This window comes from Metapseudomonas boanensis (genome assembly GCF_018704125.1).
In the GTDB taxonomy this organism is placed as follows: Bacteria; Pseudomonadota; Gammaproteobacteria; order Pseudomonadales; family Pseudomonadaceae; genus Metapseudomonas; species Metapseudomonas boanensis.
On record NZ_JAGTIS010000005.1, the window covers coordinates 1 to 115,343 of the forward strand.

A 115,343-nucleotide genomic window follows, 5' to 3' on the forward strand; every position below is an offset into this window, starting at 1 on the left:
CGTCCAGAACCATGCTGGCAGCCTTGAGTTTGAATTCATTCGAGTAGGACTTACGCATTCCGACATACCTCAGATTTGGGCCATCATAGCGCCCGAGTGAGGTGTCCAAAATCATTAAGCCAGTTCAGCTTGCTGGCGAATCGTGCGCACGGCCCTTCGCGAGCAAGCTCGCTCCTACAACGGAACCTGTGTCCCTCGACGGCCCCCTGTAGGAGCCAGCTTGCTGGCGAATCGTGCGCACGGTCCTTCGCGAGCAAGCTCGCTTCTACAACGGAACCTGTGTCCCTCGGCGGCCCCAGCCGATGATCCTGCTTGACAGTCCAGGCCGCACACCGCAGATTACGCAAAGTGTAAATTGATTACGAAAATAACAATGCAAGCGACTGGCCCTCACCGCCAGACCGCCTGCCGCCTCCGCGAGTGATTGCCATGGATCTCTACACCTATTACCGCTCCACCTCGTCGTACCGGGTGCGTATCGCCCTGGCGCTGAAGGGGTTGGAGGCCCGGCACATTCCGGTGAACCTGATCCAGGACGGCGGCCAGCAGCTAAAGCCCGAATACAAGGCGATCAACCCGCAGGGCCGCGTGCCCAGCCTGCGCACCGACGAAGGCCAGGTGCTGACCCAATCGCCTGCCATCATCGAATACCTCGAAGAACGTTATCCCCAGCCCGCTCTGCTGCCCACAGGCTTCGAAGACCGGGCCCGCCAGCGCGCGGTGGCAGCTATCATCGGCTGCGACATCCACCCGCTGCACAACGTCGCCGTGCTCAACCGCCTGCGCGGCCTGAAGGTCGACGAGACCGACGTCATGGCGTGGATTCGCCACTGGATCGGCGAAGGTTTCAACGCCGTCGAAGCGCTGATCGGGAATGACGGTTTCTGCTTCGGCGAACCGGGCCTCGCCGACGTCTACCTGCTGCCGCAAGTCTATGCCGCTCGTCGCTTCGAGCTGGATCTCGCGCACTACCCCAAGATTACTCGTGTCGAACGACTGGCACTGGAGCACCCGGCGTTCAGCCAGGCGCACCCCGATCAGCAAGCCGACAAGCCGGCCTGAGCCCAATATGCAAACGCTCGCCTTCAAGGTCACCATCGGCGATCACCTCGCACGCAGCGTGCGCGGTATTTCCTGCGCGCCGCCACAGCCCACCTCGCATTGACCTATAACTTTCAATACATGCTGAGGTGCCGAAAATGGCTGATATCTTTGAAAACCCAATGGGCCTGATGGGCTTCGAATTCATCGAGTTCGCATCATCCACCCCGAATACCCTGGAGCCCATCTTCGCCATGATGGGTTTCACCAAGGTCGCCACCCACCGCTCGAAAGACGTGCACCTGTATCGCCAGGGTGAGATCAACCTGATTCTCAACAACGAGCCCAAGAGCTTGGCCTCCTATTTTGCTGCCGAGCACGGCCCGTCGGTCTGCGGCATGGCCTTCCGCGTGAAGAACGCCCACCAGGCCTACGCTCGCGCGCTGGAGCTGGGCGCCCAACCGATCGAAATTCCCACCGGCCCGATGGAACTGCGCCTGCCGGCGATCAAGGGCATCGGCGGTGCGCCGCTGTACCTGATCGACCGCTTCGGTGAAGGCTCCTCGATCTACGACATCGACTTCGAGTTCATCGAAGGCGTCGACCGTCACCCCAAAGGGGCCGGCCTGAAACTCATCGACCACCTGACCCACAACGTGTACCGCGGCCGCATGGCCTACTGGGCGGACTTCTACGAGAAGCTGTTCAACTTCCGCGAGATCCGCTACTTCGACATCAAGGGCGAGTACACCGGCCTGACCTCCAAGGCCATGACCGCGCCAGATGGCATGATCCGCATCCCGCTGAACGAGGAATCGTCCAAGGGCGCCGGACAGATCGAAGAATTCCTGATGCAGTTCAACGGCGAAGGCATCCAGCACGTGGCCTTCTTCACCGACGACCTGATCAAGACCTGGGATGACCTGAAGGCTCGCGGCATGCGCTTCATGACTCCGCCGCCGGACACCTACTACGAAATGCTCGAAGGTCGCCTGCCGGACCACGGCGAGCCGGAAGGAGAGCTGCGGGCACGCGGCATCCTGCTGGACGGTACCTCAGAAGGTGGCAACAAGCGCCTGCTGCTGCAGATCTTCTCGGAAACCCTGATGGGCCCGGTGTTCTTCGAGTTCATCCAGCGCAAGGGCGATGACGGCTTCGGCGAAGGCAACTTCAAGGCGCTCTTCGAGTCGATCGAGCGCGACCAGATCCGCCGTGGTGTGCTGAGCACCGATTGAGGTTTGGAGTTCTAAAAAGAACCCGGCTGATGCCGGGTTTCTTTTTGGGGCTGGGGACCTCGTCAATCCGGCATCTTGCCGCCCATGCGCTCGCTGATGGCCAGGGCGGTCTGGTGCAGTCGCTCGGCCGCAGAACCCTGGGTGTCGGCGCGGAAGGCGCTGGCCGCACCCACGACGGTAATCACCCCTGCCAGCTTGTGGCCGGTCGCGAACAACGGAGCCGACACGGCATTCACCCCCGGCATCAACAAACCCTGTACGGGGTGCAGCCCGGTCGCACGAATCTTAGCCATCTGCTCCTGCAACTCGGCAGCGCTCGGTGCCAGGCCTGCAGCCAGCTCTTCATCACGCAGGGGCGCGGTTTCCGCTTCAGGCAGGAAGGTGTTGAACACCAGGCCGGTGGATGAGCCCAGCAGCGGCAATACCGAACCCACCTGGGTCACCAGCGTGACTGCGCGCAGCGCCTGTTCCACATGCACTACGGTCGGCCCCTTGTTACCCCAGACGGCGAGGAAGCAGGTCTCGTTCAGTGCATCGCGCAATTCCACCAGGTGCGGCATGGAAACCTTCACTACATCCAGCCGACCGATGGCGGCCAGGCCCACCAGCAGTGCCTCGCGGCCGAGGCCATAGTGATTGGTAGTGGCGTCCTGTTCTGCGAAACCGCTGGCGATCAGCGCTTGCAAGTAGCGGTGCACCTTGCTCGCCGGCATGCCGACGTGCTCGGCCAGCTTCGACAGGGAAGTGGCTGGCGCCAGTTCGGCGAGCCCCTTGAGGATGTCGGTGCCGACTTCCGCAGCCTGCACCTTCTGCCGCCGTGGGGCGCTCGTGCTGTCGTTTTCGCTCGTCATGACCTGGCCTTGGTTGGAGATGAAGGGCGCTGTTATAGCTTGACCCTTTGGGGCTTTCAAATTACGTTATGCGTAATCAAATTACAAAAACAGAGAGGTCACCATGGTCTCCCCCCAAACGCCCTCACCGCTCATCTATCTTTCCGGCTTCAATAACGAGTTCAGCAGCGAAGCGCTGCCCGGCGCCCTGCCCGTCGGTCAGAACTCGCCGCAACAGGTCCCCTATGGCCTGTACAGCGAGCTGCTCTCCGGTACCGCCTTCACCGTGCCCCGCAGCGAGGCGCGCCGCACCTGGCTGTATCGCATCAAGCCCTCGGCCAACCACCCGAAATATGAGCGCCTGGAGCGCCAGATCGCTGGCAACCGCCTGGGCCCGATCACGCCCAACCGCCTGCGCTGGAACCCGCAGGACATTCCCGTCGAGCGCACTGACTTCATCGACGGCCTGCTGACCATCGCCGCCACCAGCGATGCCGAGCAGGCCTCGGGCGTCAGCGTGCACCTGTATCGCGCCAACGCCTCGATGCAGCGGGTGTTCTTCAACGCCGATGGCGAATGGCTGATCGTCCCCGAGCAGGGGCGCCTGCGCCTGGTCACCGAGCTCGGCATCCTCGATGTCGAACCTCTGGAGATAGCAGTGATCCCGCGTGGCATGAAGTTCCGCGTCGAGCTGCTGGATGACAGCGCTCGCGGCTACATCTGCGAGAACCACGGCTGCGCTCTGCGCCTGCCCGATCTCGGCCCGATCGGCAGCAACGGCCTGGCCAACCCGCGCGACTTTCTCGCTCCGGTGGCCCACTACGAAGACGTCGATGCGCCGGTTCAACTCGTGCAGAAGTTCCTCGGCGAGCTCTGGGCCACCACGCTTGATCACTCTCCACTGGACGTGGTCGCCTGGCACGGCAATAACGTGCCGTACAAATACGACCTGCGCCGCTTCAACACCATCGGCACTGTCAGTTACGACCATCCGGACCCGTCGATCTTCACGGTGCTGACCTCGCCCAGCGCTACGCCGGGCCAGGCCAACGTGGACTTCGTGATCTTCCCGCCGCGCTGGATGGTGGCCGAGAACACCTTCCGTCCGCCGTGGTTCCACCGCAACCTGATGAACGAGTTCATGGGCCTGATCCAGGGCGCCTATGATGCCAAGGCCGAGGGCTTCGCCCCGGGCGGCGCTTCGCTTCACAACTGCATGAGCGCCCACGGGCCGGACAACGCCACCACCACGCAGGCCATCGCGGTGGAACTCAAGCCGCACAAGATCGACAACACCATGGCCTTCATGTTCGAGACCTGCAGCGTCCTGCGGCCGAGCCTATACGCGCTCGAATGCCCGCAACTGCAAGCCGACTACGATGCCTGCTGGGCAGGCATGGCCAAAACCTTCGACAAAGGTAGGAACTGAACCCATGACTCAAGCAGATAATCGCCGCAGCTGGATCGCCTCCGCCAACGGCCACCCCGACTTTCCCCTGCAGAACCTGCCGCTGGGCATCTTCAGCCCGCATGGCGCCTCGCCCCGTGGCGGCGTGGCCATAGGTGATGCGATCTTCGACCTGAAGGTCGCCTGCGATGCCGGCCTGTTCAGCGGTGAAGCCGCCGACGCGGCGCAATCGGCCTGTGGCGACAGCCTCAACGCCCTATTCGCCCTCGGCACCTCCGCCCGCCGCGCCCTGCGTGCACAACTGCAGGAGCTGCTGGCCGAAGGCAGCCCGGCGCAGGAGCGTCTCGAGGCCATGGGCCAGGCACTCCTGCCGTCCATGACGACCTGCCAGCTGCACCTCCCGGCGCATGTCGGCGACTACACCGACTTCTACGTGGGCATCCACCACGCCAACAACGTCGGCCGGCTGTTCCGCCCGGACAACCCGCTGCTGCCGAACTACAAGTATGTGCCCATCGGTTACCACGGCCGTGCCTCCACCGTCTGCGTTTCCGGCACGCCGGTACGCCGACCGATCGGCCAGACAATGCCGCCGGGGCAGACCGAACCAAACTTCGGCCCGAGCAAGCGCCTGGACTACGAACTGGAGCTAGGCATCTGGATCGGCCAGGGCAACGCGATGGGCGACTCCATCGCCATCGGCGAGGCCCAGGATCACATCGCCGGATACTGCCTGCTCAACGACTGGTCCGCGCGCGACGTGCAGGCTTGGGAATACCAGCCGCTCGGCCCGTTCCTGGCGAAGAACTTCGGCACCAGCGTATCGCCCTGGGTGGTGACCGCCGAAGCCCTGGAACCCTTCCGCAAGGCCCAGCCGGTCCGTCCGGAAGGCGACCCGCAGCCACTGCCCTACCTGCTGGACGATGCCGATCAGGCTACCGGCGCCTTCGACATCGAACTGGAAGTGCTGCTGCTCACCGCCGCCATGCGCGAACAGGGCCTGGCGCCCCATCGCCTGGCCCTGAGCAACACGCTGAACATGTACTGGACCGTGGCCCAGATGGTCGCCCACCACAGCGTTGGCGGTTGCAAGCTGCAAGCGGGTGACCTGTTCGGTTCCGGCACCCTCTCCGGCCCGCAGCCGGAAGCCTTCGGCAGCCTGCTGGAGAGCACCTTCGGTGGCAAAGAAGCGCTGACCCTGCCGAACGGCGAGAAGCGCACCTTCCTGGAGGACGGCGACGAAGTGATCCTGCGCGCCCGCTGCCAGCGCGATGGCTATGCGTCGATCGGCTTCGGCGAGTGCCGTGGGGTGGTATTGGCGGCGCGTTGATAGTGCTCAGCTTGTAGGAGCCCGCTTGCTGGCGAATGGCGTCCGCCTCTTCGCGAGCACGCTCGCTCCTACATTCAGGCCCCCGTGGCCAGGGATCGGCCATCCACAAAAAAGGTTCTTTGCGGGATCGGGGGGAAGTGCGAGTTGACAGTCGGGGAAGTGGGTAAATTGGCAATCGCCAAACATCCCACCCCTGCTGTCGCCGTGCATCCTATTGATCTTGCCCCTTTCTGGCCAGGCTACGAGGTCGTCGCCTGTCGCCAATCCACTCACGACACCCTGCTGATCAGTCTTCAGCCCCAAGCCGAGCGCTTACCGATTTGCGGCCGCTGTGCCAAACCCAACCTGTTGATCCACGAGCAGCAGCACATCCGCCAGGTGCGGGATCGTGACCTGCAGGATCAGCGCGTCCTGCTGCAACTGCCGGTGCGTCGCGTCGACTGCCGGTACTGCGGACGCGTATCCGAGCGGATCGACTGTCTGGCGCCGGCTTCCCGCCTTCCCCGGAAAGCAGCCTGTAACACCTCCTTGGCGGACTTGTCGGGCGGAGTGAATCGAAGGCGCGCGAAACCTTGTAGGAGCCAGCTTGCTGGCGAATGGCGCATGTTCGCCAGCAAGCTGGCTCCTACAGAGAGAGCTGTCAACTCGCCTCTCCCCCAGATTCCGCGATGAACCAAAAAAGGCCCACCGCAAGCGGCAGGCCAAGGGACAACCCTGAGAGGTGGTCCTTGCGAATCAGAAGTGGTGCACGTACCGCACCTGCACCCGCGAGCCTTCCGGTCGGTTCTCCACGTCCTGCTCGAAATACGCATTCACGAACAGGTGGTCTTCCTGGGAGAAGCTGTACATCGCTCCTGGTCCGATGGCCCAGACTTTTTCCCGCCGCCCGGACACTTCGTGGCCGTCGATCTTCGTGTCGGTGAACTGATTCAACCAGTAGCCGTTCAGGCCCAGGCGCAGTTGCGGCGTCACCGCGTACTCGGTGGCCAGGTTGGCGTGCACCGCCTGCCCGGCCTGGATGTCATCGGCGCCGCCGTAGCTGTAGTTCGGGTCGTCGTTCTTGCCGTTGTACAGGTAGTGCGCGCGGATCGATGCGGTCCACTTCGGCGTGAACCAGTAGGTCGCCGCCCAATACGGGTTGAACGACCAGGCATTGGCGCCGGGGTTGATGGCGTGGTCATCATCGTACTTGCCGGTCGGCAGGTTCACCTGCAGTTCGATGCGGTGAACGAAGCGTGGCCCGTCCTCACCCATGATCGGGTCGAACTGGATGAAGGGGCCGATCAGCAGGTCCCCTACCCCGCTCTGAGCCTTGAGCACCGCGTTGTCCAGGCCGTCATCGACATCCATGCTGGTGACCACCGGCAACACGGCATTCAGGCCGAGGCTGGCATTGCCCAGACGCAGGTTGGAGAGGTAGCTGAGCTGGGTCACGGCCACCTGGTAATCCAGCTCCTGGTTGGGTAACGGCAGGTCCTTGCCGTGCTGGTCGCGCAGGTGGTCGGCGCGATAGTCCTGGAAGTACTGCTGGATGTACCAGCCAGGCCCCGCCGGCAAGCCGCCGTCGAGGAAGGTGGTAAGCCCCAGGTTGACCACTGGCAGGTCATAGGCCTGGGCGGCCTGCCCTCCAAGCAGGCCCGTTCCGATCAAACACAGCTGCAACGTTCTTATCGTTCTTGTCATGGTGAGTTCCCTTACGCAAGGCGGGAGGCAGCGTTACTGGCCGAGGGCCGGGTGCGCGGCGGCAACCCGGTATTGGCCGGCATGAAAGACCAGCGGTTCTCCGCCGCTGTGTCGGTATTGCTCGATCTGGCCGAGGAAGATCAGGTGGTCGCCACCTTCGTACTGCGTGAGGTTGCGGCACACCAGGGTGGCGATCACGCCGTCCAGGATCGGCACGCCGCCGGCCCCGGTCTGGTAGGCGATGCCGGCGAACTTGTCCGCCGAACCCCGGGCGAAATGCCCGGAGAGGCCGTGCTGGTCGGCGCCCAGCACGTTGATGGCGAAATGGCTGGCCGAGAGGAAGTCCGCAAGGCTCGGCGCACTGCGCGAGATGCTCCAGAGCACCAGCGGCGGGTCCAGGGAGACCGAGGAAAAAGAGTTGGCGGTCATGCCCACGTTGCGGCCGTCGGCCCCCTGGGTGGTAATAACGGTGACGCCGGTGGCGAACTGGCCGAGCAGGTTGCGCAGCGCGCGCGGATCGCTTTCCTGGGCACTGACCAGTTCATCGAAGCGCGGGGCGGGAGTACTGGCATTCATAGGGATTCTCCGGTGCGTCAGGCGGCCTGGCGGCTCAGCTTCTGGATCAGGGCCTGGCATTGGTCGGCGTCGAACCACCAGGGGGCGAAGTTGCGCGGGTCATCGAAGCCATTGGTGATGAGCGAGGCCAGGGCACGCGACTGGCTGGCAGCGGCCAGCAGTTCCAGCAGGTGCGGTGGTGGCGGCAGGAGCATGGTGTTGGTCCAGCCCACCACGTGCTGGGCGTAGTCCCAATAGCGCTCGAAGGTCTGGCGCATCCAGCCGTCGCTGAAGGCCTGGTCGCCGTGGGCTAGGATCGCGTCGAGGTAGACCTTGCTGCACTTGGCGGCATTGTTGGAGCCTTGCCCGGTAATCGGGTCGTTCACCACCAGGGCGTCCGCCATGCCGAACACGTGGCGGCCAGACGGCAGCTCCAACACCGGTTTGCGCACCATCGGGGTGAAGCGGCCGGCAAGGAAGCCCTTGTCGTCGGTCAGTTCCAGCGACTGGCAACGCTCGGCTTCCCAAGGCAGGTAGCGGCGGACAATCTCCAGGCTCTTGTCCAGATGCTGCTCGGCGGTTTGCACGCCTTGCCAGCAGTCCATCGGGCCGCCGGGGACGCCTTCGAAAACCATGATCTCGCAGGGGCCCGTCGTGGTCAGGGCGGGGAACACGAAGTACTCGCCGACGCCCGGAATCAGGTTGAAGGCGACCCGCGAGAACGGCGACACAGGCTTCATGCCCTTCACGTAGGTCAGCGCCAGGGCGCGCTGCGGCTGCTGGAAGCGGGTACGCTCGGTATCGCGGGGGAACAGGTTGACGATCTCGCCCTTGCCGGCGGCCAGTAGCACCAGGTCATGGCTGGCGGCGAGCTGCTCCAGCTCCGGCAGCCCGACATCCTGGATCACCAATTCGCCGCCGCGGCGGCTGAATTCCTCCATCCACACCGGCATCTTCACCCGCTGGTCGACGGACTGGGCGTAGCGCTCCAGCCGCGCCGACCAGCTGAACAGCTGCTCGCCAGGCTTCTCCGGGTGCGGCACGGTCAGGCCGATGCCTTCGACCGCCGGGCATTCGTCTTCCCAGAAGTTCAGGCCCAGGTCGCGCTCGGTCTGCAGGGCGGTATTGAACATGCACTGGCTGGACATGACCTTGCCGTTGCGGATTTCCTCACCCGTGCGGTTGGTGGTGAGGGTCACGTGGTAGCCCTTGGCGAGCAGGCCAAGGGCCAGTTGCAGGCCGGCTTGGCCGGCTCCGACGATGGCGATTCGACGCATTCTTGTTCTCCTGACAGGCGACGGTTGGGACTGTGGCGCAAGGCGGGCGCCGAACAGGCTTTGCAAAAGTCTTTTCATGGGTGGCCGCTCACTCGGCCAGACGCGGGATGGCCGGCAGGTTCTGCTCCGGGCCCATCACCGAGTAGCCGCCATCAACGGCGTAATCCGCGCCGGTGACGAAGCTGGCGGCCGGCGAGCAGAGGAAGGCCACCACGTTGGCCACCTCGGCCGGGTCGCCGAGGCGCCCCAACAAGTGGTAGGACGCTGCCACGGCATCAGCCTTGGCACGGTCGCCCCCGGCGACTTCGCTGATCACCCGCGACCAGGTCCAGCCCGGCGACACCGAGTTGACCCGGATACCATCGGCGGCCAGGTCCATGGCCATGCTGCGGGTCAGCTGCAGCATCGCCGCCTTGGACACCGGGTAGAGCCAGCGGCCGGTCTGCGCGCACTTGGCCGAGATGGAGGTGAAGTTGACGATGCAGCCACCGCGCGCCTTGAGGTCGGCATGCACGGCCTGGGTCAGCACCACGGACGACACCAGGTTCACATCCAGCGCCTGCAGCCAGTCCTGGCGGCCGGAAGCAAAGCCTTCGTCGCCATAGGTGCAGGCCAGGTTGATCAGCGTGTCGATGCCACCGAAGCAGGCACGCACCTCCTCCACGGCATCGGCTACGCAGGCGTCATCGGTGATGTCGACGGGGAAGAACACCGCTCTTTCGCCCAGTTCGGCGGCAGCTTGCTGGCCACCCTCGCGGTCGATGTCGAACAGGGCGACGCGGTAGCCGGCATCGATCAGGGCACGGGCGACGGCGCAGCCGATCAAGGTAGCGCCACCGCTGACGATGGCTGCCTTATCAGGATTGCGGGACATGGGCGGCTCCTCAGCGGGACTTGTCGGCGCTGGAGGCCCAGCTCGGCATCAGGGTGTTGGACGGCTGGCTTTCGTCGAGCAGCTTCTGTGCGGTCTCGCGCCCGGCCACGGGTAATCCGGTGGGATCGAGCAGGCCGATCTGCACCAGCACGCTGGCCTGATCCCAGTAGATGTGTTCGTGGTAGAGCTTGGGTCCGCGGAACTTCACTACCCCGAGCATGGGGATCTCGACGCGCTTGCCGGTGGGCGCGACGCCCGGCAGCATCCAGTCGATCTCGCTGTCGTGGGTGAAGGTCATGATGAATTCGTCGACGATCTGCGAGGCGCCAACCGTGCGCGAGATGGGCGTCAACGCCATGTCCTTCGGGTTGTTGTGGACGAAATGATGCTGGTAGAAGCGGCTCAGCTCGCGGTAGCCCACCCCGCCGGTCATCGTCGGGATGTGGTTGACGTAGGGCTCGGCGACCATGGTGGCCATCGTGGCGGGCACGTCGCGGGTGTCGAACTCGTGGCGGATATGCTCTTCCCAGAGGTCGGAGAGGTTGTAGTCCGGGCCGAGGGTGCGGCGCAGTGCGGCGATGCTGCGTTCGTGGGCCAGCAAAGCGGCGGGCTTGTTGTAGTGGTCGCCTTGCGGACGGGCGAAGGCATGGTCGACGCCCGGATAGACGTACAGCTCGACGCCCGGCAGACGCCCCAGTCCTTCAACGATCGCAGCACGGGCCTCGACCGGGCAGTAGGCGTCCAGTTCAGCCAGGTGCAGCACCAGGCGACGGCCCTGCAGCCCTTCGGCTTCCTGCAGCGCGTGTTCGATGCCGACGCCGTAGTAACCCACTGCGCAGGCCACTTCTGGCAGGCGGCAGCCGGCCAGGTAGGCCAGCTTGCCGCCCAGGCAGTAGCCGACCACACCCAGTTCGCCGGCGTTGCATTCGTCCAGGGCCTTCAGGGCCTGGAGACTGCTGCGGATATCCTCGACGCCGAGCGCTTCATTGAAGCCTTGATAGAGGGCGAAGGCGCGGCCGAAGTCGGCCTCGGTGTAAGCCAGGTCGACGCCACGCTCCTGGCGCCAGTAGAGGTCCGGCACCAGCACGGTGTAGCCCTCTTCGGCCAGCAGGTCCGCGACATCTCGCATCGCCTGGTTGACGCCGAAGATTTCCTGGCACAGGACGATGCCCGGCCCACGGCCGTCCACCGAGGTCGCCAGGTAGGCCTGGAATTGTTCACCGGACGCTGCCGGAACGCTGACATAACGGCCTTTCATGAGATGCCTCCAACGGTTGGGGGAACGTTGGAGGCGATCTTCCGCGCACGGCGCCGGGCTCACTATCCGCTTGCTGCAAACAGCGTCCGCTACATGCAGGAAATTTCGGCAGGTGTTTTTTTAAGGCCGGTGCCGTCCTGTAGGAGCCAGCTTGCTGGCGAATCGTGCGCACGGCCCTTCGCGAGCAAGCTCGCTCCTACAGGGGCCATCATCCTCAATGGATTGGTTGGGAAGAGGGGCTTCTGGCAGACCTGCGGCCTGCTTTGCAAATGAATTGACTCTGTCTGCGCTAGCGGTTGCCAAGAATAGACCGTCAAGCGAAGAGCCTTGTAGGAGCGAGCTTGCTCGCGAAAAGGTCCGATTCGCGAGCAAGCTCGCTCCTACAGCCCCCCTCCGATGGAGCGCGGGCAGACGGAGTTGAGGTAGCCTGGCGCGGCTCTTGCTGCTTCATTCACCAGACCCCGGCGAGGGTACAAAAAGAAACAGACAGGCATGCGGTGTTATCCGGTGACTGCAAGGACTATCCAGATCCTGCAGTTACCCCGCTCCACAACCGCGCGCCCTGCCTTGATAACGTGCATTGCGAGTGAGGTGAACCGATGAGCCAGGAACCGACCCCGGGGGACGGCGGCAACCGTTTTCTCAGAACACCCTTGTTCACGCCGCAGAACCAACTGTTCCTGCTCAACGACCTGAACGCGATCCGCGAGGGCGTTGGCGGCGTCTTCAAGCCGCACGACCTGTCCCCGCTGCGCCCTGGCGAGCGGGTCAGCGCCAGCATGCACCACGTTTCCCGCGGACGCCTGTCGCTGAACCGTCTGGAATACGGCGCCACTGTGGATATCGACCCCGGCCGGCTCGAGTCCTTCTACCTGGTGCAGGTGCCCATTCAAGGGCGCGCCCGCATCAAGTGCGGCGGCCACAGCTTCATCTCGACCCCGGAACTGGCCTCGCTGATTTCCCCCGACCTGCCGCTGTGGATGCGCTGGGAGGCCGACGCACCGCAGCTGGCGCTGCGCATCGACCAGAGCGAGATGCGCCACCACTGCGCTCAGCATCTGGGGTATGTCCCGGACAAGGCCCTGGAGTTCAGCCCCGAGCTGGACCTGCGCAACCCCGGCGGGCGCTACTTCCTGCAGTTGCTGGAAATGCTGGTGGATGCCATCGCTCAAACGCAGCACCCGATCCACCAGCCGCTGGTGCTCAAGCAGTTCGAGTCGGTGCTGCTCAACGCGCTCATCTACGGCCAGCCGCACAACTTCCGTGAGCGCATGGAAGGTGATGGCCGCCCACGGGGCATCTCGCCGCACTTCGTCCGGCGCACCGAGGAATACATGCGCGCCCACGCCCACGAGCCGTTGACGATCGAACAACTGGCCGAATACGCCGGCGTCAGCGTGCGCACCCTGTTCGCCGGGTTTCGCGAGTTCTGCGACACCAGCCCGATGGCCTATCTGCGCAACCTGCGCCTGGAGCAGGTGCATCTGGAGCTCTCGCGCCAGCCCCAGGCGTCGGTCACCGACGTGGCCTTCAAATGGGGTTTTGCCCACCTCGGCCGCTTCGCCCAGGAATACAAACGCCGCTACGGCTGCCTGCCGTCGGAAACGCTGCGCTTTCGCGCCGAGTGACGAGGTATCGGGCGGAAATCAGGTCCGCCCACTTTAAATGCATTTTTTTTGCACTTAACCAGCAATTCTATTCATTAGCCTTCAGCAAGCAGTCTCCGTAGCATCTCCCCATCAACGCCTGATGAGCAGCGCGCAGACGCTGCCAGGGCGAATAACCCTGCTGCAGACATTTCCATAGTCCAGGGACGGACACCCCACCCTGAGTGGGATTTAGACAGGGCCGCAAGGCCCTTTATTTTTGTTCACTGCCAATGCTTCTTCTCCATGCCTGAAACTCCATTGCGACTTTGGTTAAAACGACTTCGCCCTGCCGCCAGCAGCGCGTCCCCACGGGAATGGTTGCGTACGGCCCTCGGCGCCTGCGTGGCCGTCACCCTCGCCATCTATGCCAACAGCCTCGGCTTCGGCGGTGACCTGGCGTCACGCCTGGCCGCTCCCTTCGCCGCGTCGTCGGTGCTGCTGTTCGCGCTTCCCTCCAGCCCCTTGGCCCAGCCCTGGCCGGTAATGGTCGGCAACCTGCTGGCTGCCTGTATCGGCTTGCTGGTGGCACAGTGGGTACAGCCGCCCTTGCTGGCCGCCAGTGTGGCGATCGTCCTCGCCATCGTCAGCCTGCACGCGTTGCGCTGCCTGCATCCGCCGAGTTGCGCGGTGGCGCTTGCCGTCACCCTGGGGGGGGCGCTGCCAATAGAGCAAAGTCTGCTCGTACTCGGCACGGTGCTGCTGGGCTCCTTGGTGCTGGTGGGCGTCGCCATGCTCTACAACAACCTCAGCGGCATGCCCTACCCGCGTGCCTTGGCCCAGCCGACTGAAAATCCGCATCACACGGCGGATCCGCTGCCGGGCGAGCGCAACGGCATCGAACCGGTCGACCTCGACCAGGCACTGGAGGAGTTCGGCGGTTTCGTCGATGTCACCCGCGATGACTTGCAGCACCTGCTGCAACTGATCGAAAAGCACGCCTTGCGCCGCCGCATGGGCGATCTGAAGGCGGAGCGCTTCATGTCCCGCGACCTGCGCACTGTCCAGCCAGAAACGCCAGTGAGCGAGGCCTGGGGCGTACTCGACCAGCACCACATCAAGGCACTTCCGGTGCTGGATGCCCAGCAGAAACTGGTGGGCATCCTCACGCTCGCCGACCTGCTCGGCCACGCCATGGGCGCTGCGCCGCGGACCTGGATGGAGCGCTTGCGCAGCCGCCGGGATATCCCCGTCTCGCGCCTGATGACGCAATCGGTGCGTTGCGCCAGGACGGATACGCCACTGGAAGACCTGGTTTCGCTGCTGTCCGATCAGGGCCTGCATTGCCTGCCCGTGCTGGACGAAGGCAGCCAACTGGTCGGCATCGTCACCCAGAGCGACCTGATCGCCACGCTGTACCGGCTGTGGCTGAACGACTCCGAAAACGAGGCAGCGCCGATGAGGCTCGCCAGTTAGATCAGCTCGCCACCCAGCGACCAGTCGATGTCATCGGCCACCACCTCGCGGAGGATGCCGATGGCCTCGCGCAACGCGGGCGAATCCTTGTCGCGCGAATAGACCAGGTAGGTCGGATAGGTGAACTCGGGGGCCATCTCGACCCGCTCCAGCGCACCACTGTCCAGATGCCGTTGGGCCACGCGGGTGCGGAAGTAGCCGCTGCCGCCGCATTGCAGGATGTATTGCAGTGCCATCGGCGGCAGGTTGGTGCTTACTGCCGCGCGCGCCTTGTCAGGCAACGCGACATCGTGGCGCTGGCGAAACTCCGGGCCCCAGTCGTTGTACAGGTAAGGCTCCGGATTGATCGTCGAGCGCACATGGATGAGCTTTTCTTCCAGCAGCAATTCGACCTGCATGCCAGGCCAGTAGTCAGGCCGGTAGACCAGCGCGGCATCCAGCAAGCCGAGGCGCAGTTGCTGTTGCACGTGCCCCGCCTCCCCTACCTCGGCGCGCACCGCGTGGGACGGCATCCGTTGGCGCAGGCGGATCACCCAATTGAGGATCAGCGGGTTGCACAGGCTCACCTCTCCGCCGACGTTGAGCATGTCGCGATAGCCTTGGGGCAAGGGCAGATCGCGCCGTGCCGCCTCCCAGGTCTGCAGCAACTGATTGGCGTAGGCGACGAACACCTCGCCATCGGCGGTCAACTTCGCACCTGCGCGGTTTCGTACGAAGAGCCGGCAGTCCAACTGCTGCTCCAGGTTATGCACCCGTGCAGTGATGGTGGTCTGAGTGACATGCAGGCGCTCGGCGGCGGCAATGAAACTGCCGCTGCGGACGATTTCCAGAAAGGTGCGCGCCAGGTCGATATCCATGGGCTTGCTCGCGGGATGGGCGGGAAACGCAGGATTCTAGCGGCTGGAGGGCTAGGCCGTCAGGGATGTCTTGGGCCCACCATCCCTCACCCCAGCCCTCTTCGGGAGGGAGCGGGGTCTTCGCTTAAGGCTTTGCATCGAACAATGCCTTGCCACTTTCCATATCGAAGGGCGCGGAGAAATGCTCGTGGACGATCATCCACTGCCCGCCACGCTTGGTCAGGCATTGGGTGCCACGCATCCAACTGGATTTTTCCACGCCATCCTCAATTCCGCCGCAACGGCAGAGGAAGTGCAGGAAGGCCACGCGGGCATCGGCCAGGATGGTCGGTTCGCTGGGCTCGAAGACACCGTCACCGCTACACATTTCCATGCAGTTGCGCCAATGCTGGGCATAGGCCTGGATGCCTTTGAACTGCAATTGCAGAATGGCGTCATAGGCGACCACGTCCGGCGCGTAGCAGGCCACCACGCCCTCCACGTCCTTGGCGCGGGCCGCTTTCAGCCACTTATTGAACAGTTCATGCACGTCGAGTTCGGCAGTTGCCTTCTGGGTTTCGCTGTTCATTGTCGTTCTCCGTTTCCATGTGTCGGGCCCTGCCGGCATCAGCCAGCAGCTTCACCCCTTGTCGTTCACCGGACATGTGGATCGACAACGGTCAGAGCCAACCCGACGGGTGGTGACGTCAGTCGTCCAGCTCGCGCAGGCGCCGCTCGATGAAGCGCCGCTCCGGCGCCTGGCGGATCAACGCCAGGGCACTCTGGTAAGCCACACGGGCTTCGGCCTTGCGTCCCAGACGCCGGCACAAGTCGGCACGGGCCGCGTGGGCCAGGTGGTAGTCCTGCAATACGCCAGCCTCGAGCAAGGCATCCACTTCCGCCAGGCCGGCCTCGGCACCATCGCGCATGGCAACAGCCACAGCGCGGTTGAGCGCGACCACTGGCGAGGGCGTCAACCTTTGCAGCACGTCATAAAGGCCGACGATCTGCTCCCAGTCGGTCCGCACGGCATCAGGGGCCTGCGCGTGCACGGCAGCGATGGCCGCCTGCAACTGGTAGACACCGACACGCCGAGCAGCGAAGGCCTGGGCCACCAGGACCAGGCCTTCGGCGATCTGCGCACGGTCCCATACGGTCCGGTCCTGTTCGTCCAGCAGCACCAGCTCGCCGTCAGCAGTGGTCCGGGCCGCGCGACGTGAATCATGCAATAGCATCAACGCCAGCAGCCCCATCACTTCAGGATCCGGCAGCAGTTCCAGGAGCAAACGTGCCAGGCGAATGGCCTCGGCTGATAGATCAGTGCGCACCAGTGTCTCCCCGGACGAGGCCGAGTAGCCTTCGTTGAACACCAGGTAGATGACCCGCAGCACGTTATCCAGGCGTTCCGGAAGCTCGGCCAGCGAGGGCACCTGGTAAGGAATACGCGCGTCGCGGATCTTCACCTTTGCGCGCACGATGCGCTGGGCGATGGTGGCCGGGCTGCTGAGGAAGGCGTGAGCGATTTCCTCGGTCTTCAGGTCGCACACTTCACGCAAGGTCAGGGGCACCTGGGCGTCGGCGGGCAATGCCGGGTGGCAACAGGTGAAGATCAGCCGCAGGCGGTCGTCCTCCACATCCTCGCCCTCCTCGAAGGCGGTGGCCGCTTCCTCCAACTGCTCCGCCAGCAGGCGCTGAGAGGCATCGAAGCGGGCACGCCGGCGCAGGTTATCGATGGCCTTGAAGCGTCCGGCCGATACCAGCCAGGCCCGGGGGTTGGCCGGCATGCCATCGCGCGGCCACTGCTGCACCGCAGCGATGAAGGCGTCGTGCAAGGCCTCTTCGGCCAGGTCGAAGTCGCCCAGCAGGCGGATCAGGGTGGCGAGCACGCGGCGCGAGTCGCTGCGATAGACCGCCTCGACCCGCTCGCGCCAATGGCTTTGGTTTTCGTCCTGCATCAGCTGCCTTCCTGGCCTGCGGTGCCTGGAGTCAGGACGCGGCCTCGAGGGTGGCGAAGGCCGGCCGGGCGTCCGGTTCGCGGATCGGCCGCACCTCGATACTGCCCAGTCGCCCCGGCGGGATCTTCGCGGCGATCTGCAGGGCCTCATTGAGGTCACGGGCCTCGATCATATAGAAACCACCAAGCTGCTCCTTGGTTTCCGCAAACGGACCATCGGTCATGGTCACCCGTCCGCCCTGATGACGCAGGGTCGTGGCGCTTTGCACCGACTCCAGCGCATTGCCGCCGATATAGTGCCCGCTGGCCTTGAGCTGTTCGCTGTAGTCCAGGCACTCGTTGACGATGGCGTCGAACTCGCTGCTGGGCAGCGCGGCCAGTTTGCGTTCGTCGATGTAGATCATGCACAGGTATTTCATGGTTCGATCCTCGGGGTGGCGTTCGGGGTACTGACACCCATTGGTCGATTGGCGGAGGCGGAAATCGACAGCGTCGATTGATTCGATTGTGGGTGCGAATTCATTCGCAAAGGGTCGCGCAGCCGCCCCATATGGTGAGCTTTGGCAGGCCGTTGGCCTGCTTTGCGAATGAATTCGCCCCCACGAAAAGCGGCATTCGCCGCCTGGACGGATAAAGGATAGCCCCCCATCGCCCCACAGCCCTGCGAACAGCCAAACGGTCGAGCTCACTGTTCAGCGGCGGCCTTGAGGTTGGTCAGGCCCTGATCGAATTTGCCACCCACCATATCGTCCATGTCGAAGAACACCTGCATCAGGCGATGCATGTAGGGTGAGGGTCCGTGCATGGCCCAGGTCACATGGGTGCCACCGTTCGCTGGCGTCAAGGAAAACTCGGCGATGTTGTGCGCTTCGAACGGCTTCTCGAAGTCCAGTTTGATTTCGATGCGCGAGTGCGGAGTGCTCTGGATGATCTGCATGCGTCCGGTCCCCACCTCGTTGACGCCTTGCCAGGAGTAGGCAGCCCCAACCCCTTCATTCGGCCCGGTATAGCTGCGTTTGAGGGCCGGGTCGATTTTTTCCCAGGGTGACCAGGCCTTCCAACGCTTGAAGTCGTTGATCAGCGGGAAGACCTTTTCCGGCGGGGCCTCGATGGTCGCACTGCGCTCGATGCGAAAGCTGTCCGGGCGGATCGCGGCGTAGCCCAGCACGCCGACGATGGCGACTACGATGATGGCGATGATGGCTTTGGTCATGGCGCCCTCCAGGGGGCTGCTGGCTGGTTGAACGGCACTTCGACATCACGTGCAGATTTCAGGTTAGCCGTTTCCACCCAGGGCGCTCGGCAACCGGATGTGCCGTCCCAACTCTTCGAACAGGGTGATCACCGAGCGTAGTGCCCGGCAGTCCGGACGGGTCAGCAGCCAAAGTGCGCTGGCGCATCCAGGCAGGTCGGCCTCCAGCACGCGCAAGCCATCGCCCTGGCTCACGAGGAACTCTGGCAGCGCCGCTACGCCGAGCCCCGCCCGCGCCAGTTGCGCGACGGAAAACATGCTGTTGCAGCGGAAGGAGGGTTGCACCTCGGGGTAGTGCTGACGACGCCAGACCACGCTGGGCTGGTTGGGCAGGAAATCGTCCGGCGCAACCCAGGTCATCTGCGCCGGGTCATCGCTGGCCTGCTGCGCCAGGTAACGCTCCGCCGCGCAGAGCACATAGGGCACCGCGCCCAAGCAACGGCCCACCAGATGGCCCGGCGGCGTGGTGGTCAGCCGCAGGGCGATGTCGGCATCGCGACGGCTCAGGTTGGCGAAATCGTTGGAGGTGGTCAGTTCCAGTTCCAGCGCCGGGTAGTCGGGCATGAAGCGCGCCAGGGCCGGCAGGAGCAGACCGTGCAGCACAGAGTCGGTACAAGTCAGGCGCAGGGTGCCGCTGACGGCCTCACGGCCCTGCTCCAGTCCCAGGCGCGCCGCGTCCAGGGCCTTTTCGGCCTGTTCCGCCTGCTGGGCCAGTAACTGCGCTGCGGCATTGGGCAGGTAGCCCGCACGGCTCTTGTCGAACAGGACGGTGCCCAGTGCCTGCTCCAGCCGGCGCAACGAACGGAACACTGTCGACACGTCCACCTTCAGTATTTCAGCGGCTCGCGCCAGGGTACCGCCGCGAACCAGGGCGAGTACCAGGGACAGGTCCGCGTAGTCGATCCTGTATTGCATTTGCGCAATTGCTCCTTGCTGAATCGCCAATTTTTATTGCCTTTGCGCAACTATATAGTCCGTCCTCAATGGCGCAACCTGCGCCCTCCAACCGAGGACTTTCGATGAAGGATTCGTACCAGTCGCGCCGCTCCTTGCGAATTGGCCTGGTTGGCGACCATGACGCCAGCATTACCGCTCACCGCGCCATTCCCCGCGCCCTTGAGCAGGCCGCCCTGGCCTCCGACGTGACGTTGGATGTGGTCTGGATGCCAACCGAGACGCTGGCTGAAGAATCGCTCGATGGATTCAACGGCCTCTGGTGCGTACCCGGCAGTCCATACCGCGACACTGAAGGCGCCTTGCGCGCCATCACCCACGCACGCGAACAGCGCCTGCCCTTTCTCGGTACCTGCGGCGGCTTCCAGCATGCCGTGCTGGAACATGCGCGCAACGTACTCGGCTGGCAGGATGCCGATCACGCCGAAAGCTTCCCCGAGGCGACTCGCCCGGTGATTTCGCCTCTGGTCTGCGCCTTGCGGGAAACCCTGGAACTGGTGGTGCTGAAGGCCGGCACACGAGTGGCTAACGCCTACAACGCGCCCTATGCGTTCGAGGGGTATTTCTGCGGCTATGGCCTCAATCCTGAATACCGCGCCCAGCTCACCGACGGACCGTTGCGCGTCGCCGCTACCGATTCCAGCGGCACGGTGCGCGCCGTGGAACTGGACGATCACCCTTTTTTCGTCGCCACCTTGTTCCAGCCGGAACGCGCTGCGCTGATCGGCCGCACGCCGCCCCTGGTGTCGGCCTTCATCGATGCCTGCGCCTCCCGGGTGGCAGCATGATCGCCTGCACGCCAGAGCCGCCTTACTACGCCGTGATATTCACCTCACTGCGCAGTGACGTTGAGCAGGATTACGCCACCACCGCGGAACGCATGCTGGAACTGGCGCGCGAGCAACCGGGCTTTCTCGGTGTGGAATCGGCGCGCGGGGCCGATTGGTTGGGTATCACGGTGTCCTACTGGGCGAGCGAAGAAGCCATCCGTGCCTGGCGCGAGCAGGCGGAACACCGGGTGGCGCAACTGCGCGGGCGGGAGGAGTGGTATCGGGCGTTCAGGACACGTGTGGCGCTGGTCGAGCGGGAGCATGGGATGGAGGACCGGTCCCTCTCCCCCTTCCCCGCTCCCTGACGTGGAGAGGGGCTGGGAGAGAGAGCGAAAGGAGCCTCACCCCAGCAACGTCGCCACCGCCCGCTCCGCCAGCGCCGGCCCCACGCTCATCCCCACGCCGGTATGCATCAGCACCGCAGTCACACCCGGCGCAACCCTGAGCACGGAAAACGGCCCTGGCCCGCGTGAGCCGTAGACGCCCTGCCAACGCTCCAACACCTGCAGGCGGGTGCCCAGGGTGTGCTCGGCCAGGTCGAGCATGATGTCGTCCACTGCCTCGGCGTTGAATGGCGAAGCGTCGCTGCCGTAGTGGTGGGAATCGCCGATGATCAGCTCGCCATGGGGCGTAGGGCTGACCAGCAGGTGGATGCCGTGCTCCTCCAACTCGGGCTGCTGGTTCTGGATCTGCTCGCGGATCGCCTCCGCTTCCGGAAGGTCGGCGAAAGCACCGTAATGCACACAGCTGAGGCCAGTGAGCACGGCATGGGCCAGGCCGAAATCCTGTTCGGGGCGCACACGCAGCATTTGCAGGCGACAAACCTGCGGCTGCAATGGCGCGATCTGCTCGGCCAGCAGGGTCTGGTAGTCATGGCCGGAGCACACCAGGATCTGCTCGGCACGGCAACTGCCGAAGGTGGTATGGAGACGTCCCGGCTCGACGTCGCGCACCAGGGTCGAGAAGTGAAACTCAACGCTGTGTTCGCTTTGCAAGTACTCCACCAGTGCCGGGATGGCCTCACGGGAATAAAGCTGCTGGTCGTCCACCCCATGCAGCACAGCGCGGTGGTGACTGAACTGGCCGCGGTAGAGATCAAGCAGACGTGAACCGCGCAGCAACTCCACGCGATAGCCGTACTCCGGGGCGCGAACCTCGCAGAAGGCTTCCAGCAATTCTTCTTCCGCCCGGGTGCGGGCGAACAGCAGCGAGCCATTACGGCGCAGGTGGAAACCGGCTCCTTGCGCCCAGCGCGCCCAGATTTCGCGGCTGTCGCGCGCCATAGCGAGCATCGGCCCCGGCGGCTGGCCGGTGACCAGGGCCTGGCCGAAGTTGCGTACCGAGGCGCCCAAAGGTGTGGCGCTACGCTCGAACACGCTGACGCGCAGACCTCGGCGGGCGGCGGCGTAGGCATGGGACAGACCGAGGATGCCGGCGCCGACGATGGCGAAATCGGTGTCTTGCAGGGGCATGGCTACTCCTTGGAATCGAGTGAGGCCCAGCCCCTCTCACCCCAACCCATCTCCCGAAAGGAGAGGGGCCAGACGAGCAAGGGGCCAGGTCGGTTCATTACTGCGGCAGCTTCTCGGACTTGCCGTCGTAGCGCTTGCGCCATTCGGCGAGGATCTGGTCGCGGTTCTGCGAGGCCCAGGCGAAGTCGTTCTTGATCAGGCGCTGTTCGTAGTCGGCCGGCAGTTCGGTCTGCGGCCTGGCGATGCCGGGGGCAGCGAGGACAGCGAAGTTTTCCTTGTACAACTCCATGGCGGCAGGGCTGGAGGAGAAGTCAGCGAGCTTCTTCGCCGCCTCCAACTGGTCAGTACCCTTGACGATGCCGGTGGCTTCGATTTCCCAGCCCAGACCTTCCTTCGGCAGCACGATATCCAACGGGGCACCCTGGCGCTTCAGCTGTACAGCCGGGTATTCGAAGGAGATGCCGATGGGGAACTCCCCCGCTGCGGCCAGCTTGCAGGGCTTGGATCCGGAATGGACGTACTGGCCGATGTTCTGGTGCAGGCCATCCATATAGGTCCAGCCCTGCTTCTCGCCGAAGGTCTGCAGCCAGGCGCTGACGTCGAGGAAGCCGGTGCCAGAGGAGGCGGGGTTGGGCATGACGATCTTGCCCTTGTATTCGGGCTTGGTCAGGTCCTGCCAGCTGATGGGCTTTTCCAGGCCCAGCTTCTCGGCTTCGACGGTGTTGAAACAGATGGTGGCGGCCCACACGTCCATACCGACCCAGGCCGGTGGGCTGGCGGCGTCGCGGTAGTTGGCGCCGATGCTGTCCAGGTGTTTGGGTGCGTATTTCTCCAGCATGCCCTGCGCATCGAGGATGGCCAGGCTGGAAGCGGCCAGGCCCCACACCGCGTCAGCCTGCGGACGACCCTTCTCGGCCAGCAGCTTGGCGGTGATGATGCCGGTGGAATCACGCACCCATTTGATCTCGATATCCGGGTTCTGCGCTTCGAAGGCCTTCTTGTAGGCGGACAGCTGCTCGGCTTCCAGGGCGGTGTAGACGGTCAGCTCGGTAGCGGCCTGGACCTGGAAGTTGAAGCCGGCTGCAACGGCAGCGGCGAGGGCGAGGCGTTTGAACATGGTGAAGCTCCTTGTCGGGATAGTCAGTGCTCGAGTGATTATTCAGGTGGTCGCCGAGGCGCCTCGCCGCCAGGCCTGGGAACGACGCACGAGGCCGCGCGAGGTCCAGGCCAGCAGCAGCGAAACCACGGCGGATGTGAGCAGGATCAGGGTGGACATGGCAGCCGCGCCGCCGACGTTGCCGGCGTCGTCCATGTTCAGCACGGCGACCGCGGCGAGGATGCTGTCCGGGCTGTAGAGGAAGATCGCGGCGGATACCGTGGTCATGGCCGAGACGAATAGGTAGCGGACGATATCCAGCAGCGCTGGCAGACAAATCGGCACCGTCACCCGCAGGTAGTGGCGCCACAGCGGCGCCTTGAGCGACAGCGCAGCGGCCTCGAACTCGCCATCCAGCTGGCGCAATGCTGTGGTGGCGGTCATCTGCGCAGTGGTGAGGAAGTGCGCGATGGAGCACACCACCAGCAGGGTCATGCTGCCGTAGAGCGCATGCAGAGGATTGCCCGGAAGGTTGAAGAAAAAGACATAGCCAAGGCCGAGCACCAGGCCAGGCACCGCCATGGGCACGAAGCTGAGCAGGCGCAGCGCCTGGTTCAGCCAGGCCTGGCCGCGAGTCTTCTCCATCAGGTAGGCACCGGTGAAGATCAGCACGCTGCCGAACAGGGCGGTACAGGTGGCCAGGGTCAGGCTGTTGCGGTAGGCCAGCCAGCCGCCGCCGGCGGTTTCCTCGAAGGCGTAGTGACGCAACGACAGCGACAGGTTGTAGGGCCAGAACTTCACCAGCGAGGAGTACACGGCCATGCCCAGCACCAGCAGCAGTACCGCGCACACCAGGACCACCAAGGCCAGGAAGCACGCATCACGTTGCTTGCACGGGGCCGGATGGAACACCTGGGCGCGACCGCTCATGGCCTCGCCCTGGCGGCGGCGCAGCCAGGCATCCACGCCAAAGCTGAGCAGCGCCGGCAGCAGCAGGACCATGCCGATCAGCGCGCCACGGCCGAACTGCTGCTGCCCCACCACGGCCTTGTAGGCCTCCAGCGCCAGCACCTGGTAGTCGCCACCGACGACAACGGGCACGCCGAAGTCGGTGATGGTCAGGGTGAACACCAGGCAGAAGGCGGCGAACACCGCCTGACGGGTCGCCGGCCAGGTGATGCTGCAAAAGGCCTTCCAGGACCCCGCGCCCATGCTGGCAGCCGCGTCGAACAAGCGCGCGTCGGCCATCGACAGTGCCGAGAGCAACACCATCAGCGCATGGGGAAAGGTGTAAATGGCCTCGCCCAGGACGATGCCCCAGTAACCGTAGATGTTGTCCGGCAACCAGTCGCGCAGAAGGCCCTGGTTGCCGAAGAGATAAATCAGCGCAATGCCTGGCAGCATCGACGGCGCCAGCAGTGGAAGCAGGGAGATCCCCCGCCACAGGCCCTTGGCCGGGATGAGCGTGCGTTGCAGCGCATAGGCAAAGAGATAGGCCAGCGGCACCACGATGGCGGCAACGCTCAGCGACACCTTGAGACTGTTGCCCAGCAACCAGTGGAAGTTGGCGCTGGCCAGCAGCTCCCTCGCCGCCACCAGACCACCGCCCTGCCCGGCCTCGCCGCTGAAGCCACGCCAGAAGATCGCCAGCAGCGGCATCAGCACGGCCAGGGTCAGAACAGCCAGAAGCAGCAACTTGCCGCCCTGGACGAACAGGCGGTCACCCAGGTCGATTCGCACGGCGCGTCTGGCCTGGTTTTTTTCGAGCTTGATGACGCTGCCCATCTCAGGCGAACACCTGCAGGCTGCGCGGCGGCAATGCCACCCAGATATCCGGCGAGCCCAGGCGCGGCATGCTCTCGGGATCCAGCTCAGCGAGCAGCGCATGACCCGGCAGTTGCTCCAGCTCGAAGCTCATGCGGCAACGGTTGCCGAGGAAAGTGATCTCACGCACCTGGGCGCGGAAGCGGTTGTCCTGCGCATCGGCCGGGTTGATGGCAACGGCCTCCGGGCGGCAGAACAGGCGACCGCGCTGGGCAGGGCCTGCCTGCTCCGACAAGCGCAGGCTGAGGGCGCCGACCTGAGCCAGGCCACGCTCGCGGGACTCGAACGGCAACCAGTTGCCCTGGCCGACGAACTCGGCAACGAAGGGCGTGGCCGGCTGACGATAAATCTCCTGCGGGGTGCCGTACTGCTCCACGCGGCCCTGGTTCATCACCGCGATGCGGTCGGCCATCAGCATGGCCTCGTCCTGGTTGTGGGTCACCATCAGGGTCGTAATGCCCAGTCGTTTCTGTAGCTGGCGCAGTTCGGTGCAGAGGTGCTCGCGCACGCGGGCATCGAGCGCCGACATGGGTTCGTCGAGCAGCAACAGCGAAGGCGCCGGTGCCAAGGCGCGAGCCAGGGCCACGCGTTGTTGCTGACCACCGGAGAGCTGGCTGGGGAATTTCTTTTCGCTGCCAGCCAGGCCGACCAGTTCGAGCATCTCTGCCACTCGATTACGCACCTGCTCGCGACCGCTGCCGGCCAGGCCATAGGCAATGTTCTGCTCCACGGTCAGGTTGGGAAACAGCGCATAGGACTGGAACAGGATGCCGTAACCACGGGCCTGCGGCGGCAACAGCGAAATGTCGCGCTGGCCAATGTGCAGGCTGCCGCTGTCCTGCTGCTCGAGGCCGGCGATGCAGCGCAGCAACGTGGTCTTGCCACACCCGGAGGGCCCGAGCAGGCACACCAGTTCGCCTTTATCGGTATCCAGCGAAACACCGCCCAAGGCAGTGAAATGGCCGAAGCGTTTATGGATGTCGCGCACCCGCAAATGCGGGGCGGCGTGCTGGGCGGGGTTCATGGCGGTACCTCGTAAGCGGTTGGCGTGCGGCAGGGCACGACAGGACGAGGTAGATGCTAGGGACGGAATGCGAAGACTAGATGGCGGTTAACCCAAGTACGCCGATAGTGGCATTGGTGGATTTGGGATGTGGCGGCCCTCCCCCGCCGCCTCTCCCTGAACAGGAGAGGGGTGACTCGCGCCTGATGACTTTGCGTGCAGCCGACCAGCTCGGCGCTTGTCCGAGCGGCATAGCCATGAACGTAGGATGGGTGGAGCAACGCGGTACCCATCAGGACCGCAACGATGGATATCGCTGCGCTCTGCCTGCGCGGCCCGCCCCATCCTACAGTCGTCTTAGCGCTCGGTGCCTTCCCGCGCCAACGCCAGGAACGCCGCGGGCAGCCGCGCCTGGCGCCGCTCCTTCAGGCAATAGAGATATTCATCGATGCAGGGCGCACCCTTGAGCTCCAGCACGCACAAGTCCGGGTTATCCGGCACCTCATGGCGAGCGATGATGCTGATGCCGAGGTTGCGGATCACCGCCTCGCGTATGGACTCGCGGCTGCCGATCTCCAGCAACGGTCCAATGCCGATGCTGGCCTCCTTGAGCATCGCCTCGGTGAGCTGGCGGGTCGTCGATCCCGGCTCACGCATCAGCAGGCAATGGCCTTTCAGGGCGTCGAACCCCACGGATTTGCACTTGGCCAGCGGATGCTCACGATGCACAGCCAGCACCAGTGGGTCGCTGCCGAGGACCACACGGGTCAGGCGGGCGTCGTCCAGACGTTGGGAGGAAGCCGCGAGATCGACGCGATACTCTTCAAGGGCCTCGATCACCTGTTGGGAATTGCCAATTTCTACCGACACGTCCGTCTGCGGGAAGCGCTCACGGAAGCTGCGCACCAGGTCGAGGATGTAATACGGTGCCGTCGCGCCGATGCGCAGCGTGCCCTGGACCTGGCCGCAATTACGCAGGAAAAACTCAATGTCGGCTTCCTGTTGCAGCAGGTTCTTAACCATTGGTACCAGGCGAGCGCCTTCCTCGCTCACCACCAGCCGCCGGCCACCACGATGGAACAGCTCCACGCCGTACTGGCTTTCCAGATGGCGGATCTGCGTGGTCACCGTGGGCTGGCTGAGACCGAGCTTCTTCCCTGCCTGGGTAATGCTGCCCAGGCGGGCGACCATGTAGAAGGCCTTGAGCTCAGCGCTGAGCATGGGATTGTCCTTTAGGGTGGCTCGCCACTGTTCGTTCCATCCGCCGTCTGCTGCACGAAAATCACGGCATTGTGCATCCTCCCGACGTCGATGCAATCGTCGAACGGTCGGTGATGGAAAGAGCGTTTCACAGCACATACAAAAAAGCCCGACTCTCGAGCCGGGCTTTTCACCGATAAGTCGCTGCGTTATGCGGCGGTATCGAATGCCTTCCCTTGCGACTTATCCCGCACCTGTTGGCGACATGCTTCGCCAAAGGCCTGGAACAGTTTCACCGAGTCGGGGTTCTGTGCAGCCTGCCATTCCGGGTGCCATTGCACCGCGAACAGGAACGGCGAAATGCTTGGCGCGTGGATCGCCTCGACCAGACCATCCTCGGCGAACGCAATGGCTTCAATGCCCTTGCCGAGGTTTTTCAGGCCCTGGCCGTGCAGTGAGTTGACGCGGATTTCATCGGCTTGCAGAAGCTTGTGCAGCCAGCTGTTCGGCAGCGGGCGGACGCCATGGACAGCACTGTATTGCACGTCCACGGGGTCTTCAGTGTTTTCGCGGTGGTCATTGAAGCCAGGCTCGGCATACAGCTTCTGATACATGTCACCGCCCAACGCCACGTTGATTTCCTGCATACCGCGGCAGATGCCAAAGATCGGCAGGCCACGAGCGATTGCAGCGCGGATGAGGGGAAGGTCGAACAGGTCGCGATCCCTGTCCTGGCCTTTTTCGGGAGTCTCGTTTTCCTGGCCGTAGAGCGCAGGGTCGATGTTGCTGCCGGCGCCAGTCAGATAGACACCGTCGGCCATATCCAGATATTGCTCGAGGTCGTCGGTACCGCAGCAGGTCGGTACCAGTACTGGCACGCAATCTGCCAGCTCAACCAATGGGACGATGTATTTGTGGGTCATCACCTGATAGTCATGGCCCTTGCGTTCCTGGGCACCCATGGACATCAGGACGACTGGTTTACGGAGTTTCTGATTCTTATTGCCAATGTTGCTGTTGGACATATATCACCTTGAGACAAGCGCAGCCTGTCGTTGTTGTGCAGGCGCGCCGCTCCAGGCTGGCGCTACCTGAGGTTCCGAGCACTGCCGCAAACGCAGCCTGAATGCCGATTCACGGTCGAAACCTGCCCAATAGACTGCCAGAGCCGTTAAATATGTCAAACAATATGACCGCCACCCGTCCAAAATAATGGCCATACACTCACGGAAATCACCTTTAACTAACTGTTTTATAACGTTTTTTATCAATCGGCCGACTCGGAAAGGTTCAATATCTTAAACGGCCGTTGTTGATTTATGCACAAACAGCCTACGACCGTGTTTGGACGATGACCCCGTCTCAGGCTGGCAACTCCACCACTATGGATACGCTAAAAAGGGACAGCTGCGATTCTCTGGCAGGGAAGGACTGGGCGCCGTAGGTGAATAGAACAATAAGGGGCTATCGGCTCGAACTGACAGACGGGCTTGCGTGGGAAGCACGAAAAGCAAGGGGTAGGCGAAGACCTCGTGAGTCTCTGCGACTGCCCCTTACCGACAGAATGTGGCCCGTCATGCCACGTTGTATCTAGCGACAGCGAGCAGGCTATCGACAACGTTCTGGCAGAAAGCTCGAATCGACTCGCACGCTTTTTTCAGCGAAGCGTCATCTCGCTTTCTTGGCGGCCTCTGGTCATGCAAGCAGTGGTCAGTGGGAACGAACATGGATGGCCACGCGAGACGCAATTTCGCAACCTATTCCCAGTCGTCCGGCCGCTTGTCCTTGCTGGGTGCGTTGTTGCTCATACGCTTAACGTCCGGAGCCGGAACTGTCTCCGGCGGCTTGCTGGGGCCTTGGGGCTTCGGATCGGGCGTGCGGACATTCGGGTCTGTACTCATGGTGTGATCCTCCACCTGATCAGCTGTCCATTTAAGCGCAGCACATGATGCAGGATGGCGTTGGGCACCTGGACGAGAGGATGGCCGATCGGCTCGATCAAGCCGGGTAGGTCATTGCGCAGGTTTCCCACATCCTTGCTGACCGGGAAACATTCGAAGATTTCGGACGGCTCGCCCTGGTGCAAGATCATCGCCTCGGCGCGCTCTTTGGGCGTGGTTGGGTCCAGCCATTCCTGGGCAAGGTCGGGAGGAAACACCATCACTTGCGGTCGTGGATGTCGACCATGCCGCTTTGGCTATCGGCGGTGATGATCACGAAACCGTCGTGCTCGCTGAGTTCGTGATTCATCAGCGGGAACTGACCGATGCTGCCGCAGAGCGTGGGCTTCCGGTCGCGTCGGCGAATGAAGTAGGAGTTTTTACACAGCCTGGGCCCATAGCGGCCATTGACGAGTGGCTGAACTATCCCGGGTCTTTGAGAGACCTGGGATTGAGCGGGATTTCCAAACCAGAGAACGGCTCCCTGATCCGCTATCTGTTCAGTTCGTACGCGCACATATTGACTGTCGCGGCCAGGTTCAGCGATTCGATGGCGCCACAACCGGAAATCGTAAAAGGTTGGGCGTTGAGTGCGATCAGTTGCTCGCGGGGCACGCCGCGTGCTTCGTTGCCGAACAGATAACAATCGAACGTCTTGAAACTGGCGGATTGGACGCGGTCGCCATTCATATCCAGACAGGCAATGCGCTCAAAGCGCGTGCGTAAGGAATCCAATTCCACATCCAGTTCCATGGGCGCATGAAAAATGGCGCCCATGCTGGAGCGCACGACTTTGGGGTTATACGGATCAACGCTGCCGGGACTGAGCAGGCAGCGGAAATTACCGAACCACGCCAACGTGCGCAGGATGGTGCCGAGATTGCCCGGGTCCTGAATCTCATGCAGGTAAATGGCGCGCTCGTTACCAGCGGGTGCAGAAACCGGCGCGGCTGTCGCCGGCATTGGCACCAGCGCAATGATTCCCTGTGGTGTCTTGGTGTCGGCGATCTGCGCCATTTGGCGGTCATTGATCACATGGGTTTCAAATGGGCTTTGCCAGTGCTCGTAGGCGCCGGTTACATACAGCTGACTGCGCTGTAGCAGCGGATTCTGCAAGGCCGCTTTTTGTAATTCCAGCAACAGATGTTCGCCCTCCACCAGAAAATGACCGAACTCGGCCCGGTACTTTTTCTGGTGAAGTTTTTTAATGTCATCGAGCTTCATCAATGCGGCGCTCAGTTGCTCTGCACTTGTATATCGGACAGAAGCGACTTGGCCACCGCTTCGGCGACTTTGATGCCATCCACGCCCGCCGACAAGATGCCCCCCGCATAACCGGCGCCTTCACCGGCCGGATACAGGCCTCGCAGGTTGAGGCTTTGCAATGTCTCGTGGTCGCGGGTGATGCGGACTGGGGAAGAGGTGCGGGTTTCGATACCGGTGAGCACCGCGTCATCGCGATCAAAACCGCGTATCTGCTTGCCAAATGCCGGCAGCGCCTCGCGGATGGCCTCGATCGCATACTCCGGCAGCGAGGGCGCAAGATCGCCCAGGCGCACGCCGGGTTTGTAGGAGGGTTCCACCTCGCCAAATTCGGTCGACGGCACTCCGCGAATGAAGTCGCCCACCAATTGCGCGGGCGCGCAGTAATCGCTACCGCCCAATTCATAGGCGCGGGACTCCAGACGCTCCTGGAACTCCACTCCGGCCAGCGGGCCGCCTGGGAAATCCTGCTCCGGATTGATGCCGACGACGATGCCAGCATTCGCATTGCGTTCGTTGCGCGAGTACTGGCTCATGCCGTTGGTAACGACGCGCTCCGGCTCGGACGTGGCCGCCACCACTGTGCCGCCGGGGCACATGCAGAAGCTGTAGACGGCGCGGCCATTCCTGGCGTGATGCACCAGTTTGTAGTCGGCAGCGCCGAGCTCCGGATGGCCGGCGTATTTGCCCAGTCTGGCCTGGTCGATCATGCCTTGCGGGTGTTCGATGCGAAAACCCACGGCAAAGGGTTTGGCCTCGATAAACACGCCCTGCCGGTGCAGCATACGAAAGGTATCGCGGGAGCTGTGGCCCAGCGCCAGCACCACATGGCGACTGCGGATTGTTTCACCACTGGCCAGCACCACGCCCTCAAGCTGGCCATCGTCGATCAGCAGATCGGTAACCTTGCTTTCAAATCGCACCTCGCCGCCGAGGGCGATAATCTCCTCGCGCATGGCGGATACCACGCCGGTGAGACGGAAGGTGCCGATATGCGGCTTGCTCACGTACATGATCTCTTCCGGAGCGCCGGCGCGTACAAACTCCTGCATCACCTTACGGGCGTAGAACTTGGGGTCTTTGATCTGGCTGTAGAGTTTGCCGTCCGAGAACAGGCCGGCACCGCCCTCGCCGAATTGCACGTTGGACTCCGGGGTCAGGACCTTCTTGCGCCACAGTGCCCAGGTATCCTTGGTGCGGCGGCGCACATCCTTGCCGCGCTCCAGCACAATGGGTTTGAACCCCATCTGCGCGAGCAGCAGCGCTGCGAACAATCCACAGGGGCCAAAGCCTACGACCAGCGGCCGCTCGCTCAAGTTGCCTGGCGCTTGTCCTATTGGATAGTACTGGGTGTCCGGGGCTGGACGTACGTTCTGGTCATCGGCAAGGCGCGTCAGGATTGCCGCCTCTTCGCGGACCTCCAGATCGATGATGTAGATGAATAGGATGACGCTGTTCTTCTTGCGGGCATCGTAGCTGCGCTTGAACACGGTGAAGTTCAGCAGATCGGCGTCGCTGATACTCAGGCGTTTGACGATGGCCTTGCGCAGCTCATCGGCGGAGTGATCGAGGGGCAGGGACAGTTCGGTGATGCGAATCATGGCGGTAATCCTGGCCGGTGACTCCGGCAAAGGAAAGAACAGAAGAAGGAAGTAAGGCGCGAATTGTACCCGCCACCGCCCGCCCCTGTCAGGCCTGGCATGATGGTTCTCCGTAAAGCGCCGTGTGGGTCGGCGCTGTGCGATCCCTGCCCCGCGGATTTAACCTGAGCATTATTATCGGCTTATAATCGCCGCCACTTTGCGTCCAACAGCTTTCCCTCTGTCCCGTGCGTTGGTCCGCTCCTCACATTGATTTCCGTGGTTGGCTCAATCATGAAACGATCCAAAAGCAGCCGTCGCTGGCTGGATGAACACGTCAACGACCCCTACGTCAAACAGGCTCAGAAGGATGGCTTACGTTCCCGTGCCAGCTACAAGCTGATCGAGCTGAACGAGAAGGACAAGCTGATACGCCCCGGCATGCTGGTCATGGATCTTGGCTCCGCTCCCGGCGGCTGGTCGCAGGTGGCCGGACGTCTCGTGGGCGAAAAGGGACGGGTTCTGGCCAGCGACATTCTGCCGATGGACCCGCTGGATAACGTCGACTTCATTCAGGGCGACTTTACCGACGACGCCGTGTTCCAACAGCTTCTCGACAAGCTCAACGGCAGCCAGCCCGATCTGATCATCTCCGACATCGCCCCCAATATCAGCGGCGTCGCTGCCGCTGACCAGGCCTCCTCGATGTATCTGGTCGAACTCGTCCTCGATATGGTCCGGCAGGTGCTCAAGCCCAATGGCAACTTTGTGGCCAAGGTCTTTCAGGGCGAAGGCTCGGACGAGTTTCTGAAGGACGTTCGCACCTCATTCGAGAAGGTGGTGATACGCAAACCAGAGTCGTCGCGGCCACGGTCGAGGGAGGTTTATCTGGTGGCGAAGGGGTTCAAAGGGTAAGGCGCCCGCGCGCTGAAATGCGATCGAGCTCACTTCGATGGTGACGCAGGCTCGACCCGGGCGATTCACCCATTAATCAGTAGGGAACAGACCACGGTTTTGGCTTGAATGATCAAGCAGAAGCGAAATTAATCGTCGTCCCCTATTGCTATGCAGGTCTGTGACCGCACCCGGACACTTCGGCGGCACCAACATTTTCTGGGGTGGATTACCGCCAGGGCGGTAAGCAGTAGGGCCAGCCTTGCCGCTTGATCCATATGGGTGACAGGCGCGACTCGGTCGTAGCCAGGAATGAGGAAACGGACTCGACCGGATCAACCAATCAGGTTTGGAAACGAACATGCCCTGCCGACAAGCAACGGCAGGGCATGCATGGTTTCGGTCTTGACGAAGGGCCGGCTATTGGGTTCCCCCCTTATTGCGATCGTTGACGAAGCCGTCCGACAGGGTCTTGAGGAAAGCAACGATGGCGTCCTCATCCTCTTTGTCGAGCTGAAGGTTGCCCAAGGGGACGCCGCCGAAATTTCCTCGCGTGACATTCTGGGGCACCTCGGGTGGCGGCCAGTTCTCGGACGGAATGTCCCGAGTGTTGTAGAAGTGGACTACCTCTTCGAGTGTCCGGAGAGCACCGTTGTGCATGTAGGCCTTCGGAAACCCGACGCCGGGGCGTTGATCAACGTTTCTCACAGTCGGAAACTTGAACTTCCCGTCGTTTGCCTCAGCCAGGGCAGCCCACTCCGGCCGGGTGCGCAGGAAGGCGCCCAAGCCCAAGTCGACGAAGTCCTCGCCCAGTGGATTGATGGGCGTCCCATCGTCCAGAAACTCCGTGTCCATGTCGTAGAACGGGTTTTCCGGGTTCCTCGGCGTGCCGATGTTCGCGAAGCCGAAGCTGGTGAAAAGCGGTGGCTCTCCGTTGGGCCCCGGGATATGGCTCACGTGACAGGCCGAGCAGTGTTGTCCGAACTTGGTGAGCCCGTGGAACTCCTTGTCGGTGAGGATTCCCCTCGGGTCCAGAACGCTCCTGTCGCCCTCCGCTGGACGCCCACAAGCGGCGAAAGCGTTGCCAGCTTCGAGGCACGCCGTGAAGTATGCATCGAACTTCGAGCTGAAGGGGCTGACCTCCCGTGAGCCTTCGTATGCGGCGATGGATAGGCCGATCCGGGCGTAGGTCCCTTCGATCCCGCCAGTACTGCAGTCGAGCGAACCCGCCCCCCAGACCTGCTCGAACAGCGCGACGTATTGCGACCTGGCGACTTGCTCGCAGACGGCCTCGCGGGTCGGGTTATTCTGCTCAACAGGGTTGAGGAAAGGGGCTAGCGCCTGGTCAGCGGCCGGGTTTCCGAGCAACTCGCCCGTCGCGCGGCCGTCCCAGAAGGTACCACCGACGAACCTCCCGGTGGCCGGATTCGCCAGCTGGAACAGCGGGCTGAACGTCGCGTAAGCCGAACTCGGTGGTTTGCGGTTCCCGAAGGTATGCCGGTCGGCGCCGCGAAAGACGGCCCCATGCAAGTTGACGCCGGCAACGCCTCCGGTCCACCCGGCATCGGGCAAGTGGCAGGTGGAGCAAGACTGCGATTTCGCCGGCTGCGAGATGTTGTCGAAGAACAGCTTCTTGCCAAGTTGCTCCAACGGGGTCAGGACGACCTCCGAGTTGGATCGAACCACCTGAGCGGCCAGCAGAATTCCCGCGGAGGTCAAAGCGAATCCGGTCCAGACCTTGAAGTCAAGCCGCGCCGGCCCTTTCTTGATTACCTCGATCCCCTTTTGAATGAGGCGGGTCAACCTCGCAGAGCTTTGCATGTGCTACCTCCAGAGACAGGCGCTTCCATGCGGTTCCACGTAGACGGTAGATCGACTCGCCACGGTTTCAAGCGAGGAGTGGGGCGGGGGGGGACAAACGGTGGGAGAGCGGGGCTGGAAGGTCCGCCATCGTTATGCGGACCCGCGAAAAAAGGTTCATCACGGGATCTGGGGGAGATGCGAGTTGACAGCCGGATAGCCGGTACTCTCTCTGTAGGAGCCAGCTTGCTGGCGAACATGCGCCATTCGCCACTCGCCCCCAACGCAGCGGGCGGTCAGGACGCCGCATCAACAAGGTGTGCCAGCCTCGCCGTCATCGAAGAATCGCACTGAGCCGTTGTACTTGAGGAAGAAGTCGTCGGCGCAGCTCGCGATCTCGGCATAGCGGCCCGCCAATGCCAGTCGCATCATTTCAAGCTGCACTTCCTCCTGCTCCACCATGTACTCCAGGAACCGCTTGGCATTCGCCGGCCCTTGTCGCCGCAGCTTTTTCAGCCATTCGAGGTACTTCAGGGTTTCGCGGTAGATGAGCCTCAGCAACGGTCCATGCAGCCTTGCGGGCAACGAGGAAACGGCCAGGGCCTTCAGTCTGGTTAATATCCCGGGCGCGGTGCCCTGCCCCCATCGTCTGGCGGCAAGTGCGTAGCGAGGACGATTGAACGCCTCCAGGTCCAGGTAGGACTTCCAGAACAATCCGTGCTCATGGCCCGCAAACCGCTCGGCCATCCGGTCGATGGCCAGGAAAGCGAAGGCACGGTTGGCCAGCTCATGACGGAACCCCTTGATAAAGGCTTTGGACGCCATTTCGATCAATACCTCATTGAGAAAGACAACGCACGGCGCGTTGGCCGGCGGATTGAACCGATGGGCCGATCACAGGGCATTCCTTGGCCTGAGCGTGTCATCGAAATCCTCCAGCGACGGGAACTCCAGCGCGGGAAGCTGGTGAAGGGTCAGCAGGTGCTGGCGGAACTGTTCGAGGTAGTCCCGTCGATCGGAATCACTGATGTAGGGAACGTGATAGGCCACGAAGGGTGGAAGCACCTCGAGACCGACATAGGCCAGCATTCCGCGCTGGATGGGTTGCAACAGGGTGGCCAGTTCGCCATGCACCGCACCCGGACCGAACATGTGGCGCTGCCCTCCCAGCGAGATGGAGAGCATCGCCTTCTTGCCCTTGAGGCCGCCCCGGTCGTAGATGCGCTTGCCGCCATAGCAGTAGCCGGAGACGAACACGCGGTCGATCCAGCCCTTCATGATCGCCGGCATGCCGAACCAGTAGATCGGGAAGTTGAAGATGATCAGGTCCGCCCACTTGATCCGATCCAGTTCCACCCAGATGTCGGCGGCCAGGGTTCCGTTGCCGTGGTTGTGACGTTGCTCGAGTGCGTAGACGAGGTACTCCGCATCGGCCCGGGTACCGAAGTCGTTTGCCGTGGCAACCGGGTTGAAACCCTGGGCATGGAGATCGGAAACCATTACCTCATGGCCCTGCTCGCGCAGCAGGTCGGCCGCCAGGTTCTTCATGGCGGCATTGAAGGATCGGGGTTCGGGATGGGCGTGTACGATCAGGACGTTCATGGTCTTTCCAGGTAGCGAGTAGTGATGGGGGCGGTAGGGTCATTGCCCGGCAGCGGGAGCAGGCGCCGCCAGCGTGCCGATGTAGTCGACGATGGCCTTGCGCTCGGCCGCGCCCCCCACCTGGAGGGAAATGCCTCGCATCCAGATAGCGTGCTGGTCGGCATGGGCATCGGCACCTCGCAAGCCCTCGGCGTAATGGCTGAGCTGGCGCTCCAGGTAGGCGGCATCGAGGATGCGCAGGTTGGGGGTCTTCAGCAGTGGGTAGCCGCCACCATCGGGGCCATGGCAGGCAGCGCAGGTGCCCTGGTAGACGGCCTTGCCGCTGGCATCGGCTACTGTCGCGACGCTGCCGGGACCCAGGTCCTGCCCGGCATAGTGCAGGGCCAGGGGCTCGATCTCGGCCTCGTCGAGGCTCGCCACCACCGCACGCATCTGGGCGCCATGGCTGTCGCGCGTGTCGTAGCCCCGACGACCCGCCTTGAAGCCCTGCAATTGCTGGAGGAGGTAGTTGGCCTGCTGACCGGCCAACCTGGGGGCACCGAGTGCCGGGTTGCCCTGGCCCTTATCGCCATGGCAGGCAGCACAGGTTTGCAGCTGGACGCCGGCCGGAGCCGGCTCCGCCTGGACGTGCAGGGTCGCGGCGAGCAGCAGCGCGCCGATGCAGATTCGGTACTTCATGTGGTCAGTGTCCCTTGCGCTGTTGTTCTTCTTGCCGGGCGATGCGCTCCAGCAGTTCTCGGCGGACGCGCTCGACATCCGCCGGGGGCGACTGGCGCCAGGCGTGCAGTTCGGCACCGGTATAGGGTGTGAAACCGGCTGGCAACTCGGCCGCGCTGAAGGTTTCCAGCATCCAGTTGAGAACGTCTGCCAGCGCCTGGTCGGAAAGCCCCGACAGCGACGAGCCCGGCACCTGCACCAGGTACTCACGGCCACCGGGTACGCCGAGGAACTTGCCCAGCTGCCCTGGGAAAGCCGGCACCTGCCGCGCCGGGTTGCCACTGCCATCCGGCAGGTGGCAGCCCTGGCAGTTGAGCATGTAGTCGAACTGGCGCGATTCGGTGGCCGCCGCGACGGGCGCAGCCATCACCAGCGCCACGACGAACACCGGGGCGGCGAGCACAGGGAGAGCCATGGCCTACTCCTTCACCCCGATCACCACCGACAGGGAGCAGTGATAGGGCATGTCAGCGTGGCTGCCGGAACACCAGTTGATGTCGTTGGAGCTCTGCGGCCGATACAACGGCGTGTCGCCCTCGTCGCGCTGGCACACGCAGCGCCCGCAATTGCCCTTGCCGCAACAGTCGTTGTAGGAGATCACGTAGTCCTTGCCGTCCGCCGGATTACGACAGGTACCGATCCAGGTGATGTCCGAGCGCACAGTGCCGGGCGGGCAACTGTTCGGCGAGCCGCCGCAGCAGCCGCAGAGGAAGCCGTCGATGGCGCAGTAGCGCCAGTAGTCGCAGCTGTTGGGGTCGCCCTCCTCCACCAGGCCGCTGCCGGATTGGGCGAAGGCGTTGCTGCGATATACCGGCAGCAGCGTGGCCGCGCCGGCGCCGATCAGCAGCGTGCCTAAACCACCGAGGAACCCCCGGCGGGAGGTTTCCCGCGCCGTCCGCCGGGTGAAGAGTTCGGTGGCTTCGTCAAACCATCGGATCACCATGTTCAGTGCACCTGCTGGTAAAGGGAATGTTCGGCCGTCTGCCGCGAGGCCTGCCAGGCCTGGATCGAGGACACGCCCAGGGCCTGGGCCTCGAACAGGCTTTCCAGGTGTTCACGGGTGTTGATCAGGCCATGGGTGACTACGGTGCCGGCCGCGTCGATCAGCACGGCGTAGGGCAACTTGCTGATCTGGTAGGCCAGGCCCACCTCACGGGACAGCAGGTAGGGGAAATCCTCCAGGCGCTGGGCGGCGATGAAGGCTTCATGGGCAGCGGTCTCACCGTCGCTGGCCAGCACGATGCGCAGCCGGGAGCCTTCCTGGCCGCGTACCGAGCGGAGTACCGGCAGCAGGGTCTTGCACACCGGACAGGTTTCGGAGAGGAAGAACAGCAGGGTCGACTGGCCCCGCTCGCTGGCTCCGCCGAGGTTGACCGAGCCGCCGGTGAGGCTGGGCAAGGTGAAGCGCGGCGCCGTCTCGCCAGCCTTGATGGACTTGCCCAGGGACAAGGCGCCTACCGGGCGGATACGCTCGTGCAGCAGGCCGATCTGGCGTGCCAGGGCCCAGACAGCGATGGCCAGGCCCAGGGTGGTCAGCCAGGAGAAGATGCTGGAGATCATCAGTGCGTATGTCATGGCTCGTTCAACTCGTGCAGGGAAGTACGATTGGCGACCAGCAGGTTCGCCAGCAGGTAGAGGGCCAGGCCGCCGAACAGGGCACCGGCCAGACTGATGGCGTCGAACCAAACCAGGGGGCGGCTCTGGGTCGGCAGCAGCAGGTTCAGGGTGGGCAGCAGCAGCACCAGGTTGCGCACCGCCAGGGCCGCACTGGGTGCCTGGGGTCGGCCACCCCAGTGGCAGCCGCAGTCCTCAATGGCAGCTCCACGCCGAGCCGCCAGGGCGAGCACCCCGGCATAGAGTGCCAGCAGCGACACAGCGGGCAGTGCTGCCAGGGGCCACCAGACACTCGCCACAACGCCGGCCGCTGCCAGCAGTTCGAGGGCTGGCACCAACACTTTGAGCAGTCCCGTGAGCCCCGTCAGTTGGCCGCCGAATGCCGCACCGTAGCCCATCAACACTTGGGCGAAGCCCTGGCCGTCGCGAACCTTGTGCAAACCAGCAGAGCCCAGCAGCAACGCCAGGCCGCCTGCGCTGGCGAAGTGAACCAGGGGGTCCTGGAGAAAGGCCGCGATCACCATGGCGCCACCATGTTCATGAAGCCCAGGGGAATATCGCCGATGCTGCGCAGGTGCTCGCCGCTATCGGCGTCGTAGAGGTTGATGCCCTGGCGCAGCAGCGGTCCCAGGCCGGCCTCGCCCTCGGTCAGATAGATCCAGGTGGTGAACAAGGTGGGCATGGGCACCAGCCAGTCGAGGCTGTACAGACGCGGATGCTCGCCCTGGCTGACGCCGATGGCGGTGCTCTGCTCCTTCAGCTCGACGCGCGCCAAACGCCGTTGCGTGGCGATGTCGTACACCCAGACCTCAGTGCCCGGCTTCTGGTAGTTCTCCGGCTTGTCCTGGTGCATCAGCACGAACAGGCGCCCGCTGCGTTCGTGCAGCGCGGTGCCATGGTTGCCGGCCACCCCCCAGCCATCGGCGCGCTCCTCGTCGCTGACCAGCGACCACTGCCGCGTGGTCTCGATGCCTTCGGGCGTCATGCGGATGCCGTAGGCATGGTTCTGCTGGGAGACGAAGTACCAGGTATCGCCATGGCGTACGCCGGTGGTGAGGATCAGGTCTTTCAGCGGGTCGAAGGCCGGCGCGGTACGGGATTGCACGCGAACCTGCCCGGCATCGTCGAGGCCAAGGTGGAAGAAGCCGCCATTGCCGCAGATGGCGTAGAAGTCGCGCGGGCCGGCCGGATAGATGGATGCGCAGCCCGGCGTCGGCACTTCGCCGACGAAGCGCCGGGAGTCCAGATCGACGATGGAAATGGACTGGGCCGGGGTGAAGTTGAGCACCAGCAGGAAACGCTCGTCATCCGAGAGGACACTGAGCCCGGTGGAGATCAGCGCCGTCATCCGCTTCGCGGGAATGCTGATTTCATGTTTGGGACTCAGGGTGCGGGCGTCGTAGACCGTCACCACGTCCGAGCGGGTGCCACGCACGCCGCGGCTGAAATAGATCTCGGTGGCGTAGAGCTCGTCGCGGGTACGGGAGAAGACCAGACCGTTGGACCAGATGCCGGTGTTCAACTGGCCGAGGTTGCGGCCGTCGTCGGCGAACAGGTAGGCGCGACCGTCCACCATGTTGGGCGCGTTGCTGCCCCAGATCCAGAACCAGTCCTGGCCCTTGTGGTCCCCCAGCACTTCCACATGGGCCTGCTCCGGTTGGAAGGTGGCCACGGCGGGAAGCGCGAGGGTGGCGAGCGACAGGCCGCACAGCAGGTTCCGCAATGAAGGCTTCAGCATAGGGTCGTTCCGATGGCGTCAATCGAGGGCCCGGCGCGTAGCGCAGAGCCCGCAGTCTAGGGGCGGGGGCGTGGCGCAGGCTTGGCGGGCCGCGTCACCCCATTTGTCATCTGGCGTCAGGGCTGCGTCAGCACGCCCGAGGGCCCGAACAGCAAGAGGTCACCATCGGCCTGGGGCGCCAGCGCCGCCAGGTTCACGCGGTCATCCCGGATCGTTGTGGTGAAGCGACCTACTCCCCTATCCGAAACGCCCACCAACCCACCATTGCCTACCAGTGCCACTCGCCCATCGGGCAACTCGGCCAGGTCCGTGATGGCTTCGTGGGTGCCGCTGTCCAGTTCGCGCCAGCTGTCACCCTGGTCGTCGCTCAGCAGCACCCGGCCGCTCATGCCGGCCAGCAGCACACGGCCGTTGCGCAACCCGAGCCCTGTCCATAGCGAGCCGCTGGAGCCCGTATCCAGGGCTTCCCAGGTCGAGCCGCCATCCCGCGAGCGGTAGGCATTGCCCATCTCGGCGACGATGAAGAGACTGCCCCCGGGGCCGGGGAAGACCTGGTTGAGGTGGTAGTCGTCGCCCTCGGCACCCAGGCCCAGGCGCTGCCAGCTGTTCCCGCCATCGCGGGTCTGCGCGGCATAGCCGTAGGCGCCGGTGACGATGCCGTGGCGGGCAGTGTCGAACCAGACCGACAGCAGCACCGGTTGGCCCTCCAGGTCCGCTTGGCGCTCCCAGGTCTCGCCGCCGTCCTCGCTGCGCAGCAGCAGGCCGCCATGGCCAACGGCCCAGCCGTGCTGGGCATCGGCGAAGCTGATGGCGGTGAGCAGGCCGTCCACCGGTACGTCGCGGGCCTGGCGCCAGCGGTTGCCATCGTCGGAGAGCACCACCACGCCGTGGTCGCCCACGGCGGCCAGGCGCTCGCCGGCATGGGCCACGGCCACCAGCGGCGCATGTTGCGGCGCAGCCAGGGGCATGGCCTGCAGGCTACCCGCTTCGGCCTGCACGCTGCCTGCGCCGGCCAGGATCAGCGCCGCGAACAGCAGGCGCAGGGAGCGAATCGTGGACATCGACGGTCCTCCTTCTCAGTGCGCGAGCAGGGGCGCGCGTACCGGCCCCCGTCGCGGAATCAGGGTGTCCAGCATCACGGCGATGGCCGGCAGCAGGGTGATGGCCATGATCATGTTGACCATGAACATGAAGGTGAGCAGCAGGCCCATGTCGGCCTGGAACTTGAGTGCCGAGAACGACCAGGTGGCGACGCCGACCGACAGAGTGAGCGCGGTGAACACCGTGGCCACACCGACTTCCCGCAGGCCTTGCTTGAAGGCACTGACGATGTCCTGTCCCTCGGCCAGGTGCATCTGCAGGCGGTTGTAGATGTAGAAGGCGTAGTCGACGCCGATTCCCACCGCGAGCACCATCACCGGCAGGGTGGCGACGGTCAGGCCGATATCCAGCGCCTTCATGAACCAGTAGCCGAGGAAGGTGGCCAGGGTCAGCGGCAGGCAGCAGGCGACCATGGCCCGCCAATCGCGATAGACCAGGAACACCAGCAGCACGATGGTCAGGTAGACGTAGAGCATCATCGGCAGCTCGGAGGTCTCCACCACTTCGTTGGTGGCCGCCTGCACGCCGGCGTTGCCGCTGGCCAGGCGCACCGTCACGCCGTCCAGGGGATGTTCGGCGCGATAGCGTTGCACCGCCTGCACCACCTCCTTGAGGGTGCTGGCCTTGTGGTCGGCCAGGTACAGGTTGATCGGCAGCAGGGTGCAGTCCTCGTTGTACAGGCGCAGGGCCTCGGGGACCTGGCGCACCGCTTCGCCCAGGGAGAGCTCGTCCATCGGCAGCGCCGCCCATTTCGGGTTGCCCTCGTTGACGCCGGAGGCGGACAGCTTGGTCAGGGCCGGCAGCGACTGGGCCGAGAGCACACCGGGCACGTTTCCCAGGTACCAGGTGAGGCGGTCCACGTAGGTCATCACGTCGTGGCGGTAGCAACCGCCTTCGGGGGTTTCCACCGCCACGGTGAAGAGGTCCAGGCCCAGGGCGAAATGGCTGACGACGCTTTCCACATCCTGGTTGTAGCGCGAGTCCGCACGCAGCTCCGGCGCGCCGGGCAGTACGTGCCCGACATGGCGCCCCTGGCTCTGCCACACCGCCAGCACCATCAGCCCCAAGCACAGCAGGCTGCCGATGGCCGCAAAGCGCGGCTCGGCGATACGCCCGAGGCCGACCATGGCGCCGTCACGCCAGCTGCGCAGGCGCTCCACCCGGGCCACGTAGGCGGCGTCGAAGCGGAAGTAGCTGGCCAGCAGCGGCAGCATGATGAGATTGGTGACGATCTTGTAGGCCACGCCCACCGAGGCGGTGATGGCCAGCTCGCGAATCATCGGGATGGGCACCAGGGCCAGGGTGGCGAAGCCGACGAAGGCGGTGATCAGCGCCAGGGTGCCGGGAATCAGCAGGCCACCGAAGCTGCGCCGGGCGGCGGTCAGGCCATCCGCGCCGGCGCAGACCTCCCGGGAGATGAAGTTGACCTGCTGCACCCCGTGGGACACGCCGATGGCGAACACCAGGAAAGGCACCAGGATCGCCAGCGGGTCCAGCCCGTAGCCAAGCAGGGTCAGGGTGCCGAACTGCCAGACCACCGACACCAGCGAGCAGAACAGCGGCAGGAAGGTCAGCACCCAGGAGCGGGTGTACCAGTAGACCGCCAGCGCGGTGAGCACGAAGGCCAGGAAGAAGAAGCCGACGACGCTCCTGGCCCCCGCGCCGATATCCCCCATCTGCTTGGCGAAGCCGATGATCTGCACGTCGTAGTCGCCATCGGCGAAGCGAGCGCGTACTTCATCTTCCAGTTGCTGGCTGAAAGCGAGGTAGTTCAGGCGCTTGCCGGTCTGCGGGTCCGGGTCGGCCAGTTCGGCCATGACCATGGCGCCTGAATGGTCGTTGGCCACCAGACTGCCGACGAAACCGCCGATGAGGGTGCGCTCGCGGATACCGGCGATGGCCTTGTCATCGAGGGTGCCGACGGTGACATCGCCGCCCACCACGTCTTCGGCCTTCATGCCCTCCTCGGTGATCTGCACCGCACGGGTGTTGGGCGTCCACAGTGAGGTGACGCTGCGCCGGTCGATCCCCGGCATGAAGAACAGTGCCTGGGTGAGGTCATGCAGACGCGTCAGCGCCTCCTTGTTCCAGATGTCGCCGTGCCTGGCGTGCAACACCACGATGATGCGGTTGGCGCCGAACAGGACGTCGCGGTACTGGTTGAAAGTCTTGATGAAGGCGTGCTGCTGCGGCAGCTGCTTGTCGAAGCCGGCCGACATTTCCAGGCGCAGGGCGAACAACCCCATGACCAGGGTGACGACGGCCAACACGGCCAGGGTTGCCAGACGCTGGCGGAAGAAGAAGCGCTCGAGCGCCCACACGAGTGAAGCCAACATGGAATGCCTCGATTCAACGCAGGCCCCGGCGGCGCGCCGGGCCGGATTGGCTCCGGCCGACGCGCCCCGTGGCCACCGCTGGGTCAGAACGAGTAGGAAAGGCTGCCGGCGAGGAAGTCGCGGTCGGCCATCAGGTTGTTGTCACCGCCACCCCAGTACTGCACCCACTGCAGGTTCCCCTTCCAGCGGTCGCGGTAGTTGAACAGCAAGGATGTGGTCAGCGACTTGCGCCCCTCGACGAAGGGCATGGCATTGGGCGTGGTGCCATTGACGTCGTGGCTGAAGTCCAGCTGCGGCGTCACGGTGATGCCGGTGCCGAACAGGTCCGGGTAGTTGATGCCGATCTCGGCCACGTAGCCCCAGCTGGTCTTGTCCGGCAGCGAGTAGTCCGGCAGGAAGTACGGCGTCTTGCCGGAGGTATCCAGCCCCGGGTAGTGGGTGACCACCGCCTCGGCGAGGATGAAGCCATCGGAGGCGCCCAGGCTGCTGGGAATGAAGCCCAGCGGGTCGTTGGCGGAGAAGCTGTAGATGGCGTTGATATCGGCCTGCCACTTCTTCTCCTCGACAAACCCCTTGTGCACCCCGGTATCGAAGACGCTGTATTTGTTGAAAGTGCCGGTAAAGGCCTGGCCGAACGGCACCGTCGGGTCGATGCCGACGCTGTCGTTGGGTCGATAGGACAGCTCGCCGGCCACCGCCACCGGCCCCACCATGGTGTTCATCGACAGGCCGAACAGGTCCTTGTCCTCGCCGTAGTTGATGAAGAAATTGTCCACCACCAGGTTGTCCGGGTCGGTCAGTGCCGTGTAGCCGACGAAGGGCAGCTTGTCGTGGTAGCGCTGGTAGTAGAAGCCGAACTCGGTCTCTATGCTTTCCGCGGTCCAGCGCAGTGCCACGCCGTACTGGCCGCCGTTCCTCGCCTCACGCTCGCCACCGTAGGGAATGGCCAGCCCGGCGGCCACCAGGGTCGCGTCGTCCAGGCCGCTCACCAGCGGGTCGCCGCAACGGCCGGTGGGCGTAACGGCGGCACAGGTCCCCGCGCCGAGGATGCCGTCCACATAGCCCGTCGGGTAGTAGATCGGGCGTCGCCCCTCCCCCACGATGTCGGCGGTGGAGAAGTAGGTGCCCACCGGGTCCAGGCCATGGGCGTTCCATTTGAACTGGTAGTAGCCCTCCAGGCTCAGGGTGTCGGTGAGGCCGACGCTGAAGGACGCCATGGGGGCGGGGATGAACACCTCCTTCAGCTGGGTGCCCGGGGTGTGGTACTTGGGCAGGCTGAGGGCGTTGATCTGATTGATGCCGCCGGTGACGAAGATCTCTTCGCCCCAACTGATCACCTGGTTGCCGACCTTGACCTTGGCCGGCATGTCGCCCAGGTCAAAGCTTTTCGCCACCCACAGGTCCAGCAGGTCGAAGCGCTCGGTCGCGTCGCGCTCGGCCTGGTCATCCAGCTCGGTGCGGCGCGTGTTGTCCATCTTGAAGTCCCTGGCCCAGGCGACCCGGCCCAGGGCGCTCCAGCCGTCGCCGAACTTCAGGCTCAGCTCGTGGGTGCCCTTGACCACATGGGAGAACACGTCGTGCTTGTGGTAGTTCAGGTTGCCGTCGTCGGCGTTGCTGTAGTTGATGTCGGCGTTGGCGTAGCCGTTGCCCCGGCCGAGGTTGTAATAGCGGCCAAGCGCGTTGCTGGTGCCGGTGTTGCAACCGCCGTTGTCGCCGCCCAGCAGGTGGCAATCCGGGGATTCCAGGCGGGTGGCGAAACCATAGGAGAGCGTCGAGTCGAAACTGCCCGAGAGCCCGTCCTCGGAACCGAAGGTGAACGCCTGGCCCGGCTGCGACCAGAGCACGCCGGAGGCCGCCAGCACGGCCAAGGTAAGCAGGTTGCGGGAGCACGGGGCTCCCTGCGCGGCCGGAGCCGCGCATTGCTTGTGGTACTTCATCGAGAGGTTCTCCGGTCCGATCAACGCTCGCCGCGACGGCGCAGTTCGCTGGGGTTGAACAGGCTGTCGTCGACTCGCCCTTCCAGACCTGCGGTCAGGTCGAGGACCTCGCCTTCCTGGGTGAAGCCGTCGGCCAGGTAGCGGCGCGCCACCAGGTCGTAGCTGACGTACTCGAAGCTGGTGCAGGCCTGGATGCCGGGATCGGCCCACTGGCTGCCTTCCTGGACCCGCCAGAGGTTGCCCTTGGCGTCGAACATGTCCACGTGCAGCAAGTTCCAGCTGTCTTCATCGAAGTACATCACCCGCTTGGCGAACGAGTGGCGCTTATCGGCCTTGACGGTCGCCTCGACCACCCAGACGCGGTGCTTCTCGTATCGCTGCACGTCGCGGTGCAGGTAGTCCGCGCCCATCAGGTCCTTGTACTTGTTGGCCTTGTCCACCAGCTTGTAGGAGTTGTAGGGCACCACCATTTCCTTCTTGCCGATCAGCTTGAAGTCGTAGCGGTCCGGGGCGCCGGTGAACATGTTGATCTGGTCGACGAAGTACAGGCTGTCGCTGCCGGCAACCGGGTTGTCGTAGGCGAAGGACGGCGCGCGGCGCACCCGGCGCTGCCCCGGGAAGTAGATCCAGGCGTCCTGGGGGCGGTCCAGCAGGCTGTGCAACAGGTACATTTCGCCCGCGCGGGAGGACGGCGAGAGCACGTCGTAGAGCAGCTTGGCCTCGATGCCGTCGGTGTCCGCCGGCGACTTCACCGCCGGGTCGTTGTAGGGGTAGTACTCGGTGGCCCACTGCTTGACCTCGAACAGGTCACCGCCCTTTTCCCGCATCAGCAGTGCGAGCTGCGCCCGACGTGCCTTGGCCATGTAACGCAGCTTGAAGTTCCACAGCACCTCCACGCCGTTCTGCGGCATGGGGAACGGCACCGCCGCGCCCACGGCCTGCTCCAGGCGCCAGCCATCGGCGCCGATACGGCTCTGCCCGGCGTTGGCGCGGGTGCGCTCGGCCACCTCGGCGGGCACCGCACAGCTGCGATGGGTCGGGTAGACATCCAGGCGATAGCCCGGGTAGGCCTTGATCAGCGCAGCCTGCCCTTCCGGCACCTGCGCCTGGTACCGGGCGAGGTTGCCGGCATCGATGGAGTACAGCGGTTTATCGGCGGCGAACGGGTCGCCGTGCCCCGGGGTCCATCCGGCGGGCGCCTGGGTCAGGCCGCCGTCCCAGGCGGGAATGCTGCCATCGGCGTTACCGGCCTTCTCGGCACCAATGGGGGTGAGGTCACGGCCGAGACGGCTGACGTCGATCGAGGTGGCGGCCTGCAGGCCGGTGGCACCGAACAGCGCGCACAGTGCGCCGCCCAGCAAGGAACGCGGGAAGAATCTCATCGGTTTCTCCTGAGGTTTTTCTTGTGGTCTTTCAGGAACGCGGCACTCCGCGGACATGAAGGGTCAGCGAGAGGGCGAGGCCCGAGGCATGGAAAGGACGTGGTGCGTGGATACCGGCATCGAGTCGGTACTGGGTGTCGTTGCGGTCATGGAACCGGCCCCGCTAATCTTGTTCTTGTTCGGGTAGGCGACCTGCTTGCGCTGGGAAAACGAGGCCAGTCATCACGACCTGGTCAGAATCTTCAGGTCCACCTTGGGAACAAAACTATTGGAAGGCCGGCGCCAAGGATTGCCCGCTCGTGCCAGCTCGTTTGGCATCTGGCGCCATGGGCGTCACGGCGGACCAGAATCAGGCATCAGGACGGCAAACGCACATTGCCCTTTGGCAACGAGCAGCGGATGATCCGCGCCGGCTGGCTGAGCCGACGAGCGCCCGCAAGTGGCAGGAACGAGAGATCGGCGGCGACACGAACAGGTAGGCTGTGGAACGAATGAAATTAGCGCGCACGGTTCTCTCCGAGAACTTTTTCCGTCGATTCAGAGAAGTCTTCGCGCCCCATCTCGACGCAGTCGGTCTGGACACCCGGATACTGGAACGAGCGGACGTGGAGATACCCGGCGAACAGTACGTCGCGCTCTGGGAGGCCGCCGGCAAGACCCACCCCAATATCGGGCTCGTGCTCGGCAACCAGACCGAAGCGGATGATTTCGGCGCGCTCGGACATGCCATGCACTGCGCAACCAGCGTCGAAAAGGTCCTGAAGACGCTTCACCAGTTCATCGTGGTCTTTGCCCAGGAGTCGACATTTACCTACGAGACGGACTCCCGATTCGTCTACCTCGAGTACCAAGTGACCGACCCGACCGTCATTCATCGCAGGCAGGATTCCGAGTTCGCCGTCGCATCCGTCTTTCGCCAGCTCAACCTGATCACCGACAGCCTGATAAGGCCGTCCCGCGTCGACTTCGAGCATGACCGGCCAGCCGACCTGTCGGAGCACAAGCACATCTTCCAGTGCCCGCTCTATTTCAATCAGCCCAAGAATCGACTCTACCTGCCCATCGAGACGCTGAATCTGCCGGTGCCTCATGGCAACGAGCGCCTGTACAAGGCCCTGGAGCCCTACCTCGAACGGGAACGCCACGAACGCTACATCCCGGACGAACTCCTGCTGCAGATCACCCGCATGATCGCCGCGGACATGAGCAGCGGCGTGCCCTCCCTGGTCGACATCTGCGAGCAGCTTGGCGTCAGCCGCCGGACACTGCAGCGTCGCCTCAAGGACCACGGAATCGAGTTTTCGTCGTTGGTGGAAGATGTGCGCCGGGAACTGGCGCTCGCCTACATGAAGGATTCGGAGTACTCCATGACGGAGATTTCCTTGCTGGTGGGCTATTCCGAGTCGGGCTCCTTTACCCGGGCCTTCCGCCGCTGGACCGGGCAATCGCCGCAACAGTATCGCGCCGCCAACCACCCCCTCCGCTGACGTTCCTTGCTCCTTTCCCCGGCAAGCGCTGGCCCTCCAGCGGCTCCTGCCTGGCGCGAACTGCTGAAAGGACTGGCACCCCCTGCCAATTCACCGCTTGAGCCGCCCGTTACCCTGAGCAGCGCCAACGCGAGTCGGAATCCGCCGCCGCGTAGCGGCACCTTCCTGATTCAGCTCAGCCCGGGAGTTCCCAGCGATGAATGTAGCGGCCCAAGCCAACCCCGCCGTCAGTAGCGAAACAGAGGCGATGCGACTGCTCGCGCTGCAAAAGCTGGCGCACCGCGAGAATCCGATACCCGCCCTGGAAAGCCGACGACGCAACCTCAAGCTCCTGGAGCAACTGTTGCTGGAGAACCAGGAGGCGATCTGCGAGGCGATCAGCCGGGACTTCGGCAACCGCGCTCACCAGGAAACCAAGCTGTTGGAGTTGTTCCTCGCGGTGGATGGCATTCGCGACAGCCACAAGCGGCTGGCGAAATGGATGAAACCCCAGAAGCGGAAAGGCTCCATCTGGTTCCTGGGCGCAAGCAACTCGGTCATTCCGCAACCCAAGGGGGTGGTGGGGGTCGTGGCGCCATGGAACTACCCGCTGTTCCTGGTAATGGGCCCAGTAACCGCCGCCCTGGCAGCGGGCAATCGCTGCCTGGTCAAGATGGCGGCGAACTCACGCAACCTTTGCGCCCTGCTCAGCCGCCTGGTGGCGGAGCACTTCGATGAGCGCACCTTGGCGATCGTGCCGGATGTCAGTGGTTCCTTCTTCTCCAGCCTGCCCTTCGACCACCTGATCTTCACAGGCTCGGCCGACACGGGACGCCGGGTCATGAAGGCGGCAGCGGACAACCTGACCCCCGTCACCCTGGAGCTGGGCGGAAAGTCCCCGGTCATCGTCGCCCCGGACTTCGACCTCAGGACCGCGGCGTCCCGCATCCTGCAGATGAAAACCGTGAATGCCGGCCAGACCTGCGTTGCCCCTGACTACCTGTTCGTCCATGAAGCCCAGCTGGATGACTTCGTCGCCCATTGCCGGTCGGTCGCGCCGGCACGCTACCCATCGCTCGCGGTAAACGACTACACCGCGATTATCGACCCGCCCTCCTACGCCCGCTTGCTGGGCTACCTCGATGACGCACGCCGCAAGGGCGCACAGGTCATTCCGCTGTTGCCGGGCAGCCTCCATGACGAGGGCCTGCGCAAGATCGCGCCGGTACTGGTGGTCAATGTCGATGACGAGATGCAGCTGATGCAGGAGGAGATCTTCGGCCCGATTCTTCCGATCAGGACCTACAAGTCCCTGGACGAAGTGCTCGACTACATCAACGACCGGGATCACCCCCTCGCACTTTACCTGTTCAGCAACCAGCGCCAGGTACAGGACCGGATAGTGTCCATGACCCTGTCCGGAGGCGTCGCGATCAACGACTGCGGACTGCATGTCGCCCAGCACGACCTACCGTTCGGCGGCGTGGGTGCAAGTGGCATGGGGCACTATCACGGCTATGAGGGTTTCGTGGAGATTTCCAAGCTGAGGCCGGTGTTCAAGCAGTTCTCGCACCCCGCCTTTCCTCTGCTGCATCCGCCGTACGGCAAAGGCTTCGAACGGCTCATCAGGCTGATGCTCGGGCGCTGATCGCCCGTTGCCAATCATGACGCCATCGGTTCCCCAAACACACGACCGCCAAGCAGAGATCGAAGACATGACCCATCGAGACCCGCGCCTGGACAGCACGTCCTTCTGGCAGCACGACTACGGGCACTACTCGCCCAACGGTTCCCTGAAGGAAGAACTGAAGGTGGACGTAGCCATAATCGGCGGCGGCTTCACCGGCCTGAACACAGCCTGGCAATTCAAGCAGGACAACCCCAACGCACGCGTCGTGGTGCTCGAAGCAGCCGTCATCGGCTTCGGCGCCAGCGGCCGCAACGCCGGGTTCAGTACCCGGCTCTTCGGGCTCGAGCCAGAACTGGTGCTGCTGCGCTGGGGCAAGCAGAGAATGATCGATGCCCACCACTACCTGGACAGGGCGGTCGCCCACACGAAGAACCTGATCGAGGCCCAGGGTCTCCAATCGGATTACCGCCACAACGGCATGGTTCGCATCAGCTACTCCAGGAAGCAGCTGGGTCGCCTGGAGAAAACCCAGCATCTGCTCCAGAAACTGGGCATCGATGGCGACCTCGAGTGGCAGGACAGGGCCCGGATTCAGCAGGACTTCCATTCCGAGCGTTTCATCGGCGGGATCTATGAGTCCAACACGGGCCAGCTCAACCCGTGCAAGCAGGTTCGAGAGCTCAAGCGCCTGGCCGAATCGACGGGTGTTTCAATCTTCGAAACCAGCCCGGTCACCGACATCGAAAGGACCGCCTCGGCCATTACGCTCAAGACCCCGGGTGGCAAGGTCACGGCCGACAAGCTTGTGATCGCCACCAATGCCTACTCCCGCCAGGTGCCGGACACCCGCAGGCTGCAGAACCGACAGTTCCCCCTCTGGACCTATCAGGTCGTCACCGAGCGCCTCACGGCGGAGCAATGGGCGAGCATCGGCTGGAAGGACCGGCAGGCGTTCGGCGACAACCGGCAACTGCTGCACTACTACCGCCCTACCGCGGATGGCCGCATCGTCATGGGTGGCGGCGACGCGATCGTCTACCGGACGCCCGCCATGGACGAAGTGCCCTCGCCCATGAGCTGGCAGCACTGCGAAGCCCATCTGAAGTGGATATACCCGCAACTCAAGGACGTGCGCATCGACTATCGATGGGGCGGCCCGGTTTCGGTGAACACCGACATGGTTCCTGAAATCAGCTTCGTCGATGACGAACGCATCATCTATTCCGGTGGCTGCTTCGGTCACGGCGTAGCGCTGACGCACCTCAACGGCCGGACCATCGCGGACCTGCTCAACGGCCGGAAAACCGAATTGACCGACTTCTGGATCGTGAACAGAAAATCGATCCCCATGCCGAACGACATGCTTTCCTTCGTCGGTGGCCGAGTGGCCCGTGGAGCGCTTCGGGCCTTCGACTGGTGGGAGGAACGAGATTTGAAAGGCGAGTAAAAGAACCGCGCCGACGGCGCTAATAGCCCATTCCGACTGCATTCAGTAGCGGTAAGTGAATTTACGTTCTACCCGAGGTGATATCAGGTAAGCCAGCAAGTCGACCTTGGGGCACTGGCAGAGTTATTGCCCCCTACGCTGAGAAGCCGGGGGCTCTGGCACACTGATTCGGATCCGCGCTTGGCCTGCTTCTGCCGATCGTTACCGGCAGTAGGTGACCCAAAGCAGCCGGTCGCGACGGGCAAACACCGGCCAAAAGCTGCCTGCTGGGACGGGCTGAAATCGGCCGAAATTGCCTTTCGCCACAACTTTTCTTGTGCACGTATTGTCGCCGGGGTTGGGCGGCCGTTGGCGCGGCCTGAACAAAGCTGGCGCAGTAGCGAGCAGATGCGGACGGCGAAGGGCGGAACGGATTGATTGTGGGCTGCGCCAGCCGGGCGGAAAGCCGCGAACAGTGCAACGATCGGGAACCGGTTCTGTTCATGACAAGCATTGGCTGGAATGGGCGTGTCAGCCGTTTTCTTCTTCCCCCGCAGCCGCATCATCAACCCCTCGCGCCTTCGCAAGCGCGAACTGGTTGCCTTCCTGTTCCCCAGACCGGACTTTTCCTCTGGCCTGGCGAGCGCTCCGGCGCAGCTCTTGGGGCGTCCGCCCGATGACGCGCACGAAGCAGCGCAACATGTGATCGGCATCGCCGAATCCGAAGGCCCTGGCAATCTCCTCGAACGTTTGATGTCCGTCCTCGACCAGTGGCCTCGAAGCCTCGATACGAAGTCGCTCGACCGCTTTCGCCGGCGTCATTCCGACGGCGGCCGCGAATACGCGGCCGAACTGACGTACGCTCATATGCGCCACGTCTGCCAGGCGCTCAACGGACAGATCATCGCGTAGATGATCGCGCGCATAGCTCAGCACCGCGCGGATGCGATCTGAGCCAGGGTCGAAGTCTAGCAATGAAGAGAACTGGTACTGCCCCCCGGGTCGCCGATAGTAGACGACCAGCATGCGTGCGACGTAGCGTGCCACCTCTTTGTCCAGGTCCTGTTCGATCATGGCCAAGGCCATGTCGATGCCAGCCGACATGCCTGCGGACGTCCAGACATTCCCATCCTCGGTCCAGATTCGATCTCCGTCCACGCGCAGCGAGGGATAGCGTGTTTGCAATTGCGGCGCGTAGTTCCAATGCGTAGTCGCGACGCGGCCGTCGAGCAGGCCGCTCTCGGCCAGCACGAAGGCGCCGGTACAGACGCTGGCAGTGCGGCGAGAGCGCAAGGACATCTGCCGGATCGCAGCCGCCAACGGCATCATCCAGTCTCCAACCGGAGCGGCTGGCGCACCGACGATGATCAGCGTGTCGAGGCTGTCGACATCCTGCAATGCATCGGTCGCCACCTGCAGTCCGTCCGAGGTACTGATCAATCCGCCGTCAAGCGAGGCGACCGTGAATCGATAGCCCGAAGGGTGCGCACGATTGGCGTTGGAGAAGGCTTCCAGTGGGCCACTCAAGTCCAGCAATACGAAGCCCGAGTAGACCAGGAAGCAGACGTGACGCGGCATGATCTGGGTGCCGAAAGCCTGACTGGAGCGTCATTAGACGCCCCTCCATTCAGGATGGTCAACGGGGGCAACGACGAGGCTCGAACGCTGACTGATGGCGCGAGCTTGTCGGCCGAAACTCAAGGATAAACGTCCTTTTCGTTCCTCCTCCTCGCCGTACCTTAGCTACGCCCCCCCACCCACTTCGAGGACAGGCAGATGACCCTCAACAGCAACCATCCTAGGAAGACGATCTACGCCGCCCTGCTGGGCGCCATCCTGCTGGCACCCGGCGTCGGGTACTCCGCCGAGAACCCCTACGCCGATCCGGTCAAGCCCGCGCTCCCGGCTTCTTCCTTCCAATGGGACACGAGCCGAACCGCGCTGGTCGTGATCGACCCGCAGATCGACTTCATGAGCCCGAAGGGGGCTGGCTGGCCGGTGTTCGGTGAGAGCGTGACCGAACAGAAGCTGGTGCCGAACCTGGGCCGGCTTTTCGCAGCCTTCCAGAAAGCCGGGGCGACCGTGGCCATCTCGCCTCACTACTACTACCCCCACGACCACAAGTGGGAGTTCGAGGCGCCGGCCGAGACGGTTCAGCACAAGCTTGGCCTCTTCGATCGCAAGGGCGCCCTGACGCTGGATGGATTCCGTAACTCGGGCGCCGATTTCATGCAGGAGTTCAAACCCTTCATCGAAGACGGCAAGACCATCGTCGCATCGCCGCACAAGTTGTACGGCCCGCAAAGCAACGACCTGATGCTGCAGCTTCACAAGCAGCGGATCGACAAGATCGTCCTTGCCGGCATGGCCTCCAACCTGTGCGTCGAATCGCACCTTCGCGAGTTTCTGGAGCGAGGCTTCGAGGTGGTCGTCGTACGTGACGCCGTCGCTGGTCCGAAGCTTCCCGACGGCGACGGATACGGCAGCGCACTGGTCAACTTCCGCTACATCGCCAACGATGTGGTGACCACCGACGAGGTCGTGGAAAAGCTCGAAAATCGCTGACCATGGGGCCGATCTATCGACCGACTGGACACGGGAGTCTTTAGGGCTCCCGTTCCAGCGGCCCGTTCTGCGGCTTCAACCGTCTAGGTGCTGTTGTTTCAACAGGTATGGCTATCCGCTCTGCAAATTCACGTCAGCGGGTTCGGAGACCTGAGGAACGTAAGTCTTTGTTTGGCTTAGTCGTTTTTTCGACAAATGCGATATTGCCCAGAGAGAAACACGACAATGGTGACGGCACGTCTTACTGCCTTCTAGCTCCAAAGGAAGCTTTGGCGACGCTGGGTCACTAAGTTCACAGTCCGCTTGTGGCCGCTTAGAGCCTGTCGCATCAGGCTGGAGACGGCCAGAAGCGGAAGTTTAGAGTAGAGAAAATTAATGTGTCCCCTTTCCCGTCCTCGGCATCAAGAAGGCCAGGGATGAAGGGAAGTACAAGGGGCCGCGATCGACACTGAGGCGCCAACGTGTAGGAGCCCAGATTGCTCATTCCTTCACAGGCAATCACCTCCGGAACGGGCGCACGATTGAGCGGAATGCTGGAGCGCCCCCAAGACGGAGCTCCGGGAATCAGCGGAGAAGTGGTGATCTCAGGCAGGCATCAAAACCTTTTGCACCCACCATGCACCCACGGAGAAGGGTTTGATCGGCAGTGAATGGCTGAAAGCTGCGGGATATATGGCGTCCCAGAGTGGGTTCGAACCACCAACCTTCCCCTTAGGAGGGCCATTCCAACCCCTAACAGTACTAGGCAATCCCACTGAAAGCCCAATGAATATAGGTCTTGGTACATAACAGGACTCACCTGTATAGTTCTTTCTGCTGGTACGCTGCTGGTACGGAAGGATGAAGACCAGGATCACGCAGAAGCTGCTGAACAGCCTCACCCCCGAGGACAGGCCCTATCGCATCCACGATACCGAGCAGCCCGGCCTGTTCCTGCGCGTCCAGCCCACCGGGCACGCGTCCTACATGGTCACCTGGGGCCGCAACCGTGAGAAGTCACTGGGCCGCGTGGGCACACTGACGTTAGCACAAGCCCGCACCGAGGCCGCCCGCTACCTGGCCGACGCCTACGAACACGGCGAGCCGCTGGCAGTCATCGAGGGCCGCACAGCCACCACCTCCCCTACCCTGCGCGCCTTCATCGACGACACCTATTTGCCGTGGTTCAAGGCCCACCACCGCGGCCTCGAGAAGACCGAGCACACCCTATCCACCTGCTTCGAGCCGATCATGGGCCGGCGCCTGGTGGAGATCGCCGGCCGCGACCTCGAGCAGATTCGTACTGGCTGGCTCAACGGGGGCAACAAGCCATCCACTGCCAACCGCAAGATGGGAACCATCAGCGGTGTCTTCAGCCGAGCCGTGGACTGGGGTTATCTGGAATCCTCGCCACTGGACAAGGTGAAGGCCCTGAAAGTCGACGCAAAGGGACGCATACGTTACCTGTCCAAGGAAGAAACCAACGCACTCAGGGAGGCCCTGGACCGGCGTGAAGAGCGGATGCGGGCCGAGCGCACGAGTGGCAACCAATGGCGCTTGGAACGCAAGCTGGAGCTACGGCCAGACCTGCACGCAGTCGCCTTCACCGACCACCTAAAGCCCATGGTGGTTCTCACCCTGAACACAGGACTGCGTCGTGGCGAACTGTTCAATCTGCGCTGGCAAGACGTGAACCTACAGGCGAAGAGCATCACTGTCGTCGCCGAAGGCTCCAAGACGACCGAGACGCGCCATATCCCGCTGAACACTGAGGCCCTGTCCACGCTGAAGGCGTGGAAGAAACAGGGCGACGGCACCGGATACACCTTCCCCGGCCAGGACGGTGAGCGGATGACCGATGTGAAAACGGCCTGGTTGGAGTTGCTCAAGAATGCCGGGATCGAGGATTTCCGGTGGCACGATCTGCGTCACGACTTCGCGTCACGCTTGGTGATGGCCGGCGTTCCGCTGAACACCGTTCGCGAATTGCTGGGCCACAGTGACATCAAGATGACGCTCCGCTATGCGCATCTGGCGCCAGAAAGCAAAGCAGCGGCAGTGGAATTGATTTAGCGATGGATCGGCAAAGAGCGCCGAGCTCGCCAACGGGGTGCAGGGCAGCCGTCGACGGCTAATCCAAAATCGACCTCGAGGCCGCCATAGCCGGATGGGTACCAAAGATCTCGTCGATTGCGTCGGCCACATCGAAACCGCTGCGGACCAATTCGGTGAATCTGAGCATCACATTGGCGCCCACATCGTGGGACAAGGCCTCCCTCATAAAACGGCGTACCGGCTGAGCGAGCTTGGCCTCAACCTCGCTGGCAGTCGCCCGGAGCGCATCCCGCTGGGAAAACACAGCCATCACATCTGAGCCGAGCGAGTCCTCATCCAAGCCAAAGAGTTCGTAAAAGAGCTGCCCCAACGTACCGGCAGGCTGACGTTCCGGCCGATCCCACTGTTTAACCGGTTTCAAGTCTTTCCAGATCGACTCCAAATGCCGCCGAAGCTTGCCCGGAAGCGTCGTTGCTGCTCTATGTTTGTTGTAATACTCACGACTGGCCAGACTGGATGCATCCTTGATCACTTTCCACGCCAGTGACCAGACCTGCGAAATGCTGTAAGTCCGCAACGCTACCCTGATGATGCTTTTTATTTCGCCTTCATCTTCCGCTGAGATGCTCAGACCATACAGGTCACACTGACCAAAGAAGTAACCCATGCAATCAGCCACCGCATAATCCAACCAAAGCGGCAGCAGGCTGGAATGATCGCCATACGTTCTTCCCAGCAATTTCTCAAGGGCATCGTCCCCTGCCCCCACTCCCCCATCAGGGACTAGAAAGAGAGTGGCAAGGCTGTTTTTCAACCTCAGCTCTTCATTCCTCAGAAAATAAGCGTCCGGCGGCGACCTGCCAGGGTCATCAAAAATCACGCCCGCCTGCCAAAGCTGATCGATAAAATCATCCACGTAGTACGGCGAAAGGCCGCGGCAGTCACCACGTGTGAACGTGCCGTTGCTCAGGCGCGGTTCGATCGCGCGGTCCAAGGCCCGCAACAGGAATGCCATGTCATCGGGAATGGCCCCATAGTCGACGGTCCAGGATGCCACCGCCGCGATACGCTTTTGCAATTGGCTTCGAAGCTCGGCTTCCATTTTGGCCTGCGCCGCGTGCTTAACTTCGTCGAGCGCAAACTGGCAAGCCGCACACGGCTTGGTCGCTATCCAGGGAAACTTTTTCGCCTCTGAACGGCTGTTGATGAAGAAGCCGCCACCACACTGCGGGCAGCGTTGATTTTCATCTACGGCCTGACAGTGTTGCCTGATAAATCCGGCTAACACGACGCTTTTGGTTATATTTCGAAACGGTAAGAGCGCATTGACCTTTTCGACGAATCCACCAGTTTCATCCTGCGCCCAGTACCGCTCAATCAGCCGGACCTCTTCGGGATCGGTGGAAGAAATGCTCAGTTTGATTGCCACGTCTTACCCAACTCTGCAGTCCAGACGATCAATGTTCAATCTCATTACAGGACTCGTCAGCCATACCAAGTCAGCGCCAAGGAACATCGCTGAACCACGTGAGTACCTGTGGCGAACCACTCGCGGGGGCACAGGCTGCGAGAGGGGCAACAATTCGCCAAAGCCATTGGACGTCAGCCGGCATGAACCTTCGCAGCCGTTCATTGCGCAGTACGCTTCTTCTTCATCGCCGCCGATGCGGACTGGCTCCAAGTAATAAGCGCTTCCCGAGCCTTAGCTCGCGGCACGGTCTGCTCGATTGCACCAATCGAACAAAGCATCTCGACAAGATCAAGGTCAGAAGGAGTCGACTTGGTCCACGTCACCCCTGCACGCTTCAGCCGGTCTTTGGCCAGCCGGCGGGCGACTGCGTCTGCACGGGGCGACAGCCCCTTGCCCTTCTTCGACGATGTTACGCCCGTCTTGGGTCCTGCCGCCGAATCAGCAGCCCAGTGACTTTGGGATAGTTCCAGCTTGTGGATAATCCTCAAGCCGAATCTCCCCTGCGCCGGTGTCAGTGTGAAGTCCTTGTCGGCCTCAACCGCCGCCAGCATGTCATACACGAAGTGCATTTCCCGGGGGTTCAGCATCTGCGCCCAGGGAAATGCCCCATCGTTACTCTTCACGAGCAGCTGAAACTGCGCAATTACCGGGCTATGGGTGACCGAGGTGAAAACTCGGTCACCTGACTTCTTGGTTGTCATTCCTGCTCACATCGAATAGCCATTCTGGCGGCAAATTTTGGTGGGATTCAGGGGTGAGCCGTTACGGCGCATCCTTCATGGTTAACTTGGGAAACGGTCCCGCCTTCAGCGCCCCACTAGTAAGGACTTCGATCTGGTATTGGCGTGCCCACGGAACCTCCTCGCCCCACTGGGTGACGGCGCTCGGCTGAATGTGCAGCGCCTCAGCCAGCTTTTTCTTACTGCCGAAATAGTCGGCGGCATCTTGAGTGCGCATGGAGAGTTTCTCTTGGATACAGCAGAATTTCAGCACACTTAAATTATCATCGCAAGCAAAGACATGAACATTCAGCACGCTTAAATTAAGCTCGCTTAATCTATGGGCATGGACCAGAACGAACGAATCAGCCGCGCTATCCAGCTCTCAGGCAAGCGAAAGCGGGAGGTCGCCGATGAGTGCGGAGTAGCCCCATCCGCGATCACTCAGTGGATAAATGGCGAGACCAAAGCCCTGAAAGCGGAAAGCGTGTTTGCGCTAGCCAAGGCAACCGGCTTCCGCGCTGAGTGGCTAGCGAATGGAACTGGTCCAGAGCGAGAAGGCGACATTGCAGCGGCATCGCCCCGGCTAGAGAATAACTTCTCCGGCAATCCGATACCGGTGAAGACAGGGAGTATTCCAGTAGTGGGCAAGGCCATGCTCAGCCCGGAAGGCTACTTCGAGGATGTCGAGTACCCCGTCGGATTCAGCATGGGTTTCCTCAACATCTACAGCTCGGATCCAGACGCCTTCGGGCTGAGGGTCGTAGGCAACAGCATGAATCCCAGGATCAAGAACAACGAGTTCGTCCTGGTCGAGCCCAGCAAGGATTACGTCGCGGGCGACGAAGTCCTGGTGAGGACTACCAAGGGCCTAGCCATGATCAAGGAGTTCATCTACCACCGCGATGGGCAGTACCGACTCGACAGCGTCAACGCCGACTCCGACCCGATCTTTATCCACGAGGATGAGGTGGTCGACGTGCAGTACGTTGGCGCCATCGTGAAGAGCTCTCGATTCACCCCAGCAGCATAGGCGCAGCGGCTAGGGAAGTGAGGACGTGACACTAGCTTTCCTTCGGGTGGCCGCCTGAGGGATAGGTTTTGCGGAGAATTGGCAGTCATCTTGCTAGGCTGTCAAAAATGACTTACCACCGCATCACTGACTCCTAACTGCAACACAAACGCGCGAAGTCACTCCAGCAAAGCATTCAAACCAGAAACTATGCCACCCAGATAAAAGCCGACGCTTCCTGTTGTCACTCGCCGCCTGCCATCCACCAATTGCGGTCTGACAAACTCGTATTCGCGAGCCAGCTTGCGCAGAGGCTCCTGCCATTGGGCGTTTTTCGACTGTACCCGCCCGAAAAGCTCGACTATCTCGGCATCGAGTTCAAGAGCGCTGTTTTCACTGAAATTCACGTGCAAGGCCATTAGCTGAGCGGCCTTGGTCTGATACAGCAACAGCATCTGGCTGTTGAGCAGACTCAACCTCTGAATCTGCATGACAGTTTCAGAGCGCGGCTCGGTTTGCGCCTGCAGACGGATTGCAAGCCTGTCCATTTCCGCATGCTGTTCAAGAACAGGGTTGATCCACTGTGGATACGACCCTTGAATCTCATGCAATGATTGTTTCTCCAGGCCATCCACCAGCTCTTTGATGCGCCTTACGGATAACCTTAACTCGGAATCAGCTGTCAGCTCATCAAGCCGCTCCAGGGCCTGCCGGTAGGCAACTCGGTATTTCGGGTCAGAATATTTTTCGTAAGGATCGAAGTAAGCGAGCAGACTACTGGCAAGAATGTAGCCCTGGCTCCTGATCGCATACCCGTCGCCGGCTTCGTCGGCCTGAACGGGCAATGACAAAAGCGCCAGAGCAAACAGAACAAGTTTTGTCCACACTCTCATCAGAGTCCCTCACTCTCTTGTTGTTCTCATGGTATGGGCGACCTGAACACAGATCTTTCAGTGACATTCAGGTATCGATCCGGAAATGCTGAATCATCGCCTGAAGTTCCCCTCCGAGACGTACCAGCTCACGGGTCGAGGCGTCGATCTCTTGCGTGGCGGAAACATTCAACTGAGTGACATTGCGGACACGCGCCACACTGGCGTTGACGTGTCCCGCCACGACACTCTGCTGCTCGGCCGCAGCAGCGATCTGCTGGTTCCGCTGCTCGATCACGGACACGATGCGGGTGATCTGTTCCAAGGACGCCCCGGCCTCCCCGGCTAGCATGGCGCTATCGTTCATCAGCCCCAGCCCCGTTTGCATTTCCTCGACGACCTGAGTGGTCACCTTCAATAGCTGCCCAATCGTGTCCCCAATCTCCACCGCCGACTGGCGCGTCCTGCCTGCAAGCGTGCGCACGCCGTCGGCGACCACTGCGAATCCCCTTCCGTGCTCGCCCGCGCGTGCAGCCTCGATAGCCGCGTTCAGGGCAAGCATGTTTGTCTGTTCAGCCAATCCCTTGATCACATCCAGAACCCGCACAATGCCCTGGCTCTCCTGATCCAGCAGGTTGATGGATGTGGCTGTCTGCTGCATCCCCCCGGACAAACGATTGATCTGCTCGACCGTCTGCTGAACACGCTGCTCGCCGTCAGAAGCCCTGGCATCCGCCTCCAGCGCCGCCACAGAGGCGCGCTCAGCGTCTTCGGCCACCGACTGCGCACTGGCCGCCATCTGCTGCATTGCGCTGGAGGTCTGCTCCGTCTCGAGGCTTTGCCGGTCCATGCCATCTAGGGTGCTCCGGCTGAGCCGCGCCAACTCGTCCGTGGCCCTGGATAGCTGACCGATCCCCACGACGATATGCCCGACAAGTCCTCTCAAGCTCGCCGTCATGTCACGCATAGCGCTCTGCAGCAGGCCGAACTCATCCCGCCGTTCCGGCAGTTGGTCCGCTCCCAGGTCCCCCCCCGCAACACGTCTGGCCATCGACAAGGTGTCACGCAGCGGAGCCAAGGTGAGCTGCCGAATGAGCCAGGCGGCGGAAAGGCCAAGTACGATCGCAAGTCCCGTAATCAGACCAACGCCCAGCAGGAACCCATGGGTTTTCCTGACTAGCGCCTGCGCTTCCTGTTCATAGGCCCCGTCGACCAGCTTTAGCATCCGCTCGGAGAATTCAACGAGGCGGGTTTCGCTGGCCCGACTGTTCTGCAGCCCGGTGCGATAGCCGACAAACGCGTCCGTATAGCGCTGCAAGGCGGTTTTTGCCTCCTGCAGCGCTTCTTCATGGGCGCCATCAACCTGGCGCATCAGGCTGTCAAGCGTCGCCGTAACGCCTGCGTCGAAGGTGTTCCACGCATCGAAGTTGTCGACGCTCGGGACCAGGTCATGAGCGAATTCCAGCGTTCGCAGTGTCAGCAGCATGCGCATGAGTTCGGCGACATCGTTGGCACGGTTCACCGCCTCGTCCGCGTTCAGACCGGATGATTCGTCCAGCCCTTTTGCCGCGTCGAAGAAGTCCTGTTCGACCACTTCGAAGCTTCGCCGTACCTCATCCGCCTGCTGCTGCATGCTGGTTCGCGCCAGCAGCGCACGCCGTTGCAACTGGTCGAAGGACTCGAACTCCGATCGGTACTCACGCAGCGCTGCCTGGACCCGGGGTGCGGCAGGAAAGGCACCATGGCCCTGGAGAAAGCGCCCGAGGCCATCCAGTTGCTGCTTGACTCGTTCGGCCGAGGCAACCGAACGCTCGTGGGCGAAGGTTCTCTCGGCAACCCGAACCTGCAGCACCAGTGCCTGGACACGTGAAAGATCGCCGGCGCGCCGGTTGCTGTCACTTAGCAGGCTGATGGCCTTGAAGCCGCTTACGCCGACGACGAGGGTCAGCAGGCAGGTTAGGCCAAACCCCAGGAACAGGCGATTGCCGACGGAAAGATTGGAAAGGCCCTGCAGGATCGCACGCATATTCTTGTCCTTGTTGTGCTATGCAGACAGCAGATCGGGGGACTCCTCTAGTCGCCCTTCTCGGAGTAGATGGCCAGGAGTCGAGGGTTGCTTACCTCCAGCTTGCGGAGGGTTATGGCGAGAAGTTCACGCCTGGTCGAAGCGTCATCGCGCAGGCCTCGACGAATCCCTGAAGACAGCTCTCGCTCGCGTGCCAGGTCGACAGCAGTAGTGGCATGGCACTCGCGGGCGGCGATGGCCATTGCATTGGCTATCATTCGGGCCTCGTAGTGCAGCGCCTCCGGCAGGGAGGGCAGCAGGCGCCGCAGCAGCGCCTCGCGGGCAGTGACCAGCAGGTCGGTGGCATCCGGTAGTCGACTCATGACGATCCCTCCTTGGTGAGGTGGAGAATTTCGATTTCCAGTTCAGGCAGCAGACGGCCGGTCAAGGCGAGCTCCAGCGAGACTTCCTGACCGCTAAGGTGTCGCTGGGCCTGTTGAAGGGCGATGACGGCCCAGCGCAAGTGGGCCATGACCTGCCAATAACTCAATTCGTGGACCTCGACAGGATGGCCGCCAGCCCGCCGATAGGCTTCGAGAAAGTCCGTCAGCGCGCCGATACCACCGGCTTCCCGCTCCGGCGCAGCGAAGCGCCAACAACGCGCAGTGAACCAGCCGAGGTCTTCGCGAGGGTCGCCGAAGCTGGCGAACTCCCAGTCGAGGATGCCGCTCAGACGGCCTTGCTCGACCAGGTAATTGCCAGTGCGGAAATCGCGATGGATCATCCGCGCCGGAAGCGCCTCGGGCAGGTTCAGCTCGCACCAGCGCAGGCCCCACTCCAGTACCGGCTGCGGCTCGGCCAGGCTGTCGAGGTAGGCGCGGTACTCTTCGATGGCGGCAACTGCAGCTGGCTTGTCCGGTTCGACGAGGAAGTCCAGGGCGGCAGCCTGTGGGGTCAGGCGGTGCAGGTTGGCCAGGCTCTGCGCCAGGTCCTCCAGCAGCAGCTTCGGCTGAGGCACGCACGCCGGATCGCGGGTCAGTCGATGCCCCGCCGCACTCCCAGGCAGGTGCTGCATGAGGAAGTACGGACGTTGCAATGTTGGGCTGTGCTCGACTAGCAGCAAAGGCTTGGGCGCACGCACACCGGCATGGACCACGCGGCTGAGCACGGCGAACTCCTGGCGGCGACCGAGGCTGACGCTCACAGAGGTCGGCGAGTCGGTCCGCAGGACCCAGCGTTGCCGGCCGGCCTGCTCACCACCTTCAACCTCGACGTCCAATGCCCAGTTTTCCTGGATGGCGCCACCGGACAGGCGCTGCGCCGAATGAATCTGGATCGCCCGCGCGCCGAATTGCCGCGCCAGTTCGACCGCCAGTGCTTCGCGCACCTCAGGCGTGTCGAGGACGACTGGGGTTCCTGGATTGGTGGTCATCGTTTTCCCTTGCATTTAGATGCGGCTCATCAGGTCCGCTGGCAGGTGATAGGTGCTATTGAAACTGCGCAGCGATATCCGTCCGGGCTGGAACACCAGTTCGCTCAAGGCGGCGTTGTCGAGCACCAGTAATAGCTCCGCCAGGCGCGTGCGGGGCAAGCCCAGCACTTCGGCAATCAGTACAGCGATGGTGCCCGCCGAGGTCACTGCGAGCAGGCGGCGACCACTGGTGGGTTCGCCAACCAGCTCATGCAGCCATCCGGTCACGCTCTGGTGGAAGGACTCGACGGGTGTGCATTCGGCTATGGCGTCATCGCCCGCAGCCCAGCGGCGTATCTCCTCGCCGTAAAGGCGCGTGCTTTCGGCTCGGTCCTGCGGCCAGCCGACCTCGCCAAGTCGACGCCGCGCCGAGCGCATCAACGCGTCGCCCTCGGCGAACTCGTCAAGGGACGAGGTCCGACGAGGTTCCCCCGCGCCGGGCATTGCAGCCAGCAGCGCCTCCGCGGTCTCCAAATGGCGCCGACGCGGGCCGACAAAGACTTCGTCGAAGCGCAGGTCACGCGCAGCGAGGCTGGCACCGGTGCTCAGCGCCTGGCGCAGACCCAGTGGCGATAGCCAGTCGTAGTCGTCGGCACCAAAGGAGGCCTGGCCGTGGCGCAGCAAATAGAGGGTGGACATGGCTTTCCCCCTCAGAGCGAGCTGACCAGGTGGCCGCCATCGACCGCCAGGGTCGCCCCGGTAATAGCCCGCCCCGCCTCCGAGGCCAGTAGCAACAGGGGGCCGTCCAAGTCGCGTGGCTCGGCAAAACGTCGCTGCGGAATACGCGCCATCAGGCGCTGGCCGGCCACACTGGCGAGGAACTCGGCGTTCAGCTCTGTGCTCACATAGCCGGGCGCCAGGGCGTTGACCCGAATGCCGTGGCGGGCGAACTCCAGGGCCAGGGCACGGGTCAGCTGCAGCACCCCGGCCTTGGAAACCGCGTAAGGCGCCACGGCACCGGCGACCCGCTCGCCCAGGATGGAGGCGATATTGACGATGCTCCCGCCGCGTCCGTGGCGCTGCATCTGCCGCGCGCCTTCAGTGGCGACCAGCCAGCAGCCCTTGAGGTTGGTATCGATGACACTGTCCCAGTCGGCTTCGATCTGCTCCAGCGCAGGTTTGGCCACCGATACCCCGGCGTTGTTAATGATGATGTCCAGACCACCTTCGGCCTCGGCCACACCCAGCGCCTCGGTCACCGAGGCGGCAGAACACACGTCCAGCGCCACGGCCCGGGCGACGCCACCGCAGGCACCGATGCTTGCCACCAGCGTTTCCAGGCGCTCGACGCGGCGCGCCGCCACCAGTACCCGGGCTCCGGCAGCCGCCAGGGTGCGGGCGAAGTGTTCGCCCAGACCGCTAGAGGCGCCGGTGACCAGCGCGAGTTTGCCGCCGAGGTCGAACGACCCGCTCATGCGCCCTCCCCGGCTTTGGCGGCCTGCCGGTCGATGTGCTTGGCGATGCTCCAGCGGTGGGTTTCGGAGGGGCCGTCGTAAATGCGGAAGGCGCGCATGTCGCGGAAGATGCGCGAGACGATGCGCTCGCCGGTTACGCCGCTGCCGCCCAGCACCTGGACGCTGCGATCGACCACCCGCCATTGCGCCTCGGAGCACATCACTTTGGCAACGCTGGATTCGTGGCGGCCCTTGTGGCCCTGGTCAAGCACCCAGGCACAATGCCAGACGGCCAGGCGCGCACTGTGCAGGTCCAGTTCGTTATCGGCGAGCTGGAAACCCACTCCTTCATGGTCGATCAGCCGCTTGCCGAATGCCTGGCGCTGGGTGGCATAGGCCACCGCTTCGTCGTGGGCGCGGCGCGCCTGGCCGAGCCAGCGCATGCAGTGGGTCAGGCGCGCAGGTGCCAGGCGCACCTGGGCGTAGCGCAGGCCCTGGCCCGGTTCGCCCAGCACGTCGGCGGCCGGTACCCGCAAGCCCTCGAAGCGCACCACGCCGTGGCCGCCGGTGAAGCAAGAGTCCAGCGAATCCATCAAGCGCTCGACACGCACACCCGGTTGGTCCATGTCGGCGAGGAACATGGTGGCGTTGCCGTCCTCCAGGCGCGCCATGATGATGGCGAAGCCGGCCCCGCGGGCGCCGGTGATGAACCACTTGAGACCGTCGATGACGTACTCGTCACCCTCGCGCCGCGCCGTGGTCTGCAGCATCGAGGGGTCGGAGCCGGCACCCGGTGCCGGCTCGGTCATGCAGAAGCAAGAGCGCACGCGGCCCTCGACCAGCGGCTTGAGCCAGCGTTCCTTCTGCGCCGGGCTGGCAACCTGCTCCAGCAGGTGGATGTTGCCCTCGTCCGGTGCGTGGATGTTCAGCGCCACGGGCCCCAGGGGCGAGTAGCCCGCTTCCTCGAAGACAATGGCCTTGGCCACGTGGGAGAGTCCAAGGCCGCCGAACTCGCGGCCGGCGTGGGGGCTGAGCAGCCCCCACTCGCGGGCGTGGCCGACCAATTCGTCACGCAGTGCCTCGTGCGGGCCGTGACCGTCCTGGCGCGGGTCGTTCTCGTAGCCCCGAACCACTTCAGCGACGAAGCGCCGGGTACGCGCCTGCAGTTCCTGCAGGGAAGGATCTATCGCGAAATCCATGGTTGCTCCTGGCTCAGCGCGGGGTCATGCGGATGGCGCCGTCCAAGCGCCAGGAAGCGCCGTTGACGTAGCCGTTTTCGATCATCGAGATCGCCAGCGCGGCGAACTCTTCCACCTGCCCCAGGCGTTTCGGGAAGGGAACCGAGGCACCCAAGGCGTCCAGCACCGGCTGCGGCGAGCCCTTGAGCAGCGGGGTGTCGAAGATGCCCGGCAGGATGGTGTTGACGCGGATGCCCTCGCCGGCCAGGTCGCGCGCCACCGGCAGGGTCATGGCAACCACGCCGCCCTTGGACGCCGAGTAGGCCGCCTGGCCGATCTGGCCATCCTCGGCGGCCACCGAGGCGGTGTTGACGATCACCCCGCGCTCGCCGCCCTCCAGGGGCTCCAGGCTCAGTTGGCCGGCCGCGGACTTGGCCAGCGTGCGGAAGGTGCCCATCAGGTTGATCTGCACGATGCGTTCGAAGGCGTCGAGGGGGAAGTGGCGAATCTCGCCGCTGGTCCTGTCCCGCGAGGCGGTCTTGATGGCGTTGCCGGTACCGGCGCAATTGACCAGCACACGCTCCTGGCCGAGGGTCGCACGGGAGGCGGCGAAGCCTTCATCGACGCTGGCGTCGGAGGTCACGTCCACCTTGAAGAAGGCGCCACCGATTTCCCAGGCCAGCGCCCTGCCCTGCTCCTCATTGAGGTCGAACAGGGCCACCTTCACGCCGCGAACGGCGAGAGCCCGCGCAGTCGCGGCGCCCAATCCGGAAGCGCCGCCGGTAACCACCGCGACAATGCTGCTATCCAGTTTCATCCGTGTTCTCTCCTGTGCGCTCAGAGACGCTCGATAATGGTGACGTTGGCTAGGCCGCCGCCTTCGCAGACGGTCTGCAGGCCGTAGCGCTTGCCTTCGCGGCGTAGCGAATGCAGCAGCGTGGTGATCAGCTTGGTGCCGGTGCCGCCCAGCGGGTGCCCAAGGGCGATGGCGCCACCGTTGACGTTGAGCCGCGCCGGATCGGCGCCGGTGGCCTGCAGCCAGGCCATGGGGACCGGGGCGAAGGCTTCGTTGACTTCATAGAGGTCGATGTCAGCGAGGCTCATGCCGCTGCGTTGCAGAGCGCGCTGGGTCGCGGGGATCGGCGCTTCGAGCATGACCACGGGGTCATGGCCGAGCACGCTGATGTGCTGGATGCGGGCCAGCGGTTCCACGCCCAGGGCCTTCAGGCCGCGCTCGTTCACCACCATCACGCCCGAGGCACCGTCGCAGATCTGGCTGGCACTGGCGGCGCTGATGCGCCCGCCTTCGGTAAGCAGCTTCACCCCGGCGATGCCTTCAAGGGTGGCGTCGAAACGGATGCCTTCGTCCTGCTTGTGCCAAACCTGGGAGCCGTCTTCCAGGGTCACATGGATGGGCACTATCTCAGCCTCGAAGCGCCCTTCCAGGGTTGCTGCGGCAGCCTTGCGGTGACTCTCCAGGGCGAAGGAGTCGAGCTGTTCCTTGTCCAGGCCGTACTTGCGGGCGATGGCCTCGGCACCGTCGAACTGGCTGAACACCACGCCCGGGTAGCGGCGCTGGATGGCCGGGCTGATGTACTGGCCGTAGCCGGTCTTCTCCGGCAGCCACTGGGCCATGCCCATGGGTACCCGGCTCATGCTTTCCACCCCGCCGGCGATGACCACGTCCTGGGTTCCGGAGAGCACCGCCTGCACGGCGAAGTGCAGGGCCTGCTGGGACGAGCCGCACTGGCGGTCGACCGTGGTGGCCGGCACGCTTTCCGGGAAGCCGGCGGCCAGCACGGCGTTGCGCGCAACGTTGGTCGATTGCTCGCCGAGTTGGCCGACGCAACCGAGGATCACATCGTCCACCAGCGCCGGATCGGCGTCGCAGCGGGCCACCAGGGCCTTGAGCACTTCCCCGGCGAGGTCCGCCGGGTGCCAGCCGGAAAGCCGGCCGGCGCGGCGCCCGCCGGCCGTACGGGCAGCGGCGACTATGTAGGCTTCAGCCATTTTTGTTGTCCTCTTCTAAGCGAATGGAATCAGGCGTCGTAGAAACGCGCACCGCAAGCCGCCAGCTCGCGCAGCAGGGCCGGCGCCTCGTAGGCGGGGCCCAGTGCCGCGTGGTGCGCACAGCGTTGCAGCAGGTGATCGGCGCCCAGCCAGTCGGCGTAGGCCAGGGCCCCACCGAGGTAGGCCGGGAAGCCCAGGCCGAGCAGCAAGGCGGTATCCAGCTCGGCGGCGGATGCCACCACGCCTTCCTGCAGGGCATGAATCGACTCGATGATCAGCGGCAGCATCAGGCGCTCGATGATCTCGCCGTCGTCGAAGCGCCGCGCCGGGCCGGGTCGTACCGCGGCCATCAGCTCGGCGGCGCGCGGGTCGGCGAACTTGCGCGGGCGCCCGCCGGGCCCCGCTTCGTAGCGGTAGAAACCGGCGCCGCTTTTCTGCCCCAAGCGGCCCTCGGCCAGCAGCGCCTTGAAGGCGTTGCCAGGCACCGCAGGCATGCGCTCGGGAAAACCGGCGAAGATCAGGTCGCAAACGTGGGAGCCGGTGTCCAGCCCCACCACGTCTTCCAGATAGGCCGGTCCCATTGGCCAGCCGAAGGCCTCGGCGACGCGGTCGACTTCCTCGAAGTCGGCGCCATCGCTGAGCAACTGGAGGAAGGCGCGGATGTAGGCGGAGAGAATGCGGTTGACCAGGAACCCCGGACCGTCCTTGACCACGATGGGCGTCTTGCCCATGCCCAGGGCCAGGCCCACGGCCGTGGCGATGGCCGCGTCGCCGGTACGTTCGCCACGGATGATCTCCACCAGCGGCATTACCGGTACCGGGTTGAAGAAGTGCATGCCGGCGAAGTTCTCCGGACGCGCCAGCGGCGCAGCCAGATCATCGATGCGCAACGACGAGGTGTTGGACAGCAGGATGGTCTCTACCCCCACCTCACCTTCGACCTCACGCAACACCGCGTGCTTGACGGCAAGGTTCTCCACCACCGCCTCGACCACCACATCAGCGCGATCGAAACCCTGGTAGTCCAGCTGCGGCACGATCGCTGCGCGGACCTTGGCAGCGCGCGTCTCATCCAGACGGCCGGCGGCGACCTGGCGGGCCAGCAGCTTGTCCGCCTCGGCCATGCCGAGGTCGAGAGCCTGCTGGCGAATGTCCTTCATGCGCACCGACGTGCCGTGCAGGGCGCTGGTGTAGGCGATGCCGCCACCCATGATGCCGGCGCCGAGCACCACTGCCTGATCGATGGCGGCGCCGATACCGCGCTGGGCCTTGCCAGCCTTCTTCACCAACTGGTCGTTGAGGAAGATGCGCACCAGCGAGGAAGCCGCCTGGGTCTTGGCCACCTTGGCGAAGGTTTCCCCCTCCAGACGCAGGGCCAGCAGGTGGTCCTTGTTCCACGCGCGTTCCAGCAGGTCGATCAGCAGACCACGCGCCGGTTGATGGGGCGCCACACGCAGGCTTTCTCGGGCGTTCTGGAAGGCATCGGCAGCCGGTGTTTCAGCCACAGCCCCCAGGCGCAGGCGACGCCGATTGCGCCAGTCCAACTGTCCATCAGCGGCCTGGGCCAGCAATACCAAGGCAGCATCGCGCAGTTCGCTGGCGGGCACTCGCTGCTCCACCACGCCAGCGACCAGCGCGGCGGCAGCCGATTGCGGCTTACCGCTCACAATCCAGTCCAGTGCCACTTCCACGCTGCTGACCCGCGGCAAACGCACTGTGCCACCGTATCCGGGGATCAGGCCCAAGTTGACTTCCGGCAAGCCGATGCGCGCCGCATCGGACATCACCCGGAAATCGAAAGCCAGGGCCAGCTCCAGACCGCCACCGAGCGCAAAGCCGTTGATCGCTACCACGCTGGGCAGCGGCAACGCCGCCAGACGCTCGAACAGCTGGTTCGCCTCCCAGGTGTGGCTGACGATCTCTTCACGACCACGGTCGAAGAGCTCACCGAACTCGGTAATGTCGGCACCGACCACGAACACATCCAGGCCACTGCTCACCAGCAGCCCGCGAAGGTCTTCTGTGCGTTCCAGCAGCTCGGCGGCCAGGGATAGTTCATCCAGGGTGCGACGGTCCAGTTTGTTGATGGCGTCGTCGCGCGTTAGGCTCAGCTCGGCGAAACCGCCGGCGATGCGCGCCAGGCACAGGGACTGGCCGCGAAAGAGAATCTCGCTCACTGATTGCTCCGGTGTTCTTGTTCTTTGGTTAGTTCTGGAAGCGCGCCAGGGACGCCTGCAGGTGCTCGCGCGCTTCAGCGACCATGCGCTCGAGCAGCTCGGCGCAGCCAGGGATGTCATCGATCAGGCCGATACACTGACCAGCAGTGATGATCCCGTCGTCGACCGCTCCGGACTCCAGTGCTGCTCGCCCGCGCACCCCGGCCACGAGCGGCCGCAGCTCCTCGAAGGCGACCCCTCCCTCGCGACGCTCCAGGCCCACCACCTCCTCCGAGATGGCATTGCGCAGCACCCGTGCGGTATTGCGCAGACTGCGGAAGATCAGCCGGGTGTCGCGCTCATCGGCATTCACCAGGGCCTGCTTGATCGCCTCGTGGATCGGCGCCTCACGGGTGGCGCAGAAGCGCGTGCCCATGTTCACGCCCTCGGCTCCGAGCGCCAGCGCCGCTGCCAGGCCTCGGCCATCGGCTATGCCGCCGGACGCGATCACCGGAATCGACAGGCGCCGCACGGCAGCAGGAATCAGCACCAGGCCGGGAATGTCTTCCTCCCCCGGGTGACCGGCGCATTCGAAGCCGTCAATGGACACTGCGTCGACACCGTTGCGCTCGGCCGAGAGCGCGTGGCGCACAGCGACGCATTTGTGGATTACCGTCAGGCCAGCGGCCTTGGCCTTGGCGATGTACTCACGCGGGTTGTTGCCCGCGGTTTCCAGCACGGGCACGCCGGCGTCGATGATGGCGTCCAGGTACTGCTCGTAGGGTGGCGGATTGATCGACGGCAGCAGGGTCAAGTTGACCCCGAAAGGCTTGTCAGTGAGCGCGCGGCAGCGCGCGATCTCGGCGCTAAGCGCCTCGGGAGTCGGCTGGGTCAGCGCAGTGACGATACCCAGACCGCCGGAGTTGGAGACGGCGGCGGCCAGCTCGGCGCGCCCCACCCACATCATGCCGCCCTGGATGATCGGATAGCGGATTCCCAGCATTTGCGTAATACGTGTCTTCATGCCTTCAGCCATCTGCTTGGTCCAATGGTCGGAAGGCATGGTCCCGTATCGCCAGGAGCTCGGCATCGTCGCTTACGACGAATCTGTGGAGAGGGCTACACCGCCGCGCCCAGGCGCGGCGTGCTGGGGTCAGAAGGCGTAGAGGAAGACCTTCAAGGTCTCGATGAAGGCCTGTTCGTCGGTCATAGGGTTGGCCTTGACCGCTTCGGCCAGGTGGGGGAATTCCTGCTCGTCGAACTCGGGCATTGGTGAGGCACCGTTAGCCCGACTCATGGCGCCGATCAGAGCGGAACCATAGGTGAGTTTCTCCACCCCCTCGATGACCACCATGCGGCGCTCGGCGGGGATGTCGTAACGGTTTACCCAGAAGTCGTAGTACTTGAGCATCAGGTGCCGCGGGAAGAACTGCAGGAGCAGCGGCGCCGCCTTGGGGTGACGCAGGATCGAAGCGCGTACGGCGACTGCCAGCTCGATGAGTTGCTCACGCCAGTCACCCTTGTCGCGCATGTGCGGGATGATCGCCTCGATCTGGATCATCCGGGCGATCTCCTCGAGCATTTCCGACTTGCCCTTGAAGTGGTAGTAGAGCGATGGCGCCTTGACCCCAAGTTTGCGCGCCACCAATTGCACGGTGAGGCCCTCGATGCCCTCGTCGTCCACCACTTCCAGGGCGGCGCGCACGGCCAGTTCCTTCGAGATGATCGGTTTGGAAGGTCTTCCCAAGTGACATGCTTCCTTTGAATGTTTCGCCCGGCGCACCCAGGCACCGGGACGGAGTCGATTGACAGCCCGATTCGACAGCCAGAGGCCGCCAGCGACCCGGCATTCTATCAGGACGCGCTGCGACGCAGGACGTCGTATCTGGCAAGGTGAAAGTCACGCCCGCCAAATTCACGCTCCAGCAACGTCACCCGGCGGAAGTACCGGCTGATGGCGACTTCGTCGCACATGCCCATGCCGCCGTGCAACTGCACTGCCGCCTGACCGATGAAGCGGCAGGCTGTGGCCACCACCACCTGCGCCGACGACGATGCCCAACCGCGTCGCTCTGACTGCGCTAGGCTGAGAGTGGCCAGGCGCGACGCCGAACTGGCCTTCACCAAGTGAAGGTACATGTCCACCAAGCGATGCTGTAGGACCTGGAAGGACGCCAGGCGCTGGCCGAACTGGCGGCGCTCACCGAGGTAAGCGCGGGTCTGCTCCAACATCTGCGCCAGTGCCCCGCGGGCCTCAGCGCAGAGTCCTGCCACGGCAATGTCGCGCGCAGTTTCCAACTCGTCCAAACCTCCCCCCTCTACACCTAGCAGGGCATCCTCAGACAGACGCACGTCACACAGTTCGAGGTCCGCTGCACAGCCGCCATCCACGGTCGGGCAGGCAGTGACCCGCAACCCCGGTGTGTCGCGGGACAGCAGGAACAACGAGAGGCCCACGGCGTCGCCGGGCTCGCCCGAGGTGCGTGCTGCCACCAGGAAGTGGCTGGCTAGAGGACCGGCCTTGACCATGCACTTACGGCCATCGAGTCGCCACTGGCCTTCGCTTTTGCGTGCAGCCAGACCGATGAAACTGAAGTCGTAGCGCATCTGGGGCTCGGCCCAGGCCAGCACCGGAATAGCCCGACCGCACCCAAGGTCTTCTCGCACGACCTGCGCCAAAGCACTCCGTCCGCTTGCGAGCAGGTGTCCTGCGACCATCAGTGCTTCCAGAAACGGCTCGCGCGACAACTCGCGGCCCAACGCCTCCATCACCAGGGCGTGCTCGACATGTAGCGTTGCCCGCCCCGGTGCCGGCAGCAACTCGCCCAAGCCCATCTCGTTGATCAGACGGCGCCAGAAGGCGCCCCCCGCCTCGTTGTCTTTGGGTGCTTCGCGCAGGAAGCGCCCGAGGTTGTTCTGCAGCAATTGCTGCTCGGTGCTCAGTGAGAAGTCCATAGCGGCCTCGTCGCTGGGGACGGCATCAGCCGTCCGGGTTGCCAAGGATCAAGTCGGCGGCGCGCCAGGCCATCGCCATGGTCGGTCCGTTGGTGTTGCCCGCAGGGATCTGCGGGAAGATCGACGCGTCCACCACACGCAGGCCTCTCACACCCCGTACGCGCAGCGCCGGGTCGACCACCGTCTCGGCATCATTGCCCATGCGGCAGCTGCCCACCGCGTGGTAGCCACAACTGCCGTGCTTGTCATAGGCGTCGAGGATCTGCTCCTCACTGACGCAATGTGCACCCGGAAAGGTCTCCTCGATCACGTAGTCCGCCAGCGGCGATTGCGCGACGAACTCCCGGGCCAATTCGAGGGTTCGGACCATAAGCCGGCGGTCGTGCTCGCTGGCACGATAGTTGGGCGTCAGCTGCGGCAGCTGGTGTGGATCGCGGCTACGGATATCCACCGAGCCACGGGAGTCTGGTCGTAGCGGGTAGGCCACCATGCCCAACCCAGGGTACTTTTCCAGGGTCTGCCGATGATTGGAGTAGTCGAAGGTGAAGGGCGCCACCAGGAATTGGATGTCGGGGCGCGGCACGCTGGCGTCCGACTTCAGCCAGGCGCCGATCTCGTAGGCCGCAGAGGACATCGGACCACTGCCGCGCAACACGTATTGCAGGGTGTTCTTCAGCAGGCGCAGGCCGGCGTACTCGCGGTTATCCGAGAGCTCCTTGCTCAAGCGCCACTGGGGCAGTATCCCGCGGTGCTCGATGAGGTTCTGCCCGACTTGCGGATTGTCGTGGACGACCTCGATACCCAGACGCTCCAGCAGCGCACGCGGCCCGACCCCGGAACGTTGGAGAATGCCCGGTGAAGCCAGGGCACCGCTGGCCAGGATGACTTCGCGGCGGGCGCGAATACTGCCCTCGCGCGAGCCACCCGGCGCCAGACTCACACCCACCGCGCGGCCGTCTTCGAACTCAACGCGATCGACGGTGGCGTTGCTGATCACTTCCAGGTTGGCGCGGTCACGGACCGGATCGACGAAGGCCTTGGATGCGCTCTGCCGGCGTCCGTTCCAGATCGTACGCGAGGCGTAGCCGACGCCAGGGGCGTCGTCGGGGTCGTTAACGTCGTCCTTGCGCGGCAGGCCCAAACGCTCTCCGGCGCGGATAACCGCTTCGGTGAGCGCGCTGCGTCGATCCGGCAGGCTCAAGCGCAGTGGCCCGGCGTCGCCCCGCGTGGGTGCAGCACCCAGCTCGTGGTTCTCCAGAGCGCGGTAGGCAGCGGCGATGTGCTTCCACGACCAGTCCGGGCTGCTCTGGGCAGCGATTTCATCGAAATCGGCGGGCTGGCCACGCACGTACATCATGCCGTTGATGCTGCTGGAGCCACCCATAAGCCGACCACGTGCCCAGACTTCCTCGCTGAAGGCATTGCCGGCCTCCGGCTCCGCCGGGTACAGCCAGGTGCACTGCGGATCCTGCATTACCTTGGCCAGGCCCTTGGGCATCTTCACGAAATAGCTGTCGTCCTTGCCCCCCGCCTCCAGCAGGGCGACACGGACGCCGGGGTCGGCGGACAGCCGGTGGGCCAGCACGCAACCCGCAGCCCCCGCGCCGACGATGATGTAGTCGAATTCAGCCATGGCGCTCTTCCACTCTTCTTGTTGTGTAAGTCCCTTTCGAGGCGGTCGGTCGTACACGACGGCGACCACGGACAGTTGACACTTGCCCGAAGGATTTATCTAATCTATTTAGATATTACCAAGTGGTCAACACAGACAACAACAATGAGGAACCGGCACCATGATCACACTCACCTTCGTACAGCCTGACGACAGCAGGACCCAAATCCAGGCATCGTCTGGCGCCAACCTGATGGAAGTCGCCGTTGCTCACGGCATAGACGGCATCCTCGCCGACTGCGGTGGCAACCTTGTCTGCGGCACCTGCCACGTCGTCGTCCCCGAGCGTTTCCAGGCCCTGCTGCCAGAGCAAAGCGACATGGAGCGGGACATGCTCGACTGCGTGCCCTTCCCGCAGCCGTACACCCGCCTGTGCTGCCAGATCACCCTGGAAGCGGCCCACGACGGCCTCGAACTACAGATTCCGCTCGTCCAGCGCTGAGCCCAACTCCACTTTTCCAACCTTGCGCAACACTCGTCCAATGGTCCGAAGGAGTAAGCATAAATCTAATAACGTTAGTTTTATTTGCAATTAAACCATGCCGCCCAGGAACCATGACGCCGTTCCAACGCCTGGCCCCGGCACCACTGACAACTAGAACCAGTGCCCTGGTAAGGAATCGACCATGCAAAGCTCCCCGCGTCCCGAACACGTCGAAGAAGACTGCCTATTTGACTTCGACATGTTCAACGTCACCGGCTCCGACGAGCCGGTGGAAGATCTTCACGAATCCTACGCGCGCCGCTTGCACGCGGAGGCCCCGGACGTTTTCTACACCCTGCGCAACGGTGGCCACTGGGTCGTCACCCGCTACGACCAGATTTCCGAGGTGGTGCGCGATCCCGAGCACTTCTCCGCATCGGAACAGCAGATTCCGCGCATCGAGAACCCGCCGGTGTTCATCCCGCTTAGCCTGGACCCGCCGGCCAACCTGCCCTACCGACAAGCCCTGATGCCTCACTTCTCGCCGAAGAACGTCAAGGCCCTGGAGGAAAAGATCCGCTACTGGGCCAATCGACTGATCGACGAAGTGCAACAGGAAGGCGCTTGCGAATTCACCCAGTCGGTCTCTTCGGCCTTCCCGGTATCGATCTTCATGGAGCTGATGGGCATGCCGCTGGAGCGCCTACGCGAGTTCCGTGAGCTGTCCGACCGTTTCTTCTCCACCAACGTGCAGGAAGAACTGCACGCCCTCGGCGGGCAGATCATCGGCATCATGACCGAGCTGATCGAAGCCAAGCGCGTCAACCCGGGCGAAGACCTGATCAGCTACCTGGTGGGGGTGGAAATCGAGGGCCGGCCGATCCGCCTCGACGAGATCCAGAATATGTGCTTCCTGCTGTTCCTCGGCGGCATGGACACCGTCGCCAACGCCACCGCCTTCACCTTCCGCCAGCTGGCCCGCGACCCGCAAATGCAGGCGCGCCTGGCGGCCGATCCGACGCTGATCCCGGCGTTCGTCGACGAGGGCCTGCGCTGCTTTGGCATCATCAGCACGCCGCGCATGGTGGCTAAGGACTGCGAGCGCTTCGGCATGCGCTTCAAGCAGGGTGACATGGTCCTCTGCCTGCTGCCGATCTCCGGTCGTGACGAACGCAAGAATACGCGCCCCCACGAGTTCGATCTGGACCGGGCCAAGCGCGAGTCACTGACCTTCTCCACCGGCGCCCACCTGTGCCTGGGGCACTTCCTCGCCCGCGCCGAGATGCGCATCCTCACCGAGGAGTGGCTCAAGCGCATTCCAAACTTCCGCCTGGCTGCCGGCACGACTCCGCGCTATCGCATGGGCTACGCCCTGGCCCTGCTGGATCTGCCCTTGCAGTGGGGCTAGCACCCAGTCCTGGCGGCCTCGGCCGCCAGGACTGGTTTCAGGCTCCGACGGCGCGCGCTCGGACCAACGCCGGACGCGCCTTCAGACGCTCCAGATAAGCGGCAAGGCGCGGCGGATAGTGTTCGGCCAGGCCGAACAGCTCACCCAGCAACAGGCCGTAACCAACCGAGATATCCGCCACCGTCAGAGTCTCGCCGCACAGATACGGCGAGTGTTCCAGCGCCTGTTCCAACACTGGAAGGCGTTGCAGCATCTGCTCGCGATAGTCCTGCGCCACCGCCGGCACCCGCTGCTCACGCGGCAGGAACATCGAATAGCGCAGCGCCGTCGCCAGGGGCACGGCCAGGGACGTCTCGCCGTAGAAGGTCCAGTCGAGCATCGCGCCGTAGAGCGGCGAGTCGGCTTCCACCTGGCAACGACCGTCGCCGTAACGGCTGGCCAGGTACAACAGGATTGCGCAGGACTCGCGCATCTGCACGGCGCCGTCGACCAGGAAAGGCACGGTGCCATTGGCATTCACGTCCAGGAATTGCGGTTGCTTCAGCCGCGCCGGATAGGCGACCAGCTCCAGTTCATGAGCCAACTCCAGCTCCTCGAGCAGCCACAGGCAACGTAGCGAGCGGGTGTCCTTGCTGTGATACAGGGTGATCATCGTGGGTTTCCTCCAGGCAAAAAAAACCAGCCAGCCACCGTGGGCATGGCTGGTATCAGGCGTCGAACTCAGCGAATGCGCGGAAGGCGCAGGTGCGCGTCGGCGTACTGCTCACGCAGTTGCGGTTTGGCGATCTTGCCGGTGGCCAGGCGTGGCAGTGGCTCGGCAGTGCAGACCATGTAGCGCGGCACCTTGTAGCTGCTTAGGTGCGTGCTGCAGTGTTGCAGCAGCTCCGGGATGTCGCCGGCCTGCGGGCCGTGGATGATGGCCAGCGGGGTCTCACCGAAGTTGTCGTCGTGGGCTGCGATCACCGCCACTTCGTGGACCCCGGGGTACTCGGAGATCACCCGCTCCACCTCGGCGGCGGAGATATTCAGGCCACCGGAGATGATGATGTCCTTGATACGGTCGAGCATGGTCAGCAAGCCCTGCTCATCGAGCACGCCCAGGTCGCCGGTGCGCACCCAGCCGTCGACCACGGTGGCGGCGGTGGCCTCGGGGTCGTCCCAGTAGCGCACCATGGTGCCCGGTCCCTTGATGACGATTTGTCCCGGGGTGTTAGGCGGGCAGAATTCGCCTCGCTCGTCGATTACCGCCACGCGGGTATAGATGGAGCCACGCCCGCATTTCTCCGGATGGGTGATGGAGGCCTGGTCAGTGTTGAAGGTGGCCTGCCCACCCACTTCGGTCTGGCCGTACAACTGGCGCAGCAACACGCCCTTCTCCAGCCAGGTTTCCAGCAATTGCCGCGAAACCCTCGCGCCACCTACCAGGCAGTAGTAGAGGCTGCTGAGGTCAGCGTCGCGGAAGCCCTCGCAAGCAGCCATACGCTCGAAGAAGATCGGCGTGCCCATCATGGTGGAAATGCGCTGGGTGACGATGGTGTCCAGCGCCCGCTCGGCATCGAACGCCTGCTCCAAGAACACGGTGCCGCCATAGGCCAGGTACTGCATCAGCACCACGTAGCCGGCCGACGTGCACAGCGGCGCGAACAGCAGGATGCGTGCAGCGCTGAAGGCACCGGGGCGGGCTAGGCAGGAATCGGCTACGTAGCCGGACATGGTGCGATGCGACAGCACCACGCCCTTGGGCCGGCCAGTGGAGCCGCTGGTGGGAATGATCACCAGTTCGGTATCCAGGGGAATGTCGTCAGTTGCGAGGCGGCCTCTGGGCGGAGTGTGGCGCAGGCGTGCCAGCTCGGCCAAATCGAACACGCGGGCACCAGGAATCTGATCGCCGATCTTGCCCACCAGTTCGGCGCGTTCGTCATCGTGGAAGATCGCCTTGGCGCGATAGCGGTCCACCAGCAGGTAGGATGCCTCGCTGAAGGTGAAGCGAGGGTTGACCGGAGCCAGGATAGCGCCGGCGAGCATCGCCGCCTGGCTCAGCACCACCCACAGCAGCGAGTTACCGGCCATCACCCCGACGCGATCGCCACGCTCCACGCCCTGGTCCACCAGCCATTCGGCAGCGGCTTCGCTCCAGGCGCGCAGCTGGGCGTAACTGACCTGTTCGTCGCCCACCACCAGCGCGGGCACGTCCGCGCGTTCCACCGCCCACCAGTTGAAGGTCTCGATAAGCGTACCGGACATCGTTTCGTTCCTCGCAGGCACCCTCCACGGGCACCCGTTCTTGCAAGACTGGATTAATCCGCGGGGCATGGCCCCGCGTACTTCGGAGAGAGTTCGGTGCGGCAGCCAGCGGTCTGCCGCACCTATTTGCGCCCCGTCCCGGAGCGCCGTCAAGCTAGCGCGTGGCGGTGCTGGCAATGCCGCGCGGGGTAAACATTTCGGGGCGCCGCACTTCCTTGTAGAACTTGACCTCCGCCGGCTTACCGGACGACTTGCCCATCCAGGTGAATGCGTAGCTGCCGCGGTTGAAGTCATAGAAGCCGTAACTTCCGTTGGAGACGCCGCCGAGTCCGGTGTACTCGAATATGGGATAGGTGAACCCGACACGGTGCAGAGCACCGCTGTGATCATAACCCTCGGTGGCCAGCACCACCCAGGAGTCCTCGTCGAGGAAGTAGCGGCGCGTCTTGTATGCGTGCCGCGTGTCTGGTTTGAGCTCGGCTTCCACCACCCAGACCCGGTGTTTTTCCCAGCGAACGAAATCCGGATTCAGGAACTTCTGCCCAAGCACATCCTTGTAGTTGGATTGCAGGATCTTGTAGCTGTTGTAAGGCAGGATAATTTCCTGGCGGCCGACGAGCTTGTAATTGAAGCGATCCATGCGCCCGGAGAAGAGGAAAACCTCGTCATAGAAGGTCGCGCCACCAAAAGTCGTGGACGGGATATCGTAGGTGTAGTTGGGCGCAACCCGGACGCGGCGCTGGCCCGGATCGTAGAACCAGGCCAGAGTTCCGCCAGAACCGTAGTCCAGGCGCTCCTTGCGTAGTTGCGCATAGCCCGCGACGTTGGCAGGCGCACTGGTCACGATGTTGGCCATATCGGTCAGACCGACATTATCTGCATTCTGCAGTTTCGGCTCATAGATGACATTGGCCTTGTGCATAGTGCCTTGAGGCAACAGGGAAACAGCTCCACGCGAGTCGACCATATAGGAACCGGCACTCAACTCGAGGTAAGGGATGTAGGTGAAATACCGGTTCCACAGCGCCTCATAACCGGTCTTAGGCGCGGGGAAGGGAATGCCGGCGAACGCATTCTCGAGTCGGTCGCCCTCCACTGTGCCACCCAGCTTTGCCTGGCCAACATGCTCGGCCGTGTTCTTCAGCACAAAGTCCGGCCAGTGCATGCTGCGATGGGTAGGGTAGACATCGACTCGATAGTCGGGAAAACGCTCGAAAAGGCTCCGCGTCCCCTGAGTGAGCTGATCCTTGTAATCCGCCAGGTTCTGATTGGTGATGCTGTAGAGCGGTTTCTCACTGCCATAAGGGTCGATGTAGTTGCCATCCCCTGCGTATCCGGCCGGTGGCGTGGTGATACCGCCGGTATAGGCGGGAATGCTGCCATCGGCATTGGCGCCCTTGATCGCGCCAAAGGGGGTCAACTCTTCAGCGACGGCGTGCACCGTCCCCACCGTGACAGCGGCTGCCAGGCCCAGCGTGGTCACTTTCAGTTTCCAATCTCGCACTTTCATTATTGTTCTCCAGTTGGCGCTTTTATTGTTGAACCGTCGGCTTCACTGAACTTCCGGGACCGTACCAATCCGTTCCGAGCCTGTACGCAATCGTTCTTGCCCTTTTCCATCGGGCATCAGGGTCTTCTCCACGACATCGTTTTCCACCGAGCGGGAATCCGAATTCTCGAATTTCCGGTTGAGCAGGAGATAGGAAAGGGCCGGAATCAGCGCCAGGGCTCCAACCATGTTCCAGACGAACATGAAGGTCAGCAACCAGCCCATGTCCGCCTGGAACTTGATCGGCGACCAGATCCAGGTCACCACAGCCACCGAGAGCGTGATGCCTATTAGCGCGACGACCTTGCCGGTGAAATTCAATGCATTGCGATAGGCATCTGCCAGCGACAACCCCGCACGCAGGTGAGCCAATTGCACGCTCAATAGGTAGAGCGCGTAGTCCACACCGATCCCCACGCCAAGGGCCATTACGGGCAAGGTAGCCACCTTCAGACCGATGCCCAGCCAGACCATTAGCGCTTCGCAAAGAATTGTGGTGATGATCAGAGGAATTACCGCCACCAGCACAGCACGCCAGGACCGGAAGGTAATGAAGCACAGCAGGATTACCGCCAGATAGACCCAGAGGATCAGACGGTAGTGAGCATGCTGTACCATGTCGTTGGTCGCCGCTTCGATCCCCGCGCTGCCTGCAGCCAGAAGGAACTGGCGGTCCTCCGTGTCGTGCTCGCGGGAAAACGCCTGGACCAGCGCCACCACCCGCTCCAGCGTTTCCGCCTTGTGGTCAGCCAGGTAGGCGATGACCGGAGCGACCGAGTAGTCCTCATTGACCAGATCGGGATAGGTCACCGCGATCTGCGACGTGGCGTTGGTAGTCATCAGCTCATCGCGCGGAATGCTCATCCACTTCGGGTTGTTTTCCGAGTTTCCGGCAGTGAATACGCGGGTCAGGCTGCCCAGCGACACGGTCGTCTGGACGCCGGGCAGACGTCGCAGCAACTCCTCCAGACGGTCCATCTCCAGCAGGGTTTCGAAGCTGTTGATCTTGCCCGGGGCGGTCTTGACGATGATCGCGAACTGGTCGCTGGAGAGGCCGAAATTACGCGTAATGAAGGCGTTGTCTAGGTTATAGCGCGAGTCGGCGCGCAGCTCAGGGGCACCAGGGTCAAGATCCCCTATGCGCATGTCACGGCTCGCCAGGTAACCGATGACGACGAGGACCAGCGAGACCCCGAGTAATACCTTCGCTGGGCCAGGGCGGGTGAACAGCACCAGGAACTCCAGACGGCTCTGCGCACGCCCCTCGCGCAGGCTGCGCGCAGCCGCCCGAGGCGATACGCCGGAGTAGGACAGCAGCACCGGCAGCAGGATGAGGTTGGTGAAAATCAGTACTGCAACACCGATGCTGGCGGCGATGGCCAGGCCCTGGATCATCGGAATATCGATCATCACCAACACCGCGAAACCGACCACATCCGCCAGCAGTGCGGTGAGACCTGCCAGGAACAGGCGCCGGAAGGTGTAGCGGGCCGCGACGTAGCGATGGGTGCCGCGGCCCACATCCTGCATTACCCCGTTCATCTTCTGTGCGCCATGGGAGATGCCGATGGCGAACACCAGGAAGGGCACCAAGATCGAGTAGGGATCGATCACATAGCCCATCAGGTGAAAGATGCCCAACTGCCAGATCACGGCCATGATCGAGCAGACGGTTACCAGCAGCGTGCTCTTCAGGCAGCGGGTGTAGGCGAAGATGATGACCATGGCGATCAGCGCCGCAAAGACGAAGAACACCATCACCTTGTTCAGCCCGGCGATCAGGTCACCCACCAATTGCGGGAAGCCCACCACGTGGATACCAATCTTGTCGCTCTCGAAGGCGCGAATGCTGTCCAGTTGGCGAGCGAACTCAGCGGAGTCCACCGCTTTCCCCGTCTCGGCGACTCGTTCCAGCAGGGGTACGAACAGCAGGCTGGAGCGCGCATTGTTGGCCACAAGCGTGCCGCTGAGGTTGCCGCGCGCGACGTTACGCTCGAGCTGCTCCAGCGACGGCGCGGTCCCGTCGTAGTTCTCCGGCATCACCGGCCCGCCGACGAAGCCTTGGTCGGTGACTTCGGTCCAGCGGACCACCGGCATCCACAGCGACTTCATGTACACGCGGTCAACGCCGGGCAGCAGGTACACCTTGTCGTTGATCTCCTTGAGCACCTCCAGGTACTCGGGATCGTAAATATCGCCCTGCTTATTCTCCACCACCACGCGCACGGCGTTGCCGAGCCCGCCAAGGGAGTCAGCGTTGTCGAAGTAGTTGAGGATGAAGGGGTGCGACTGCGGGATCATCTGACTGAAGTTGGAGCCAACCGTCAACCGCGCGGCCTGCCAGCCCAGCAGGAGGGTTGCCAGCAGCGACAGCAGGATCACCAGACCCCGGGAATTGAAGATCACACGCTCGGCCAGGTCGCCGCTGCAACGGTCGAAGGCCTCGACGGTCGCGACCACCGGCATATTCTTCAGGCGAGATACATCAACCTTCATCATTGCTTACCTTCTTGCGATTGCAGCTTGTCCGTCGAATCCCGGGTTATCCCCTGGATACTGGCGAAAACCAGGCGTCCGGGTAGCCTGGCGACATCGGTGTAGAGCATCGGCGCCCGCGCCGGCTGCAGGCTGGATTCGTGCAGGTCCGCCGCGATCGACAGCACTTCCCCGCCGGCGCTGATGGCTATGAAACGCTGCGCCTGCGGATCAAATTCGATTCGGGTGACCAGTTGGGTCAAGGGCGTGGACAGGGCAGCCCAGCTCTCCCCCCGGTTGTGGCTGGCGTAGAGCACACCCCCGAGGCCGCCGGCCAGCACCACGTCGCCATGCCCGGCAATGCTGAAGAACGAGCCCACGTGGCCGGTGGTTACTGGGCGGAAGTGGCGCTCGCGGACATCGGCCTTGAACACGACGCCCTGTTCAGAGGCGATGAACAACTGATCGCCTACCTGACCAATGGCATTGAGGTGCAGGAAGTCCGGGTTGTCGATCTCGTGCAGCGCGGGTCGCCAGTGCTGACCGCCATCCTCGCTGGCGACCAGCATGCCGAACGGACCGCTGGCCAGGCCATCGTTGGCGCCGCTGAAATGCACGCTGAGGAAGGGCAGCACCGGTCCGGTGCCTAGATTCGTCTCCAGCTGCTGCACCAAGCCATCGCGCACCTGCTCATCAAGCCCGGAATTCTCGCGATAGTAACGAGTGAGTTGATCGAGCGCCTGGCGCCCATCGAGCTGCTTGGTCCAGGTATTACCGCCGTCGCTGCTGGCCAGGATCACACCGTCCTGGCCCACCACCCAGCCCTGCTGGGACGAAACGAACGACAGATCGAGCAGATCGGAGCCGACCGGCGCCTGGACCTGACGCCAGTGAATACCACCGTCTTCGCTGAGCAGGATTACGCCTCGCATGCCGACCGCAATCAGCTTGTCACCACCAAGACTGGCCAGCGCCTGTACTGGCAGGCTGTCGAGCGCCTCACGATGCAGCAGCGCCGGAGTATCCAGCGGATCAGTGAAGCCTTGGGCCAAGGCCTGATAGGCAGGCTCGAAAGAGGTGGCAAGACAGACCACCAGGGCACCGGCGAGCTGCCGCACCGGGGAGAAGCCTGCCCTGCTTCTCCGCAACCGCGTATTACCGGGTTTGTCTTCAGAGCATGTCAGGCCACACATACTGGATTCCTTCTTATTGTTCCACGGCCAGCCCTCTCGAGGACCCGACCTGGTTGATTCGATTCTTAGGGATCTCGCCCCCATTGCCATCGTCGGATACGACGATATTGCCGATCCCTCTGGACCGGCCCTTACCCGCCATCAGGCAGGCGTCCGGCGATGCCTTGAAAAAAATGGCCCCCGGAGCCAGGGGGCCATCAAGCGGTTGCGGCGACTAGAAATTGGTCTGGGCGGTGATCGATATCCAATCGCGGTCGTTGAGCATGAAGCTACCGTTGCCGCCTTCGAACACCGGCAGCCCCGCAGGCGTCAGCACGGTATCTCCGGTATGGGCTCGACTACCGATGTACTCGACCTTCAAGGTATGCCGGGCGTAGAAGTTAGCCGCTAGGCCGACAGAGAACTTGTAGGAGCCCTGGGCTGTGCCACCGAGAACGCCCGGATTACCTTTGAGCCCCACAGTGACGCTGGTTGGCATGCTTAGGTTGATGCCAGGTGCGACCTGTAACCACTCAGGCGTGAAGGACAGCGCCAGCGCCGTTGCGTTACGCGTCGAGCAACCGTCCCATTTGTCCTTGCCGGCACAACCTGCGTAGCCTTCAGCCTTGTAGAGCGCCTTATTCGTCGAGTCGACAGAAAGCACCCGGGTGTGGGCCAGCTCAGCAATAAAGGTACCCGTCTCGTAGAAAGGCGTCGTACTCAAGGGCACCAGGACGTTGGCGATCAGATTGACCACGTCACCGGTGGCCCCCCTTGTGGGATCGTCCGCCGCTAGGCTAGGCGTGCTGTTGAGCGCAGTGCCGTCGCGGTAGGAAAGCTCCATGCCCAGGCTGCTCTCGCCGACCGGTGTGTCCAGACTGATGCCGTAGAGATTCACATCTTGGTTGTAGGATATGAAGTACGATGGGGAGCGACCCTCCATCCTAAGTAGCGGTGCCCAGGGCTGCACCTCGTCCAACCGCCTATAGAAGAAGCTCACAGTCGTATCGGGGGTCGCCTGCCAGGCGGCATTGAGGCCGAAGTTGTCATTGATCTCATCTGCGCGCTCGCTCGAGCCACGTGGAATCCCGAGCATGCTGTCCTGACCGGTGAACAGGAAATCCACCGGCGCCAGGTAGGTGCCACCCTGCGGCAGCGCGTTCTCTGCACGCTCCAGGAAATACTGGAAACCGAGACCGAAGGATGACGTCAACTGGGTAGTCAGGTTGACCTGATTGCGCGGAAGGAAGAGCGCCTTGGTCGGAGTTCCCGGCGCGGCGGCACCGGCGATTCCATCGACTGCGCCCTGCGAATAGGAAATGCTCTGGAAGGGGAAGAACAGCCCGTTTCCCCAGAACTGGGTATTCCGCCCAAGGCGCGCGGTATAGGAGGAATCATCGAATGAATCGGAATACTGAACAAAAGCGTCCAGCAGCCGCCCGCCAGTAATGTAATCATGCTCCACGCCGCTGCGGTAATGGCCGGAGGGATAAGCGGCAAGTGCCCTGTAGGGTACGCCCGGGGCGAATTCGCCGGGATTGCCTTTCACATCGTCGTCATAGGCGAAGTCATGCCAGCCTTGGGCCGAAACCCTCAGGGAAAGCTTGTCGCGATAGGTGCCGCCGAGTTCGGTCAGCAGATTGAAGCGATTGGTTACTACATCTCCGCGATCCTTAAACTTGTATTCCGACTCATCGAAAGACGGGTTGTTGCCGATCTTGTTGTCGACGTCGCGGGCACGGAAGCCGAGGTTGTAGGTCAGGGTGTTGTCCCAGTAACCATTCCAGTCCTCGGTTTCGAAGGTGAACGCCTGCGCGTTGCCGCTGCAGAACGCCGCCATCACCATCGCCGGCAGCAGTGCCAACTGCATCGGCTTGTTGCAAGACGCTCTCCGACTGACCTTCATCAGCGGTTCTCCTTTTGTAATTATTCTTGGAATCTCGGTGACCACCCTCGTCGAGACGGGTGTGCTCGTGTGTATGCCAGGGCTCTTCGGCATTGCGACCGCGAGCCCGGAGACGGAATCAACGCTAAGGCATCCCTGCCCAATGCCCCATCGTCGGATGCGACGATTTTCTACGCGGGCCCCTTGCAACGCGGCACGCAGCCTTCCTACCTCAGCGGAATTGCGGCTCGCCCTGCCAGTCGAAGCAGGCCGGAAGATCGCTCGACACCCGATCAGGGAATTCGGCCGGACGTTTATCCAGGAAGGCCGAGACACCCTCGCGGGCATCGGCGGATCGGCCGCGTGCCTGCACCGCGCGGCTGTCCAGTTCGTGCGCCGCCATGGGGTGTTCGGCTGTGCTCATGCGCCAGATCATCTGCCGCGTCACGGCGAGTGAGACGGGGGCGCTGTGCTCGACAAAACTGCGCGCCATCTCCTTGGCTGCACCGAGCAGCTTCTCGGGGTCGTGGGTGGAATGCAGCAGGCCTCGGGCGAGCGCCTCGTCTGCAGCGACGAGGCGCCCGGAATAGCACCACTGCAAGGCCGTGGAGACACCCACTGCCTTGGAAAGGAACCAGGACGAGGCCGCCTCGGGGACTATCCCGCGACGGGCGAAGACGAAGCCGAAGCGTGCCAGATTGGAAGCCAGACGCACGTCCATGGCCAGTTGCATGGTTGCGCCAACGCCCACCGCCGCGCCGTTCACCGCGCCGATGATCGGCTTGAGGCTGCGGAAGATGCGCAGGGTGAGCAGCCCTCCCTCATCGCGGAACACGTCATCACCGGCATAGTCGAAGCTGCCGGCGCCAGCCGACAGATCCGCCCCGGCGCAGAAGGCGCGACCTCGCCCCGTGACCACAAGGGCACGCACGCTGTCCTCGGCATCGGTGTAATCGAGGGCAGCGAGAAACTCGCGGACCATCTCCGAGGTGAAGGCATTGAGCTTGTCCGGTCGATTGAGGTAGAGCACGGCGATGCCGTCCTCGTCGAGGGTCAGTTCCAGGTTGTCGAACTTCGGGCAGGTCATGGTTGGGCCTCCGGCTCCAGGGTGCGGCTGGCGGCGTCCGCCAGCAGGGCTTCGATCTCCGACGAGGCCGGTTCCAGCACGCCTTCGCGGACCAGTTCGGCGCAGTTCGCGGCGTCCACTCCGAGCAGCTCGGCGGCGATTTCCAGGGTGTGCTGCCCGAGGAACGGCGCTGGGCGGATACGCGGTTCAGGCAGTGGACCGAGGGCCGGGGCATTCTCGGTCAGCAACGGCGCGTCCAGTCCGGGTTGGTGCAGGGTGCGGAAGAAACCTCGAGCCTGCAGTTGCGGGTCGGCCGCAAGCTGGTCCAGGCGCAGCATGTCGCCGGCTGGAACACCATGCCCCTGAAGCAGGTTGCGTACCTCCACCGGGCTGCGCGAGCGGGTCCATTCGGCGACGCCGGCCTCCAGCTCCGCCGCATGGGCCAGGCGGCCCGCGCTGCTGACCAGGCGTGGATCACCCAGCCAATCGTCGCGCTCCAGCACCTCGCACAGCGCACGCCACTGCGCGTCGCCATTCACGCTGACCACACACCATTCGTCATCTCCCGCGCAGGGGAACAGGTTGCCCGGCGCATCGAAGCGATCACGGTTGCCACGGGGAACGAAGGACCCCGGAGCCACCGACTCTTCAAGGAAGTCGCTGGCCAAGGTGGCGAGGATGCTCTCCGCCTGGCACAGGCTTACCCGCCCTCCCCGCCCAGTGCGCTGGCGCCGGAGCAAGGCAGCAGCGATGGCGGCAGCGGAAACGCGTGCGGCGAAGTGGTCGGGGAAGATGGTGGTGCTGTCGCTGTAGCCCTCGTCCAGCTCCGGGTAGCGCCACAGCCAGGTCAGCCCGGTGCTTGCACGCACCAGCGGCCCATAGCCCATGCTACGGCTGAGAGGACCGTGGTTACCCAGGGCGCTGCTGTCGGCCATGATGATGTCCGGCTTGATGCGCACCAGCACCTCGTAATCGATACCCAGCGACTCCAGCGTGCCGGGCTTGAAGTTGGACAGCACCACGTCGGACTGCGCCACCAGGTGCTTGAACAGTTCCACGCCGCGCGGATCTCGCAGGTTCAGACCGAGGGAGCGCTTGCCACGCGAGCCCTGGGCGAAGGAAATACTCATCGGGCGGTTGTCGAGCGACTGACGCAGACCGTCCGGGTAGGCGCCACTCTCCACCTTGATCACCTCGGCGCCCTGATCGGCCAGCAGACGACCGAGCTCAGCGCCAGCGACTATCACCCCCAGGTCCAGTACGCGGATGCCGACGAACGGGCGGCGCATTGGCTGGCTCATGGTGGGCGATGTCGCAGCGGACCACTGCACGCCGTTGTCTGCGCCCAGTTCCGGTGCCGCGTTGCGCACGCCCGCCTGCTGGCCATCGATCTCGACGAAGCCAAAGGGCACGCGCCCCACCGCACCATTGCCCAGGGGTAGGTCGACGAAGCTGTCGCGGGCACGGAAATGCTCGTCGCGCAGTACCTCCTGCGGGCGCGACACGGCGGCAATGGGCACGCCACGACGCTGCCCCTCCGCCACCAGTTCGGCGACGCCGCGTTCGCGGAACAATTCGGCGATCAACGCGTTGATCTCGCGGATTACCTTGAAGCGCCGCGACAGGCTGGCGAAGGCAGGATCGGTGAAGGGATGGTCGTCGCCCAGCCAGGCCGACATGCCCTGCCATTGCCGGGGGTTGAGCAGACAGATGCGAACGGCGCCGTCGCGACAGGCAAAGATCGGATAGCCATTGCCCAGCGGTGGTCGCCCGCGAGGCGCCAGCTCCAGTGCACTGCGGCCACCGGCGGCACTGCCGGTAACCCCCATGCCGGGATCGAGGATCTGCAGCGTGGCCTCGTGGACCGAAAAGTCGAAGTAACCACCCGCCCCGCCGTTGCTGACATTCCAAAGGGCACTCAGGCCCACCCAGGCGGCCTGCATTGCCGCTGTTTCGTAAGCCAGCTCTCCCGGCGGCAACAAAGGCGATGAGCCCTTGATCCCGGAGCGCGCCAGCACCCCACCCATGGCTAGCAGTACAGCATTGCTGCCGGCGAAGGGGGCATAGGGCCCGCTGCGACCGAAATCGGTGAGACTCAGGGTCACCAGCTGCGGACGCAGCCGCGCGGCCAGGCCGCTTCGCTCCAGCCAGCCTGTCGGGGTGGAATCGAGGAAGAGGTCGGCACCGTCCAGCAGTGCAGCCAGGCGCTCGAGGTCGGCGGGGTCGTCAAGGTCGAGCTCGACGCTGAGCTTGTTGGCGTTATGGCTGGCGAAGTGCAGGCTGACACCGTCCTTCAACGGCGGCCGGGTCCTCGACGGCAGGCCGCCCTTGGGCTCGACCAGCAGCACCTCGGCGCCGAGGTCGGCGAGGAAGCGGCCGCAGCCTTCCAGGTGGCCGAAAGTCAGCTCCAGCACGCGGATGCCTGACAACGGGAGGGTCGCTTGCGCAGTGGGATTGTCCATCTTGCTGCCTCTTGTTCTGACTCGTGCTGCGAGCCGCACACTCCGCCATTCGAGGCTGGGCGGGGCGGCGGACGCGTTGGTCACGAGTATCCGGCAGGGGCGAAGATGGCTTCCTCATCGGTTCCGACGATTTTCCCTGTCGGAACCGATGAGGGCGGGTTTATACCGGCAATTCCAGGCTGTCGAGGAAGGCCAGGATGGCCGAGTTGAAAATATCGTTGCGGTCGCCGGCCACCATGTGGCCGGCACCCTCTACGTCGACGCAACGGGCGTGGGGGATCAGCGCCAGCAGCTCGCCGGCCCCCTCGTGGCTGACCACGTCGCTCTGCTTGCCACGCACCAGCAATGTTGGTACTTGCACCCGGCGGGCAGCCGCTTCCATGCGTTGGGTCATTACGCTGGAGTCGATGCGCCGCTCGCCCACCTGGAAGGCGGGGTCCCAGTGCCAGTAGAGCCGACCGTCAGCCCCCTCGCGCAGGTTCTTCAGCAAGCCCTCGCTGGAGCTGGGCCGCGGCCGGTTGGGCAGGTAGCGCGCGACCGCCTCGGCGGCCTCGTCGACCGAGCCGAATCCGTCCATATTGCCCTGCATGAAATTGCGGATCTGCTCCACCCCGGCAGTGGACATACGCGGCACCACATCCACCAGCACCAGCGCTCGGACCAGGCCGGCTTCGGCCTCTCCGACGGTCACCAGGGCGGTGGCTCCGCCCAGGGACGCGCCGATGATCACCGGCGGACTGTCGAGGGTCGCGATGACCGCGTGCAGGTCGCCGACAAAGGCTTCCAGGGTGTAGTCGGCATCCGGGGCCCAGTCGCTGTCGCCATGGCCACGCAGGTCCAGAGAGATCACGTGGTAGCCGGCACTGGCCAGGTCGGCCGCAGCCTTGCCCCAGGAGTGGCGGGTCTGGCCGCCGCCGTGGAGCAGGATCACGCTGTCCTGCCCGGTGCCGCCGGCGATGTCGGCGGCCAGGCTGACTCCGCGACTGCCGGCCAGTGAGGTGCCGCGCAGTGCCGGGGTGGATGAATCGCAATACATAGATGTGTTCCTCCTTCGATTGGACTAGCGCGCTTCCTTCAGGCTCACCGCGTGCAGTGGCACGCTGCTGAACTGCTGGCGCAGCTCGCGCTTGAGCACCTTACCGGAATAGGTGCGCGGCAGCGGCGTATCCAGTTGCACCAGGAAACGCGGGCGCTTGTAGTCCGCCAGTTGCTCCAGGCAGCGCGCCTTGAGCAGTTCGAGGTCCACCTGACCGCCATGGGCAACGATCATCGGGACTTCGCCCCAGCGCTCGTCGGGAACACCGATGATGGCGAACTCGCCGCTGCCAAGGACATCGGCCAGCGCGTGCTCCAACTCCGCCGGATAGACGTTGAGGCCACCGGATATCAGCATGTCCTTGCTGCGGTCGACGATGGTGAGGAAGCCCTCCTCGTCCATCCGCCCGGTGTCGCCGGTCAGCAGCCAGCGGCCTTTGCGGATGGCCGCGGTTTCCTCCGGCTTGTTCAGGTAGCCCTCCATGACGATGGGCCCGGCCACACAGATTTCCCCCACCTCGCCGAATGCCGCGGGCTCGCCCTGGGCGTTAAGCACACGGACTTCAGCCTGCATCACCGCGCGCCCGGCTGAGCCGAACTTGCGCTGTGCCTCGTCATGGAACAGCAAGGTAGCGAAGCCGCCGGACACCTCAGTCAGGCCATAGCCCTGGGTAATGGACACCCCCGCGTCCTGCCACGATTGCAGCAGGAACGGGCTTACCGGCGCGCCACCGGCCACCAGGTTGCGCAGGCTGGAAAAATCCATTTCGGCGAAGGCCGGGTGCTGGCGCATGCGTTCCAGCAGTACCGGCACCACGGTCCAGGTGTTGATCCGCTCGCGGGTGATCAGTTGCATCAGCTCGTCGGTGTCGAAGCTGGATGCCAGCACAGTCGTCGAGCCGGGGAACAGGCCGTCGCGGATGTAGTTGCACATGCCGCCGGTGTAGGCCAGCGGCAGCGAGATCAGCAGTTTGTCCGCGTGGGTGATGCCGCAAGGGATCACCCGTGCCAGGCTCGAGGCCATCAGGTTGGCGTGGCTGATCATGGCGCCCTTGGGTACCCCGGTAGTGCCGGACGTGTAGCAGACGAGGGCGATATCCTCAGGCTTCACCTGCACTTCCGGCAGCTCTTCCGGCGGCCGGCGCAGCTCGTCCAGCGGGCGCGCACCGGGCGCCACATCCACCGAGAACACACGCAATCCGGGTACCGCCTCGCGCGCTTCGGTGAGGATGCCGCTCAGCTGTGCCTCGGTGACGACCAGCGAGAGGCCAGCGTCGAGCACCGGGTAGAGCATCTCCCGGGCGGTGAAGCGGACGTTGAGCAGAGTCACCGCCACGCCGAGCTTCCAGGCACCGAGCAGGGTTTCGATGAACTCGTTGCGGTTGTGCATCAGGATGCCGATGCGGTCGCCTTGGCGCACGCCGCAGGCGAGCAGGCCGGCGGCGATGCTGTCGCTGCCACGGTCTAGCTCACCCCAGCTGAGGTCGCCACCATGGCCGCGCAGGGCCAGGCGCTCGGGCCAGCGGCGGGCCCAGTAGCGCAGGGTTTCATTCAAGTTCTGCATGTCGTGTATCCCGCTCGGTCAGTCGGCTGGTTGCAGGTAGATGGCTTCGCTGTTGCGCAGCCGCGCCAGGGTTTCGTCGTCCAGCCCCAGGCATTCGCGCAGCAGCGCTGCGGAATCCTGCCATTGCTCGGGCGCAGCGGCAGGAGCGAAGGACTGGCCGGTGGTCTTGACCGGCGAGGACGACAGGCGCAGGCGGCCCGCGCCGGGCTGCTCCACCTCGTACACGTTGTCTCGGGCAAGGAAATGCGGGTCCTGCACGAGGGTGTCGGCGCTGTTGGCCGGGCCGGCGGGAATGTCATGCTCCACGAACAGGGCCATCCAGTCGGCGTAGTCGCGGCTGGCGAACAACTCGGCCAGCGCGGCCTGCACTGCCTCGTCGGCGGCACCGGAGTCTGCTACCTGCTGGTAGATCAACGGCAGGTCCGGACGCTCGACGACCTCGCAGAAGCGGTTCCAGAATTTCGGGAACAGGCCCTGGAAGAAGATGCCGCGGCCATCACGGGTGCGGTAGGCGCTCAGGCGCGGCCAGCCCGCCATGCGCTTCTGGCTGTTGAGAAAACCCGGGCGCTCATGCAGCACCTCGGCGTTGAGCCGGCTATTGGCGGCGTCGGGCAGCCAGTGCGCGGCGGACTCCGCGCCACTGACTTCGATGTAGGCGCCCTGTCCGGTGCGCTGCGCGCGAAGCAGCGCCGACAACGTGCCGAGCGCCCCGTTGAGCCCCATGGCGTGCATGCCGACCGGCACCGCGCCGGCCTCGGCCTGCTGCTCCGGCGGTAGCGCGTATGGGTTGGCCGAGGACAACGCGCCGAAGGCGTCGAACGACGGCCCGTGGGAGCCCTGGGTGTGATAGGGCCCGCTGCTGCCCAGACCGGAAATGGAGCAGAACACCAGCCGCGGATTCAGCTCGCGCAATGCCTTGTAGCCCAGGCCCAGGCGCTCCAGCACGCCGGCGCGCATGCCTTCGATCACCACATCGGCCTGCGACGCCAGCTGGCGAAAGATGGCTGCACCCTCGGGGTGCTTGAGGTTCAGCCCCAGGCTGCGCTTGCCGCGGTTCCAGCGCAGGTGCAGGAAGCTCAGGCCATCGGGGGCGCCCACTGCATACTGGCCGCTGCGCCGCACCGGGTCGCCGTCAGCACCCTCCACCTTGATCACCTCGGCGCCCATGTCGGCAAGGTAGCCGCCCAGACTCGAGGGGCCGAGCTGCGCGACTTCCAGTACGCGCACCCCATTCAGAAAGTCATAACCGGACATCAGGTCTTTCCTCGTTATTGTTGTGGTCGACGCACGCAAGGCAGGCCGCGTCAGGCTTTGCGCGCCGCCTCGTCGAGGTCGCTCTGCAGTTGTCGGTGCAGGTGCGCGCAGGCCACCTCGCTGCGGCCGTAGCGGTAGGTGCCGTGGGGCCAGGCCTCGGCGTTCTGCTGGATGAACCGTTCCATCGGCCAGTCTTCCTCGGTAGCGGCGCGCTGGAGGATCTCCCAGCTCTTGTTGACCCGCGCCAGCAGGGCGTCGTCGAGGATGGCATCGCGCACCAGGAAGCGCAGGTGGGTCAGCGAGCGTCCCGGGTGACCGACGCAAGGCCAGACTGTCCAGAACTCCACGTGTTCAGGCGCGGCGATCATCATCGAGTTGGGGTAGATGACCAGGTTCGATCCGATGTACTTGGAGCCACCACTCACCGTTGCCTCGGATTTCGCCAGCGCCTTGAGCTTGGTGCGCGCACCGAAGTGCTGGCAGTGGCGGCCGTAGTCCTTGAACACACCGACGTTGGATTCGATCAGGTCGCCGACGCCGCCCGGGTGTAGGAAGCGTGGGTGGATGATGTCGATGGCGCCATCCATGATCAGCTTCCAGTTGATGTCCATGACAAAGGTCTTGTCGAGCACCACGCTCGAGGCATCCAGCTGCCAGGGTGCCATCTGCTCATCCACCGCGTCGCCCAGGTAATCGGCCAGAGCCGGCGCCGGCGTTTGCGAGAGCACGGCGAAGACCAGGCCGTGACGCTCCTCGGTGGGGAACGCGATCAAGCTGTTGCAGCCGCGTTCGATCTTCTCGAACGACGACTCGTAAGGCACGGTACGCAGCCCGCCGCCGTCGCGGTCGTAGGACCAGCCGTGGTACTGGCACATGAACACGCGCTTGTTGCCGGTTGCGGCCTGTTCCACCCGCCCACCGCGATGGCGGCACATGTTCAGGTAGACCTGCGCCCGGCCGTCGGTCTGGCGCACGATCAACAGCGGCATGTCGAGGATTTCGCGGGTGAGGAAGTCACCGTTGTTGCGAATCTCCGAAGCATGTGCGACCACGGTCGGCAGCGACTTCAGCAGCGCCACTTCCGCGGCGGCCCGCTCAGGGCTGACGAAATCGGCAACGGGTACGAACAGGTCATGCTCGGCGAGGTCGGTGGTGTCTTCCCGCAGGTGGGTGACGAGGCGTTGCGAGACGGCCTCGCTCACCGCGACGTCGAGTTTCTTCTCGGGCAGCATGGATGGGTTACTCCTGCATCGGCTTTGTCGTTGGAATTCCGGAATCCGTGTCGTGACGGCTCATTCGCGGCAGTACGTCGGCGTAGCGCCGTGCCAGGCGGCGCAGGGTGCCCTCCACCGCCAGCTGGTAGAGCTTTCCGTAGGGCGGGTGCATCGCCCGCAGCAGGCTGAAGGGCCCGCTCTGCCAGTACACCGCTCGGGCGTGGCTGAATCGGCGGAAACCCTCGACGCCGAAACCGTAGGCACCCATGCCGCTGTGCCCCACGCCGCCGAACGGCAGGTCCTTGACCGAGAGGTGCATCAGCGTGTCGTTGACCGTGGCACCGCCGGAGAAGCTGGCGTCCAGCACCCGCTGCGCGGCGCCAGCGTCGCGCGCGAACACATAGAGCCCCAGCGGCTTGTCGCCCTGGCGCAGCTCGGCCAGGGTGGCCTGCGGCTCATCGCAACTGCGCAGCACCAGCACCGGGCCGAACAGCTCCTCACGGCTGGCACGCAGCTCCGGCGCCGGGTCGACGATCACCGTCGGCGCCATGCGCAGGCTCGTCGGATCGGAGGCCTCGGCACCCAGGGTGATCACCCGCGCGCCTGCATGTCGCGCTTCGTCGACGATCGCCTGCAGGCGCTCGTAATGACGAGCGCTGAACAGCCCGCACAGATCCTCGCCCATCGCCTGGCGCCGCACTTCCGCGTCCATGGCGCGTAGCAGCGGTTGCTGCAGCGTGGCCGGAACGAAGGCGGTGTCCGGGCAGAGGCAGCCCTGGCCACCATTCATCAGCTTGCCCAGGGCCAGGCGGCGGCCGGCTTCGGCCACGTCGGCGTCGGCCAGGACGAACACCGGGCACTTGCCGCCCAGTTCCAGGGTCAGCGGGGTCAGGTTGTCCGCTGCGGACGCCGCCACCGCGCGACCCACACCGGTGCTGCCGGTGAACAGCAGGTGGTCCAGAGGCAGCGAGGAGAAAGCCTGGGAAGTCTGCAGGCCGCCAAGGGCCACACTCACCTCGTCTGGATCGAAATACTCGCGCACCGCCGCGTCGATAGCCGCCGCACAGGCTGGCGTCTGGTCGCTGGGGCGCAGGAAGGCGCGGTTGCCAGCGGCGAGAATGGTAGCCAGGGGTAGCAGCAGGAGCGTCAGCGGGGCGTTCCATGGAGCGATCACGCCGACCACACCCAGAGGCTGGTACTGCACCTGGGCCCGCGCGCCGAAGAGCGCGAAAGGCAGCGGCGCGGAACGCTTCTGCGGCTTCATCCAGCCAGCCAGCTTGCGTTCGGCGTGGTGCATGGCGTCCAGCGGCATGAACACTTCTGTCAGGCGCGCCAGCTCGGCGCGGCGGTTGGGGAAGTCTTCCTGCGAGGCGGCAACGAAGGCGTCGGCGTGCCGCAGGGTCATGGCGATGGCCCGGCGAATACGGTCGCGGCGGGTTTCGTAGGAGACCGGCAATTCGCGCAGGAACGCTGCGCGCATTTGTGCCAGGCGCCCATTCAGGGCTGTCGCGTCCAGGGCTTGCGGGTCGAGGTAGTCGTTCATCGTCACCCTCCTCCCTCACGCGGCCATTTTGCGGGCGTCGGCCAGCAGGAAATCGCTGCCTCGTTCGCCGATCATGATTGCCGCCGCGTTGGTGTTGGCGCTGAGCAGACGCGGCATCACTGAGGCATCCACCACACGCAGACCGTGCAGGCCTCGCACCGACAGGCGAGGGTCGAGCACGGCAGCGGAATCGCTGCCCATACGGCAGGTCCCCACCGGGTGGTAGCAGACGTTGGCATTGTTGCGAACGAATTGCGCCCAGCCCGCATCGTCTGTGGGGCGCGGCGACGGTGTGCGGTCGGCCTGCACGTAGCGACTCAGGGGCTCGGCTGCAAACAGCCGCTCGATGAGCTTGCAGGCGTCCACCAGGGTGCGAAGGTCACGCTCGTCGCCCAGCAACTGATGGGACACCTGCGGCAGCACGTCGGGCTCGCGGCTACGCAGGCGGACGTTGCCACGGCTGAAGGGATGGCAGACGTTGGCCTGGATCATCACCGTCGGCTCGCGGGTCATCTCCGCCAGGGCCGCGCAACGCACATCGGGCGCCATGTCGTAGCTCAACGGCAGGAAGTGCAGCTGCAGGTCCGGCTCGTCCAGCCCCGCACGAGACTTGGCGCAAGCCATCGCCTGCACCGCCGGAGTGACCATGGGCCCGCGCTTGCGCAACAGGTAGTTGCCCAGGTGGCGCATGACGTCCAGCGGCCCCATCTGGCTGTTGTAGGTCGGCACGCTGACCCTCTTGTTGATGCCCACTCCAACGTGCTCCTGAAGGTTCGCGCCAACACCGGCCAGGTCCGCAACCACCGGGATGCCCAGCTCGCGCAGGTGCTCCGCCGGGCCCACCCCCGAGCGCATGAGCAGCGCCGGCGAGCCGACGGTGCCGGCACTCACCACCACTTCGGAGCGGGCGTTGACCCGGAGCAGGCGGCCGTCGCGCAGCACCTCGACACCCACGGCACGGCGACCCGCGAAGAGCACGCGGCGAGCCAGGCAACCGGTGAACACGCGCAGGTTCGGCCGCTCTCGGGCCGCGGCCAGATAGCCCTGGGCGGTGCCGCAGCGCTGGCCGTCGCGTTGTGTCGCCAGGGACAGGAAAGCGCCGTGCTGATCGCCCCCGCAGTAGTCCGCCAGCGACGGCAGACCCTCGCTGGAGCAAGCCTGGACAAACACTTCGGACAACGGGTGCGGATCGCGCTGGAATGACACGCAAAGTGGCCCACCCTTGCCATGGGCAGGGTGCGCCGGGCCGGCGAAGTCCTCGGCACGACGGAAGTACGGTAGGCACTCGTCGAAGCTCCAGCCAGGGCAGCCGGAGGCGGCCCAGTGGTCGTAGTCGGCGCGGCTACCACGGATGTAGACCTGGCCATTGATCGAGCTGCTGCCACCGAGCAGGCGGCCGCCGGACCAGATGAACTGGCGGCCGGAGATAGAAGCATCTGGCTCACTCGGGTACTGCCAGTCGAAACGCGGGTTGCCGATCAGCCGCGACATGCCCGCCGGCATCCGTACCAGGAAGGAGTCGGCCTCGCCGCCGGCTTCGAGCAGGATGACCTGGTGCCGTCCTCCTTCGCTGAGCCTATTGGCCAGCACGCAACCGGCGCTGCCGCCGCCGACGATGACGTAGTCCGCTGTCAGGCTGTCCAGGTCTTGTGACTGCATGTCTTGCCTCGATTCTTGGATTGTGGATGGCATTCCGAAGAGCCCGCCAGACCAGCAAGGAAGCGGCTTTCAGGCATTTCTCCCGGGCTCTGCAACGAGTATCGGGGAGGCCCCTGGGGCGGGCATCGTCGTAAGCGACGAATCGGCGCTGGGGTTCCCAGGCGCTGTGCTTCGGCACGGGCCGGACAGCGACACGGGACGCACCATCAAGGTGCCGTTGCGCCCTGCCCGGCCAGGCCGGCCGGCCCCGTCGCTTCCGACGAGGGCTACCACCTCAGACCGCGATCAGTCCGTCGCGCCGGGCGATGGCCAGGGCTTCCAGGCGGCTGCGGGCGTTGAGCTTGGCGTTGATGCTGCGCAGATGGGTGCGCACCGTGCTTTCGGAGACGAACAGCTTCTCCGCCAGGGCGTCGTTGCTCTGGCCGCTGGCTACCAGCGCCAGCACCTGCAGCTCCTTGGCGGTCAGGTTGGCCGCCGCGCCAGCCGGGCCGTCGGCCAGCTTCAGGCCGCTACCCTCCGCAAGCAGCTGGGCAAAAGCTCGACACGCAGGGGCCGATTGGCTTGCCCGCAGGGCCAGGGCCAACGCCGCACGGCCTTCGTCGCGAAACGGCTGCAGCAGCTGGCGCGGTTCGGCGAACTCCAGCGCGGACTCCATGGTACGCAGCGCCGCGTGTTCGTTGCCGCGCTGTTCCAGGGCCAGGGCCAGGAGGATGCGCACGCTCAGGGCCCGGCGCAGGCGTCCGCCGCCGAGGGCGAGCTCGAGCTCCTCGGCCAGGCGCTCTGGCAGTTGCCCGCTGTCGCCTTCAGCCAGGCGTACCCTGGCGTCCATCAGTTCCCAGGTGTCGGCGTCGCAAGGCAGGAAGTACAGCTCGCGAACAAGCCTGGCGCACTCGTCGCCACGCAGCGCCTGCAACAGCTCCCTGGCCAACGCTGTGTCGCCGCGCACCAAGGCGCAGCGCACCCCTTCCAGGCGGGCGCAAAACACCAGGCGTGGCAACTTGCTGGCGCGCCCCAGACACTCCAGGGCAGCCAGAGTCGCCTGCGCCTGACTGGTGTCGCCGCGACCGATGAGAATGCGCGCGTGCAGCTTGTGGGCGAGGACGATCTGGTCCAGCAAGCCGGTCTGGCGCAGCAGCGGCATATGCAGCTCGAGCAACCCGAGCACTTCGTCGCAGCGCCCCATCTCGTAAAGCGCCAGGGCATCCAGGGTAGCCACCAGGGAGTTGCCGCGCCTACCGCGCGCGCTGCTGCAACCGGGCAGCGGCGGACGTTGCAACCGCTCGCGGGCGACCATGGGCTCGGACCGGAACAGATCGGCCATGGCGCAGATCGAAGCCGCATAGTCGCCGACGAAGCCACCGGGCTGCAGACCAGCCAGTGCCAGGCCCTGCTCCGCACTCTCCAACTCGCCACCGATCAGTTGCACAAGTGCCAGGGTGCAGTGATGGATGCCCCGGGCGAAAGGACTTGCCTCACCTTCCCCCGACCAGGGTCTGGCGCGTTCGCGCAGCGCCTCGACACGGTCATGCATGATCAGCCAGGTCAGCTCCAGCGCTTGCAGAGCACGCTCCTGTTCCACCGCAAGCGGCATCCGCCGTAGACGCTGAACGATACCCAGGGCGGCATCCTGGTCATTGCTGAACAGCAGCGCCCAGGCCAGGGTCAGCTGCAGCTGCGGTGCCCCGTCCAGCCAGCCCTCGGCGTCCAGGGCCTGCAACCAGCGAGCCAGGGAGCGCATGCGACCGGCGCACAGCAGTACCTGCTCGTGCTGCTCCAACAAGCGCAATAGCAGGCGCCGGTCACCCATCAGGAAGGCGTGTTCCAGGGCCACCTCCGGGCGGTGTCCATCAAGCAGGGTTTCCAGCGCCGCGCGGTGCAGCTCACGCACGCGCAGGGGGGCGTTGCGCCGGATCAGCTGGCGTAGGCTGAACAGCAAGGGCCGGGGAAAGCAGCTGCGCTCGCGGATCAGCAAGTCATGCTCGCTCGCCAGCCGGCGCAGCAGGTTCTGGCTACCGGGTTGGCCGCGCACGCGGTCGAGCAACTCGGGGGGCATGGGATCGACGGTACTGGCGTCCTGGGCAAACGCCAGCAGGCCGGGCTCAAGGGCGGCAAACACCTCCTCCTGGAACCACTCCTGCAACAGATGCTCGGCGTCCAGCGCACTATCGCCCGGGTCGCTGGCGCAGAGCAGCGCGACCACCGCCGGCCAGCCCTCGGTGCAGCGCCAGACACTCATCAACGCCGCGGCGTTCAGCGGCCGGCCGGCCTGGGCCAAGGCGGCACTGAGTTCGTCGAGTGTGAACAGCAGGCCTTCGAGACGCAGCGCCTGCTCGCGTTCAGACACCACACCACGGTGGAAGGCCGGCAACGGCCGCCGGCTGGCGATGACCAGCCTGCCCTGGGGCGGCAAGCTGCCCAGGCACTGCTCCAGGGCACCGGGCTCGCGGGCCAGCAGTTCGTCGGCGTCGTCGATGAAGATCACGAAGCGCGAACGCCCGCGTCCCATGGCTGAAAGTCGGGCGAACAGCGACAGCAGGGTGGCGCGGAGGGAAGATCCGGGAGCCAGGCCGGCACCCAGCGACAACAGGGCCGAGTGCATGCCCGGCCCCAGGGCCTGGAGCAGTTGACCGAGAAGCACGGACTTGCCACTGCCGGCCGGCCCCTGGATCAGGGTTACCTTCTGTCGTTCGATATTTTCCAGCAGTGGCGCAATCAGCCGAGGGCGTACCAGTGGCCGCAGCTCGACTGCGCAGTCCGCCAGCACTGCGTATACATCCTGGGACGCCAAGCCCGCAGATCCGGCATCAGAACGAATGGTAGGCATAACTTCGACACTCGCGTGGCGCCGCCGGGAATCCGTGGAAGGCGCCTTTTTGTTGTTGTGGCGCCTTAAGCTAAACCTAACATCAATAGTTAATCAATCACCGTTCGCTCCCTTCACGGAAATACGGGTGCACGCTTGCCGAGGAAGGCCGCGAGCCCTTCCTGGAAGGCCTCGTGGGCGATCAGCTCACGCTGGCGCTCGGCCTCGTACTGCAGCTGCTCGGCCAGTGACGAACGCGTGGCGCTGGCCAGCGAGGCCTTCAGCTCAGCAGTGGCATGGCGCGGCATGGCCGCCAGGCGCTCGGCCAAGCCGCGGGCAGCCGCCATCAGCTCGGCGTCGGCTACGCAAGACCAGATCAGCCCCCAGTCGGCAGCCTGACGTGCGTCCAGGCGTTCGCCCAGCAGCAGCATGCCGCGCGCCCTCGCCTCCCCGCACAGGCGCGGCAGCATCCAGGTCATGCCGAGGTCGGGAACTATGCCCAGGCGTGGGATGAAGGGCATGAGAAAGCCGGCCGACTCGGCGGCTACCACCAGATCGGCGGCCCAGGCCAGGCTGGCGCCGGCCCCCGCAGCGATGCCGTTGACCGCTGCCACCACCGGAATGGGCGATGCACGCAACTCACGGATCAGTGGGTTGGACTGCTCTACCATGGCCTGGTAAGTCTGCTCTGCCTGGGCCCGACCGTCGCCCTTGGCAAGGATATCGGCGAGGTCGGCACCTGCTGAAAAGGCCCGTCCGGCGCCGGTGATGATCAGTGCGCGCACCTCCTGCTGCGCCTGCAGCCGCGCGAGCACATCGCGGATTTCCGCCTGCATCGGACCACTGAGGCCATTGAGCTTGTCCGGCAGGTTCAGGGTCAGCACGCCGAGCGAACCCTCGGCCTGGTAGCTGATGTAGCGGTACGACTCGGTCATCTGCTGTGTCCTTCGGTTGGTAATCTCGGGCGACGGCTAGCGGCCGTCGCCGATGGCATGGAAACGTCCGTTATCGCGCGCCAGTTGGCGCAGCAGCGGCGGTGCCTCATAGGTTTCGCCCAGGTGACGGTAGCGCTCGCAGCGCGCCAGCACTTCGGCCGCCCCCAGTTCGTCGGCATAGCGCAGCGCACCGCCGCGCAGTGGCGGAAAGCCGATCCCCAGGGACAGCGCGCGGTCCAGCTCCATGGCGCTGGCCACCACCGATTCCTGCAGGGCGTGCACGGATTCGACAATCATCGGCAACATCAGGCGGTCGATGATCTGCGTCTCGTCCATGGGCCGTTCCTCGGCGGCAAGCCGCTCGCGCAGCAGCCGTTGCGCCAGTGGGTTGACGCTGCGCTCCGGTCGGCCGTCGGCGCCGGGCCGGTACAGGTAGAAGCCGGCGCCGCCCTTCTGCCCATAGAGGCCGGCGTCCAGCAGTACCCGGAAGGCGTTGCGCGGCAGTGCCGGCATGCGCTCGGGGTAACTGGCGAAGATCAGGTCGCAGGACTGGGTACCGACATCCAGGCCGACCACATCCTCCAGATAGGCCGGGCCCATTGGCCAGCCGAACGCCTCAGTCACCCGGTCGATGCGCTGGTAGTCGACCCCCTCGGCCAGCAACCGCAGAAAGGCGTGGATGTAGGCCATGAGGATGCGGTTGACCAGGAAGCCCGGGCCGTCGCGCACCACGATGGGGATCTTGCCCATAGCGAGGGCCTGCTTGACCGCGGTCTGTACTGCGTAGTCGCTGGTCTGGCGGCCGCGGATGACTTCCACCAGCGGCATCACCGGCGCGGGGTTGAAGAAGTGCATGCCAGCGAAGTTCTGCGGGCGCTGCAGAGCGGTGGCGAGATCGTCGATGCGCAGCGACGAGGTGTTGGACAGCAGCACCGCGTCTTCCGCCACCAATCCTTCCACCTCGCCAAGCACCTTGTTCTTGATGCCGAGGTTGTCGACTACCGCCTCGATCACCACGCTGGCGCACTCGAATCCCTGGTAGTCCAGCTGTGCGCGGACCGCCGCGCCGGTGGCATCGCTGCGCCGGGCGAGCAGGCGCTCCATCTCCTGCAGCGAGTGCTGCAGGGCGGATGCACGGACATCTTTCAGGCGCACCGGCAGACCGTGGCAGGCACAGGTGTAGGCGATGCCGGTGCCCATTACCCCCGCGCCGACCACACAGGTGCGCAGCAGCAGGTCCTGGGAGGCGGCGAAGGCGTCGCCGTCGCCAGGGTCGAGGGGGAATCCCGCCACGCTCATGCGCCTCAGTTCCCGGCCTGGGTCGGGCGCGGATGGAAACGCTCGCCGGTCTCGGCGCGGCGGCGCAGCCAGGCCGAGGGCCGGAAGCGCTCGCCCCAGCGTTCGGCGAGGCCGTCGCACTGCTCGACAAAGGCCGCAAGGCCCAGGGTGTCGATGTACGACAGCACCCCGCCGGTCCAGGTCGGGAAACCGATGCCCAGGGTCGAGCCGAGGTCGGCGTCGGCGGCGTCGGTGATCACGCCCTCCTCCACGCAACGGGCCGACTCCAGCGCCTGGATGCTCAGGATGCGCAGTCGCAGTTCCTCCAGCGTTGGCTGCTGCGACGCCTGCGGCCAATGCTGCGCCAGGCCCGTCCAGAGCCGCTTGCCGCCCTCCTCCGGGTAATCGTAGAAACCGCCACCGGCGCGCCGCCCCGGACGGTGGAACTCGTTGACCATGGTTTTCACCAGGTCGATGGCGGCACCGCGCTGGAAGCGCTCTTCGAAGCCCAGCTCGATGGCCTGGCGATTGACCTTCAGCTGCAGCTCCAGGGATACCTCATCGGCCACCGCCAGCGGCCCCACCGGCATCCCGGCCTGGCGCGCGGCCTGCTCGATCAGCGCAGGGGCGATACCGTCCTCGAGCATCAGGAAGCCCTCGTCGACGAAGCTGCCGAACACGCGGCTGGTGAAGAAGCCGGGGCTGTCGTTGACCAGGATCGGCGTCTTGCGCAGCTGGGCGACGAAGTCCATGGCCGCTGCCAGGGTCGCATCGGAGGTTTCGCGGCCGCGAATGATCTCCACCAGCGGCATGCGCTCAACAGGCGAAAAGAAGTGCAAGCCGATGAAGTCCGCCGGGCGCGGGAACTGCCCGGCCAGCAGGGAAATCGGCAGGGTCGAGGTGTTGCTGGCGAACAGGGCGTCGGCAGGCATCGCCGACACGGCGCGGGCGGTGACCTCGGCCTTGACCGCCAGGTCCTCGAACACTGCTTCGATGACCAGCTCGGCCGCGCCCAGCTCGGCGTAGTCGGCAGTCGGGTGGATGCGCGCCAGCGCGGCTTCGGCCTTGTCCCCCGCCAGTTGGCCACGGCTCACGGCGCGCGCCAGTTCATCGGCGAGGCGCGCATGGGCGGCCTGCGCCTGTTCCAGGGACGCGTCCAGCAATGCCACCTCGATGCCGGCCACAGCCGCCACCCGGGCGATGCCGGCGCCCATCTGGCCGGCGCCGAGTACACCGATGCGGGTGAAGCTGCGGCTGGTGAAGCCCTGCGGGCGGCGAACCAGCTTGTCGGCAGCGGCCTTGTTGATGAACTGGGTGCGGATCAGGTTGCGCGCTACCGGGCCGGTGAGCAGTTGGGCGAAGTAGTTGCGTTCGATGCGCAGGCCGGTGTCGAGGTCGACCACCATGCCCTCGCCAACACAGGATAGGATCGCCAGCGGTGCCGGATAATTTCCGCGCGAGGCCACGTGGGCCTGGAGGATGCGCGAGGTCAGCGGGCCGTGGGGGAACGCCAGGCTGCCCAGGTCACGGGGCTTCCAGCCCTTGCGGTCCCAGGGTTGGCGGGCATCGGGGTTGGCCAGCACCCAGGCCTTGGCCCGCGCCAGCAGCTGTTCCGGCGCCGCCAGCTCGTCGACCAGGCCCAGTTCCAGCGCACGCTGGGGCCCCACCGGTTTGCCGTCGAGCAGCATCGGCAATGCCTGGGCGATACCGATCAGTCGCGGGAGGCGCTGGGTGCCACCACCGCCGGGCAGCAGGCCGACGCTGACCTCGGGCAGGCCGAGCTGGGCATCGGCGCGCTCGCTCAGCACCCGGTAATGAGTGCCCAGGGCCAACTCCAGGCCGCCACCCAGGGCCAGGCCGCCGATGGCGGTGGCCACCGGCTTACCGAGGGTCTCGATGCGCCGGGTGAGGCCTTGCAGGTAGGCGCTCTGCTCGCGCGCCTCGACCTTGCTGGTGCCGTGCTCGAAGGCTTCGACCAGTTCCATGAGGTCGGCACCGGCGATGAAACCACGGGCCTTGGCCGAATGGATGACCACGCCCTTGACCGCGTCGTCGCCGGCCAGGCGGGCGAACAGTTCGTCCAGCTCGCGCTGCAGTTGCGGGGTGAGGATGTTCAGGCTGCGCCCGGGTACGTCGATGCCGACCAGGGCAACGCCGTCTTCGATTTCGAACTTGATGGTTTGCATGTCCACTCCGCCTCAGATGCGCTCGATGACGGTCGCCGTGGCCATGCCGGCTGCCGCACACAGGGTGATCAGCGCGCGCTTGCCGCCGCGCCGCTCCAGTTCGTCCAGGGCCGTGCCCACCAGCATGGCGCCGGTCGCGCCCAGGGGGTGGCCGAGGGCGATGGAGCCGCCGTTGACGTTGACCCGCTCGTGACCGACTCCGGTCTCGCGCATGAAGCGCAGCACCACCGAAGCGAAGGCCTCGTTCACCTCGAACAGGTCGATGTCGTCGAAGCCCAGTCCCAGTCGCTGCAGCAACTTGGCGCTGCAGGGTGCGGGACCAGTGAGCATGATGGTCGGTTCGCTGCCGATGGACTGGAAGCCGAGCACCCGGCCACGCGGCTGCAGGCCGTTGCGCCGGCCGAACTCGCGGCTGCCGATGAGCACCGCGCTGGCGCCGTCGACGATGCCCGAGGAGTTGCCGCCGGTGTGCACGTGGCGGATCTGCTCCACCTGCGGATAGCGCTGCAGGGCCAGGGCGTCGTAACCGGACTCGCCCATCGCGGTGAAGGCGGCCTTCAGCCGCGCCAGGTCCTCCAGGCGGGTGCCGGGGCGCATGTACTCGTCATGGGCCAGCACCACCTCGCCGATCACATCGCGCACCGGCACAACCGAGTTGGCGAAGTAGCCTTCGTTCCAGGCATGGGCGGCGCGGCGCTGGCTTTCCACGGCGAAAGCGTCGACGTCCTCGCGGCTGTAGCCGTCGAGGGTGGCGATCAGGTCGGCGCCTACCCCCTGCGGGGTGTAGTAAGACTTCCAGTTGGTCTGCGGGTCCGCGTACCAGGGACCGCCGTCGCCGCCCATGGGGGTGCGCGACATCGACTCCACACCGCCGGCGACGATGGCGTCGGCCTGGCCGCTGGAAACCAGTGCGGCGCCCAGGTTGACCGCCTCCAGTGCCGAGGCGCAGAACCGGTTGATCTGCTGCCCGGGCACGCCCTCGGCGTAGTCGGCGACGATCGCCGCCAGGCGCCCGAGGTTGGCGCCCTGCTCACCGATGGGTGCGACGCAGCCCAGGATGACGTCGTCCACCTGGGCAGTGTCCAGGCGGTTGCGCTCGCGCAGCGCCATCAGCGTCTGCGCAGCCAGTTGCACGGGGGTGATTTGAGCCAGGGCTCCATCCATCCGTCCCTTGCCACGGGGCGTGCGGACGTGGTCGTAGAGGTATGCGTCTGTCACCGTCGACTCCGTTCCAATGCGTGAATGGGCCTCCCCACGGGAGGCTGACGGTTCGCATGCTAGCGTCGGCCAACGCGCGCGCCTTCGTCGCTTCCGACGATTCCGCCATCGGCCGGCGAGGCGCCCAGCGGTGACTTGCAAATACCGATTGCGAGCCATAATCTAACGTCGTTAGTTAATTCCTCGAACCAGTAGAACAACAATCAGAAGGAACCCACGATGAGCACCGAAACCCCGATTCGCTACCAGCAGCTGGGCGACCTGACCGCCAGCCAGATCGAGGCCATCCGCGCCATCCCCTCCCATGACGAAGCCGCCTGCGAGGCCATCCGCGCCACCCGCCCGGTGGCCATGTTCCTCGACGACGACGTCTTCCAGCGCGAGCAGAGCCAAGTGTTCCGCCGCCTGCCGGTGGCCATCACCCCCTCGGCCATGGTGCCCGACACCGGTAGCCTGCTGCCCCACGACGCCTACGGGGTGCCGCTGATCGTCTCGCGCGACCAGCATGGCAAGGTCCATGTGTTCATCAACGCCTGCATGCACAAGGGCTCGACGCTGGTGACCGGCTGCGAGGCGCAGAAAGGCGCGCGCATCACCTGCCCCTACCACGCCTGGTCCTGGCGCCTGGACGGTAGCCTGGCCGGGGTCGCCCGTGGCGAGACCTTCGACTGCCTGGACAAGCAGAAGCGCAACCTGGTGGAACTGCCCAGCAAGGAGGCCGGCGGTATCGTCTGGGCCATCCTCGACCGCGACGCCGAAGCTGACTTCAGCCTGATCGACGACGCGATCGTCGCCGACCTCGACGCCCTGCAACTGGGCCAGCAGCATCTCTACGGGCACAAGCAGTTCGACCTCGACTCCAACTGGAAGCAGGTCATCGAACCGTTCCTCGAGGGCTACCACGTGCAACGCCTGCACGCCAACTCGGTGGGCCCGCTGTTCGCCGACGTGCCGACAGTGGTCACACGCATCGGCGATCACATCCGCCAGGTATCCGGCAAGGTGGAGTTCGCCCCCGGCGGCCTGGAGAATGAGAAGAACATCCACAAGACCATCACCCACGCCTACCTGCTGTTCCCCAACACCGTGATCATCACCAGCCCCTACTACATGAGCGTGATGATCGTGGTGCCGGTGGCGGCCGGGAAAACCCGGGTGATGTACCACATGCTCACCCTGAACAAGCCGGACAACCCCAAGTCCGAGGCGCTCTACAAGACTTCCTACGAAACCGTTCTCGGGGTCTTCGGCAACGAGGACTTCGTCGCCGCCGAGTACTGCTACAAGGGCCTGCGAACCGGCGCGTTGGACGAGATCGACGTCGTCTACTCGGGCCTGGAGCACTGCATCCTGATGCAGTACGAGACCCTGGAAAAGCACATGAACTGAGGCATCCGCGCGGCACCCGCCGCGCATTGCCCATTCGCACTTCGGCAAGGGGGCCCAATGATCAACAACAAGACCTCTGCCATCCGCCCACTGCAGACGGATGTAACCAATCTCGCGACCTTTCGCGCCCACTCACGCGGGGACCAGCCCTGCGTGCTCCCCCGCGAACAACTGCTGGAACGCTTCAACCAGGTTCCACGCACGCTGACGCTGGTCCACGCGCCAATGGGCTACGGCAAGACCACCCTGCTCCGGCAGTTCTTCGCCGCGCGCCGGGAACGCCGCGAGTGCCACTGGCTGACATTGTCCGAACACGACAACGACATCGAGCACTTCGCTCGCCGCCTGGATCAGGTGTTCGCTCGCGAGCCGGCCGAAGACGTCGGCCACAACCCCGTCGAGCGTCTGGAAAGCGTGCTGCTGGCGACGCCCTTCTGCCTGTTCCTCGACGAGTTCGAGGTGATAGTCAACGAGGGCGTGCTCAGCTTCATGCGCGAGCTGCTCAAGCGCCTGGGCAGCGACAGCGAAATCGTCATCGGTTCGCGCAGCATCCCGGCCATCGGCGTGCCACGGCTGCGCGCCAAGGGCGCGGTGCTGGAGATCACCGCGCACCAGCTCAGCTTCAGCCCCGAGGAAACCCGTCGGCTGCTGCGCGAACGCGCCGGAAATTGTCTCAACGACCAGCAGCTGGCCTTGTTGCAGCGCCGCAGCGGCGGCTGGGCGGCCTTCCTCGGGCTGTTCAGCGGCACCCTCGACGGCCCGTTGAGCGACGAGCAGCTTCGGCAGCGCATCGGCGCCGGCGGCGCCTCCATGGGCGAGCTGGTCTCGCGTCATGTGCTCGACGGCCTGACTGCCGAGGTAAAGCAGTTCCTCGCCGATTCGAGCAACCTCGGCGAGTTCGATGCCGAGCTCTGCGACCATGCCCTGGGGCGCCATGACAGCCGCGAGCGTATCGCCTACCTGGAGCGCCACCAGTTGTTCATCAGCCGGGTCGACCCGGGCCGCGAACGCTACCGCTATCACGGCCTGTTCGCCGACATCCTCAAGGGCGGCACCGGCGCCGAACGTCACCGCGACATCCACCGCCGCGCGGCGCAGTGGTACGCGCTGCACGGCCAGCCGGTGGCCGCGGTGAACCACTTCCTGCAGGCCGGCTGCGCCGAGCAGGCCCTGCGCCTGATCGAGCAGATATCCCCGGACCTGCTGGCCCAGGGCCGTTCGCGCCTGCTGCTGCGCTGGTTCGACCAGCTACCGGCGGACAGCGTGCGCGGCCACCGCACCCTCAGCCTGACCCTGGGCTGGGCCCTGGGCCTGGGTCGCCGCCACAGCGAGGTGCAGCAGCGCCTCGGCGCCCTGTCCCTGGAGGCCGAGCTGGCCCCGGCGCAGCGCCGCGAGTGCCAGTCCATCCGCGCGGTAAGCCTGGCCATGGTCGACCGCACCCACGAAAGCCTGGCGCTGCTCGATGGCGAGCGCGACTTGCTGGAAGAAGCCCACCCCCTGCATCAGCAGGTGATGCTGCACATCATCATCTACGGCCAGATCGCCGCCAACGACTTCGCCGCGGCCCGTCGTGCACTGGCCCAGTCCCTGACCGTCGTCGTCGGTGGAGGTGGTCCGCGAGGCAGTTTCACTCACCTCATGGCCAACAGCTTCAGCGCCGCCATCGACCTGATCCAGGGCCGCCTGAGCACCGCCCTTGGCCAGCTGTCCCCGGACTACGCCCCGGGGCCACCGCCGCATCCGCTGTACCGCACCGGCGGGCGCAGCCTCAACGACGTGACGCTGGCCATCGCCCTCTACGAGCGCAACGAGTTGGGTCGCAGCCAGCAGCTGCTGAGCGAGATCCTGCCGCTGATCGCCGAGAACGGTACCCCCGACCAGTTGATCTACGCCCACCTGCTGATGGCGCGCATTCACCTGCTGCGCCAGGAGCCGAACCTGGCCAACGAGTACCTGGACGAACTGGACGCCTTGAGCTGCGTGCACGACATCCCGCGGCTTGGCAACAGCGCCTGGCTGGGCCGCGCCTGGATGGCCTGGAAACAGGGCGACATGGCTGGCGCCAACTATGCCTATCGGCGCGCCACGGCGCAGTCCGGGCAACAGGGCGCCGGCCAGTTGGTGGCCCACCAGCACGAGGCGGACTGGCCGGCACTGATGCAGTTCCGCCTCGCCGTCGAGGGCCGCCCCGGTCCGTCCACACTGGACGAACTGGAGAAGGCCATCGCCGTAGCCCGCCAGGATGGCCGGGTACGCCGTTGCCTGGAGCTGCAGATCCTCCTGGCGCGTGCCCATCTGAACCTGGACCAGAATGACGAGCGTGCCCTGGAACTGCTGGCCGCACCGCTGCGCCATGCCATCGACCAGGGTTATAGTCGCCTGTTCCTCGACGAAGGGTCGGACATCTGTCGCCTGGCCCTGCGCTGGTGCGAGACCAACCGCGCACTGTTGCGCAACGACAGCGGCCACGATCCACTGCTGGAGCGCTTCATGGCGCAGCTCGGCCAGGCCCTGGCCAGTGACACCAGGCAGTCCCAGGAAAGCGTCGTCCTCTCGCCGCGTGAAATTGAGGTGCTGGCGTTGCTGGAAACCGGCATGCGCAACAACGAGATGGCCGAGAAGCTGTTCGTCTCGGAAACCACCGTGCGCACCCACCTGCGCAGCATCAATGCCAAGCTCGGCGCGCGTAGCCGCACCGAAGCGGTATCGCTGGCCCGGCACATGCAGTTGATCTGAACGACGAAGGGCGCTGCGCGAACGCAGCGCCCTTCCCGTTGGCGCAGAAAAGCCGGCGCATCAGCGCCGGCGGTCATCCAGGCCGAGCTTGCGGCCGATGATTTCCTTCATGATCTCGCTGGTGCCGGCAAAGATCCGCGTGATGCGGGCATCGCGATACATGCGACAGATACGGTATTCCTCCATATAGCCGGCACCGCCGAACAGTTGCAGGCATTCATCGATCACCTTGCCTTCCAGCTCCGAGGTCAGCAGCTTGATCTGCGCCGCCACCTCGCCGCTCAGCTCGCGGCGGTTGTGCAGCAGCACGCACTGGTCAAGGAACGTTTGCACGCTGTCCAGCTGCGAGCGCAGCTCGGCCATCTTGAAGCGCGAGTTCTGGAAGCTGCCGATGGTGGTGCCGAAAGCGCTGCGCTCCTGTATGTACTCCATTGTCAGGTCGAAGGCGGTCTGCGCGCTGGCCAGCGACAGCACCGAGCCGGTCAGGCGTTCCTCGGCCAGGCCCTGCATCATGTAGCTGAAGCCCTTGGTCGCGTCGCCCAGCACGTTGGCCTTGGGCACTTTCACGTCCTGGAAGAACAGCTCCGCCGTGTCCTGGGCGTCCAGGCCCATCTTGTGCAGCTTCTGCCCACGGCTGAAGCCGGGCATGCCCTCCTCCACCAGGAACAGGCCGATGCCGTAGCGCGAGTCCGGCACGGTACGCGCCGCCACCAGCACCACGTCGGCGATCAGGCCGTTGGAGATATAGGTCTTGGAACCGTTGAGCAGCCAGTGGTCGCCCTTGTCCTCCGCGCGCATCTTCATGCCGGCCAGGTCTGAACCGGCCCCCGGCTCGGTCATCGCCACCGCGAGGATGGTTTCGCCGCTGATGCAGCCGGGCAGGAAGCGCGCCTTCTGCTCGGGACTGCCGAAATGACCGATGTAGGGCGCCACCAGGCGCGAATGCAGCTGCATGTAGAAACCGACCTCACCATGGCGGACGTTCTCCTCATAGAGGATCTGGTCGTAGCGGAAGTCGTCGATGCCCAGGCCACCGTACTCCTCCGGCGCCCACATCAGCAGGTAGCCTTGCGCGCCAAGGTCGCGCCAGGCCTGCCGGTCTACCCGCCCGGCCTTGCGCCAGGCCTCGGCGCGCGGGGCGATTTCGCCCTGCACGTAGCGCCGCACGCTGTCCCGGAATTGTTCATGCTCGGCGTCGAAAATCATCCGCGGCATCATGCTGACCATCTCCTCGATCTTGTGTTTGTGTTCAGGGCGGGGCGCATCAGTACTGCGAGGCCGGCATGTGCACCACCATGCCGTCCATCTCCGCGTTCACCACCACCTGGCAGCCCAGGCGGCTGGTGGCGTGCGGTTCAGCCACGCAGTCCAGCATCTCGCGCTCGATGCGGCTGGGCGCTTCCAGTCGCGCGTAGTCTTTCTCGTCCAGGTAGCAGTGGCAGGTCGCGCAGCTGCAAGAACCGCCGCACTCACCCAGGATTCCGTCGATGCCGTTGGCCAGCGCCACCTGCATCAGGTTGCTGCCCGTCGCGGCCTCCACCTCGTAGGCGGAGCCGTCGTGGGCGACAAAAGTAATCAGCGGCATAGGGGGCCTCTCAATTGAAACAGGCTTGGAAATCGACCGATTCGTCGGCCAGCAGGCGCGGATCGGCCGTGCGGCCTTCGGCCAGGAAGCGTTTGCTGAAGGTGAACTCCTTCGGTCGGTTCACCGCGTCCACCGCCAGCAGGCGATCGCCGTGGAAGTAGAAGGCCGAGAAACTGCGGCCCTGGTGGTGATCGCCACGGATCACCACGCGGTCGTAGCCCGCCGAGAGCCCGGCGATCTGCAGCTTGAGGTCGTACTGGTCCGACCAGAACCAGGGCAGTGCCCGGTAGGCCGCCGGTTTACCGCAGATGGATTGAGCCGCAACCCGCGCCTGGTCGGTGGCGTTCTGCACCGACTCCAGACGCAGCCAGGCGTCGTAGATGGGGTTGTGATGACGGGTGCAGTCGCCCACGGCGTACACGTCGGGGCAGGCCGTGCGAGCCTGCTCGTCGACGACGATGCCGTTGTCGCAGTCCAGGCCCAGTTGTCGTGCCAGTTCGACATTGGGCAGCACGCCGATTCCCACGACCACCAGATCGGCGGGCAGCCGCCGGCCGTCGGCGAGCAGCACGGCCTCCACACGTCCTTCGCCGGTGATGCACTCGAGAGCGGCGTCCAGGATGATCTCCACGCCCTCCTCGCGATGCACACGGCTATAAAACTCGGATACCTCAGGCGCCGTGACGCGCTGCAGGACACGCGACTGCGCCTCCAGCACGGTCACCTGCATGCCCTGCTTGCGCAGCGAAGCCGCCGTTTCCAGGCCGATGTAGCCAGCACCGATGATCACCGCGCGTCCCTGCGGACGCATGAACTCGCGCAGTTTCAGTACGTCGTCTCGGGTACGCAGATAGCAAACGCCGGGCAGCTCGGCACCGGGCAGCGCCAGGCGGCGCACGTCGGCGCCGGTGGCCAGGATCAGTTGGGTGTAGTCCAGGCGCTCGCCGTTGTCGCAGAGCAGGCTGCGGGTCGGCGCATCCACCTCGGTAACACGGGTGCCGAGGCGCACCTCGATGTTCTGCCGCTCGTAGAACTCGGCCGGGCGGATCAGCAGCTCCTCGTCACCTTTGTCGGCACAAAGGAAGGCCTTGGACAGTGGTGGCCGGTGATACGGCAGCAGCCCCTCCGCCGAGACTAGCGTGACGGCCCCGGTGTAGCCTTCCTGGCGCAGGCTGGCTGCGGCCTGGGCGCCGGCGTGGCTGCCGCCGACGATGATGCAGTGGGGTGGGTTCAACATGATGATGTCCTCCAGTCGCAGCCGGTTACAGGTCGTCGCGGCCGAACAGCGCCGAGCTCACGGTCGGAGCTCCAGGGCCGCCGGCCATCAGGCAGATCTTCGCGTCGGGCACCGGGTTGGCCGACTCGCCGCGTAGCACCCGCACCGACTCGATGGCCATGCCGATGCCGTGGACGAAGCCGTGGGCGAAGTTGCCGCCAGCGGTGTTCACCGGCAGCCGGCCGCTCGGCGCGATCAGGTTGTCGAAGCGGATGAACTCGGCGACGTTCTCGTAGCTGCAGAAGCCGTGGTCGATCAACGAGGCCACGCCTTGGGCGCTGAAGTTCTCGTACAGCTGCACCACGTCAACGTCGGCCGGCGTTACCCCGGTCTGCTCCCAGAGGCGCCGGGCGATGGGTCGGAAACCGGCCGAGGCGTAATCCAGGTCGTTCTCGCAAAGATCGCCCCAGCCCTTGGCCGTGCCGTTGGCCACGCCGAGCAGGCGTACCGGCGCCTTGCGCAGGTCGCGGGCGCGCTCGCTGGAAACCAGCAGCAGCGCACCTGCGCCGTCGTTCTCACGCGAGCAATCGAACAGCCGGAACGGTTCGGCGATCCAGCGCCCGTGACGATAGGCGTCGAGGTCGAGGGGCTGGCCGAAGGCTGTCGCCTCGGGGTTGCGCGAGCCGTGGTAATAGGAGGCACGCACCAACTCCTCCGCCACTGACTGCGGCACCTTGTGGTGCTCGTACAGACGCTGAGCGCGCAGGGCACAGATCTGCGCCGGCGACACCAACCCCGCACCGACAAGATGGTCGTTGAGGTGGTGGCGCATCACTGCCGCCGACATGCGGCCGCTGTTGTTCTGCACCAGGGCGCGGAATACCACCACAGCCGTCGCCTGGCCTGTGGAGATAGCCGAGGCGGCAAGGCCGAAAGCGCCGGCGATACCACCGCCGCCGCCACCCCACATCTGCGCGTTGAGGCGCAACTCGCGAGTGCCCAGGTCGGACATCAGGCGTACCGGCTCATTCTTGTCGTCGCCGTAGGAAACGAAGCCATCGATCAGCGCCGGGTCGAAGCCGGCGTCCTCGCAAGCGTCCACAATCGCGTGCACCAGCACGCCCTGTTCCGGCAGCGGCGCCTTGCCACGCTTGTACTGGCGCAGGCCCACGCCTGCCACGGATACCGCTCCCATCAGGTTCGGGCTGGTCATCTCAACGGCCCTCCCCTACGGCGAGAGTCGAATGATCGGGGCTCCAGCGCAGCGACAGCAGCGGCTCGCCCTCGAATTCATCCGCGCGCGGCCGGGCGCTGACCCGCTGACCAATGGCCGGTTCCAGGTCAGAGGTATCCAGGGTGCCGAGCAGGCGCTTGCCACCAGCGCCATCCAGTTCCACCACGACGCTGACGTAGGGCACCGGAAGGTCGCGCGGAGCACCGAAGTCGTACCAGGAGCGGGTCCAGCTGTAGATGCGGCCGCGCGGTTCCACTTCGTGCCAGCTCTGCTCCCAGCTGCCGCATTCGCCACAGCGCCAGACCGCCGGCCAGTTCCAGTGTCCGCAGCCGTCGCAACGCTGCATTTTCAATTTTCCCTGGGCGAGCGCGGCCCAGTATTCGCCATCGGCGCCTATGCCTTTCACTTTGTGACTCCTGATTCCCGTTATGGCTCGAGGCCGTTCTTGTTCTGCGGATTCGGACGCGGCTCAGAGACCCAGGACGGTCTTGGCCAGGATGTTGCGTTGGATCTCGTTGGCGCCGGCGTAGATGGTCCCGGCGCGTTCGTTGAAGTAGCGCAGTGGCGCCAGGGCTGCCGTGCGTTCGCCGAGGAAGGTGGCGCCAGCGTGGGGCCGCAACACCGGACCACCGGGTCGCCCGGCCTGGGGCTGGAAGGCCGCGCCGTAGTGCCCCGCGACCTCCAGGCCCAGTTCGGTGACCGCCTGCTGCAGTTCTGTACCGAGGATCTTCATCACCGAGGCAGCGGCCCCGGGCGAGCCGCCGAGGGACAGCGTGGAGAGGGTCTCCAGCTCGTACAGCTCCAGGGCGTTGACCTGACACTCGACATCGGCCAGGCGAGCCGAGAACAGCGGGTCATCCACCAGGTAGCCGCCGCGGTCGGCCGGCGCGCTGCG

Annotated in this window: 96 protein-coding genes and 2 pseudogenes (1 of these 98 running past the window's edge); 20 read left to right on the forward strand and 78 right to left on the reverse strand. The window is 64.4% G+C overall.

From position 1 onward, the window contains the following. The first annotated feature begins 429 nt into the window (after nt 1-429). Both maiA and hppD read left to right on the forward strand, forming a co-directional pair. Nucleotides 430-1,062 (forward strand): maleylacetoacetate isomerase, encoded by a 633-nt coding sequence (maiA, locus tag J7302_RS11060; protein ID WP_215373867.1) that lies wholly within the window; start codon nt 430-432, stop codon nt 1,060-1,062. A 137-nt stretch (nt 1,063-1,199) separates the two neighbouring features. Then, entirely contained in the window at nt 1,200-2,276 is a 1,077-nt protein-coding gene (gene hppD / locus J7302_RS11065) for a 4-hydroxyphenylpyruvate dioxygenase (protein ID WP_215373869.1), read from the forward strand. Between the two features lie 62 nt (nt 2,277-2,338). On the opposite strand, the gene J7302_RS11070 is transcribed toward hppD, so the two are convergent. Further along, nucleotides 2,339-3,127 carry an IclR family transcriptional regulator gene (locus J7302_RS11070; protein ID WP_215373871.1) on the reverse strand — a complete coding sequence of 263 codons (789 nt, stop codon included), beginning with the start codon at nt 3,125-3,127 and terminating at the stop codon, nt 2,339-2,341. A 103-nt stretch (nt 3,128-3,230) separates the two neighbouring features. On the opposite strand from J7302_RS11070, the gene hmgA reads away from it, so the two are divergent. The 3 genes and pseudogenes from hmgA to J7302_RS26820 all read left to right on the forward strand — a co-directional run. Further along, a complete protein-coding gene (gene hmgA / locus J7302_RS11075) occupies nt 3,231-4,535 on the forward strand; it encodes a homogentisate 1,2-dioxygenase (RefSeq protein WP_215373873.1) in 1,305 nt (434 codons plus the stop codon). A gap of 4 nt (nt 4,536-4,539) precedes the next feature. Beyond that, the gene (fahA, locus tag J7302_RS11080) at nt 4,540-5,844 is read left to right on the forward strand and encodes a fumarylacetoacetase (protein WP_215373876.1); all 1,305 of its coding nucleotides are present in this window, start codon (nt 4,540-4,542) and stop codon (nt 5,842-5,844) included. A gap of 204 nt (nt 5,845-6,048) precedes the next feature. Continuing rightward, nucleotides 6,049-6,354 (forward strand): annotated as a pseudogene (locus tag J7302_RS26820) (transposase family protein); the annotation flags it as partial. Nucleotides 6,355-6,579: 225 nt separating this feature from the next. Here the strand turns inward: J7302_RS26820 and J7302_RS11090 are convergent. From J7302_RS11090 to J7302_RS11110, 5 genes are all read right to left on the reverse strand, one after another. Then, complete coding sequence (locus tag J7302_RS11090) at nt 6,580-7,527, reverse strand: SphA family protein (protein WP_215373878.1); 948 nt, start codon at nt 7,525-7,527, stop codon at nt 6,580-6,582. 33 nt (nt 7,528-7,560) lie between these two features. Then, the gene (locus J7302_RS11095; RefSeq protein ID WP_215373880.1) at nt 7,561-8,103 is read right to left on the reverse strand and encodes a flavin reductase family protein; all 543 of its coding nucleotides are present in this window, start codon (nt 8,101-8,103) and stop codon (nt 7,561-7,563) included. Between the two features lie 17 nt (nt 8,104-8,120). Beyond that, nucleotides 8,121-9,359 (reverse strand): styrene monooxygenase/indole monooxygenase family protein, encoded by a 1,239-nt coding sequence (locus tag J7302_RS11100; protein WP_215373882.1) that lies wholly within the window; start codon nt 9,357-9,359, stop codon nt 8,121-8,123. 88 nt (nt 9,360-9,447) lie between these two features. Further along, nucleotides 9,448-10,233 carry an SDR family oxidoreductase gene (locus tag J7302_RS11105; RefSeq protein WP_215373884.1) on the reverse strand — a complete coding sequence of 262 codons (786 nt, stop codon included), beginning with the start codon at nt 10,231-10,233 and terminating at the stop codon, nt 9,448-9,450. A gap of 10 nt (nt 10,234-10,243) precedes the next feature. Continuing rightward, complete coding sequence (locus J7302_RS11110; protein WP_215373886.1) at nt 10,244-11,491, reverse strand: dienelactone hydrolase family protein; 1,248 nt, start codon at nt 11,489-11,491, stop codon at nt 10,244-10,246. Nucleotides 11,492-12,090: 599 nt separating this feature from the next. On the opposite strand from J7302_RS11110, the gene J7302_RS11115 reads away from it, so the two are divergent. Further along, entirely contained in the window at nt 12,091-13,119 is a 1,029-nt protein-coding gene (locus J7302_RS11115) for an AraC family transcriptional regulator (RefSeq protein WP_215373888.1), read from the forward strand. A 264-nt stretch (nt 13,120-13,383) separates the two neighbouring features. Further along, a complete protein-coding gene (locus J7302_RS11120) occupies nt 13,384-14,553 on the forward strand; it encodes an HPP family protein (RefSeq protein WP_215373890.1) in 1,170 nt (389 codons plus the stop codon). Here the strand turns inward: J7302_RS11120 and J7302_RS11125 are convergent. From J7302_RS11125 to J7302_RS11150, 6 genes are all read right to left on the reverse strand, one after another. Beyond that, a complete protein-coding gene (locus J7302_RS11125; protein WP_215373892.1) occupies nt 14,550-15,410 on the reverse strand; it encodes a LysR family transcriptional regulator in 861 nt (286 codons plus the stop codon). The two genes, J7302_RS11120 and J7302_RS11125, sit on opposite strands and share 4 nt — an antisense overlap. A 124-nt stretch (nt 15,411-15,534) precedes the next feature. Next, complete coding sequence (locus J7302_RS11130; protein ID WP_215373896.1) at nt 15,535-15,978, reverse strand: YybH family protein; 444 nt, start codon at nt 15,976-15,978, stop codon at nt 15,535-15,537. Nucleotides 15,979-16,096: 118 nt separating this feature from the next. After that, complete coding sequence (locus tag J7302_RS11135; RefSeq protein WP_215373898.1) at nt 16,097-17,344, reverse strand: RNA polymerase sigma factor; 1,248 nt, start codon at nt 17,342-17,344, stop codon at nt 16,097-16,099. Nucleotides 17,345-17,375: 31 nt separating this feature from the next. Then, a complete protein-coding gene (locus J7302_RS11140; protein WP_215373901.1) occupies nt 17,376-17,762 on the reverse strand; it encodes a YciI family protein in 387 nt (128 codons plus the stop codon). 266 nt (nt 17,763-18,028) lie between these two features. Next, complete coding sequence (locus tag J7302_RS11145; RefSeq protein ID WP_215373903.1) at nt 18,029-18,556, reverse strand: SRPBCC family protein; 528 nt, start codon at nt 18,554-18,556, stop codon at nt 18,029-18,031. Nucleotides 18,557-18,619: 63 nt separating this feature from the next. Then, a complete protein-coding gene (locus J7302_RS11150) occupies nt 18,620-19,510 on the reverse strand; it encodes a LysR family transcriptional regulator (protein WP_215373905.1) in 891 nt (296 codons plus the stop codon). 104 nt (nt 19,511-19,614) lie between these two features. Between J7302_RS11150 and J7302_RS11155 the strand changes: the two genes are divergently transcribed. Further along, entirely contained in the window at nt 19,615-20,337 is a 723-nt protein-coding gene (locus J7302_RS11155; protein ID WP_215373908.1) for a CTP synthase C-terminal region-related (seleno)protein, read from the forward strand. Then, nucleotides 20,334-20,684: an antibiotic biosynthesis monooxygenase family protein gene (locus J7302_RS11160; protein ID WP_215373910.1), complete on the forward strand. Its 351-nt coding sequence runs from the start codon at nt 20,334-20,336 to the stop codon at nt 20,682-20,684. The genes J7302_RS11155 and J7302_RS11160 overlap by 4 nt, the downstream gene beginning before the upstream one ends. 36 nt (nt 20,685-20,720) lie before the next feature. Here the strand turns inward: J7302_RS11160 and J7302_RS11165 are convergent, their stop codons facing one another. The 10 genes and pseudogenes from J7302_RS11165 to J7302_RS11210 all read right to left on the reverse strand — a co-directional run bounded on the left by J7302_RS11165 (nt 20,721) and on the right by J7302_RS11210 (nt 31,778). Then, nucleotides 20,721-21,851: a TIGR03364 family FAD-dependent oxidoreductase gene (locus J7302_RS11165; RefSeq protein ID WP_215373912.1), complete on the reverse strand. Its 1,131-nt coding sequence runs from the start codon at nt 21,849-21,851 to the stop codon at nt 20,721-20,723. Between the two features lie 97 nt (nt 21,852-21,948). Beyond that, nucleotides 21,949-22,968 carry a putative 2-aminoethylphosphonate ABC transporter substrate-binding protein gene (locus J7302_RS11170; RefSeq protein WP_215373915.1) on the reverse strand — a complete coding sequence of 340 codons (1,020 nt, stop codon included), beginning with the start codon at nt 22,966-22,968 and terminating at the stop codon, nt 21,949-21,951. A 42-nt stretch (nt 22,969-23,010) separates the two neighbouring features. Then, a complete protein-coding gene (locus J7302_RS11175; RefSeq protein WP_215373917.1) occupies nt 23,011-24,732 on the reverse strand; it encodes a putative 2-aminoethylphosphonate ABC transporter permease subunit in 1,722 nt (573 codons plus the stop codon). Nucleotide 24,733: 1 nt separating this feature from the next. After that, on the reverse strand, nt 24,734-25,795 hold the full coding sequence (locus tag J7302_RS11180; RefSeq protein ID WP_215373920.1) for a putative 2-aminoethylphosphonate ABC transporter ATP-binding protein: 1,062 nt from the start codon (nt 25,793-25,795) through the stop codon (nt 24,734-24,736). Nucleotides 25,796-26,131: 336 nt separating this feature from the next. Next, nucleotides 26,132-26,995 carry a LysR family transcriptional regulator gene (locus J7302_RS11185; protein ID WP_215373922.1) on the reverse strand — a complete coding sequence of 288 codons (864 nt, stop codon included), beginning with the start codon at nt 26,993-26,995 and terminating at the stop codon, nt 26,132-26,134. A 188-nt stretch (nt 26,996-27,183) separates the two neighbouring features. Beyond that, nucleotides 27,184-27,999 carry a gamma-glutamyl-gamma-aminobutyrate hydrolase family protein gene (locus J7302_RS11190; RefSeq protein ID WP_215373925.1) on the reverse strand — a complete coding sequence of 272 codons (816 nt, stop codon included), beginning with the start codon at nt 27,997-27,999 and terminating at the stop codon, nt 27,184-27,186. Between the two features lie 732 nt (nt 28,000-28,731). After that, a complete protein-coding gene (locus J7302_RS11195; RefSeq protein ID WP_215373927.1) occupies nt 28,732-28,875 on the reverse strand; it encodes a hypothetical protein in 144 nt (47 codons plus the stop codon). Further along, nucleotides 28,872-29,311 (reverse strand): annotated as a pseudogene (locus J7302_RS11200) (SOS response-associated peptidase family protein); the annotation flags it as partial. The gene J7302_RS11195 and the pseudogene J7302_RS11200, both read right to left, overlap by 4 nt. A 95-nt stretch (nt 29,312-29,406) precedes the next feature. Further along, nucleotides 29,407-30,138: a TrmH family RNA methyltransferase gene (locus J7302_RS11205; protein ID WP_215373930.1), complete on the reverse strand. Its 732-nt coding sequence runs from the start codon at nt 30,136-30,138 to the stop codon at nt 29,407-29,409. Nucleotides 30,139-30,149: 11 nt separating this feature from the next. Continuing rightward, a complete protein-coding gene (locus tag J7302_RS11210; RefSeq protein WP_215373932.1) occupies nt 30,150-31,778 on the reverse strand; it encodes an NAD(P)/FAD-dependent oxidoreductase in 1,629 nt (542 codons plus the stop codon). A 273-nt stretch (nt 31,779-32,051) separates the two neighbouring features. Between J7302_RS11210 and rlmE the strand changes: the two genes are divergently transcribed. Then, entirely contained in the window at nt 32,052-32,672 is a 621-nt protein-coding gene (gene rlmE, locus J7302_RS11215) for a 23S rRNA (uridine(2552)-2'-O)-methyltransferase RlmE (RefSeq protein WP_215373934.1), read from the forward strand. A 399-nt stretch (nt 32,673-33,071) separates the two neighbouring features. Here the strand turns inward: rlmE and J7302_RS11220 are convergent, their stop codons facing one another. The 13 genes from J7302_RS11220 to J7302_RS11280 form a co-directional block, all read right to left on the reverse strand. After that, complete coding sequence (locus tag J7302_RS11220; RefSeq protein ID WP_215373936.1) at nt 33,072-34,472, reverse strand: cytochrome-c peroxidase; 1,401 nt, start codon at nt 34,470-34,472, stop codon at nt 33,072-33,074. A 288-nt stretch (nt 34,473-34,760) separates the two neighbouring features. Then, nucleotides 34,761-35,276 (reverse strand): hypothetical protein, encoded by a 516-nt coding sequence (locus J7302_RS11225; protein ID WP_215373939.1) that lies wholly within the window; start codon nt 35,274-35,276, stop codon nt 34,761-34,763. Nucleotides 35,277-35,345: 69 nt separating this feature from the next. Beyond that, on the reverse strand, nt 35,346-36,053 hold the full coding sequence (locus J7302_RS11230; RefSeq protein ID WP_215373941.1) for an NAD(P)H-dependent oxidoreductase: 708 nt from the start codon (nt 36,051-36,053) through the stop codon (nt 35,346-35,348). Nucleotides 36,054-36,092: 39 nt separating this feature from the next. Continuing rightward, nucleotides 36,093-36,731, reverse strand: a complete 639-nt coding sequence (locus tag J7302_RS11235) for a c-type cytochrome (protein ID WP_215373943.1) — start codon at nt 36,729-36,731, stop codon at nt 36,093-36,095. A 4-nt stretch (nt 36,732-36,735) separates the two neighbouring features. Continuing rightward, complete coding sequence (locus J7302_RS11240) at nt 36,736-37,185, reverse strand: c-type cytochrome (protein WP_215373946.1); 450 nt, start codon at nt 37,183-37,185, stop codon at nt 36,736-36,738. Nucleotides 37,186-37,188: 3 nt separating this feature from the next. Next, nucleotides 37,189-37,707: a methylamine dehydrogenase light chain gene (locus tag J7302_RS11245; protein ID WP_394359087.1), complete on the reverse strand. Its 519-nt coding sequence runs from the start codon at nt 37,705-37,707 to the stop codon at nt 37,189-37,191. A gap of 8 nt (nt 37,708-37,715) precedes the next feature. Beyond that, nucleotides 37,716-38,345 carry a redoxin domain-containing protein gene (locus J7302_RS11250; protein ID WP_215373951.1) on the reverse strand — a complete coding sequence of 210 codons (630 nt, stop codon included), beginning with the start codon at nt 38,343-38,345 and terminating at the stop codon, nt 37,716-37,718. After that, on the reverse strand, nt 38,342-38,908 hold the full coding sequence (locus J7302_RS11255) for a MauE/DoxX family redox-associated membrane protein (RefSeq protein ID WP_215373953.1): 567 nt from the start codon (nt 38,906-38,908) through the stop codon (nt 38,342-38,344). Before J7302_RS11255 ends, J7302_RS11250 begins: the two co-directional genes overlap by 4 nt. After that, complete coding sequence (locus J7302_RS11260) at nt 38,902-40,122, reverse strand: amine dehydrogenase large subunit (protein ID WP_215373955.1); 1,221 nt, start codon at nt 40,120-40,122, stop codon at nt 38,902-38,904. The genes J7302_RS11255 and J7302_RS11260 overlap by 7 nt, the downstream gene beginning before the upstream one ends. 116 nt (nt 40,123-40,238) lie before the next feature. Next, complete coding sequence (locus J7302_RS11265; protein WP_215373957.1) at nt 40,239-41,183, reverse strand: WD40/YVTN/BNR-like repeat-containing protein; 945 nt, start codon at nt 41,181-41,183, stop codon at nt 40,239-40,241. 15 nt (nt 41,184-41,198) lie between these two features. Beyond that, nucleotides 41,199-43,559: an efflux RND transporter permease subunit gene (locus J7302_RS11270; RefSeq protein ID WP_215373959.1), complete on the reverse strand. Its 2,361-nt coding sequence runs from the start codon at nt 43,557-43,559 to the stop codon at nt 41,199-41,201. Between the two features lie 83 nt (nt 43,560-43,642). Then, nucleotides 43,643-45,496, reverse strand: coding sequence for a DUF1302 domain-containing protein (locus J7302_RS11275; RefSeq protein ID WP_215373962.1), 1,854 nt, complete (start codon nt 45,494-45,496; stop codon nt 43,643-43,645). A gap of 20 nt (nt 45,497-45,516) precedes the next feature. Then, a complete protein-coding gene (locus tag J7302_RS11280) occupies nt 45,517-46,878 on the reverse strand; it encodes a DUF1329 domain-containing protein (RefSeq protein ID WP_215373965.1) in 1,362 nt (453 codons plus the stop codon). A gap of 491 nt (nt 46,879-47,369) precedes the next feature. On the opposite strand from J7302_RS11280, the gene J7302_RS11285 reads away from it, so the two are divergent. The 3 genes from J7302_RS11285 to J7302_RS11295 all read left to right on the forward strand — a co-directional run bounded on the left by J7302_RS11285 (nt 47,370) and on the right by J7302_RS11295 (nt 51,421). Then, the gene (locus tag J7302_RS11285) at nt 47,370-48,365 is read left to right on the forward strand and encodes an AraC family transcriptional regulator (protein ID WP_215373967.1); all 996 of its coding nucleotides are present in this window, start codon (nt 47,370-47,372) and stop codon (nt 48,363-48,365) included. A 196-nt stretch (nt 48,366-48,561) separates the two neighbouring features. After that, a complete protein-coding gene (locus J7302_RS11290; protein ID WP_215373970.1) occupies nt 48,562-49,992 on the forward strand; it encodes a coniferyl aldehyde dehydrogenase in 1,431 nt (476 codons plus the stop codon). A 67-nt stretch (nt 49,993-50,059) separates the two neighbouring features. Further along, nucleotides 50,060-51,421: an NAD(P)/FAD-dependent oxidoreductase gene (locus J7302_RS11295; RefSeq protein WP_215373972.1), complete on the forward strand. Its 1,362-nt coding sequence runs from the start codon at nt 50,060-50,062 to the stop codon at nt 51,419-51,421. A gap of 510 nt (nt 51,422-51,931) precedes the next feature. Here the strand turns inward: J7302_RS11295 and J7302_RS11300 are convergent. Continuing rightward, a complete protein-coding gene (locus tag J7302_RS11300) occupies nt 51,932-52,978 on the reverse strand; it encodes a GlxA family transcriptional regulator (RefSeq protein ID WP_215373974.1) in 1,047 nt (348 codons plus the stop codon). 198 nt (nt 52,979-53,176) lie between these two features. Here J7302_RS11300 and J7302_RS11305 point away from each other — a divergent pair, with 198 nt between their 5' ends. Beyond that, a complete protein-coding gene (locus J7302_RS11305) occupies nt 53,177-53,965 on the forward strand; it encodes a cysteine hydrolase (protein WP_215373977.1) in 789 nt (262 codons plus the stop codon). 840 nt (nt 53,966-54,805) lie between these two features. Beyond that, the gene (locus J7302_RS11310; protein ID WP_215373979.1) at nt 54,806-56,017 is read left to right on the forward strand and encodes a site-specific integrase; all 1,212 of its coding nucleotides are present in this window, start codon (nt 54,806-54,808) and stop codon (nt 56,015-56,017) included. Between the two features lie 58 nt (nt 56,018-56,075). On the opposite strand, the gene J7302_RS11315 is transcribed toward J7302_RS11310, so the two are convergent. From J7302_RS11315 to J7302_RS11325, 3 genes are all read right to left on the reverse strand, one after another. Then, nucleotides 56,076-57,428 carry a hypothetical protein gene (locus J7302_RS11315; RefSeq protein WP_215373981.1) on the reverse strand — a complete coding sequence of 451 codons (1,353 nt, stop codon included), beginning with the start codon at nt 57,426-57,428 and terminating at the stop codon, nt 56,076-56,078. A 200-nt stretch (nt 57,429-57,628) separates the two neighbouring features. Next, a complete protein-coding gene (locus J7302_RS11320) occupies nt 57,629-58,171 on the reverse strand; it encodes a hypothetical protein (RefSeq protein WP_215373984.1) in 543 nt (180 codons plus the stop codon). A 61-nt stretch (nt 58,172-58,232) separates the two neighbouring features. After that, the gene (locus J7302_RS11325) at nt 58,233-58,427 is read right to left on the reverse strand and encodes a Cro/CI family transcriptional regulator (RefSeq protein ID WP_215373986.1); all 195 of its coding nucleotides are present in this window, start codon (nt 58,425-58,427) and stop codon (nt 58,233-58,235) included. Between the two features lie 108 nt (nt 58,428-58,535). On the opposite strand from J7302_RS11325, the gene J7302_RS11330 reads away from it, so the two are divergent. Beyond that, the gene (locus J7302_RS11330) at nt 58,536-59,222 is read left to right on the forward strand and encodes a LexA family transcriptional regulator (protein WP_215373988.1); all 687 of its coding nucleotides are present in this window, start codon (nt 58,536-58,538) and stop codon (nt 59,220-59,222) included. Between the two features lie 158 nt (nt 59,223-59,380). Here the strand turns inward: J7302_RS11330 and J7302_RS11335 are convergent, their stop codons facing one another. The 14 genes from J7302_RS11335 to J7302_RS11400 form a co-directional block, all read right to left on the reverse strand. Beyond that, nucleotides 59,381-60,094, reverse strand: a complete 714-nt coding sequence (locus J7302_RS11335; protein WP_215373990.1) for a hypothetical protein — start codon at nt 60,092-60,094, stop codon at nt 59,381-59,383. 67 nt (nt 60,095-60,161) lie between these two features. Continuing rightward, nucleotides 60,162-62,099, reverse strand: coding sequence for a HAMP domain-containing methyl-accepting chemotaxis protein (locus J7302_RS11340; protein WP_215373993.1), 1,938 nt, complete (start codon nt 62,097-62,099; stop codon nt 60,162-60,164). Nucleotides 62,100-62,146: 47 nt separating this feature from the next. Further along, a complete protein-coding gene (locus J7302_RS11345; RefSeq protein ID WP_215373995.1) occupies nt 62,147-62,461 on the reverse strand; it encodes a DUF6285 domain-containing protein in 315 nt (104 codons plus the stop codon). After that, on the reverse strand, nt 62,458-63,510 hold the full coding sequence (locus J7302_RS11350; protein WP_215373997.1) for a phosphotransferase family protein: 1,053 nt from the start codon (nt 63,508-63,510) through the stop codon (nt 62,458-62,460). The genes J7302_RS11345 and J7302_RS11350 overlap by 4 nt, the downstream gene beginning before the upstream one ends. A 15-nt stretch (nt 63,511-63,525) precedes the next feature. Continuing rightward, nucleotides 63,526-64,188 carry a histidine phosphatase family protein gene (locus J7302_RS11355; protein WP_215373999.1) on the reverse strand — a complete coding sequence of 221 codons (663 nt, stop codon included), beginning with the start codon at nt 64,186-64,188 and terminating at the stop codon, nt 63,526-63,528. 11 nt (nt 64,189-64,199) lie between these two features. Next, nucleotides 64,200-64,964 (reverse strand): SDR family NAD(P)-dependent oxidoreductase, encoded by a 765-nt coding sequence (locus J7302_RS11360; RefSeq protein ID WP_215374001.1) that lies wholly within the window; start codon nt 64,962-64,964, stop codon nt 64,200-64,202. Further along, entirely contained in the window at nt 64,961-66,142 is a 1,182-nt protein-coding gene (locus J7302_RS11365) for an acyl-CoA dehydrogenase family protein (RefSeq protein WP_215374003.1), read from the reverse strand. Before J7302_RS11365 ends, J7302_RS11360 begins: the two co-directional genes overlap by 4 nt. A gap of 13 nt (nt 66,143-66,155) precedes the next feature. Continuing rightward, nucleotides 66,156-66,938 carry an SDR family NAD(P)-dependent oxidoreductase gene (locus J7302_RS11370; protein ID WP_215374005.1) on the reverse strand — a complete coding sequence of 261 codons (783 nt, stop codon included), beginning with the start codon at nt 66,936-66,938 and terminating at the stop codon, nt 66,156-66,158. Between the two features lie 20 nt (nt 66,939-66,958). Then, nucleotides 66,959-68,131: an acetyl-CoA C-acetyltransferase gene (locus J7302_RS11375; protein WP_215374007.1), complete on the reverse strand. Its 1,173-nt coding sequence runs from the start codon at nt 68,129-68,131 to the stop codon at nt 66,959-66,961. Between the two features lie 29 nt (nt 68,132-68,160). After that, nucleotides 68,161-70,308 (reverse strand): fatty acid oxidation complex subunit alpha FadB, encoded by a 2,148-nt coding sequence (gene fadB / locus J7302_RS11380; protein ID WP_349814443.1) that lies wholly within the window; start codon nt 70,306-70,308, stop codon nt 68,161-68,163. A gap of 28 nt (nt 70,309-70,336) precedes the next feature. Then, nucleotides 70,337-71,311 carry an NAD(P)H-dependent flavin oxidoreductase gene (locus J7302_RS11385; protein ID WP_215374012.1) on the reverse strand — a complete coding sequence of 325 codons (975 nt, stop codon included), beginning with the start codon at nt 71,309-71,311 and terminating at the stop codon, nt 70,337-70,339. A gap of 129 nt (nt 71,312-71,440) precedes the next feature. Continuing rightward, the gene (locus J7302_RS11390) at nt 71,441-72,034 is read right to left on the reverse strand and encodes a TetR/AcrR family transcriptional regulator (protein ID WP_215374014.1); all 594 of its coding nucleotides are present in this window, start codon (nt 72,032-72,034) and stop codon (nt 71,441-71,443) included. Nucleotides 72,035-72,141: 107 nt separating this feature from the next. Then, the gene (locus tag J7302_RS11395; RefSeq protein ID WP_215374016.1) at nt 72,142-73,242 is read right to left on the reverse strand and encodes an acyl-CoA dehydrogenase family protein; all 1,101 of its coding nucleotides are present in this window, start codon (nt 73,240-73,242) and stop codon (nt 72,142-72,144) included. 25 nt (nt 73,243-73,267) lie between these two features. Then, nucleotides 73,268-74,875 (reverse strand): GMC family oxidoreductase, encoded by a 1,608-nt coding sequence (locus tag J7302_RS11400; RefSeq protein WP_215374018.1) that lies wholly within the window; start codon nt 74,873-74,875, stop codon nt 73,268-73,270. Between the two features lie 160 nt (nt 74,876-75,035). On the opposite strand from J7302_RS11400, the gene J7302_RS11405 reads away from it, so the two are divergent. Beyond that, nucleotides 75,036-75,356 carry a 2Fe-2S iron-sulfur cluster-binding protein gene (locus tag J7302_RS11405; protein WP_215374020.1) on the forward strand — a complete coding sequence of 107 codons (321 nt, stop codon included), beginning with the start codon at nt 75,036-75,038 and terminating at the stop codon, nt 75,354-75,356. 184 nt (nt 75,357-75,540) lie between these two features. Next, nucleotides 75,541-76,746, forward strand: a complete 1,206-nt coding sequence (locus tag J7302_RS11410) for a cytochrome P450 (protein WP_215374022.1) — start codon at nt 75,541-75,543, stop codon at nt 76,744-76,746. Between the two features lie 37 nt (nt 76,747-76,783). Here J7302_RS11410 and J7302_RS11415 read toward each other — a convergent pair whose 3' ends face one another. The 19 genes from J7302_RS11415 to J7302_RS11505 all read right to left on the reverse strand — a co-directional run bounded on the left by J7302_RS11415 (nt 76,784) and on the right by J7302_RS11505 (nt 106,288). Then, a complete protein-coding gene (locus J7302_RS11415; RefSeq protein ID WP_215374025.1) occupies nt 76,784-77,398 on the reverse strand; it encodes a glutathione S-transferase family protein in 615 nt (204 codons plus the stop codon). A gap of 68 nt (nt 77,399-77,466) precedes the next feature. After that, on the reverse strand, nt 77,467-78,990 hold the full coding sequence (locus J7302_RS11420) for a class I adenylate-forming enzyme family protein (RefSeq protein ID WP_215374027.1): 1,524 nt from the start codon (nt 78,988-78,990) through the stop codon (nt 77,467-77,469). A gap of 154 nt (nt 78,991-79,144) precedes the next feature. Continuing rightward, nucleotides 79,145-80,500 carry a DUF1329 domain-containing protein gene (locus J7302_RS11425; protein WP_215374029.1) on the reverse strand — a complete coding sequence of 452 codons (1,356 nt, stop codon included), beginning with the start codon at nt 80,498-80,500 and terminating at the stop codon, nt 79,145-79,147. A gap of 42 nt (nt 80,501-80,542) precedes the next feature. Further along, nucleotides 80,543-83,038, reverse strand: coding sequence for an efflux RND transporter permease subunit (locus J7302_RS11430; protein ID WP_251702018.1), 2,496 nt, complete (start codon nt 83,036-83,038; stop codon nt 80,543-80,545). After that, on the reverse strand, nt 83,035-84,132 hold the full coding sequence (locus J7302_RS11435; RefSeq protein WP_215374031.1) for a WD40/YVTN/BNR-like repeat-containing protein: 1,098 nt from the start codon (nt 84,130-84,132) through the stop codon (nt 83,035-83,037). The genes J7302_RS11430 and J7302_RS11435 overlap by 4 nt, the downstream gene beginning before the upstream one ends. A gap of 289 nt (nt 84,133-84,421) precedes the next feature. Continuing rightward, nucleotides 84,422-86,092 carry a DUF1302 domain-containing protein gene (locus J7302_RS11440; protein WP_215374033.1) on the reverse strand — a complete coding sequence of 557 codons (1,671 nt, stop codon included), beginning with the start codon at nt 86,090-86,092 and terminating at the stop codon, nt 84,422-84,424. 211 nt (nt 86,093-86,303) lie between these two features. After that, nucleotides 86,304-87,158 (reverse strand): crotonase/enoyl-CoA hydratase family protein, encoded by an 855-nt coding sequence (locus J7302_RS11445; RefSeq protein WP_215374035.1) that lies wholly within the window; start codon nt 87,156-87,158, stop codon nt 86,304-86,306. After that, complete coding sequence (locus J7302_RS11450) at nt 87,155-89,599, reverse strand: CaiB/BaiF CoA transferase family protein (RefSeq protein WP_215374037.1); 2,445 nt, start codon at nt 89,597-89,599, stop codon at nt 87,155-87,157. The genes J7302_RS11445 and J7302_RS11450 overlap by 4 nt, the downstream gene beginning before the upstream one ends. Before the next feature lie 160 nt (nt 89,600-89,759). Further along, nucleotides 89,760-90,635 (reverse strand): alpha/beta fold hydrolase, encoded by an 876-nt coding sequence (locus J7302_RS11455; RefSeq protein WP_215374042.1) that lies wholly within the window; start codon nt 90,633-90,635, stop codon nt 89,760-89,762. A 24-nt stretch (nt 90,636-90,659) separates the two neighbouring features. Then, the gene (locus J7302_RS11460) at nt 90,660-92,198 is read right to left on the reverse strand and encodes a class I adenylate-forming enzyme family protein (RefSeq protein WP_215374045.1); all 1,539 of its coding nucleotides are present in this window, start codon (nt 92,196-92,198) and stop codon (nt 90,660-90,662) included. 18 nt (nt 92,199-92,216) lie between these two features. Beyond that, the gene (locus J7302_RS11465; protein ID WP_215374047.1) at nt 92,217-93,452 is read right to left on the reverse strand and encodes a CaiB/BaiF CoA transferase family protein; all 1,236 of its coding nucleotides are present in this window, start codon (nt 93,450-93,452) and stop codon (nt 92,217-92,219) included. Between the two features lie 50 nt (nt 93,453-93,502). After that, nucleotides 93,503-94,684, reverse strand: a complete 1,182-nt coding sequence (locus tag J7302_RS11470) for an aromatic ring-hydroxylating oxygenase subunit alpha (protein WP_215374050.1) — start codon at nt 94,682-94,684, stop codon at nt 93,503-93,505. Between the two features lie 7 nt (nt 94,685-94,691). Then, the gene (locus tag J7302_RS11475; protein ID WP_215374055.1) at nt 94,692-96,209 is read right to left on the reverse strand and encodes an aldehyde dehydrogenase family protein; all 1,518 of its coding nucleotides are present in this window, start codon (nt 96,207-96,209) and stop codon (nt 94,692-94,694) included. 15 nt (nt 96,210-96,224) lie between these two features. Next, nucleotides 96,225-97,868 carry a GMC family oxidoreductase gene (locus J7302_RS11480; RefSeq protein ID WP_215374058.1) on the reverse strand — a complete coding sequence of 548 codons (1,644 nt, stop codon included), beginning with the start codon at nt 97,866-97,868 and terminating at the stop codon, nt 96,225-96,227. Between the two features lie 274 nt (nt 97,869-98,142). Further along, entirely contained in the window at nt 98,143-100,692 is a 2,550-nt protein-coding gene (locus J7302_RS11485) for a LuxR C-terminal-related transcriptional regulator (protein ID WP_215374061.1), read from the reverse strand. A 113-nt stretch (nt 100,693-100,805) separates the two neighbouring features. Beyond that, nucleotides 100,806-101,606 (reverse strand): enoyl-CoA hydratase-related protein, encoded by an 801-nt coding sequence (locus J7302_RS11490; RefSeq protein ID WP_215374064.1) that lies wholly within the window; start codon nt 101,604-101,606, stop codon nt 100,806-100,808. A 36-nt stretch (nt 101,607-101,642) separates the two neighbouring features. Then, on the reverse strand, nt 101,643-102,905 hold the full coding sequence (locus tag J7302_RS11495; RefSeq protein WP_215374068.1) for a 3-hydroxyacyl-CoA dehydrogenase NAD-binding domain-containing protein: 1,263 nt from the start codon (nt 102,903-102,905) through the stop codon (nt 101,643-101,645). Between the two features lie 5 nt (nt 102,906-102,910). Beyond that, nucleotides 102,911-105,070: a 3-hydroxyacyl-CoA dehydrogenase NAD-binding domain-containing protein gene (locus tag J7302_RS11500; protein WP_215374072.1), complete on the reverse strand. Its 2,160-nt coding sequence runs from the start codon at nt 105,068-105,070 to the stop codon at nt 102,911-102,913. A gap of 12 nt (nt 105,071-105,082) precedes the next feature. Next, nucleotides 105,083-106,288 (reverse strand): acetyl-CoA C-acetyltransferase, encoded by a 1,206-nt coding sequence (locus J7302_RS11505; RefSeq protein WP_215374076.1) that lies wholly within the window; start codon nt 106,286-106,288, stop codon nt 105,083-105,085. 219 nt (nt 106,289-106,507) lie between these two features. On the opposite strand from J7302_RS11505, the gene J7302_RS11510 reads away from it, so the two are divergent. Both J7302_RS11510 and J7302_RS11515 read left to right on the forward strand, forming a co-directional pair. After that, nucleotides 106,508-107,677 carry an aromatic ring-hydroxylating oxygenase subunit alpha gene (locus J7302_RS11510; RefSeq protein WP_215374080.1) on the forward strand — a complete coding sequence of 390 codons (1,170 nt, stop codon included), beginning with the start codon at nt 106,508-106,510 and terminating at the stop codon, nt 107,675-107,677. Nucleotides 107,678-107,734: 57 nt separating this feature from the next. Next, nucleotides 107,735-110,413, forward strand: a complete 2,679-nt coding sequence (locus tag J7302_RS11515; RefSeq protein ID WP_215374083.1) for a LuxR C-terminal-related transcriptional regulator — start codon at nt 107,735-107,737, stop codon at nt 110,411-110,413. 60 nt (nt 110,414-110,473) lie between these two features. Here J7302_RS11515 and J7302_RS11520 read toward each other — a convergent pair whose 3' ends face one another. From J7302_RS11520 to J7302_RS11545, 6 genes are all read right to left on the reverse strand, one after another. Next, nucleotides 110,474-111,628: an acyl-CoA dehydrogenase family protein gene (locus tag J7302_RS11520; protein ID WP_215374759.1), complete on the reverse strand. Its 1,155-nt coding sequence runs from the start codon at nt 111,626-111,628 to the stop codon at nt 110,474-110,476. Nucleotides 111,629-111,677: 49 nt separating this feature from the next. Beyond that, on the reverse strand, nt 111,678-111,998 hold the full coding sequence (locus J7302_RS11525; protein WP_215374086.1) for a 2Fe-2S iron-sulfur cluster-binding protein: 321 nt from the start codon (nt 111,996-111,998) through the stop codon (nt 111,678-111,680). A gap of 10 nt (nt 111,999-112,008) precedes the next feature. Beyond that, entirely contained in the window at nt 112,009-113,235 is a 1,227-nt protein-coding gene (locus tag J7302_RS11530; RefSeq protein ID WP_215374089.1) for an NAD(P)/FAD-dependent oxidoreductase, read from the reverse strand. A gap of 25 nt (nt 113,236-113,260) precedes the next feature. Next, nucleotides 113,261-114,427 carry a thiolase C-terminal domain-containing protein gene (locus J7302_RS11535; protein ID WP_215374092.1) on the reverse strand — a complete coding sequence of 389 codons (1,167 nt, stop codon included), beginning with the start codon at nt 114,425-114,427 and terminating at the stop codon, nt 113,261-113,263. 1 nt (nt 114,428) lies between these two features. Then, the gene (locus J7302_RS11540; protein WP_215374096.1) at nt 114,429-114,854 is read right to left on the reverse strand and encodes a Zn-ribbon domain-containing OB-fold protein; all 426 of its coding nucleotides are present in this window, start codon (nt 114,852-114,854) and stop codon (nt 114,429-114,431) included. A gap of 63 nt (nt 114,855-114,917) precedes the next feature. Next, nucleotides 114,918-115,343, reverse strand: partial view of an acyl-CoA dehydrogenase family protein gene (locus J7302_RS11545; protein ID WP_215374099.1) — the 3' end only. Its footprint extends 801 nt past the window's final position; only the last 426 of its 1,227 coding nucleotides appear in the window; its start codon lies beyond the right edge, outside the window; it ends in the stop codon at nt 114,918-114,920.

What these genes read in the sequence shown, in the direction of transcription:
- J7302_RS11195 (WP_215373927.1), bottom strand. Translation starts at nt 28,875, where the DNA reads ATGAGTACAGACCCGAATGTCCGCACGCCCGATCCGAAGCCCCAAGGC.
- J7302_RS11320 (WP_215373984.1), bottom strand. Translation starts at nt 58,171, where the DNA reads ATGACAACCAAGAAGTCAGGTGACCGAGTTTTCACCTCGGTCACCCAT.
- J7302_RS11460 (WP_215374045.1), bottom strand. Translation starts at nt 92,198, where the DNA reads ATGCAGAACTTGAATGAAACCCTGCGCTACTGGGCCCGCCGCTGGCCC.
- J7302_RS11125 (WP_215373892.1), bottom strand. Translation starts at nt 15,410, where the DNA reads ATGGATATCGACCTGGCGCGCACCTTTCTGGAAATCGTCCGCAGCGGC.
- J7302_RS11150 (WP_215373905.1), bottom strand. Translation starts at nt 19,510, where the DNA reads ATGCAATACAGGATCGACTACGCGGACCTGTCCCTGGTACTCGCCCTG.
- J7302_RS11415 (WP_215374025.1), bottom strand. Translation starts at nt 77,398, where the DNA reads ATGATCACCCTGTATCACAGCAAGGACACCCGCTCGCTACGTTGCCTG.
- J7302_RS11265 (WP_215373957.1), bottom strand. Translation starts at nt 41,183, where the DNA reads ATGTCCACGATTCGCTCCCTGCGCCTGCTGTTCGCGGCGCTGATCCTG.
- J7302_RS11475 (WP_215374055.1), bottom strand. Translation starts at nt 96,209, where the DNA reads ATGAACGACTACCTCGACCCGCAAGCCCTGGACGCGACAGCCCTGAAT.
- J7302_RS11375 (WP_215374007.1), bottom strand. Translation starts at nt 68,131, where the DNA reads ATGGCTGAAGCCTACATAGTCGCCGCTGCCCGTACGGCCGGCGGGCGC.
- J7302_RS11355 (WP_215373999.1), bottom strand. Translation starts at nt 64,188, where the DNA reads ATGTCCACCCTCTATTTGCTGCGCCACGGCCAGGCCTCCTTTGGTGCC.
- J7302_RS11225 (WP_215373939.1), bottom strand. Translation starts at nt 35,276, where the DNA reads ATGGCGTCCAAAGCCTTTATCAAGGGGTTCCGTCATGAGCTGGCCAAC.
- J7302_RS11470 (WP_215374050.1), bottom strand. Translation starts at nt 94,684, where the DNA reads ATGCTGCCCGAGAAGAAACTCGACGTCGCGGTGAGCGAGGCCGTCTCG.
- J7302_RS11190 (WP_215373925.1), bottom strand. Translation starts at nt 27,999, where the DNA reads ATGTCCAACAGCAACATTGGCAATAAGAATCAGAAACTCCGTAAACCA.
- J7302_RS11275 (WP_215373962.1), bottom strand. Translation starts at nt 45,496, where the DNA reads ATGAAGTACCACAAGCAATGCGCGGCTCCGGCCGCGCAGGGAGCCCCG.
- J7302_RS11185 (WP_215373922.1), bottom strand. Translation starts at nt 26,995, where the DNA reads ATGCTCAGCGCTGAGCTCAAGGCCTTCTACATGGTCGCCCGCCTGGGC.
- J7302_RS11340 (WP_215373993.1), bottom strand. Translation starts at nt 62,099, where the DNA reads ATGCGTGCGATCCTGCAGGGCCTTTCCAATCTTTCCGTCGGCAATCGC.
- J7302_RS11485 (WP_215374061.1), bottom strand. Translation starts at nt 100,692, where the DNA reads ATGCCTACCATTCGTTCTGATGCCGGATCTGCGGGCTTGGCGTCCCAG.
- J7302_RS11365 (WP_215374003.1), bottom strand. Translation starts at nt 66,142, where the DNA reads ATGGATTTCGCGATAGATCCTTCCCTGCAGGAACTGCAGGCGCGTACC.
- J7302_RS11130 (WP_215373896.1), bottom strand. Translation starts at nt 15,978, where the DNA reads ATGAACAGCGAAACCCAGAAGGCAACTGCCGAACTCGACGTGCATGAA.
- J7302_RS11115 (WP_215373888.1), top strand. Translation starts at nt 12,091, where the DNA reads ATGAGCCAGGAACCGACCCCGGGGGACGGCGGCAACCGTTTTCTCAGA.
- J7302_RS11110 (WP_215373886.1), bottom strand. Translation starts at nt 11,491, where the DNA reads ATGAAAGGCCGTTATGTCAGCGTTCCGGCAGCGTCCGGTGAACAATTC.
- J7302_RS11325 (WP_215373986.1), bottom strand. Translation starts at nt 58,427, where the DNA reads ATGCGCACTCAAGATGCCGCCGACTATTTCGGCAGTAAGAAAAAGCTG.
- J7302_RS11070 (WP_215373871.1), bottom strand. Translation starts at nt 3,127, where the DNA reads ATGACGAGCGAAAACGACAGCACGAGCGCCCCACGGCGGCAGAAGGTG.
- J7302_RS11100 (WP_215373882.1), bottom strand. Translation starts at nt 9,359, where the DNA reads ATGCGTCGAATCGCCATCGTCGGAGCCGGCCAAGCCGGCCTGCAACTG.
- J7302_RS11155 (WP_215373908.1), top strand. Translation starts at nt 19,615, where the DNA reads ATGAAGGATTCGTACCAGTCGCGCCGCTCCTTGCGAATTGGCCTGGTT.
- J7302_RS11405 (WP_215374020.1), top strand. Translation starts at nt 75,036, where the DNA reads ATGATCACACTCACCTTCGTACAGCCTGACGACAGCAGGACCCAAATC.
- J7302_RS11285 (WP_215373967.1), top strand. Translation starts at nt 47,370, where the DNA reads ATGAAATTAGCGCGCACGGTTCTCTCCGAGAACTTTTTCCGTCGATTC.
- J7302_RS11410 (WP_215374022.1), top strand. Translation starts at nt 75,541, where the DNA reads ATGCAAAGCTCCCCGCGTCCCGAACACGTCGAAGAAGACTGCCTATTT.
- fahA (WP_215373876.1), top strand. Translation starts at nt 4,540, where the DNA reads ATGACTCAAGCAGATAATCGCCGCAGCTGGATCGCCTCCGCCAACGGC.
- J7302_RS11515 (WP_215374083.1), top strand. Translation starts at nt 107,735, where the DNA reads ATGATCAACAACAAGACCTCTGCCATCCGCCCACTGCAGACGGATGTA.
- maiA (WP_215373867.1), top strand. Translation starts at nt 430, where the DNA reads ATGGATCTCTACACCTATTACCGCTCCACCTCGTCGTACCGGGTGCGT.
- J7302_RS11425 (WP_215374029.1), bottom strand. Translation starts at nt 80,500, where the DNA reads ATGAAAGTGCGAGATTGGAAACTGAAAGTGACCACGCTGGGCCTGGCA.
- J7302_RS11360 (WP_215374001.1), bottom strand. Translation starts at nt 64,964, where the DNA reads ATGAGCGGGTCGTTCGACCTCGGCGGCAAACTCGCGCTGGTCACCGGC.
- J7302_RS11180 (WP_215373920.1), bottom strand. Translation starts at nt 25,795, where the DNA reads ATGAACCCCGCCCAGCACGCCGCCCCGCATTTGCGGGTGCGCGACATC.
- J7302_RS11335 (WP_215373990.1), bottom strand. Translation starts at nt 60,094, where the DNA reads ATGAGAGTGTGGACAAAACTTGTTCTGTTTGCTCTGGCGCTTTTGTCA.
- J7302_RS11330 (WP_215373988.1), top strand. Translation starts at nt 58,536, where the DNA reads ATGGACCAGAACGAACGAATCAGCCGCGCTATCCAGCTCTCAGGCAAG.
- J7302_RS11090 (WP_215373878.1), bottom strand. Translation starts at nt 7,527, where the DNA reads ATGACAAGAACGATAAGAACGTTGCAGCTGTGTTTGATCGGAACGGGC.
- J7302_RS11145 (WP_215373903.1), bottom strand. Translation starts at nt 18,556, where the DNA reads ATGACCAAAGCCATCATCGCCATCATCGTAGTCGCCATCGTCGGCGTG.
- J7302_RS11270 (WP_215373959.1), bottom strand. Translation starts at nt 43,559, where the DNA reads ATGTTGGCTTCACTCGTGTGGGCGCTCGAGCGCTTCTTCTTCCGCCAG.
- J7302_RS11395 (WP_215374016.1), bottom strand. Translation starts at nt 73,242, where the DNA reads ATGGACTTCTCACTGAGCACCGAGCAGCAATTGCTGCAGAACAACCTC.
- J7302_RS11165 (WP_215373912.1), bottom strand. Translation starts at nt 21,851, where the DNA reads ATGCCCCTGCAAGACACCGATTTCGCCATCGTCGGCGCCGGCATCCTC.
- J7302_RS11465 (WP_215374047.1), bottom strand. Translation starts at nt 93,452, where the DNA reads ATGTCCGGTTATGACTTTCTGAATGGGGTGCGCGTACTGGAAGTCGCG.
- J7302_RS11300 (WP_215373974.1), bottom strand. Translation starts at nt 52,978, where the DNA reads ATGCCGCGTCACGTCTGCTTCCTGGTCTACTCGGGCTTCGTATTGCTG.
- J7302_RS11420 (WP_215374027.1), bottom strand. Translation starts at nt 78,990, where the DNA reads ATGTCCGGTACGCTTATCGAGACCTTCAACTGGTGGGCGGTGGAACGC.
- J7302_RS11210 (WP_215373932.1), bottom strand. Translation starts at nt 31,778, where the DNA reads ATGATTCGCATCACCGAACTGTCCCTGCCCCTCGATCACTCCGCCGAT.
- J7302_RS11120 (WP_215373890.1), top strand. Translation starts at nt 13,384, where the DNA reads ATGCCTGAAACTCCATTGCGACTTTGGTTAAAACGACTTCGCCCTGCC.
- J7302_RS11530 (WP_215374089.1), bottom strand. Translation starts at nt 113,235, where the DNA reads ATGTTGAACCCACCCCACTGCATCATCGTCGGCGGCAGCCACGCCGGC.
- J7302_RS11240 (WP_215373946.1), bottom strand. Translation starts at nt 37,185, where the DNA reads ATGGCTCTCCCTGTGCTCGCCGCCCCGGTGTTCGTCGTGGCGCTGGTG.
- J7302_RS11400 (WP_215374018.1), bottom strand. Translation starts at nt 74,875, where the DNA reads ATGGCTGAATTCGACTACATCATCGTCGGCGCGGGGGCTGCGGGTTGC.
- J7302_RS11500 (WP_215374072.1), bottom strand. Translation starts at nt 105,070, where the DNA reads ATGCAAACCATCAAGTTCGAAATCGAAGACGGCGTTGCCCTGGTCGGC.
- hmgA (WP_215373873.1), top strand. Translation starts at nt 3,231, where the DNA reads ATGGTCTCCCCCCAAACGCCCTCACCGCTCATCTATCTTTCCGGCTTC.
- J7302_RS11430 (WP_251702018.1), bottom strand. Translation starts at nt 83,038, where the DNA reads ATGATGAAGGTTGATGTATCTCGCCTGAAGAATATGCCGGTGGTCGCG.
- J7302_RS11230 (WP_215373941.1), bottom strand. Translation starts at nt 36,053, where the DNA reads ATGAACGTCCTGATCGTACACGCCCATCCCGAACCCCGATCCTTCAAT.
- J7302_RS11250 (WP_215373951.1), bottom strand. Translation starts at nt 38,345, where the DNA reads ATGACATACGCACTGATGATCTCCAGCATCTTCTCCTGGCTGACCACC.
- J7302_RS11445 (WP_215374035.1), bottom strand. Translation starts at nt 87,158, where the DNA reads ATGACCTGCCCGAAGTTCGACAACCTGGAACTGACCCTCGACGAGGAC.
- rlmE (WP_215373934.1), top strand. Translation starts at nt 32,052, where the DNA reads ATGAAACGATCCAAAAGCAGCCGTCGCTGGCTGGATGAACACGTCAAC.
- J7302_RS11305 (WP_215373977.1), top strand. Translation starts at nt 53,177, where the DNA reads ATGACCCTCAACAGCAACCATCCTAGGAAGACGATCTACGCCGCCCTG.
- J7302_RS11135 (WP_215373898.1), bottom strand. Translation starts at nt 17,344, where the DNA reads ATGCAGGACGAAAACCAAAGCCATTGGCGCGAGCGGGTCGAGGCGGTC.
- J7302_RS11310 (WP_215373979.1), top strand. Translation starts at nt 54,806, where the DNA reads ATGAAGACCAGGATCACGCAGAAGCTGCTGAACAGCCTCACCCCCGAG.
- J7302_RS11205 (WP_215373930.1), bottom strand. Translation starts at nt 30,138, where the DNA reads ATGAAGCTCGATGACATTAAAAAACTTCACCAGAAAAAGTACCGGGCC.
- J7302_RS11280 (WP_215373965.1), bottom strand. Translation starts at nt 46,878, where the DNA reads ATGAGATTCTTCCCGCGTTCCTTGCTGGGCGGCGCACTGTGCGCGCTG.
- J7302_RS11175 (WP_215373917.1), bottom strand. Translation starts at nt 24,732, where the DNA reads ATGGGCAGCGTCATCAAGCTCGAAAAAAACCAGGCCAGACGCGCCGTG.
- J7302_RS11295 (WP_215373972.1), top strand. Translation starts at nt 50,060, where the DNA reads ATGACCCATCGAGACCCGCGCCTGGACAGCACGTCCTTCTGGCAGCAC.
- J7302_RS11525 (WP_215374086.1), bottom strand. Translation starts at nt 111,998, where the DNA reads ATGCCGCTGATTACTTTTGTCGCCCACGACGGCTCCGCCTACGAGGTG.
- J7302_RS11220 (WP_215373936.1), bottom strand. Translation starts at nt 34,472, where the DNA reads ATGCAAAGCTCTGCGAGGTTGACCCGCCTCATTCAAAAGGGGATCGAG.
- J7302_RS11235 (WP_215373943.1), bottom strand. Translation starts at nt 36,731, where the DNA reads ATGAAGTACCGAATCTGCATCGGCGCGCTGCTGCTCGCCGCGACCCTG.
- J7302_RS11255 (WP_215373953.1), bottom strand. Translation starts at nt 38,908, where the DNA reads ATGGTGATCGCGGCCTTTCTCCAGGACCCCCTGGTTCACTTCGCCAGC.
- J7302_RS11510 (WP_215374080.1), top strand. Translation starts at nt 106,508, where the DNA reads ATGAGCACCGAAACCCCGATTCGCTACCAGCAGCTGGGCGACCTGACC.
- J7302_RS11450 (WP_215374037.1), bottom strand. Translation starts at nt 89,599, where the DNA reads ATGGACAATCCCACTGCGCAAGCGACCCTCCCGTTGTCAGGCATCCGC.
- J7302_RS11370 (WP_215374005.1), bottom strand. Translation starts at nt 66,938, where the DNA reads ATGAAACTGGATAGCAGCATTGTCGCGGTGGTTACCGGCGGCGCTTCC.
- J7302_RS11495 (WP_215374068.1), bottom strand. Translation starts at nt 102,905, where the DNA reads ATGAGCGTGGCGGGATTCCCCCTCGACCCTGGCGACGGCGACGCCTTC.
- J7302_RS11160 (WP_215373910.1), top strand. Translation starts at nt 20,334, where the DNA reads ATGATCGCCTGCACGCCAGAGCCGCCTTACTACGCCGTGATATTCACC.
- J7302_RS11095 (WP_215373880.1), bottom strand. Translation starts at nt 8,103, where the DNA reads ATGAATGCCAGTACTCCCGCCCCGCGCTTCGATGAACTGGTCAGTGCC.
- J7302_RS11350 (WP_215373997.1), bottom strand. Translation starts at nt 63,510, where the DNA reads ATGACCACCAATCCAGGAACCCCAGTCGTCCTCGACACGCCTGAGGTG.
- J7302_RS11455 (WP_215374042.1), bottom strand. Translation starts at nt 90,635, where the DNA reads ATGTATTGCGATTCATCCACCCCGGCACTGCGCGGCACCTCACTGGCC.
- J7302_RS11490 (WP_215374064.1), bottom strand. Translation starts at nt 101,606, where the DNA reads ATGACCGAGTCGTACCGCTACATCAGCTACCAGGCCGAGGGTTCGCTC.
- J7302_RS11105 (WP_215373884.1), bottom strand. Translation starts at nt 10,233, where the DNA reads ATGTCCCGCAATCCTGATAAGGCAGCCATCGTCAGCGGTGGCGCTACC.
- hppD (WP_215373869.1), top strand. Translation starts at nt 1,200, where the DNA reads ATGGCTGATATCTTTGAAAACCCAATGGGCCTGATGGGCTTCGAATTC.
- J7302_RS11480 (WP_215374058.1), bottom strand. Translation starts at nt 97,868, where the DNA reads ATGCAGTCACAAGACCTGGACAGCCTGACAGCGGACTACGTCATCGTC.
- J7302_RS11345 (WP_215373995.1), bottom strand. Translation starts at nt 62,461, where the DNA reads ATGAGTCGACTACCGGATGCCACCGACCTGCTGGTCACTGCCCGCGAG.
- J7302_RS11260 (WP_215373955.1), bottom strand. Translation starts at nt 40,122, where the DNA reads ATGCTGAAGCCTTCATTGCGGAACCTGCTGTGCGGCCTGTCGCTCGCC.
- J7302_RS11385 (WP_215374012.1), bottom strand. Translation starts at nt 71,311, where the DNA reads ATGAAGACACGTATTACGCAAATGCTGGGAATCCGCTATCCGATCATC.
- J7302_RS11290 (WP_215373970.1), top strand. Translation starts at nt 48,562, where the DNA reads ATGAATGTAGCGGCCCAAGCCAACCCCGCCGTCAGTAGCGAAACAGAG.
- J7302_RS11170 (WP_215373915.1), bottom strand. Translation starts at nt 22,968, where the DNA reads ATGTTCAAACGCCTCGCCCTCGCCGCTGCCGTTGCAGCCGGCTTCAAC.
- J7302_RS11535 (WP_215374092.1), bottom strand. Translation starts at nt 114,427, where the DNA reads ATGACCAGCCCGAACCTGATGGGAGCGGTATCCGTGGCAGGCGTGGGC.
- J7302_RS11440 (WP_215374033.1), bottom strand. Translation starts at nt 86,092, where the DNA reads ATGAAGGTCAGTCGGAGAGCGTCTTGCAACAAGCCGATGCAGTTGGCA.
- J7302_RS11520 (WP_215374759.1), bottom strand. Translation starts at nt 111,628, where the DNA reads ATGCCGCGGATGATTTTCGACGCCGAGCATGAACAATTCCGGGACAGC.
- J7302_RS11140 (WP_215373901.1), bottom strand. Translation starts at nt 17,762, where the DNA reads ATGAAATACCTGTGCATGATCTACATCGACGAACGCAAACTGGCCGCG.